Annotated in this window: 107 protein-coding genes (2 of these 107 running past the window's edge); 55 read left to right on the top strand and 52 right to left on the bottom strand. The window is 70.7% G+C overall.

The features are described from left to right. The 3 genes in view from allB to FS532_RS06765 are tightly spaced (at most 35 nt apart) and all read right to left on the bottom strand, a layout consistent with a single transcriptional unit that may run on beyond the window. A protein-coding gene (gene allB / locus FS532_RS06775; RefSeq protein WP_144751751.1) for an allantoinase AllB crosses the window boundary here: on the bottom strand, nt 1-118 show its start. The gene continues 1,250 nt to the left of window position 1, outside the view; the window shows 118 of its 1,368 coding nt (coding positions 1-118); its start codon is at nt 116-118; its stop codon lies beyond the left edge, outside the window. Further along, nucleotides 115-879 (bottom strand): aspartate/glutamate racemase family protein, encoded by a 765-nt coding sequence (locus tag FS532_RS06770; protein WP_144751748.1) that lies wholly within the window; start codon nt 877-879, stop codon nt 115-117. The genes allB and FS532_RS06770 overlap by 4 nt, the downstream gene beginning before the upstream one ends. A gap of 35 nt (nt 880-914) precedes the next feature. Beyond that, nucleotides 915-2,474, bottom strand: a complete 1,560-nt coding sequence (locus FS532_RS06765; RefSeq protein ID WP_144751745.1) for an NCS1 family nucleobase:cation symporter-1 — start codon at nt 2,472-2,474, stop codon at nt 915-917. A 232-nt stretch (nt 2,475-2,706) separates the two neighbouring features. Between FS532_RS06765 and FS532_RS06760 the strand changes: the two genes are divergently transcribed. Continuing rightward, entirely contained in the window at nt 2,707-3,258 is a 552-nt protein-coding gene (locus tag FS532_RS06760; RefSeq protein ID WP_144751742.1) for a VOC family protein, read from the top strand. Nucleotides 3,259-3,274: 16 nt separating this feature from the next. Here the strand turns inward: FS532_RS06760 and FS532_RS06755 are convergent, their stop codons facing one another. The 9 genes from FS532_RS06755 to FS532_RS06715 form a co-directional block, all read right to left on the bottom strand. Next, the gene (locus tag FS532_RS06755) at nt 3,275-4,678 is read right to left on the bottom strand and encodes an LLM class flavin-dependent oxidoreductase (RefSeq protein WP_222121948.1); all 1,404 of its coding nucleotides are present in this window, start codon (nt 4,676-4,678) and stop codon (nt 3,275-3,277) included. 126 nt (nt 4,679-4,804) lie between these two features. Further along, nucleotides 4,805-5,254: a Fe-S cluster assembly sulfur transfer protein SufU gene (sufU, locus tag FS532_RS06750; protein ID WP_144751739.1), complete on the bottom strand. Its 450-nt coding sequence runs from the start codon at nt 5,252-5,254 to the stop codon at nt 4,805-4,807. Then, a complete protein-coding gene (locus FS532_RS06745; protein WP_144752620.1) occupies nt 5,251-6,552 on the bottom strand; it encodes a SufS family cysteine desulfurase in 1,302 nt (433 codons plus the stop codon). Before FS532_RS06745 ends, sufU begins: the two co-directional genes overlap by 4 nt. A 105-nt stretch (nt 6,553-6,657) precedes the next feature. Then, the gene (locus tag FS532_RS06740) at nt 6,658-6,870 is read right to left on the bottom strand and encodes an Rv0909 family putative TA system antitoxin (protein WP_144751737.1); all 213 of its coding nucleotides are present in this window, start codon (nt 6,868-6,870) and stop codon (nt 6,658-6,660) included. A 96-nt stretch (nt 6,871-6,966) separates the two neighbouring features. Continuing rightward, nucleotides 6,967-8,259, bottom strand: coding sequence for a chloride channel protein (locus tag FS532_RS06735; RefSeq protein ID WP_144751735.1), 1,293 nt, complete (start codon nt 8,257-8,259; stop codon nt 6,967-6,969). Between the two features lie 57 nt (nt 8,260-8,316). Further along, nucleotides 8,317-8,748 (bottom strand): zf-TFIIB domain-containing protein, encoded by a 432-nt coding sequence (locus FS532_RS06730; protein ID WP_144751732.1) that lies wholly within the window; start codon nt 8,746-8,748, stop codon nt 8,317-8,319. Nucleotides 8,749-8,886: 138 nt separating this feature from the next. After that, nucleotides 8,887-11,106 carry an alpha-galactosidase gene (locus FS532_RS06725; protein WP_144751729.1) on the bottom strand — a complete coding sequence of 740 codons (2,220 nt, stop codon included), beginning with the start codon at nt 11,104-11,106 and terminating at the stop codon, nt 8,887-8,889. Beyond that, nucleotides 11,106-12,089, bottom strand: a complete 984-nt coding sequence (locus tag FS532_RS06720; RefSeq protein ID WP_144751726.1) for a magnesium and cobalt transport protein CorA — start codon at nt 12,087-12,089, stop codon at nt 11,106-11,108. The genes FS532_RS06725 and FS532_RS06720 overlap by 1 nt, the downstream gene beginning before the upstream one ends. 57 nt (nt 12,090-12,146) lie before the next feature. Continuing rightward, the gene (locus FS532_RS06715; RefSeq protein WP_144751723.1) at nt 12,147-12,497 is read right to left on the bottom strand and encodes a hypothetical protein; all 351 of its coding nucleotides are present in this window, start codon (nt 12,495-12,497) and stop codon (nt 12,147-12,149) included. Nucleotides 12,498-12,665: 168 nt separating this feature from the next. On the opposite strand from FS532_RS06715, the gene FS532_RS06710 reads away from it, so the two are divergent. Continuing rightward, on the top strand, nt 12,666-13,487 hold the full coding sequence (locus FS532_RS06710) for a tryptophan-rich sensory protein (protein WP_144751720.1): 822 nt from the start codon (nt 12,666-12,668) through the stop codon (nt 13,485-13,487). Nucleotides 13,488-13,611: 124 nt separating this feature from the next. Here FS532_RS06710 and ald read toward each other — a convergent pair whose 3' ends face one another. The 4 genes from ald to FS532_RS06690 all read right to left on the bottom strand — a co-directional run bounded on the left by ald (nt 13,612) and on the right by FS532_RS06690 (nt 18,227). After that, the gene (ald, locus tag FS532_RS06705; protein WP_144751717.1) at nt 13,612-14,712 is read right to left on the bottom strand and encodes an alanine dehydrogenase; all 1,101 of its coding nucleotides are present in this window, start codon (nt 14,710-14,712) and stop codon (nt 13,612-13,614) included. A gap of 125 nt (nt 14,713-14,837) precedes the next feature. Further along, the gene (locus FS532_RS06700) at nt 14,838-16,226 is read right to left on the bottom strand and encodes an FAD-binding oxidoreductase (protein WP_144751714.1); all 1,389 of its coding nucleotides are present in this window, start codon (nt 16,224-16,226) and stop codon (nt 14,838-14,840) included. A 9-nt stretch (nt 16,227-16,235) separates the two neighbouring features. Continuing rightward, entirely contained in the window at nt 16,236-17,204 is a 969-nt protein-coding gene (locus FS532_RS06695; protein WP_144751711.1) for a helix-turn-helix transcriptional regulator, read from the bottom strand. A 60-nt stretch (nt 17,205-17,264) separates the two neighbouring features. Beyond that, nucleotides 17,265-18,227 (bottom strand): sugar-binding transcriptional regulator, encoded by a 963-nt coding sequence (locus FS532_RS06690; protein ID WP_079236723.1) that lies wholly within the window; start codon nt 18,225-18,227, stop codon nt 17,265-17,267. Nucleotides 18,228-18,421: 194 nt separating this feature from the next. Between FS532_RS06690 and FS532_RS06685 the strand changes: the two genes are divergently transcribed. After that, the gene (locus FS532_RS06685) at nt 18,422-20,164 is read left to right on the top strand and encodes a glycerol-3-phosphate dehydrogenase/oxidase (protein WP_144751706.1); all 1,743 of its coding nucleotides are present in this window, start codon (nt 18,422-18,424) and stop codon (nt 20,162-20,164) included. Nucleotides 20,165-20,251: 87 nt separating this feature from the next. Here FS532_RS06685 and FS532_RS06680 read toward each other — a convergent pair whose 3' ends face one another. Together FS532_RS06680 and ykgO are read right to left on the bottom strand one after the other, a co-directional pair. Then, a complete protein-coding gene (locus FS532_RS06680; RefSeq protein ID WP_144751703.1) occupies nt 20,252-20,908 on the bottom strand; it encodes a histidine phosphatase family protein in 657 nt (218 codons plus the stop codon). A 28-nt stretch (nt 20,909-20,936) separates the two neighbouring features. Beyond that, on the bottom strand, nt 20,937-21,059 hold the full coding sequence (ykgO, locus tag FS532_RS06675) for a type B 50S ribosomal protein L36 (protein WP_017888460.1): 123 nt from the start codon (nt 21,057-21,059) through the stop codon (nt 20,937-20,939). Nucleotides 21,060-21,117: 58 nt separating this feature from the next. Here ykgO and FS532_RS06670 point away from each other — a divergent pair, with 58 nt between their 5' ends. Beyond that, entirely contained in the window at nt 21,118-22,140 is a 1,023-nt protein-coding gene (locus FS532_RS06670) for a GTP-binding protein (RefSeq protein WP_144751700.1), read from the top strand. Between the two features lie 92 nt (nt 22,141-22,232). Here FS532_RS06670 and FS532_RS06665 read toward each other — a convergent pair whose 3' ends face one another. Next, entirely contained in the window at nt 22,233-23,762 is a 1,530-nt protein-coding gene (locus FS532_RS06665) for an MFS transporter (RefSeq protein WP_144751698.1), read from the bottom strand. 191 nt (nt 23,763-23,953) lie between these two features. Here FS532_RS06665 and FS532_RS06660 point away from each other — a divergent pair, with 191 nt between their 5' ends. Then, nucleotides 23,954-24,478: a DinB family protein gene (locus FS532_RS06660; protein WP_144751695.1), complete on the top strand. Its 525-nt coding sequence runs from the start codon at nt 23,954-23,956 to the stop codon at nt 24,476-24,478. A gap of 234 nt (nt 24,479-24,712) precedes the next feature. Here FS532_RS06660 and FS532_RS06655 read toward each other — a convergent pair whose 3' ends face one another. Then, nucleotides 24,713-25,675, bottom strand: a complete 963-nt coding sequence (locus tag FS532_RS06655) for a sugar-binding transcriptional regulator (RefSeq protein WP_144751692.1) — start codon at nt 25,673-25,675, stop codon at nt 24,713-24,715. A gap of 25 nt (nt 25,676-25,700) precedes the next feature. After that, nucleotides 25,701-26,561, bottom strand: coding sequence for a GolD/DthD family dehydrogenase (locus FS532_RS06650; protein ID WP_144751689.1), 861 nt, complete (start codon nt 26,559-26,561; stop codon nt 25,701-25,703). A 118-nt stretch (nt 26,562-26,679) separates the two neighbouring features. Here FS532_RS06650 and FS532_RS06645 point away from each other — a divergent pair, with 118 nt between their 5' ends. From FS532_RS06645 to FS532_RS06630, 4 genes are all read left to right on the top strand, one after another. Beyond that, a complete protein-coding gene (locus FS532_RS06645; protein WP_144751686.1) occupies nt 26,680-27,810 on the top strand; it encodes a zinc-binding dehydrogenase in 1,131 nt (376 codons plus the stop codon). Nucleotides 27,811-27,839: 29 nt separating this feature from the next. After that, complete coding sequence (locus tag FS532_RS06640) at nt 27,840-29,153, top strand: MFS transporter (protein ID WP_222121947.1); 1,314 nt, start codon at nt 27,840-27,842, stop codon at nt 29,151-29,153. Nucleotides 29,154-29,223: 70 nt separating this feature from the next. Continuing rightward, the gene (locus FS532_RS06635; RefSeq protein WP_144751683.1) at nt 29,224-30,966 is read left to right on the top strand and encodes a dihydroxyacetone kinase family protein; all 1,743 of its coding nucleotides are present in this window, start codon (nt 29,224-29,226) and stop codon (nt 30,964-30,966) included. Then, a complete protein-coding gene (locus FS532_RS06630; protein WP_144751680.1) occupies nt 30,963-31,445 on the top strand; it encodes a ribose-5-phosphate isomerase in 483 nt (160 codons plus the stop codon). Before FS532_RS06635 ends, FS532_RS06630 begins: the two co-directional genes overlap by 4 nt. Before the next feature lie 111 nt (nt 31,446-31,556). On the opposite strand, the gene FS532_RS06625 is transcribed toward FS532_RS06630, so the two are convergent. Next, nucleotides 31,557-33,038 (bottom strand): FGGY-family carbohydrate kinase, encoded by a 1,482-nt coding sequence (locus FS532_RS06625; protein WP_144751677.1) that lies wholly within the window; start codon nt 33,036-33,038, stop codon nt 31,557-31,559. A gap of 192 nt (nt 33,039-33,230) precedes the next feature. On the opposite strand from FS532_RS06625, the gene FS532_RS06620 reads away from it, so the two are divergent. From FS532_RS06620 to FS532_RS06610, 3 genes are read left to right on the top strand one after another with little or no spacing between them, the layout of a single operon-like run. Then, a complete protein-coding gene (locus tag FS532_RS06620; RefSeq protein WP_144751674.1) occupies nt 33,231-34,301 on the top strand; it encodes a LolA family protein in 1,071 nt (356 codons plus the stop codon). A 17-nt stretch (nt 34,302-34,318) separates the two neighbouring features. Then, nucleotides 34,319-35,284: an ABC transporter ATP-binding protein gene (locus FS532_RS06615; RefSeq protein WP_144751671.1), complete on the top strand. Its 966-nt coding sequence runs from the start codon at nt 34,319-34,321 to the stop codon at nt 35,282-35,284. Further along, the gene (locus FS532_RS06610; RefSeq protein ID WP_144751668.1) at nt 35,271-36,164 is read left to right on the top strand and encodes an ABC transporter permease; all 894 of its coding nucleotides are present in this window, start codon (nt 35,271-35,273) and stop codon (nt 36,162-36,164) included. The genes FS532_RS06615 and FS532_RS06610 overlap by 14 nt, the downstream gene beginning before the upstream one ends. Here FS532_RS06610 and FS532_RS06605 read toward each other — a convergent pair. Next, nucleotides 36,157-37,161: an NADP-dependent oxidoreductase gene (locus FS532_RS06605; RefSeq protein ID WP_144751665.1), complete on the bottom strand. Its 1,005-nt coding sequence runs from the start codon at nt 37,159-37,161 to the stop codon at nt 36,157-36,159. The genes FS532_RS06610 and FS532_RS06605 overlap by 8 nt on opposite strands. A 147-nt stretch (nt 37,162-37,308) precedes the next feature. Beyond that, nucleotides 37,309-38,223, bottom strand: a complete 915-nt coding sequence (locus FS532_RS06600; RefSeq protein WP_144751663.1) for a metallophosphoesterase — start codon at nt 38,221-38,223, stop codon at nt 37,309-37,311. A 208-nt stretch (nt 38,224-38,431) separates the two neighbouring features. Here FS532_RS06600 and FS532_RS06595 point away from each other — a divergent pair, with 208 nt between their 5' ends. Together FS532_RS06595 and FS532_RS06590 are read left to right on the top strand one after the other, a co-directional pair. Continuing rightward, a complete protein-coding gene (locus FS532_RS06595; protein WP_144751660.1) occupies nt 38,432-38,920 on the top strand; it encodes a hypothetical protein in 489 nt (162 codons plus the stop codon). A 49-nt stretch (nt 38,921-38,969) separates the two neighbouring features. Continuing rightward, the gene (locus FS532_RS06590; RefSeq protein WP_144751657.1) at nt 38,970-39,341 is read left to right on the top strand and encodes a glyoxalase superfamily protein; all 372 of its coding nucleotides are present in this window, start codon (nt 38,970-38,972) and stop codon (nt 39,339-39,341) included. 115 nt (nt 39,342-39,456) lie between these two features. Here the strand turns inward: FS532_RS06590 and FS532_RS06585 are convergent, their stop codons facing one another. Further along, entirely contained in the window at nt 39,457-39,798 is a 342-nt protein-coding gene (locus tag FS532_RS06585) for an L-rhamnose mutarotase (protein ID WP_144751655.1), read from the bottom strand. After that, nucleotides 39,795-41,150, bottom strand: a complete 1,356-nt coding sequence (locus FS532_RS06580; RefSeq protein ID WP_222121946.1) for an MFS transporter — start codon at nt 41,148-41,150, stop codon at nt 39,795-39,797. Before FS532_RS06580 ends, FS532_RS06585 begins: the two co-directional genes overlap by 4 nt. 123 nt (nt 41,151-41,273) lie before the next feature. On the opposite strand from FS532_RS06580, the gene FS532_RS06575 reads away from it, so the two are divergent. From FS532_RS06575 to FS532_RS06520, 11 genes are all read left to right on the top strand, one after another. After that, on the top strand, nt 41,274-42,284 hold the full coding sequence (locus tag FS532_RS06575) for a LacI family DNA-binding transcriptional regulator (protein ID WP_144751652.1): 1,011 nt from the start codon (nt 41,274-41,276) through the stop codon (nt 42,282-42,284). 120 nt (nt 42,285-42,404) lie between these two features. Continuing rightward, nucleotides 42,405-43,499, top strand: a complete 1,095-nt coding sequence (locus tag FS532_RS06570; protein WP_144751649.1) for a LacI family DNA-binding transcriptional regulator — start codon at nt 42,405-42,407, stop codon at nt 43,497-43,499. Between the two features lie 347 nt (nt 43,500-43,846). Next, nucleotides 43,847-45,169 carry an ABC transporter substrate-binding protein gene (locus FS532_RS06565; RefSeq protein WP_144751647.1) on the top strand — a complete coding sequence of 441 codons (1,323 nt, stop codon included), beginning with the start codon at nt 43,847-43,849 and terminating at the stop codon, nt 45,167-45,169. An 80-nt stretch (nt 45,170-45,249) separates the two neighbouring features. Beyond that, nucleotides 45,250-46,104 (top strand): carbohydrate ABC transporter permease, encoded by an 855-nt coding sequence (locus tag FS532_RS06560; RefSeq protein WP_144752612.1) that lies wholly within the window; start codon nt 45,250-45,252, stop codon nt 46,102-46,104. 29 nt (nt 46,105-46,133) lie between these two features. Next, nucleotides 46,134-46,967: a carbohydrate ABC transporter permease gene (locus tag FS532_RS06555; RefSeq protein ID WP_144752609.1), complete on the top strand. Its 834-nt coding sequence runs from the start codon at nt 46,134-46,136 to the stop codon at nt 46,965-46,967. 121 nt (nt 46,968-47,088) lie between these two features. Further along, complete coding sequence (locus FS532_RS06550; RefSeq protein ID WP_144751644.1) at nt 47,089-49,368, top strand: alpha-L-rhamnosidase; 2,280 nt, start codon at nt 47,089-47,091, stop codon at nt 49,366-49,368. Nucleotides 49,369-49,549: 181 nt separating this feature from the next. Next, nucleotides 49,550-50,719: an L-rhamnose isomerase gene (rhaI, locus tag FS532_RS06545; protein WP_144751642.1), complete on the top strand. Its 1,170-nt coding sequence runs from the start codon at nt 49,550-49,552 to the stop codon at nt 50,717-50,719. A 5-nt stretch (nt 50,720-50,724) separates the two neighbouring features. Next, nucleotides 50,725-52,809, top strand: coding sequence for a bifunctional aldolase/short-chain dehydrogenase (locus tag FS532_RS06540; RefSeq protein ID WP_144751638.1), 2,085 nt, complete (start codon nt 50,725-50,727; stop codon nt 52,807-52,809). Further along, the gene (locus FS532_RS06535; RefSeq protein ID WP_144751635.1) at nt 52,809-54,281 is read left to right on the top strand and encodes a rhamnulokinase; all 1,473 of its coding nucleotides are present in this window, start codon (nt 52,809-52,811) and stop codon (nt 54,279-54,281) included. Before FS532_RS06540 ends, FS532_RS06535 begins: the two co-directional genes overlap by 1 nt. A gap of 128 nt (nt 54,282-54,409) precedes the next feature. After that, entirely contained in the window at nt 54,410-55,603 is a 1,194-nt protein-coding gene (locus FS532_RS06525; protein WP_144752606.1) for an alpha-hydroxy acid oxidase, read from the top strand. Nucleotides 55,604-55,845: 242 nt separating this feature from the next. Continuing rightward, nucleotides 55,846-56,823: a glycoside hydrolase family 16 protein gene (locus FS532_RS06520; RefSeq protein ID WP_260852597.1), complete on the top strand. Its 978-nt coding sequence runs from the start codon at nt 55,846-55,848 to the stop codon at nt 56,821-56,823. Nucleotides 56,824-56,904: 81 nt separating this feature from the next. Here FS532_RS06520 and FS532_RS06515 read toward each other — a convergent pair whose 3' ends face one another. Together FS532_RS06515 and FS532_RS06510 are read right to left on the bottom strand one after the other, a co-directional pair. Continuing rightward, on the bottom strand, nt 56,905-57,438 hold the full coding sequence (locus FS532_RS06515; RefSeq protein WP_144751632.1) for a hypothetical protein: 534 nt from the start codon (nt 57,436-57,438) through the stop codon (nt 56,905-56,907). Between the two features lie 79 nt (nt 57,439-57,517). Further along, nucleotides 57,518-58,111, bottom strand: coding sequence for a class I SAM-dependent methyltransferase (locus FS532_RS06510; protein ID WP_144751629.1), 594 nt, complete (start codon nt 58,109-58,111; stop codon nt 57,518-57,520). Nucleotides 58,112-58,159: 48 nt separating this feature from the next. Here FS532_RS06510 and FS532_RS06505 point away from each other — a divergent pair, with 48 nt between their 5' ends. Beyond that, nucleotides 58,160-58,990 carry a siderophore-interacting protein gene (locus FS532_RS06505; protein ID WP_186321938.1) on the top strand — a complete coding sequence of 277 codons (831 nt, stop codon included), beginning with the start codon at nt 58,160-58,162 and terminating at the stop codon, nt 58,988-58,990. On the opposite strand, the gene FS532_RS06500 is transcribed toward FS532_RS06505, so the two are convergent. Further along, nucleotides 58,991-59,791 carry an NAD(P)H-dependent oxidoreductase gene (locus tag FS532_RS06500; RefSeq protein WP_144751625.1) on the bottom strand — a complete coding sequence of 267 codons (801 nt, stop codon included), beginning with the start codon at nt 59,789-59,791 and terminating at the stop codon, nt 58,991-58,993. A gap of 67 nt (nt 59,792-59,858) precedes the next feature. On the opposite strand from FS532_RS06500, the gene FS532_RS06495 reads away from it, so the two are divergent. Further along, entirely contained in the window at nt 59,859-60,170 is a 312-nt protein-coding gene (locus FS532_RS06495) for a winged helix-turn-helix transcriptional regulator (protein WP_260852596.1), read from the top strand. Here FS532_RS06495 and FS532_RS06490 read toward each other — a convergent pair. Then, on the bottom strand, nt 60,163-61,326 hold the full coding sequence (locus tag FS532_RS06490) for an ROK family protein (protein ID WP_144751618.1): 1,164 nt from the start codon (nt 61,324-61,326) through the stop codon (nt 60,163-60,165). The genes FS532_RS06495 and FS532_RS06490 overlap by 8 nt on opposite strands. Nucleotides 61,327-61,459: 133 nt before the next feature. Here FS532_RS06490 and FS532_RS06485 point away from each other — a divergent pair, with 133 nt between their 5' ends. The 6 genes from FS532_RS06485 (at nt 61,460) to FS532_RS06460 (ending at nt 68,591) form a co-directional block, all read left to right on the top strand. After that, nucleotides 61,460-62,755 (top strand): ABC transporter substrate-binding protein, encoded by a 1,296-nt coding sequence (locus tag FS532_RS06485; protein ID WP_144751615.1) that lies wholly within the window; start codon nt 61,460-61,462, stop codon nt 62,753-62,755. Between the two features lie 11 nt (nt 62,756-62,766). Beyond that, a complete protein-coding gene (locus tag FS532_RS06480) occupies nt 62,767-63,726 on the top strand; it encodes a carbohydrate ABC transporter permease (RefSeq protein WP_144751612.1) in 960 nt (319 codons plus the stop codon). Next, nucleotides 63,726-64,646: a carbohydrate ABC transporter permease gene (locus tag FS532_RS06475; protein ID WP_144751609.1), complete on the top strand. Its 921-nt coding sequence runs from the start codon at nt 63,726-63,728 to the stop codon at nt 64,644-64,646. Before FS532_RS06480 ends, FS532_RS06475 begins: the two co-directional genes overlap by 1 nt. A gap of 41 nt (nt 64,647-64,687) precedes the next feature. Continuing rightward, nucleotides 64,688-66,355, top strand: a complete 1,668-nt coding sequence (locus FS532_RS06470) for a glycoside hydrolase family 13 protein (RefSeq protein ID WP_440130704.1) — start codon at nt 64,688-64,690, stop codon at nt 66,353-66,355. Between the two features lie 83 nt (nt 66,356-66,438). Next, nucleotides 66,439-67,377: an ABC transporter ATP-binding protein gene (locus FS532_RS06465; RefSeq protein ID WP_144751604.1), complete on the top strand. Its 939-nt coding sequence runs from the start codon at nt 66,439-66,441 to the stop codon at nt 67,375-67,377. Continuing rightward, the gene (locus FS532_RS06460) at nt 67,374-68,591 is read left to right on the top strand and encodes an ABC transporter permease (protein WP_144751601.1); all 1,218 of its coding nucleotides are present in this window, start codon (nt 67,374-67,376) and stop codon (nt 68,589-68,591) included. Before FS532_RS06465 ends, FS532_RS06460 begins: the two co-directional genes overlap by 4 nt. 5 nt (nt 68,592-68,596) lie before the next feature. On the opposite strand, the gene FS532_RS06455 is transcribed toward FS532_RS06460, so the two are convergent. Together FS532_RS06455 and pnuC are read right to left on the bottom strand one after the other, a co-directional pair. Continuing rightward, complete coding sequence (locus FS532_RS06455; RefSeq protein WP_144751598.1) at nt 68,597-69,229, bottom strand: TetR family transcriptional regulator C-terminal domain-containing protein; 633 nt, start codon at nt 69,227-69,229, stop codon at nt 68,597-68,599. A 67-nt stretch (nt 69,230-69,296) separates the two neighbouring features. Next, entirely contained in the window at nt 69,297-69,962 is a 666-nt protein-coding gene (gene pnuC, locus FS532_RS06450) for a nicotinamide riboside transporter PnuC (protein WP_144751595.1), read from the bottom strand. A 347-nt stretch (nt 69,963-70,309) separates the two neighbouring features. Here pnuC and FS532_RS06445 point away from each other — a divergent pair, with 347 nt between their 5' ends. The 5 genes from FS532_RS06445 (at nt 70,310) to FS532_RS06425 (ending at nt 73,671) form a co-directional block, all read left to right on the top strand. Beyond that, nucleotides 70,310-70,864 carry an alternate-type signal peptide domain-containing protein gene (locus tag FS532_RS06445; protein WP_144751592.1) on the top strand — a complete coding sequence of 185 codons (555 nt, stop codon included), beginning with the start codon at nt 70,310-70,312 and terminating at the stop codon, nt 70,862-70,864. Between the two features lie 156 nt (nt 70,865-71,020). Continuing rightward, nucleotides 71,021-71,617 (top strand): TasA family protein, encoded by a 597-nt coding sequence (locus FS532_RS06440; RefSeq protein WP_144751589.1) that lies wholly within the window; start codon nt 71,021-71,023, stop codon nt 71,615-71,617. After that, nucleotides 71,614-72,507: a hypothetical protein gene (locus FS532_RS06435; protein ID WP_144751586.1), complete on the top strand. Its 894-nt coding sequence runs from the start codon at nt 71,614-71,616 to the stop codon at nt 72,505-72,507. Before FS532_RS06440 ends, FS532_RS06435 begins: the two co-directional genes overlap by 4 nt. Further along, nucleotides 72,504-73,142 carry a signal peptidase I gene (locus tag FS532_RS06430; RefSeq protein ID WP_260852595.1) on the top strand — a complete coding sequence of 213 codons (639 nt, stop codon included), beginning with the start codon at nt 72,504-72,506 and terminating at the stop codon, nt 73,140-73,142. The genes FS532_RS06435 and FS532_RS06430 overlap by 4 nt, the downstream gene beginning before the upstream one ends. A 1-nt stretch (nt 73,143) precedes the next feature. Continuing rightward, complete coding sequence (locus tag FS532_RS06425; protein ID WP_144751580.1) at nt 73,144-73,671, top strand: hypothetical protein; 528 nt, start codon at nt 73,144-73,146, stop codon at nt 73,669-73,671. Nucleotides 73,672-73,726: 55 nt separating this feature from the next. On the opposite strand, the gene FS532_RS06420 is transcribed toward FS532_RS06425, so the two are convergent. After that, on the bottom strand, nt 73,727-74,656 hold the full coding sequence (locus tag FS532_RS06420; protein WP_186321937.1) for an NADP-dependent oxidoreductase: 930 nt from the start codon (nt 74,654-74,656) through the stop codon (nt 73,727-73,729). Between the two features lie 91 nt (nt 74,657-74,747). On the opposite strand from FS532_RS06420, the gene FS532_RS06415 reads away from it, so the two are divergent. From FS532_RS06415 to FS532_RS06395, 5 genes are all read left to right on the top strand, one after another. Then, the gene (locus FS532_RS06415; protein ID WP_144751577.1) at nt 74,748-75,242 is read left to right on the top strand and encodes a MarR family winged helix-turn-helix transcriptional regulator; all 495 of its coding nucleotides are present in this window, start codon (nt 74,748-74,750) and stop codon (nt 75,240-75,242) included. Between the two features lie 128 nt (nt 75,243-75,370). After that, nucleotides 75,371-76,690, top strand: coding sequence for a GNAT family N-acetyltransferase (locus tag FS532_RS06410; RefSeq protein ID WP_144751574.1), 1,320 nt, complete (start codon nt 75,371-75,373; stop codon nt 76,688-76,690). Further along, nucleotides 76,690-77,016 (top strand): MazG nucleotide pyrophosphohydrolase domain-containing protein, encoded by a 327-nt coding sequence (locus tag FS532_RS06405; RefSeq protein ID WP_144751571.1) that lies wholly within the window; start codon nt 76,690-76,692, stop codon nt 77,014-77,016. The genes FS532_RS06410 and FS532_RS06405 overlap by 1 nt, the downstream gene beginning before the upstream one ends. Nucleotides 77,017-77,060: 44 nt before the next feature. Next, nucleotides 77,061-77,495 (top strand): DUF2087 domain-containing protein, encoded by a 435-nt coding sequence (locus FS532_RS06400; protein WP_144751568.1) that lies wholly within the window; start codon nt 77,061-77,063, stop codon nt 77,493-77,495. Nucleotides 77,496-77,505: 10 nt separating this feature from the next. Continuing rightward, nucleotides 77,506-78,492, top strand: coding sequence for a squalene cyclase (locus FS532_RS06395; protein ID WP_144751565.1), 987 nt, complete (start codon nt 77,506-77,508; stop codon nt 78,490-78,492). Between the two features lie 61 nt (nt 78,493-78,553). Here the strand turns inward: FS532_RS06395 and FS532_RS06390 are convergent, their stop codons facing one another. The 9 genes from FS532_RS06390 to FS532_RS06350 all read right to left on the bottom strand — a co-directional run bounded on the left by FS532_RS06390 (nt 78,554) and on the right by FS532_RS06350 (nt 90,798). Beyond that, nucleotides 78,554-79,552 (bottom strand): ABC transporter permease, encoded by a 999-nt coding sequence (locus FS532_RS06390; protein WP_079236773.1) that lies wholly within the window; start codon nt 79,550-79,552, stop codon nt 78,554-78,556. After that, nucleotides 79,549-80,487: an ABC transporter permease gene (locus FS532_RS06385; RefSeq protein WP_222121945.1), complete on the bottom strand. Its 939-nt coding sequence runs from the start codon at nt 80,485-80,487 to the stop codon at nt 79,549-79,551. Before FS532_RS06385 ends, FS532_RS06390 begins: the two co-directional genes overlap by 4 nt. Continuing rightward, complete coding sequence (locus FS532_RS06380) at nt 80,484-82,247, bottom strand: dipeptide ABC transporter ATP-binding protein (RefSeq protein WP_144751559.1); 1,764 nt, start codon at nt 82,245-82,247, stop codon at nt 80,484-80,486. The genes FS532_RS06385 and FS532_RS06380 overlap by 4 nt, the downstream gene beginning before the upstream one ends. Beyond that, entirely contained in the window at nt 82,244-83,911 is a 1,668-nt protein-coding gene (locus tag FS532_RS06375; RefSeq protein WP_186321936.1) for an ABC transporter substrate-binding protein, read from the bottom strand. Before FS532_RS06375 ends, FS532_RS06380 begins: the two co-directional genes overlap by 4 nt. A 310-nt stretch (nt 83,912-84,221) precedes the next feature. Continuing rightward, nucleotides 84,222-85,496, bottom strand: a complete 1,275-nt coding sequence (locus FS532_RS06370) for a D-arabinono-1,4-lactone oxidase (protein ID WP_144751553.1) — start codon at nt 85,494-85,496, stop codon at nt 84,222-84,224. Between the two features lie 17 nt (nt 85,497-85,513). Then, entirely contained in the window at nt 85,514-87,037 is a 1,524-nt protein-coding gene (gene araA, locus FS532_RS06365; protein WP_144751551.1) for an L-arabinose isomerase, read from the bottom strand. Then, a complete protein-coding gene (locus tag FS532_RS06360) occupies nt 87,034-87,732 on the bottom strand; it encodes an L-ribulose-5-phosphate 4-epimerase (RefSeq protein ID WP_144751548.1) in 699 nt (232 codons plus the stop codon). The genes araA and FS532_RS06360 overlap by 4 nt, the downstream gene beginning before the upstream one ends. Then, nucleotides 87,729-89,417, bottom strand: a complete 1,689-nt coding sequence (locus FS532_RS06355) for a xylulokinase (protein ID WP_144751545.1) — start codon at nt 89,415-89,417, stop codon at nt 87,729-87,731. Before FS532_RS06355 ends, FS532_RS06360 begins: the two co-directional genes overlap by 4 nt. Nucleotides 89,418-89,799: 382 nt before the next feature. After that, nucleotides 89,800-90,798: a LacI family DNA-binding transcriptional regulator gene (locus tag FS532_RS06350; protein WP_144751542.1), complete on the bottom strand. Its 999-nt coding sequence runs from the start codon at nt 90,796-90,798 to the stop codon at nt 89,800-89,802. Between the two features lie 165 nt (nt 90,799-90,963). Between FS532_RS06350 and FS532_RS06345 the strand changes: the two genes are divergently transcribed. From FS532_RS06345 to FS532_RS06330, 4 genes are read left to right on the top strand one after another with little or no spacing between them, the layout of a single operon-like run. Next, the gene (locus FS532_RS06345) at nt 90,964-92,961 is read left to right on the top strand and encodes a glycoside hydrolase family 127 protein (protein ID WP_144751540.1); all 1,998 of its coding nucleotides are present in this window, start codon (nt 90,964-90,966) and stop codon (nt 92,959-92,961) included. Nucleotides 92,962-92,965: 4 nt separating this feature from the next. Further along, entirely contained in the window at nt 92,966-94,273 is a 1,308-nt protein-coding gene (locus FS532_RS06340) for an ABC transporter substrate-binding protein (protein WP_144752594.1), read from the top strand. A 23-nt stretch (nt 94,274-94,296) separates the two neighbouring features. After that, complete coding sequence (locus FS532_RS06335) at nt 94,297-95,250, top strand: carbohydrate ABC transporter permease (protein ID WP_144751537.1); 954 nt, start codon at nt 94,297-94,299, stop codon at nt 95,248-95,250. 3 nt (nt 95,251-95,253) lie between these two features. Then, a complete protein-coding gene (locus FS532_RS06330) occupies nt 95,254-96,207 on the top strand; it encodes a carbohydrate ABC transporter permease (RefSeq protein ID WP_144751534.1) in 954 nt (317 codons plus the stop codon). Between the two features lie 141 nt (nt 96,208-96,348). Here FS532_RS06330 and FS532_RS06325 read toward each other — a convergent pair whose 3' ends face one another. Next, the gene (locus tag FS532_RS06325) at nt 96,349-97,398 is read right to left on the bottom strand and encodes a LacI family DNA-binding transcriptional regulator (RefSeq protein ID WP_144751531.1); all 1,050 of its coding nucleotides are present in this window, start codon (nt 97,396-97,398) and stop codon (nt 96,349-96,351) included. Between the two features lie 180 nt (nt 97,399-97,578). Between FS532_RS06325 and chvE the strand changes: the two genes are divergently transcribed. The 3 genes from chvE to mmsB all read left to right on the top strand — a co-directional run bounded on the left by chvE (nt 97,579) and on the right by mmsB (nt 101,531). Next, the gene (gene chvE / locus FS532_RS06320) at nt 97,579-98,706 is read left to right on the top strand and encodes a multiple monosaccharide ABC transporter substrate-binding protein (RefSeq protein ID WP_144751528.1); all 1,128 of its coding nucleotides are present in this window, start codon (nt 97,579-97,581) and stop codon (nt 98,704-98,706) included. 103 nt (nt 98,707-98,809) lie between these two features. Beyond that, nucleotides 98,810-100,363, top strand: coding sequence for a multiple monosaccharide ABC transporter ATP-binding protein (mmsA, locus tag FS532_RS06315; protein ID WP_144751525.1), 1,554 nt, complete (start codon nt 98,810-98,812; stop codon nt 100,361-100,363). Beyond that, the gene (gene mmsB / locus FS532_RS06310; protein WP_144751522.1) at nt 100,350-101,531 is read left to right on the top strand and encodes a multiple monosaccharide ABC transporter permease; all 1,182 of its coding nucleotides are present in this window, start codon (nt 100,350-100,352) and stop codon (nt 101,529-101,531) included. Before mmsA ends, mmsB begins: the two co-directional genes overlap by 14 nt. A gap of 89 nt (nt 101,532-101,620) precedes the next feature. Here mmsB and FS532_RS06305 read toward each other — a convergent pair whose 3' ends face one another. After that, nucleotides 101,621-102,958, bottom strand: a complete 1,338-nt coding sequence (locus tag FS532_RS06305) for an alpha-amylase family glycosyl hydrolase (RefSeq protein WP_260852594.1) — start codon at nt 102,956-102,958, stop codon at nt 101,621-101,623. A gap of 68 nt (nt 102,959-103,026) precedes the next feature. On the opposite strand from FS532_RS06305, the gene FS532_RS06300 reads away from it, so the two are divergent. Both FS532_RS06300 and FS532_RS06295 read left to right on the top strand, forming a co-directional pair. After that, nucleotides 103,027-103,425: a DUF3253 domain-containing protein gene (locus FS532_RS06300; protein ID WP_144751519.1), complete on the top strand. Its 399-nt coding sequence runs from the start codon at nt 103,027-103,029 to the stop codon at nt 103,423-103,425. A gap of 36 nt (nt 103,426-103,461) precedes the next feature. Further along, nucleotides 103,462-104,556 carry an SDR family oxidoreductase gene (locus tag FS532_RS06295; protein WP_144751516.1) on the top strand — a complete coding sequence of 365 codons (1,095 nt, stop codon included), beginning with the start codon at nt 103,462-103,464 and terminating at the stop codon, nt 104,554-104,556. Nucleotides 104,557-104,566: 10 nt separating this feature from the next. Here the strand turns inward: FS532_RS06295 and FS532_RS06290 are convergent, their stop codons facing one another. The 4 genes from FS532_RS06290 to FS532_RS06275 form a co-directional block, all read right to left on the bottom strand. Then, a complete protein-coding gene (locus FS532_RS06290; RefSeq protein ID WP_144751513.1) occupies nt 104,567-105,400 on the bottom strand; it encodes a carbohydrate ABC transporter permease in 834 nt (277 codons plus the stop codon). Continuing rightward, a complete protein-coding gene (locus FS532_RS06285) occupies nt 105,397-106,311 on the bottom strand; it encodes a carbohydrate ABC transporter permease (RefSeq protein WP_144751510.1) in 915 nt (304 codons plus the stop codon). Before FS532_RS06285 ends, FS532_RS06290 begins: the two co-directional genes overlap by 4 nt. Continuing rightward, nucleotides 106,308-107,612 (bottom strand): ABC transporter substrate-binding protein, encoded by a 1,305-nt coding sequence (locus tag FS532_RS06280; RefSeq protein WP_144751507.1) that lies wholly within the window; start codon nt 107,610-107,612, stop codon nt 106,308-106,310. Before FS532_RS06280 ends, FS532_RS06285 begins: the two co-directional genes overlap by 4 nt. A 96-nt stretch (nt 107,613-107,708) precedes the next feature. Beyond that, nucleotides 107,709-108,053 (bottom strand): DoxX family protein, encoded by a 345-nt coding sequence (locus tag FS532_RS06275; protein ID WP_144751505.1) that lies wholly within the window; start codon nt 108,051-108,053, stop codon nt 107,709-107,711. 90 nt (nt 108,054-108,143) lie between these two features. Here FS532_RS06275 and FS532_RS06270 point away from each other — a divergent pair, with 90 nt between their 5' ends. Then, on the top strand, nt 108,144-108,818 hold the full coding sequence (locus FS532_RS06270; protein WP_144751502.1) for a TetR/AcrR family transcriptional regulator: 675 nt from the start codon (nt 108,144-108,146) through the stop codon (nt 108,816-108,818). On the opposite strand, the gene FS532_RS06265 is transcribed toward FS532_RS06270, so the two are convergent. Continuing rightward, on the bottom strand, nt 108,806-109,879 hold the full coding sequence (locus FS532_RS06265; protein WP_260852593.1) for a spore photoproduct lyase family protein: 1,074 nt from the start codon (nt 109,877-109,879) through the stop codon (nt 108,806-108,808). The two genes, FS532_RS06270 and FS532_RS06265, sit on opposite strands and share 13 nt — an antisense overlap. 44 nt (nt 109,880-109,923) lie before the next feature. Here FS532_RS06265 and FS532_RS06260 point away from each other — a divergent pair, with 44 nt between their 5' ends. Further along, nucleotides 109,924-110,232 (top strand): biopolymer transporter Tol, encoded by a 309-nt coding sequence (locus FS532_RS06260; RefSeq protein WP_144751499.1) that lies wholly within the window; start codon nt 109,924-109,926, stop codon nt 110,230-110,232. Then, nucleotides 110,229-110,681, top strand: a complete 453-nt coding sequence (locus tag FS532_RS06255; protein WP_144751496.1) for a hypothetical protein — start codon at nt 110,229-110,231, stop codon at nt 110,679-110,681. The genes FS532_RS06260 and FS532_RS06255 overlap by 4 nt, the downstream gene beginning before the upstream one ends. A 124-nt stretch (nt 110,682-110,805) precedes the next feature. Here FS532_RS06255 and FS532_RS06250 read toward each other — a convergent pair whose 3' ends face one another. The 3 genes from FS532_RS06250 to FS532_RS06240 all read right to left on the bottom strand — a co-directional run. After that, nucleotides 110,806-112,635 carry a glycoside hydrolase family 35 protein gene (locus FS532_RS06250; protein ID WP_144751493.1) on the bottom strand — a complete coding sequence of 610 codons (1,830 nt, stop codon included), beginning with the start codon at nt 112,633-112,635 and terminating at the stop codon, nt 110,806-110,808. A 70-nt stretch (nt 112,636-112,705) separates the two neighbouring features. Beyond that, a complete protein-coding gene (locus FS532_RS06245) occupies nt 112,706-114,040 on the bottom strand; it encodes an ABC transporter substrate-binding protein (RefSeq protein WP_144751490.1) in 1,335 nt (444 codons plus the stop codon). Between the two features lie 105 nt (nt 114,041-114,145). Then, nucleotides 114,146-114,634 carry the 3' portion of a carbohydrate ABC transporter permease gene (locus FS532_RS06240; protein WP_222121944.1) on the bottom strand. The gene runs 498 nt beyond the window's last position, so 489 of the gene's 987 nt are visible here — the last part of the coding sequence; its start codon lies off the right edge, out of view; its stop codon occupies nt 114,146-114,148.

The following is a 114,634-nucleotide window of genomic DNA, read 5'->3' as shown; positions in this document are numbered from 1 at the left end:
CGAACGGGAGGACGTCCGCCACACGGCCGTCGCGGACGACGACCGCGGCGGGGCGGAAGGCGCCGTCGACCCAGGCGCGTTCCGCGCGGAGGACGAGGTCGGCCTGGAGGCCCGTCATGCGTCCGCCCCGACCGTCGCGTCCGCCGACGGGTGGCGTTCGAACCCCGCGAGCAGTCCCGACATCGGCTTGGCCGGTGGGGCGGCGTACTCGCCGTGCTTCCCGGTCGTCAGCCCGAGGCGCACGAGCGACTCGGCGAGCACGGTCGCCGCGGCCACCCCGTCGACCACGGGTGCCCCGATCGCCCGGGACACCTCGGCGCAGAAGTCCGCCATCCCGGCGCAGCCGAGCACGACCGCGTCCGCACCGCCCGCGATCACTGCCCGGCACTCCTCGATCACGAGCGCCCGGGCACCGGACGCCGGGTCGTCGAGCTCGAGGACGGGCACCTCGCACGCCCGGATCTCGGTGACGAGCGACGCGAAACCGTACCGCTCGGCGAGCTCGTGCGCCCGACCGACCGTCCGGCCGAGGGTGGTGACGACCCCGAAGCGCCGTCCGAGCAGCGCCGCCGCGTGGAAGCCCGCCTCCGCGATCCCGACGACGGGTCCGGAGGCGGCCTCCCGCGCGGCGTCGAGTCCCGGATCCCCGAAGCAGGCGACCACGTAGGCGTCCACTCCCTCCTGCTCGCCGATCACGATCTGCTCGAGGAGCCCCGGCACGGCCAGGGCTTCCTCGTAGTGACTCTCGATGGACGCCGGCCCCATGGTGGGGTTGACGGCCTCGAGGATCGTGCCGGGCCCGGCGACCGCGGCGGCGGCGGTGCCGATCGCCGCGGTCATCGAGCTCGTGGTGTTGGGGTTGACGACGCGGATGCGCATCGGGGTCCTTCCGGTGGTGCGGGTGGTGCGGTGGTTCAGGCGCGGCCGGTCGCTGCTCCGTCGTCGACCGTCGGGTCGTCGGCGGCGAGCTCCGGCATGCTCGGGCGAGCACGCTCGAGCCCCCAGAAGACCACGAGTCCGAGCGCGCAGCCGATGAACCAGCTGTAGTTCGACAGCCACGGTACGACGCCGAGGGCCGAGGGCAGGACCGCGCTGGCGACCGAGATCACCCCGGTGACCACGAGCGTCCAGATCGCATTCGGGTTGAAGCCCTTCGCGTACCAGTACCGGGCGCTCGGGTCCTTCGTGTACATGTCGTCGACGGCCACGCGCTGCTTCGCGACGATGTAGTAGCCGGCGATGAGGATGCCGAACAGCGGGCCGATCAGGGCGCCGAGCACCCCGAGCGTGTACAGGATCGCCTGGTCGTTGCCGTACCAGTTCCACGGGGTGAGGAGCACGGAACCGACCGCCGCGATCATCCCGCCGGCACGCCAGCTGATCTTCCGCGGCGCCACGTTGGAGAAGTCGAACGCGGGGCTGATGAAGTTCGCGACGATGTTGATGCCGACCGTCGCGGTGACGAACGTCAGGCCGCCGAGCAGGATCGCGAACGGGGCGCCGATCGCCTGCACGGTCTCGATCGGGTCCGTGATCAGCTTGCCGAACACCGGCACCGTGGCGCTGGCGCAGAGCACGGTCAGCACCGAGAAGAACAGGAAGTTGATCGGCAGGCCCCAGAGGTTGCCGCGCTTCACCGCACCGTAGGACTTCGCGTAGCGGGAGAAGTCGCCGAAGTTCAGCATCGGGCCGGAGAAGTAGCTCACGACCAGGGCGATCGCCGACAGCATCACCGGGATGCTCGCGCTGAAGGAGAGCGGCTCCCCCGCGGACAGCGTGAACGAGATGTTGCCGATGCCCGCCTGCCCGACCAGGTAGACGGCGAGGGCGATCATCACGACGTACACCGCGGGACCGGCCCAGTCGATGAACTTCTTGATCGCGTCCATCCCCATCCAGAACAGCGCGCCCTGCGCCACCCAGAGGATCGCGTACGAGATCCAGCCGAGCGCGGACAACCCGAGGAACGAGTGCTCGAGCAGCCCGGCCGACGCGGGGATGAACTTCAGGAAGATGATGTTGAGCGACTGCGCGGCGAGGAACGTCTGCACGCCGTACCAGGCCATCGCGATGAGGCCGCGGATGATCGCGGGGACGTTCGCCCCGAGGACGCCGAAGACCGCGCGGTTGATCACCGGGTACGGCACCCCGGTGCGCTGGGACGGCTTCGCGACGAGGTTCGCGAACACCTGCACGATGAGGATGCCGACCACCAGGGCGATGAGCACCTGCCAGCTGGCGATGCCGAGGGCGAAGAGCGACCCGGCGGTGACGTACCCGCCGACCGAGTGCACGTCGGACATCCAGAACGCGAAGATGTTGTAGCTCGTCCAGGTCTGCTTGCGCAGCGGGGCGAGGTCTTCGTTGGTGAGCGCCGGGTCGTACCCGGGCTTGACGACGCCGGCACCCGCGGGGGCTGCCGTCGTGAGGGGGGCGTGGGGCGCGGCGACCGGGGTCGCGATCTCTGTAGCCATGGCGTCCTCCGAAGGAGTGGGAAGGGCGAGCGGTGCCCGCCTCTGCCACGAAGCTACGGAGCCTCTTCGAGCCGCCCGTTTCCCCCGTGTAACGGTCGTGTGTCGCGCCACCCGTCCTGAAACGACCGTTCCAGCAGAGGGAGCGCGGTGCGGGCTGCGGCTTGCCGCACGGAAGGCGCACGCGGTGCCGAACGTCTGCCGCGGCGCGGTCGGCCGGTGGTACGAATCACCCATGACCAGGGGAATCAGGATCGACCACGTGGGCGTCACGGTGCCGGACATCGACGCAGCCACGGCGTTCTTCGTGGCGGCGTTCGACGCCGTCGTCCTGTACGACATGCGGTGCCGGACCGAGGCACCGAACAGCTCGCCCGAGGCGCACCAGTACCTCGGCATCCCACCGACGATGGCGCAAGGTGCGATGCGGATGCTCGCCCTGCCCGAGGGCCCGGGCCTCGAGCTGTTCGAGTACCTCGGACCCGACCAGCACGGTGCCGCACACCCGTCGGACCTCGGCTGGCAGCACCTGGCGATCTACGCGGACGACCTCGACGAGACGCTCGCGCGGGTCGAGGCCGCCGGGGGCACGCGCAACTCGGAGCCGCGCGACCTGCGTGGACTCGAGGCGGGCGACGGCAACCGGTTCGTCTACACCCGCACGCCGTGGGGGTCGACGCTCGAGCTCGTCAGCTACCCGTCGCCGCAGCCGTACCTGCTCGGCGCTCCCCGGGCGAAGTGGGCGCCGTGGCCGACCGCTGCCGACGCACTCCCGATGCCACTGTGACCCACGCGCGGGGTGGTCAGCCCACGGCCGAGCGCTGACCGACCCGGAACGACGCTCCCCGGTGCTCCTCCGGCAGCCGGTCGCCGCGGCCGTGCAGCTTGTGGCGGAGCGACCCCTCCGTGTAGCCCTCGGGGTAGGCGCCCCGGGCTCGGAGTTCGGGGATCACGAACTCGATGACGTCCTCCCACGTGCCCGGTGTCACCGCGTACGCCAGGTTGAACCCGTCGACGTCGGTCAGCTCCTGGATCTCCTGCAGCCGGTCTGCGATCGTCGCTCCGCCGCCGACGGCCACCGGCCCCAGGCCGCCGATCGCCGTGTGCCGAGCCAGGTCACGGATCGTCCACGAGCTGCCGTCCTCACCCGTGGCCGCAGCGATGTTCGCCGCGGCGGACTGGATCGCGTTCGACTCGACGTCACCGAGCGGCTCGTCGAGGTCCCACTGCGACAGGTCGACGCCCATCCACCCGGAGTTGAGCACCAGCGCACCGAGCTCCGACGCGTACGACAGGTAGTCCTCGTACTTCGCCTGGGCCAGCTCGTCGGTGGCGTCCGTGATCACGGTGAGCAGTGTGTAGACGCGAGCGGCGTAGCGGTCGCGACCAGCTGCCTCCAGGGCGTCCCGGACCTTCGCGACGGTCGACGCGAGCTGCTCGACGGTCGGTGCGCCCACGAAGACGGCTTCGGCGTTCTCCGCTGCGAAGCGGATGCCGCGCGGCGACGCGCCCGCCTGGTAGATGACGGGCGAACGCTGCACCGACGGCTCGGACAGGTGGATGCCCGGCACGTCGAAGTGCTCGCCGTGGTGCTCGATCGGGTGCACCTTCGCCGGGTCCGTGAAGACGCCGGACGCTCGGTCGGCGACGACCGCGTCGTCCTCCCACGAGCCCTCCCACAGCTTGTAGAGGACCTCGAGGTACTCGTCGGCAACGTCGTAGCGGTCGTCGTGCGACAGCTGGTCGGTCTGGCCCATGTTCCGCGCGGCGCTCGGCAGGTACCCGGTGACGACGTTCCAGCCGACCCGCCCCTTGGTCAGGTGGTCGAGCGTGGAGATCCGCCGGGCGAACGGGTACGGGTGCTCGTACGCCGTGCCCGCCGTGATCCCGAAGCCGAGGTGCTCGGTCACCGACGCCATCGCCGACACCAGCAGGATCGGATCGTTGACCGGCACCTGCGAGCCGGTGCGGAGGGCGGCCTCGTTCGAGTCGCCGTAGACGTCGTACGTGCCGAGGACGTCCGCGATGAAGATGCCGTCGAAGTGGCCCCGCTCGAGCAGCTTCGCGAGGTCCGTCCAGTACGACAGGTCGTTGTAGTGCCGCGACCGGTCGCGGGGGTGCCGCCACAGTCCCGAGGACTGGTGCGCCACGCAGTTCATGTCGAACGCGTTGAACCGGATCTGCCGCTTGCCGTTGCTGGAGGTCACGGGCGCGACGCTACGTGCCGGCCGTGCCCTGGTCCGCACCGTGACGAAGCGTGACGCGCGACCGACCAGCGGCCTGGAGGCGCGGTGCGGGCCCGCCCCGCGCCTCCGGGCCGCTGTCCGGTCGCGTCAGCGGGCCGCGGTCGCCTCGCGGACCGCGGCCTCGGCAGCGACCCACGCGAGCATGCCGCACTTGACGCGCATCACGAACTTCGAGACGCCGTGGAAGGCGATGAGGTCCTCGAGGACGTCCTCGTCGGGTTCGCCGGCACCGCGGGACCGCATCATCGTGCGGAACTCATCGGTGAGTGCCAGCAGCTCCGGGACCGTCCGGCCGACGGCCATGTCGGTGAGCACGGACGCCGAGGCCATCGAGATCGAGCAGCCGTCGCCCTGCCAGCCGAGCTCGGCGACGCGGTCCGTGTCGGGCTCCAGTCGGACGCGCACGGTGATCTCGTCGCCGCACGTCGGGTTGCGTTCGAAGTGCTCGGCGTCGGGGGCGTCGAGCAGACGGTCGCCGTGCCGGGCCTTCGCGTGGTCGAGGATGACCTGCTGGTAGAGGGAGTCGAGGGCGTTCACGACGCTGCTCCTTCGGCGCCGAAGTAGGCGCGGATCTCGCCGACGGCCGTCAGGAATCGATCGACGTCCTGCTCCGTCGTGTACACGTACGTGCTCGCCCGGCTGGTGGCGACGAGACCGAGTCGACGGTGCAGGGGTTGGGCGCAGTGGTGTCCGGAGCGGACCGCGATGCCCTGCGCGTCGAGGTACTGCGAGACGTCGTGCGCGTGCACCCCGTCGACGTCGAACGACACGAGGCCGGACCGGGGCACCTCGGCAGCGGGGCCGACGGTGCGGATGCCGGGGATCGCCGCGAGGCCCTCGAGCAGTCGGCGCGCCAGGTGCTCCTCGTGGGCACGGACGCGTTCCATGCCGATGGCCTGCAGGTACCGGACGGCCTCGGCGAGCGCGACGGCCTGGGACACCGGCTGGGTGCCGGCCTCGAAGCGCTCGGGTGCCGGCATGAAGTCGGTGTGTTCCATCGTCACCGTGGTGATCATCGACCCGCCCGTCCGGAACGGGGGCAGGGCGTCGAGGAGCTCGTGGCGGCCCCAGAGCACACCGATGCCGTTGGGACCGAGCATCTTGTGGCCGGAGAACGCGGCGAAGTCGACGCCGAGCGCCTGCACGTCGAGGGGGCGGTGCGGGGCGGACTGGCAGGCGTCGAGGACGACGAGCGCACCGTGCGCGTGGGCCGCAGCGACCACGGCGGACACCGGGGCGATCATGCCGGTGACGTTCGACACGTGCGCGAACGCGACGACCTTCGTGCGGTCCGAGACCAGGGCGACGGCGGACTCGGCGGTCCAGGTGCCGTCGTCGGCGACCGGCACCCACCGGAGCGTCGCACCGGTCAGCGCCGCGAGCTCCTGCCACGGGACGAGGTTGGCGTGGTGCTCGGCCTCGGTCACGAGGACCTCGTCGCCCGGGCCGATGCGGAAGCGCTCGGCGTCCGCTCCCCCGCGGCCGCGGCTGGCGTTGGCGATGCCGTAGGCGACGAGGTTGAGGGCGTCCGTGGCGTTGCTCGTCCACACGACCTCGTTCGGGGACGCCGCTCCGATGAACCCGGCGACCGTGGCACGGGCGTCCTCGTACGCGTCGGTGCTCAGTGCGGCGAGGGTGTGGGCGCCGCGGTGGACGGCGGCGTTGTCCTGCTCGAGGAACCGGCGTTCGGCGTCGAGGACCTGGCGGGGTCGCTCAGCCGTGGCCCCGGAGTCGAGGTACGCGAGGGGGAATCCGTTCACCTGCTGCTGCAGGATCGGGAAGTCCCGCTTGATCGCCTCGACCTCGGACTCGGTGAGCGGTTGGTTCGGCGCCACGACTGTCACCTCCCCATGGTGGTCCTTCCGCGCGCCGACGTCCAATCGATATGTGCATATCTGATGGGCGCTCGCCGATCGGTCCGGGGTCCTGCTGTCGTGCGACTACTCGTTGCCGACCTGCTTGTCGGCAGCGTCGCGCGCACCCTCGATCTTGTCGTCGAACTTGCCGCCCGTCGCCTTCTTCACCGCGTCGGCGACGCCGTCGAGCACCTTGTCGCTGATGCCCTCGGCCTTCTCGCTCTTCAGGGCGTCCTGGACCTTGCCGTCCTTCAGGAAGTCCTGGGCCTTCTTCGTGATGTCGTCGAACCCCGCCATCGGGTGCTCCTCGCCTCGGTGCGGAGCCCTACGCCCCGTCCTGCCGCCGATGCTAGGCCTGGTGTCCGGGATACGCGCGAGATCGTGACGAACTGTTCAGACCATCTGCGCGCTGCGCCGACGGGCGAGCACGTAGCCGACCGCGACCGAACCGGAGACGGCGAGCAACGACGGGATGAGGATGTCGGTCCCCTGCTGCGTGAACTCGACGACGAGCACGAGCGCGGTGAAGGGTGCCCGCATCGTCGTCGCGAGGAACGCCGCTGCCCCGATGAACGCGAACGCCGTGAGGCTCGGGCCGTCGGTCGGCCAGAGCAGGAGCCAGAGCCCACCGAGGCCGCCACCGACGGCCGACCCGATGGCGATGGACGGGGTGAGCGTGCCGCCGACGGCTCCGGCGCCGATGGTGGCGGAGGTCGTGATCGTCCGGATGACGCCCAGCACGAGCAGGAACACGATCGGCGACAGGCCCGCGACCGAACCGGCATCGAGGGAGGAGTTCATGGCGACGAGCCCGAGCGCCCGGCCGTTGCCGAGGATCTCCGGGAAGGGCACCGCGATGAGCCCCACCATCGCGAAGACGACCGGCAGCACGACGAGCAGGTGCCACCCCTTCGGTGCGAGCCCCTGCAGCCGGTTCGTGAGCTTCACGAAGCCGACCCCGGCGAAGCCGAGCACGGGGCCGACGATCACGGCCCAGACGAGCAGGGACGGCGAGAGGTGCATCGCGGGCACGTGGTACAGGACCTCGTCCGGGATGACGAGGCGCGCGACGAACGCCGCGACCGCACTCGTGGCGAACGCCGGCAGCGCGGTGGCGAAGGTCAGCTCGCCGAGCAGGACCTCGACCGCGAAGAGTGCTCCGCCGAGGGGGACGTCGTACACGGCGGCGAGACCGGCGGCCGCGCCGCAGGCCACGAGGATCTTCGTCTCGCGCCCGGTCAGCCCGGCCCGGGCGGTGACGAGCTGGGCCAGCCAGGCACCGATCTCACGCGGGGCGACCTCCTTGCCGATGGAGGCGCCGAGGCCCACGGCGAGGATCTGCACGCCCGCGTTGGCGACCGTGGCCAGGGACGGCATCCGCTTGCCGCCGACGGCAGCGGGCACCGAGACGATCGGGCGACCCCAGCGTCGGAGGGCCCACCAGGCGAACCCGGTCAGGACACCGGCGGCGACGAGCGCGAGGAACCGGTTCAGTGCCGAGGGGGCGTCGGCTGCCTCGAGGTGGCCGCCGAACGGGTACCCGAACGCGACGAACTGGATGAGCTGCAGGGCGAGCCAGACCGAGACGCCGGCGATGCCGCCCGCGACCCCGACGAGGCCGGTGACCACGGCGAGCTTGAGGGCCCAGACAGGGGTCGTGCGTGTCGCGTGTCCGGTGTGCGGCATATCGGGAAGCCTACTGGCTCACCCCACCGGCACCGGACACGCGAGGACGCCGGACGATCAGTCGAAGAGCTCGCTCAACCAGTTGCCGCGACGCTTCTTGCCGTACCCGTACTGCTGCTGCCCGTACCCGGGCTGGCCGTACTGCTGCCCGTACCCGGACTGCCCGTACCCGCGGCGACCCTTGTCCCACGACCCCGGCGAACCGGGCGACCCCGGCGACGCGTACCCGTTGCGGGGCACGGCCATCCCGGGCGCGTACGAGGGCTGCGGGTACGGCCCGCCGGACTGCGGGTACGCGGGGTTCGGCACGGCCTGCTGCGCCTGCGGGGCCGGCGGCGGCGTCTGCGTGGGCGTACCCGAGCCGCGCTCGATGATCTTGTCGAGCTCACCGCGGTCGAGCCACACGCCCCGGCACTCGGGGCAGTAGTCGATCTCGATGCCGGACCGCTCCGACATCACGAGGGTGGCCTGGTCGTTGGGGCACTGCATGGGGAGGTCCTTCCGAGCGGAGGCGCCGGTCGAGGCGCTTCCTGTGATCCTGGCCAGGTTGCATGGGGCGACCATGCGAAGGACCTGGACGGACCCGGTGAGCCGACCCGCGCCTCCAGGCCGGGTGCCCCGCTGCGGTCAGACGGCCGTCAGTCGGAACGGCACCACGCAGTCCGCCGGGACGAGGGGCGGCTGCAGGCCGACGCGCTCCAGCGCGCTCCCCCGGAACACCCGCTCACCGGCCCACCACGCGGGTGCCGAGATCCCGCGGCCGTTCCCGACGACGACCGGGTCGACGCGGTAGACCGTGTCGGGGTCCAGGTCGCGGAAGGTGATGCGTCCGGTGCCCGACACCTCGGACCGACCGACGCTGGCGAAGAAGAACAGTGCCTCCCGCCTGTCCGGCGCGACGGTGCCGTACACGAGGCGGGTGTCGTCCACCTCGTCGACCCGGACCAGGTCCCCGCCGTGCAGCAGCCCGCGCCACTCCTGGTACAACGCGATCCACTCGGCGAGCGCTGATTCCTCGGCCGGGGTCGCCTGCGCGAGGTCCCACTCGATGCCGAAGTGCCCGACGATCGCGGTCCCCGCGCGGAAGGCGAGGTCGTGCACCCGTCCGGTCGTGTGGTTCCGCCCGCTGGCCACGTGCGACCCGAGCAGTTCCGGCGGCAGGAGCTGTTGCGTCCACCGGTGCATCTGCTGCCGTTCGAGCGGGTCGATGTCGTCCGACACCCACACCCGGTCGGTGTGCTCGAGGACGCCGAGGTCGACCCGGGCACCACCCGACGAGCACGACTCGATCTCGAGCGTCGGGAAGCGCTCCTTGAGCGTGGTCATCAGCCGGTAGGCGGCGAGGGTCTGCTCGTGCACGGCCGCGGAGCCGCCCGGGTGACCGGCCTCGACGAGGTCGCGGTTGTGGTCCCACTTCACGTACTCGATGCCGTACTCGCCGATGATCGCCGTCATCCGTTCCAGCAGGTACGCGAAGGCCTCCGGGATCGCCAGGTTCAGCACCTGCTGGTGGCGCGACCGGATCGGCAGGCGACCGTCGGCCTGCAGGATCCACTCCGGGTGGGCGCGGGCGAGGTCGCTGTCCTCGTTGACCATCTCGGGCTCGAACCACAGGCCGAACTCCATGCCGAGGGCCCGGACACGGTCGACGATGGGACCGAGACCGTCAGGCCAGACGTCCTCGTCGACGTACCAGTCGCCGAGACCCGCGTGGTCGTTCCGGCGGTGTCGGAACCAGCCGTCGTCGAGGACCCAGCGCTCGACCCCGAGACGTGCCGCGCGTTCGGCGAGGTCGGTCAGGCGGGCGAGGTCGTGGTCGAAGTAGACGGCCTCCCAGACGTTGAGGGTCGTCGGGCGCGGGGTCGTCGGGTGGCTCGGGCGGCTCCGGAGCCACCGGTGGAACCGGCGCGCCTGGTCGTCGAGGCCGTCCCCGTACGCCGCGTACAGCCAGGGGCCCTCGTACGTCTGCCCGGTGTCGAGCCGGACCTCGCCGGGCAGCAGCAGTTCGCCGCCGCCGACGACCTGCCGACCGGTCGCCAGACGTTCGGCGAGGTGCCGGTGGTTGCCGCTCCACGCCGTGTGCACGCCCCACACCTCGCCGCGGGCGAAGCCGAACCCGGGCGTCCCGACACTGAGGACCGTCGCGGCGTCGGCACCCGTGCGGCCCTTCCGCCCCTCGCGCTCGTGGGTGCCGACGACGAGTTCGCGGCGCTGCGGGGTGCGTTCCTTGCCCCAGCGGCCGGCGAAGTCCAGGACCTCGCGGGCGTGGGACGGGATCGGGAGCGCCAGGGTGAGGTCGTCGACGGTGTACGTGCCCGCGGCGGTGTTCGTGACGGCGGCACGGGTGCGGAGGAGTCCGGAGGGCAGCATCTCGACGGTCAGGCGGAGCGCGAGGCCGGCGGTGCGGTCGACGGCGTGGGCGGTCACCGAGCCCGGGCCGCGGCCCTGGCCCTGGCCCTGGCCCTGGCCTTGGCTTTGGCTTTGGTTTTGGCTTTGGCCCGTCTCGGTGCCGGTGCCGGGTTCGGTGTCGACGTCGAGGTGCTCCACCGTGAACGCCGGCGACCAGTCCCGGCCGTCCCGGTGCCCGGACAGCCCCGGGCGGCCCGTCCACCCGCGGTGCGGCTCGGGCAGGATCGCCAGGCGCACCGGCACGTCGGCCTCGTTCGGGGCGACCGGCGCGACGTCCGCGTCGGCCAGGGCAGCGAGCTCGGTGCCGTCGAGCAGGCCGAGGGCGGCACCCCAGTGCACCACCGCCGGCAGGGCGTGGTCCCGGCAGTCGAGGACGAGGGAGACGCCTCCGGCGGTCAGGTGGACGACGTCGTTCGTGGGCACCGCCCCAGTCTCCATCAGAACCAGCGTTTGACCTTGAACACCACCCAGAGGACCGCCGCGAACAGCACCATCGCCACGATCGCCAGCGGGTACCCCCACGGCCACTGCAGCTCGGGCATGTGTGTGAAGTTCATGCCGTAGATCGCCGCGACGAGCGTCGGTGCGAACAGGATCGCCGCCCACCCGGAGATCTTCTTCGTGTCGTCGTTCTGCTTCTGCGCCGCGAGGGTCGAGTCGACCGTCAGGGCGTTCTGCAGCAGCTGACGGAAGGTGTCGAGGCGCTCGACGGTGCGGATGGCGTGGTCGAGGACGTCACGGAAGCGGCGCTGCATCTCCACCGGCAGGTGGTACTTCTCGGCACCGCGGTGCAGGTTCTCGATCATGTACACGAGCGGCCGGGCGGCACGCTGGAAATCGACGACCTCGCCGAACAGCTCGTAGATGCGTCGGGAGACCCCGGCCTCGCCCGCGAAGAGCTGGTCCTCGATCTGGTTGATGTCCTCCTCCAGCCCGTCGATCACCGGCACGTAGCCGTCGACGATCGAGTCCATCAGCGCCCAGAGCTGCGCCTGCGGTCCCACCGTCACGAGGCCCGGCTTGCCGCTCATCCGCTGCAGGGCACGCGGGACGTTCTGCTTGCCGCGCGGGTCCGCCTGCACGACCGCGAGGAAGAACTCCTCGCCGACGAAGGCGTGCACCTCGCCGAACTCGACCTCTTCCGCCTGGTCGTTGTAGAGCGCCGGCTTGAGGACGACGAACAGGGTCTTGCCGTAGCGCTCGAGCTTCGGGCGCTGGTGGCCCTCGGCGGAGTCCTCCACCGCCAGCTCGTGCAGGCCGAGGGCGACCGCGACGTCGCCGAGCTCCTGCGCGTCGGGCTGGTGCAGCACGATGCACGCGCTGGCGCCCTGGTCCTCGAGCATCCGGAAGGTGTCGTCGAGCGAGGGACTCGGGATCGGGGCGATCCGGTCGACGTAGACGGTGTTCAGCTCGACGGTCACGTGCCCACCGTACGCACCCGCGAGCCCGCAGCGCCCCACGGCACTCCACGGCGCGCTTCAGCGCACGGATCGGTACCGCGTCCTGCCCTCCGGCGCGAAGACGACCGTGCCGTCGCCAGCGACGAAGAGGGCGAAGTACCCGTCCGTGATCCGCTCGGCGGCGCGCTCGACGTCGACCTCGACCCAACCCGACCGCTCGAACGACCACAGCGTCGTGTCGGCCGCGGCGCCGCGCACCGCCGCCGCCGGGTCCACGGAGACGTCCTCGACGGCTTCCGGACGCCACCACCCAGACCGGGCGAGCTGGCGCTCCACCTTGTCGTGACGGCCGCGCTCCAGGAGCGTCCGGACGCGGTCGGCCTGCGACGGTGCGGTGATGGCGACGACGGCCTCGACTGCCTGTTCCATGCCGACGTGCCTACCCCACGCGCCTGAGCGGCGGACGTCCGGTGCGGGGCGGGGGTGCACCGCGCCTCCCGTCCAGCCCGTCCCCCGTCTGCTGGACGTGCGCTGCGCGCCGTGGCCGGTCACGCGCCTACGGTGCAGGTCATCAGCATGCTGACGAAAGGGGCTGACATGAAGAGGATCTGGAAGCGGATCGCGGTCGCGGTGAGTGCGGTCGTCGCGGTGGTCGGCGCGTTCGTCGGCTCCGGGGCAGCCGGCGGGACGCCGATCCAGGACGCGGCGGGCGGCGCGCTGTCGGCGTCCTCCACGGCCATCGCGCCGGACGGACCGGCGTTCTCGATCTGGAGCGTCATCTACGTCGGGTTGCTGGCGTACGCGATCCGGCAGTGCTTCCGCACGGCGGACGACGACCGGCACGCGCGGCTCACCCTGCCCGTCGTGCTGTCGCTCCTGCTCAACGCGGCGTGGATCCTGTCCGTGCAGTTCGGGTTCCTGTGGCTGAGCGAACCGATCATCGTGGCTCTGCTCGCGGTGCTGGTGTGGACGTTCGTGCTGCTGCGGCGCTCCCGACCGTCGGGCGTCGTCGAGGCGATCGTCACCGACGGCACGTTCGGGCTGTACCTCGGGTGGGTGTGCGTCGCAACGGCGGCGAACACGGCCGCGGTGCTGACGGCTGCGGGCTTCCGGGGCTTCGGGCTGGGCCAGGACGTCTGGGGTGTCGTCGTGGCGCTCGTCGCCGGGCTCGTCGGGGTCCTGCTCGCGGTGTGGGGCCGGGGGCGCCTGGCGCCGGCGGCGTCGCTCGCGTGGGGGCTGGCGTGGGTCGCGGTCGCGCGGCTCGACGGACCGCTCGTGTCGACGCCGACCGCCGTCGCCGCGGTGGTGGCCGCGGCTGCGGCGGTCGTCGTGACGCTCGTGGTGCGGGCCCGGGCCGGGTGGCGCGGCGCGCCTGCCGCGGTGGCCGGAGGCGCGAAAGCGACACACTTCGCGCACTGACGGCGGTCCGCTCCGCCGAAGCGACAGATTCCCGCCGAACATCGGCGGGAATCTGTCGCTTTCGCGGAAGCCGCCCGAGCCCGCCGTCCACCGGGCGGCGCGGCCGCCCCCCCCCGCCGCGCGCTCAGCGCGCGGCGGGCACGAGGCCGTGCGCGGCCGCTACGGCCTCGTTGACGACCTGCCCCGCGTGCACGTTCACCCCGAGGGCGAGCGCCGGGTCCGCCGCGGTCGCCGCCTCCCACCCCTGGTTCGCGATCGCCACGGCGTACGGCAGCGTCGCGTTCGTCAGCGAGATCGTGCTGGTGCGGGGCACGGCACCGGGCATGTTCGCCACGCAGTAGTACACCGAGTCGTGCACGGCGAACGTCGGGTCGTCGTGGGTCGTCGGGTGCGAGCCCTCGAAGCAGCCGCCCTGGTCGATCGCGATGTCGACGAGCACCGAGCCGGGCTGCATGTCCGCGACCATGGCGTCGGTCACGAGCTTCGGCGCCGAGGCCCCGGGGATCAGCACCGACCCGATCACGAGGTCAGCGTCCCGCAGCGACTCGGCGATCGCGTGCGACGAGGACCGCAGCGTCGTGACCCGACCGTCGAACCGGGCGTCGAGCGCGCGCAGCCGGGGCAGGCTGATGTCGAACACGGTGACGTCCGCGCCCATCCCGAGCGCCATGGTCGTAGCGTGCTCGCCCGCGACGCCGCCGCCGATCACGACGACGCGGCCCTTCGGCGTGCCGGGGACCCCGCCGAGCAGCAGCCCGCGGCCGCCCTTCGTGCGCATGAGGTGGTTCGCGCCGACCTGTGCGGACAGCCGTCCGGCGATCTCGGACATCGGCGAGAGCAGCGGCAGCGAACGGTCCGGCAGCTGCACGGTCTCGTACGCGATCGCGGTGGCGCCGGAGTCGACGAGGGCGTCGGTGAGCGGCCGGTCGGCGGCGAGGTGCAGGTACGTGAACAGGACCTGCCCGGGGCGGATCGAGGCGTACTCCGACGCGACCGGCTCCTTCACCTTGAGGATCATCTCGGCGCGTGACCAGACGTCGGCCGCGGTCGGGACCACGGTCGCGCCGGCGGCGGCGTACTCGGCGTCGGGGAACGAGGAGCCGTCGCCCGCCCCCGCCTGCACCAGTACCTGGTGGCCGTGCAGCGTCAGCTCGGCGACGCCGGCCGGGGTGGCGGCGACGCGGAACTCGTTGTTCTTGATCTCGGTGGGGACGCCGATGAGCATTGCGGACTCCTTCGTGGGCGGTGCTGCTGTCCCCACCATTGAGCCCCGGATTCGTTACAGCAGCATTACGCCCGAACGATCTGTCGCAGAAGGATCGATCGGTGCGACGAGATTCGGTGGAGCGCTCAGAACACCTTGCCCGGGTTGAGGATCCCCGCGGGGTCGAACACGGTCCGGATGCCCCGCTGCAACTCGAGCACGTCGTCGCCGAGTTCGTCGCCGATCCACCGCCGCTTGAGCACCCCCAACCCGTGCTCTCCGGTCAGCGTCCCGCCGAGTTCGATCGCCGCACGGAACATCGCGTCGGCCGCCTGCCACACGTGCGGTGGCACGTCGTCACCGTCGAACACGAAGTTCGGGTGCAGGTTGCCGTCCCCCGCGTGCGCCACCGTCGGGATCGCGATGCCGTACCGGGTGCCGATCTCCGCGATCCGCGCGAACATCTCGGCGAGCCGACTGCGCGGCACGGCGACGTCCTCGATGAGCACGCGACCACGGGCCTCCATCGCCGGGTGGAACGAGCGACGGATCGTCAGCAGGCGGTCGCGTTCCGCCGCCGACCCGGCCAGGTGGACGGTCCCGCCCTCGGTCTGGAGGCGCGGCACGGCTCCCAGCGCCGCCTCCGTCGCGCCCGGGCCGTCCCACTCGACGAGGAGGAACACCCCGTCCGCCGAGGTACTCCCCGTCGTCTGGGTCATCACCTCCGGCCCGAGGTAGGCCGCAATCCCCTCGAGCGCCGCCCGGTCGAGCAGTTCGACGGTCGACGGACGGGCAGCATCGGTGACGACGAGCGCCGCAGCCCACGCCGCGCGCTCGACGTCCGGGAAGACGGCGGCCAGCGTCGCGGGCTCGCCCTCCGGGATCGGCACGAGTCGTACGGTCGCGCCGACGATCACGCCGAGCGTGCCCTCCGACCCGACGAGCAGCGCCGTGAGGTCGAGGCCGGTGACACCCTTCACGGTCCGGTGCCCCGTCGACACGAGCCGACCATCGGCCAGGACGACGTCGAGCCCCAGCACCGCTTCGCGGGTCACGCCGTACTTCACGCAGCGCAGGCCTCCGGCGTTCGTGGCGATGTTGCCGCCGACGCTCGAGATCGCCGCACTCGCCGGATCGGGCGCGAAGCGCAGGCCGAACTCGGCGACCGCGGCGTTCAGATCGCCGTTCAGCACGCCGGGTTCGACGATCGCGTACTCGTCCTGCGTCGACACCCCGAGGATGCGGTCCATGCGCGCCACGCTCAGGACGACGCTGCCCTCGGTTCCGTTCGCACCGCCCGCGAGCCCGGTACCGGCGCCGCGCGGGACGACCGGCACGCCGAGCGCGGAACACGTCCGGAGGGTCGCCTGCACGTGCTCGACCGTCCGGGCCTCGACCACGGCGACGGGCCCACCGGGCGCGATCCAGCCGGACTTGTCCGTCCGAGCGGCATCGAGCACATCCGGCTCGGTCCGGACGACGGCGCCGTCCGGGTCGACGAGCGCGGAACGGAGGGCGGTGACGACGGTGTCCATCCCGCCACGCTACCGAGCGCGGAGGGACTCGCTCGGCAGTTCCCCGAAGCGGGAGCGGTACGTCGCCGAGAACCGGCCGAGGTGCCCGAAGCCCCACGCACGGGCGACGTCCGCCACCGACGTGTCGTCGCGGTCGCCCCGGACGAGGTCGGCTCGAGCGCCGTCGAGCCGTACGCCACGGAGCAGGTCACCCGGGGTCTGGTCGAGGTGCCGACGGAGGGACTGCTGCAGCCCGCGCGGACTGAGCCCGGCCGCCGCCGCGATCTCCGGCGTGCCGATCGGTTCACGTGCGTGCTCGTGAACGTACTCGAGCGCCCGCCGGAGCCGCTGGTGCTCGGGTCCGCTGCCGGTCACCGTCGACCGCCACCGGCTGCGCTGCGGGAACGCCGCGATCGCCGCGGTCGCGAACGCCTCGGCGATGTCCCGCTGCACCGTCGCGGTCAGCTCGTGGTCGACGTCGAGCCAGGTGGCCGAGTGCGCGCGGACGACCGACTGCCACGCACGCATGCCCTCGGTCGACGGGCGGCGCAGGGGCTCGAAGGCGAAGTCGTCCTCGCCCACGACGGACCGGAGGAACCCGGCGTCGAGGTGCACGAGGTTGAGCGCGATGTCGCGGTGGTGGAGCTCGTAGGTGTCGTCGAACGGCAGGACCACGGGCACGCCGGGCTCGAGATCGTGCGATTCGCCGCCGTACGTGATCGTGCTCGATCCGCTGCGCATCCAGGCGACGAGGAACTGGTCGTCGACCCGGCTGTCACTCCGGAGGTCGACCATGAACCGGGACGACCGCAGCGACATCCGGTCGTCGCCGACCCCCGCGAAGTCCCAGTGGCACTGCTTGCGGGTCCGCCGGACGGAGGGGGCCCGGAAGTCGTAGTCGCCGCCGAAGAACGCCAGCGCCTGGTCGATGTCGGTGCCCACGAGCCGCCGGTAGTACCGGGTGTCGCCGGGACGGCGCGGATCGATCGTGGCAACCATGCTCCAGAACGTACTGCGCACCACCGACAAAGTAGTTCGGAAGGTGACGCAGAGCGCCGCTCAGGGCTGCAGGATCGCCTGCCCGACGCTCTCGTCCAGGATGAGGTCGGTGATGAGCCCGGCGGCGAGCGCACCCTTCAGCGACGCCGCCTTCGACCGCCCGGCGACGACGCAGACCCGACGAGGCGCGCGCTTGATCGTGTCGAGGTCCGGCGCCCCCGCGCGGGCGTTCACGCCGATGTCCTTCCACGAACCGTCGGCCCGGTAGAACACGGTCGAGACGTCCCCGACCACCTGGGCCTTCGTGAGCTCGTCACGGTCGGACGGGTCGAGGTAGCCGCCGGAGTACACGTGCGAGGGCACCGGGGCCTGGGGCGCACCGACACCGAACACGACGAGGTCCATGCGCTCGTGCAGGTCGAGCACGCGGCGGATCGAGCGTTCCCGGAACAGGGCCTCCTTCGTCGCGGGGTCGTCGAAGAACGCCGGGACGGGGAACTGCTGCACGAACGCGCCGTAGGCCTCGCCGAACCTGCGGAGGATCTCGGACGCGTAGACGATGCCGGTGGTGCGGGTGTTCGCGGCGCCGTTGATCTGCACGACCGTCGAGCCGTGGGTCGTCTTCGGCACCAGGTAGCGGCTGACGGCGCTCACGGTCGAACCCCACGAGATGCCGATGACCATGTTCGACTCGACGTACTGCGTGAGGATCCGGGCGGCGGACAGGGCGACCCGCTCGAGCCGGTCGACGTCGCTCGTGTGGTCCGGCACCGGCACCACGTGCGCGTGCACCCCGAAGCGCGACCGGATGCTGCGGCTCAGCGCGGCGGCCTGGTCGAGGGGCGAACGGATCTGGATGTCGACGAGCCCGGTGTCCCGGGCGTACTTCAACAGGCGCGACACCGACGACCGCGACGTCGCGAGCTCGTCGGCGATGGCGTCCATCGTCAGGTCCTGCAGGTAGTAGAGGTGCGCGGCGCGCAGCGCCTGCTGCGTCCGCATGGGCTGAGCCGCATCGCTCATCGTGCTCCGATCGGTAGAACGCAACCATGCACGGACGTGCACGGCCTCTGCAACCCCTGTCGCGCCTCCAGGCCGCTGTCGGGGCCGTGTCCACAGGTGTGCTGCACGTTCGTGCACGCAAGTTGCCCGACCTCTCACCAGAGGCGCACGATCGGTGTCGAACCCCACGGAACCGACCAAGGAAGCGACGCAGCATGTCGAAGAAGACGCAGCCCCGGAACACGGTGAACGCGCTCACGGAGCGCCCGAACGCACAGGTCCTCGTCGTCGGTGGCGGCATCAACGGCATCGCCACCTTCCGCGACCTCGCCCTGCAGGGGGTCGACGTCGCCCTCGTCGAACGGAGCGACTACGCCTCCGGCGCCTCCGCCGCGTCGAGCCACATGATCCACGGCGGCATCCGCTACCTCGAGAACGGCGAGTTCCGCCTGGTGCGCGAGAGCGTGCAGGAGCGCAACGGGCTCATCCGCATCGCCCCGCACTACGTCAAGCCGCTGCAGACGACGATGCCGATCTTCTCGACCTTCTCGGGCATCATGAACGCCCCGCTGCGCATGCTGACGCACAAGCAGCGCTCCACGAAGGAGCGTGGCGCGATGCTCATCAAGATCGGCATGACGATCTACGACTCCTTCTCGCGCGACGGCGGCTCCGTCCCGAAGCACGTCTTCCGCACGAAGAAGGCCGCGCTCGAGGACATGCCGGCCCTCAACAAGGACCTGAAGTACACGGGCACCTACTACGACGCGTCCGTGCACGAGCCGGAGCGTCTCGCGCTCGACGTGCTCAAGGACGGCCTCGCCGCGGGCAAGGGCACCGGCTCCGCCGCGACAGCCCGTGCGACCAACTACGTCGAGGCCGCTGGCACCCGCGACGGCGGCGTGCTGCTCCGCGACCGCGAGACCGGCAACGAGTTCGTGTTCACGGCCGACGTCGTCATCAACGCCTCCGGCCCCTGGACCGACCTGACGAACGGCGCGTTCGGCGGCGAGACGAAGTTCATGGGCGGCACGAAGGGCTCCCACATCGTCGTGCAGAACGACGAGCTGCTCGAGGCGACGAAGGGCCGCGAGCTCTTCTTCGAGAACGACGACGGCCGCATCGTGCTCATCTACCCGCTCAAGGGCCGGGTGCTCATCGGCACGACCGACATCGACGCCGACCCGTCGAAGCCGGTCACCACGACCGACGAGGAGATCGACTACTTCTTCGGGCTCGTGAAGCACGTGTTCCCGCAGATCGACGTCACCCGCGACCACATCGTCTACAGCTACTCCGGCATCCGCCCGCTCCCCCGCCACGAGGACACCGCCCCCGGCTTCGTGTCGCGTGACTACCGGATCGTGGACACCCAGATCGCCGGGCTGCCGGGGTCGACCGTGCTGTCGCTCGTCGGCGGCAAGTGGACGACCTTCCGCGCCCTCGCCGCGCACCTGTCGACCGAGGCCACCACGAAGCTCGGCGTCACCCGATCGGTCGACACGACGGGCATGCCGATCGGTGGCGGCAAGGAATTCCCCACCACGGACGCCCAGCGTGCCCTGTGGATCAAGTCGCACCGCGACGGGCTCGAGGCATCGGTCGTCGAGGGACTCCTCGAGCGCTACGGCACCCGTGCCGCCGAGGTCGTGGACGTCCTGGTCGACGGCCCCGTCGAGCCGCTCGAGTCCGACCCCGCGCTGACCCGCGCCGAGGTCGCGTACTTCGCCGAGCACGAGCAGGCCGTGCACCTGGTCGACGTGGTGCTCCGCCGCACGAACCTCGCGTTCGTCGGTGGCGTCACGATCGACCTGCTCGACGAGCTGGCCGACGTGCTCGCCGGTTCGCTCGGCTGGACGCCCGAGGAGCGTGCGGACGAGGTCCAGCAGACGCTCGACGTCCTGCGCGAGGCGCACCGGGTGATCGTGCCGCTGACGTCCGCCTCGCAGCTCGCGTAACGCTCGTCCCTTCGGACTGGAGGCGCGGTGCCAGCTGGCACCGCGCCTCCAGTCCGTCTGTCCGCGCGTGCGGTGGCGAGCCGCAGCTCAGAACCGCTCGCCGGTCGGGTCCTGCGCGGTCCGGTCGATGAGCTGCTCGCCGCCGACCGGCTCACCCTCCCAGTCGACCAGGCGCCAGCCGTCGTCGAACGACCCCTCGAGCTCGACGATCCCGGTGTTCTCCAGGTGCCGCTGCGTCCCGAAGTGGTCCGGTGTGTTGTCCGCCGCCGCACTCGCCCAGGTGCGGATCGCGGCGCCGTGGCTGAACGCGGCCGCGACGTCCACCCCGGTCTCCAGGATCTGCCGGACGGCGTCGTCGTAGCGGGCGAAGAACTCCTCGCCGCTCTCGGCACCGGGCATCCGCGTGCTGCGGTCCCCCGCCGACCACCCGTGCACCGTCGAGATGTACATCTGCACGGACACCTTGTCGCGCTTGCCCTGGGTGTCGCCGGCCTCGATCTCGCGGAGACCCGGCAGCACGACCGGCTCGAGGCCGAGCGACGCGGCGAGGGGTGCCGCGGTGATCTGCGTCCGGACCATCGTCGAGACGAACAGGCGCTCGATGCCCCGGTCGGCGAGGGCCGCCGGGAGTGCGTCCGCCTGCTGCTGCCCGAGTTCGGTCAGTCCCGGTCCGGGGACCTCGGCGTCGAGGACGCCGTTCACGTTCGCGGGAGTCTGGCCGTGGCGGATGAGCAGCAGTCGCATGCAACCACCCTACGGACCACCGGTGACGTCACCCCTGGCGGGTGTTCCAGCGCGGGTTCTTCTTGTTGATGACGTACACGCGGCCACGCCGGCGGACCACCTGCGAGCCGGGGATCTTCTTGAGTGCCTTGAGCGAGTTGCGGACCTTCACGGAGCCTCCTTCGACGGCGTTCCCTAGTTGAGAACGATGATCATGTACATTAGCCGACATGCGTCCCGCCGCCATCACCCTCGTCTCCGCCCTGCACGACGTCGACGCCGACCGGGTCGCCGCCCGGATCTCCGTCGGTCACCGGATGCACGCGAGTGGGAGCGCGTTCGCCACGGCCCGCGCGATCGCCGAGCGGGCCGACCAGCTCGACCGCGTCTGCGGGCCCGACGCCGACCACGGCCTGGTCGTCACCCTGCCGCCCGGGGCCGACTCCCGCGCGGTCGGGATGATGCTCGCGAACGCCGCGCGGTCCGAGACCGGGGACGACCGGATCCTGCGGCACGTCGTGAGCGTGCTGCGCGCCAACGACGTCGCACGGCTGCTGTGGTCCGAGGTCGACGACGCGTTCGTCGCGGCCGACCGGGTCGCTTCGCTCGTCGAGTACGCCACCGTCATCGTCCTCGACCGCGTGACCTCTGTCCCCGTCGATCGCCGTCGGGCCCTCCTCGCACTGCTGCACCGCCTCGCGCCGCAGGCCGTGGTCGTCGCGGTGTCCTCGATCCGGAGCGCCGCTGACCTGCCGGCGTCCAACGGCGGGGCGGCGAGGGTCCTCGCGGCCGGCGCCGGGTGGATGCGGGCGCTGTCCGGCTCCGCGGGGCGGGACCCCCGGGACGGCCTGGTCGCCCTGCGCTACCGGGAGCCGCTGCCGTTCCACCCCGGACGGCTCGCCACGGTGATCGAGCACGACCTCGCCGCCGGGGCCAACGGGCGCGTGCTGCGGTCGAAGGGGTTCTTCCGGCTGGCCTCACGACCGGACCACGTCGGAGCATGGTCGAGCCTCGGTGCGATGCTGGCGCTGGACCCCACCGCGAACCCGTCGTGGGACGAGGACGCACCGATCGGTCAGGCGCTGTGGTTCGTCGGCGAGGAGCTCGACGTGCGCTCGATCGAACGGGCGCTCGACGGGGCGTTGCTCACGGCGCCGGAGCTGCTCGCGGGGCCGGAGCTCTGGCGGTCGTGGGCGGACCCGTTCCCGGTGTGGCCGGCGCTCGACCCGTCGGGCGAGCACCGGCACGAGTAGGCGGGCGGGCGGGGCCGGCGGCCGGCGGACTCGGAACGACGAGTCCGACGTCGTACGACATCGGACTCGTCGTTCCGAGTCCGCAGCCACCCTCAGCGCGCCGCCAATTCCTCGTCACGCGCAGCCTCACGCGCGCGGCGCGCAGCGTCCTCGGCAGCGAACGGCAGGTCCCCGAGGTCCAGGTTCGGGTTCGTGTCCTGCGTCAGCACGAGCTCGCGGGCCTCGTCCTCGGTCTCGACCGCCGGCATCGAACCGGGCAGCGGGCGACGCGAGGACTCCTTCATGCAGAACACCCCGACGGCCCCGACGACGCTCATCGCCATCAGGAAGTACGCTGGCGCGAGCTCGTCACCCGTCGCCGTGAGCAGGGCCTGCACGATGAGCGGGGTCGTCCCACCGAACACGGCGATGGCGATGTTGTACGCGAAGCCCATGCCCCCGTACCGCGTCGAGGTGGGGAACAGCGCCGGCAGGGACGCCGCCTGGTTCGACACCCACAGCGCCGTCATGAGCGCGAGGAGCCCGAGCCCGGCGAGCGTCGACCACTGCGCACCGTGGCCGATGAGCAGGAACGCGGGGACGACCAGCACGACCGTGGTGGCCGCACCGATCCACATCACGACCCGGCGGCCGAGCTTGTCGGACAGCTTGCCGGTCAGGGGCAGCATGACCGCGAGCAGCACGAGCACCGGGATCGTCAGCAGGGTGCCGTCGAGCGCGGAGTAGCCGAGCGAGTCGGTGAGGTACGTCGGCATGTACGACGTCAGCGCGTACCCGACGGTGTTCGAGGCGGCGACGAGCATCACGGCGATGACGATCGGGCGCCAGTGGTCGCGGACCATGACGAACAGGTTCGCGGGCCGCTCTCCTTCGAAGGACGCCCGGTTCGACGAAGCCGCCTCCTGCGCTGCCTGCGTGGCCTGGAACACCGGGGACTCCTCGATGCGCAGGCGGAAGTAGATCGCCACGACGCCGATCACACCGGCGGCCAGGAACGGGAAGCGCCAGCCGTACGCGGTCATCGCCTCGTCGCCGAGGGTGAGCTGCAGCACCGAGACGACGGTCGCACCGAGTGCGAAACCCAGGTAGCTGCCGAAGTCGAGGATGCTCGCGAAGAACCCGCGGCGGCGATCAGGGGCGTACTCGGTCACGAACGTGGTCGCCCCGGCGTACTCACCACCGGTCGAGAATCCCTGCGCGAGCTTCAGCACGACGAGGACGATCGGTGCGAACACCCCGATCGTGGCGTACGCGGGCAGCGCGCCGATGAGGAACGTCGACGCCGCCATCATGATCAGCGTCGTCGCGAGGACCTTCTGCCGGCCGATGCGGTCGCCGAGGCGTCCGAACACGATGCCGCCGAGCGGACGCGCGATGTACGTCGCCGCGAAGACACCGAGGCTGAACAGGATCTGGACGGAGGGTTCGGCCGTGGGGAGGAAGACCTTCCCCATCGTGACGGCCAGGTAGCCGTACACGCCGACGTCGTACCACTCCATGGTGTTGCCGACGACCATGCCGCTGACGGCTCGGCGCATCATGCTCTTGTCGACCACGGTGACGTCGCTCACGCGGAGGCGCCGCTCGGGCCGCGTCGGGGTATGGCTGGGATCGGAGCCCATGCATTTCTCCTCGAGGGGATCGGCGGGCCGACGGGTACCGGCCCGGGAACAGCGGACGACGTTACCGAGCGACCGAAATGTCATTGGCCGGTGATTCACAGGAACCGGCGTGTCACCCGAACGAGGGACACCGGCCTTCCGCACGGTGACGGCGATCGCGGCGGTCCGTAACGACGTCATAACATCGCGTCATGGCGATCGAACCCGAGACGAAGAACTGGACGTGGGTCATCGAGTCCGCGTGCCCCGAGTGCGGCTACGACGGCAGCACCGTGACGATCCGCGACGTCCCGGGGATCATCGACGCGAACACGTCCGCGTGGCCCGCTGAGCTCGCCCGCGACGGGGTCCGCGACCGCCCCGACGACCAGACCTGGTCACCGCTCGAGTACGGCGCGCACGTCCGGGACGTCCACCGGAAGATGGCGGAGCGGCTGGCACTCATGCTCGCCGAGGACGCCCCTGCCTTCCCGAACTGGGACCAGGACGCCACCGCTGTGCAGGACGACTACGCCGCGCAGGACCCCGCCGTCGTCGCTCGCGAGCTCGGCGAGGCCGCGCACCGTGCGGCCCGCGCGTTCGACGAGGTCCGGGACGACCAGCTCGCCCGGACGGGCCTCCGCTCCGACGGCAGTGCGTTCACGGTCGCGACGCTCGCCACCTACTACGCGCACGACCCGGTGCACCACCTGTGGGACGTGCGGCGCACGCGGTAGACGCACCCACCTGACGGCCTGGAGGCGCGTGGCGGCCCCGCCCCGCGCCTCCCGTCTGCCCGTGGCCGGCCGATCCGCGCGTGGTGAGCCGATCCGCGCGGAGCAAGCGGAATCGCACATGGGAGGCAGGAAGAAACGGCCCCCTACGCGCGAATCTGCTTCCTACCGCGCGCGCCATGGGAAACAGCGCGCACCTATCGCGCGTGATGGGAAAGGACGCGCACCGGCGAGCGCTCAGGCGAGAGCGTCGAGCAGGGCGCGCGCCGTCGCCGCGTCCGTCACCAGCTCGTTGACCAGTCCCCCGCGGACCGCACCGACGATGCTCGCGACCTTCGCGGCCCCGACCGCGACGCCGACGGCGTGCGGGACGGAGGACAGGACCTCGCGGGAGGTCCGCACCATCCGGTCGCTGCCCGGGAACTCGATCGCCGAGCCGTCGGCGGCGTAGAAGTTGAGGCACACGTCGCCGGCCGCCTGGTCGAAGACGGCGTCCTCGACGGGGACTCCGCGGGCGAGGGCGTCGCGAGTCGGGGTCGGCGCGCCGATGCCGAGGATCGCGCCCTTCGCCCGACCCCAGAGACCGATCACGTGCTGGAACGCCGGGTCCTCGTCGAGCGAGGAGCGCATCGCGGGCGACGGCAGCGCCTGCGCGAAGAGGAACGCCGGGATCGCACCCGAGTGCTCGGCGGCGGTGCGGGTGATCTCGTTCGTCTGGAACCAGGGCATCGGGTCCGCCTGCCCGCCCACGGTCGGGACGAGCTGCACGCCGGCCAGCGGGGGCATGCCCGCGTGTGCGACGTCGTACACCGTGCGACCGGAGGACATCAGCACCGCATCACCCGGGACGAGCGACATCCCCTCGACGGCGGCGGCGAGCGGCGCGGCGAGGTCGGCCCCGAGCGTGGCGGTGTGCGTCACGGCGGCGAGGTGCACGGCCCGGAGCCCGAGCACGACCTGCAGTCGCTCGGCGAGCGCGACGGTCTCGTCCTGGAACGGGTCGACGACCTCGATGCGGACGAGTCCGGCCCGGCGCGCCTCGGCCACGAGTCGCGACACGGTCGGGCGCGATACCCCGAGGCGCGAGGCGATCTCGACCTGGGTGGCGTCCTCGAGGTAGTACATCCGCGCGGCCTGGTAGACCGTGTCGAGCGGGAAGCGGGTCCGGGCACCCTCGGCGGCAGGGATCTCGGCGGACATGGGGCGATCGTAGTCCCGGCGCACCTCAGCGGATCGTGAACCCGCCGTCCACGCGGAGGTCGGCGCCGTTCACCATCGCGCTCGACTCGCCGGCGAGGAAGAGCACCGCGGCGGCGATCTCCCCGGGGGTGGCGAAGCGTCCGGTGGGGATCTCGTCCTGGTGCCGGATGCCGTTCTCGTTCGCCCACGCCGCCCGGCCGAGGTCGGTCAGGACGACGGTCGGCGACACGGTGTTCACGGTGACGCCGCGGCCACCCCACTCGAGTGCGAGCACGCGGGTGAGCCCGATCACGCCGGCCTTCGACGCGCAGTACGCCGCGTGGCCGTCGATGCCGACGTGGGCAGCCTGCGAGGCGATGTTCACGATGCGTCCGTACCCGGCGGCGAGCATGTGCCGGCCGGCGGCCTGCGCGACCCGGTAGGTGCCGGTCAGGTTGACGTCGATGGTCTTCGCCCAGGTCGCGGCGTCGAGGTCCTCGGCCGGGGCGAGCGCTGCGATGCCGGCGCAGTTCACGAGCACGTCGATACCCCCGAAGTGCTCGGAGACCGCGGCGATCGTGCGGGCGACCGAGGCCTCGTCGGTGACGTCGCACCCGAAGCCGGCGTGGACCCCGGAGTCGGAGTCGGCAGCGGCGACGGCCCCGGCGTCGGGCGCGGGCAGATCCGCCGCCGCAGCGGCAGCTCCGTCGGCCCGGACGTCGACGATCGCGACCCGCGCGCCACGTGCGGCGAGCGCCCGGGCGATGGCGTTCCCGATGCCCGAGGCACCGCCGGTGACGATCGCGGTGCGACCGGTGAAGTCGTTCGTCAGGTCCACGCTGCCCGGGCCCGGGCGGAGGGCCGCGGCGAAGTCGGTGGGGGTGCTGGTGGCGGTGCTGGTGGTCATGTGCGCTCCGTTGCGTTCAGTCTGAGGTTCGTCCAGACCGTAGCAGAAATTGTGTTCTGGACAAACGTTCCGGAGGGTGTACAGTCATCGCCGAAGCCACCCAACGGAGGAACAGCTCATGTCGACGACGACCGAGAACGCGGCCACCACTGCCGCCGCCACCATCCCCACGACGATGCGCGCCGTCGTCGTCCACGGCCCGGGCGACTACCGCCTCGAGACCCGCCCCGTGCCGACGCCCGGCCCCGGCGAGCTCCTGCTCCGCACCGACGCCGTCGGCATCTGCGCGAGCGACCTGAAGTGCTACCACGGCGCCGCGAAGTTCTGGGGCGACGAGAACCGCCCCGCCTGGGCCGAGAAGGACCGCATCCCCGGGCACGAGTTCGTCGGCACGATCGTCGCCGGTGACGACGCCGCCCTCGCCAAGCGCAAGGTGTCCGTCGGCGACCGCATCGCGTGCGAGCAGATCGTGCCGTGCTGGGAGTGCCGCTACTGCCTCGAGGGCGCGTACTGGATGTGCAACGTCCACGACATGTTCGGCTTCAAGGGCTACGACGGCGCCATGGCCGAGTACGTCCTCGTGCCCGCCAAGGCCCTGACGCACCCGGTGTCGAGCGCGCTGCCCGGCCAGGTCGCCGCCTTCGCCGAACCGCTCTCGTGCGCCTTCCACGCCGTCGAGCGCGGCGATATCAAGTTCGGCGACACCGTCGTCATCGCCGGTGCCGGCCCGATCGGCCTCTCCGCCATCGCGGGCGCCCGCCAGAAGAACCCGCTCCGCATCATCGCGCTCGACGTCGTCGAGGCGAAGCTCGAGCTGGCCCGCAAGGTCGGCGCGGACATCACGATCAACATCGCCGAGGACGACGCCGTCGCCCGCGTGAAGGAACTCACCGACGGCTACGGCGCCGACGTCTACATCGAGGCGACCGGCCACCCGTCCGCGGTCCCCCAGGGCCTCAACCTGCTGCGCAAGCTCGGCACCTTCGTCGAGTACTCCGTGTTCAAGGACAACGTCTCCGTCGACTGGTCGATCATCTCCGACGACAAGGAACTCGACATCCGCGGCGCCCACCTCGGCCCGCACACCTGGCCGGCCGCGATCAAGCTGCTCGAGACCGAGACCCTGCCGATGTCCGAGATCTGCACGCACCAGTTCCCGCTGGAGCGCTTCCAGGAGGCCCTCGACCTGGTCGGCGACTCCGCCGGCGCCAGCGTCAAGGTGTCGATCATCCCGTCCCTGCAGGCCTGAGCCGAAGCCCACCACAGGAGTCAGCAAGCATGTCAACGACGACACAGCGCGCCACCGGTGCGCCGACGACGCCCCGCACCGAGGGCCGCCTCGACAAGATGGGCATCCCCCGCCCGCTCGCCCTCGGCTTCCTCGCCGTGCTGGTCTTCATGACCGGTAACGGCGTCGAGTCGAACTTCATCACGCCGCACATGGTCGCGGTCCTCGGCAGCCCCGAGGCCACGGTCGCGACGATCGTCACGTTCTACAGCCTCGCCGCCCTCATCGGCAGCTACGTGTCCGGCGCCCTGTCCGACCTGGTCGGTCCGCGCCGGGTGATGATCCTCGGCTTCGCGGTCTGGGTCGTCTTCGAGGTCCTGTTCCTGCTCGCGCTGAACATCGGCAGTGTCCCGTTCGCCGCCGTGGCCTACGCGATCCGTGGCTTCGGCTACCCGCTGTTCGCCTTCGCGTTCCTCGTCTGGGTGAACATCACCACGCCGGTGGAGCGGAACGGTTCGGCCGTCGGTTGGTTCTACGTCGCCTTCACGGGTGGCCTGCCGACCCTCGGTTCCCTGTTCGCGATCGGCGCCATCCCGGTGTTCGGCGGCGGCACGGGCGGTGAGACCGGCGCGATGGTCGCCTCGATCGGCCTGGTCGTCATCGGGTTCCTCATCCTGCTGTTCGGCGTCCGCCTGCCGAACGGGTTCTCCCGCATCGCCCCCGAGGGCGAGAGCGCCTGGCGCGTGCTGACGAGCGGCATCCGGCTCACGGCGACGCGACCGAAGATCCTGATGGGCTTCCTCGTCCGCCTGATCAACACGGCGCCCGAGTTCGGCATGTTCGTCGTCCTGCCCGCCGTCATCGCGAACGAGCGCGGCTGGGGACAGAGCCGCTGGCTGCTCATGACCGTGTGCGTCTACGCGACGAACATCCTCGTGAACGCCCTGTTCGGCTGGGTCGGCGACAAGATCGGTTGGCAGCGCACCGTCAAGTGGTTCGGCATCGTGGGCTCCGCGACCGGCCTCGTCGCCTGGTGGTACGTCCCGCAGCTCGTCCCCGCCGGGTCCGACTGGGGCTACGTGCTCTCGGTCATCGCCGGCTGCGTGTTCGGCTGCCTGCTCGCCGGGTTCGTCCCGATGGGCGCGATCATGCCGGCGCTCGCCCCGGAGCACAAGGGCGCCGCGATGGCGATGTACACGACGGCTGCGGGTGGCGCGGCGTTCCTCGGCACCGGTGTGGTGGCCGCGGTGCTCGCCCTCGGCGGTGGCGGCCAGGCCGTGACCTGGACGTTCGTCGGCCTGTACGCCTGCGCGTTCGTGATGATCCACTTCCTCAAGGTGCCCCAGGGCCGGAGCGCACACTGAGTTCCGGGCGACGGCGGCCGTCCCGCCGTCGCCCGGTGCACCACCCCCACACGACCGAAGGACACGCACCATGACCACGATCCACGACGACCCCGACGAGTTCGCCGAGGACCAGCTCGCCGGCTGGCTCGCCCTCTACGCCGACCGTGTGCGGGGCGTGCACGGCGGCGTCGTCTCCCTGCCGACCGAGGGCGCCGAGCCGCAGGTCGCCGTCGTCGTCGGCGGCGGCTCCGGCCACTACCCCGCGTTCTGCGGCGTGGTCGGTCCGGGCTTCGCCACCGGCGCCGTCGTCGGCAACATCTTCACCTCGCCGTCCACCGCGCAGGTCTACTCGGTCGCCAAGGCCGCCGACCAGGGCAAGGGCGTCGTGCTCTCGTTCGGCAACTACGCCGGCGACACGATGAACTTCGGGCTCGCGGCCGAGCGGCTGAACGCCGAGGGCATCCACACCCGCATCGTGGTCGTCACGGACGACATCGCCAGCGCCGACGAGGAGTCGAAGCGCCGCGGCATCGCGGGCGACTTCTCGGTCTTCAAGGCCATGGGTGCCGCGGCGGCAGCGGGGGCGGACCTGGACGAGGTCGAACGGATCGGCAACGCGTCCAACACGGCGACCCGCACGATCGGCGTCGCGTTCTCGGGCTGCACCATGCCCGGCGCGACCGAACCGCTCTTCACGGTTCCGGACGGCCACCTCGGCCTCGGCCTCGGCATCCACGGCGAGCCCGGCATCCAGGACGTCCCCCTGCTGCCCGCGACCGAGCTCGCGAGCCTGCTCGTCGAACGGCTGCTCGCGGACCGTCCGGCGAACGCCGGCACCCGGGTCGCCCCGATCCTCAACGGCCTCGGCGACACCAAGTACGAGGAGCTCTTCCTGCTCTGGGGCCGCGTGCTCCCGCTCCTGCGGGACGCCGGCATCGAGGTCGTCGAGCCCGAGGTCGGCGAACTCGTCACGAGCCTCGACATGGGAGGCTGCTCGCTCACCCTGCAGTGGCTCGACGACGAACTCGAGACGCTCTGGAGGGCCGACGCGTACACACCCGCCTACCGCAAGGTCGCGGCGCCGGTCGCTGCGCTCGTGCCGGCCGACGCAGTGGACGCTGCCGAGGACGAGGCGACGGTCGTGCCGGACGCGAGTGGTGCCTCCAGGCAGACCGCGCAGACGGCGCGCGCCGCGATCGAGGCGATCGACGCGCTCCTGCGAGAGCACGAGGAGGAGCTCGGCCGCATCGACGCGGTCGCCGGTGACGGCGACCACGGACGCGGCATGGTCAAGGGGATCGGTGCGGCCCGCAAGGCGGTCGACAGGGTCGGCCAGGAGGCAGGGGTCGCCTTCGTCCTCGGACGCGCCGGTGATGCGTGGGCCGAGTTCGCGGGCGGCACCTCCGGGGTCCTGTGGGGTGCGGCACTCGAAGCCTTCGGTCGGTCGCTGCGCGACGACCGCTCCGCGTACGAGGCGACCGACGTCGTCGACGCGGCACAGGCGTTCGCCGACTCGATCGTGCACCTCGGCGGGGCGTCCCGCGGGGACAAGACCCTGCTCGACGCGCTGCTGCCGTTCGTCGACGAGCTGCGGGGCGGCGTCGACGCTGGCAGCTCCCTCACCGAGGCATGGCAGGCTGCCGCCGAGGTCGCCGTCGCGGAAGCCGCGGCGACCGCAGACCTGAAGCCGAAGGTCGGGCGTGCCCGGCCGCTGGCGGAGAAGAGCCTGGGGACACCCGACGCGGGTGCCACCTCGATGGGGATGATCCTCACGCGGGTCGGCGAGGTCCTCGCCACCCGTGCAGCAGACAAGGAAGGGACACACGCATGACGTACCGTCTCGTGGTCGGCTCGGACGATGCCGGGTTCGACTACAAGGAGATCATCAAGGCCGACCTCGAGGCTGATCCGCGGGTCGCGTCCGTGGTCGACGTCGGGGTGGACGCTGACGGGCACACCGCGTACCCGCACGTCGCCGTCGACGCAGCACGGCTCGTCGCGAACGGCGAGGCGGACCGGGCGATCCTGATCTGCGGCACCGGCCTCGGCGTCGCGATCAGCGCGAACAAGGTGCCGGGCATCCGTGCCGTCACCGCGCACGACTCGTTCTCGGTCGAGCGCTCGATCCTGTCGAACGACGCCCAGGTCCTCTGCATGGGTCAGCGCGTCATCGGCGTCGAGGTCGCCCGACGCATGGCGAAGGAGTGGTTGGGCTACGAGTTCGACCGGTCGAGCGCGAGCGCGTCGAAGGTCGCCGCGATCTGCGAGTACGACGGGTCGGCCCCAGCGGGCGTCGACGCGACCGCGTAGCTGCCCGGTACTTGCGCGGTAGCGGTCTGCAAAACACCGGTGTTCACGCGCTGAACCCACGCATGTGTGTGTTTCGCCGACGAGCACCGGTGTTTTGTGTCCCCACCCGCCTCAGCCGCGCGCGGCCAGGCGGTGCACGACCGCCTTCGTCGCGTCGTACAGCTCGCGGTAGTCGCGGTACCCCGGTTCGTACGCGGCCGTCTTCTCCGGGTCCGGTTCGATGCGGGCCGCCGGCGGGTTCCAGGCGGCGAGGTCGACGCCGTCGCCGGGCTCCGCGACGAGCTGCGCCGCCAGGAACGCCGAGCCGTAGCACGCCCCGATCGTCACGCTCGGCACCGTCTGCGGCAACCCGGTGACGTCCGACACGATCGTCGGCCACAGCCGCCCGAGCAGTCCCCCGCCGGCGCCGACGAGTTCCCGGACCTCGACCCCGGCCTCCCGCAGCACCTCGATGTTGTGCCGCACCGCGTACGCCGTGGCCTCGAGCGTCGCCCGGTACAGGTCCCCTCGCGTGTGCCGGACGGTGAGCCCCGCGATCACCCCGCGGGCGTCCGGATCGGCGATGGGCGTCCGCTCGCCCGCGAAGTACGGCAGCATGAGCAGCCCGTTCGCGCCGATGCCGGAGCAACGGGCCTCCTCGAGCATCGTCGACCACTCGCCGTCCACGAGCCGCCGGAGCCAGTCCGTGATCGCACCGGAGGTCGCCATCCCGCCGGACACGCTCGGCTGCCCAGGGTGTGTCCCGACCGTGGTCCACATCCCGGGGACAGGGATCGGCTGCGCCGTCGGCGCGATCATGAACATCGTGGTGCCGTACTGCAGGAACATCCGGCCCGGCACGGACTCGCCGACGCTCACGCCCTCGGCCCAGGCGTCGATGGTCCCGGCCGTCACGGGGATGCCGACCGGGAGGCCCGTGGCCGCGGCCGCCGCGCCCGTCACGATGCCGGCCCGGTCACCTGACCAGAGGAGTCTCGGCATCTCGAGCCCCGGCGCGAGTCGCTCGCACCACTCCGGGATCCAGGCGTTCTCGTGCACGTCGTAGAGGGGCGTCGTCTGGCTCGCCGAGTGGTGGTCGAGGACGTACTCCCCCGTCAGCCGCTCCACGACGCGCGACGACGGCATCGTGAACCGCGCGGCCCGCGACCACACCTCGGGCTCGTGCCGGGCGACCCAGGCGAGCTTCACCCCGGCCGCCTGCGTGCTGAGCGCCGAACCACAACGCTCGCGGATCGCAGCCTCGCCGCCGAGCTCCGCGGTGACGTCCTCGAGCATGTCCGCCGTCCGGGTGTCGACGCCGTACAGGATCGCCGGCCGCAGGGGCTGCCCGGTGTCGTCGGTGAGGAGCACGCACGGGCCGATGCCGCTCACGCCGACCGCGGCGACGTCGACGTCCGGCACGCGCTCGAGCAACGCACGCGTGAGTGTCGTGAACTCGTCCCACCAGACGTCGGCATCCATCTCGACGAGGCCCTGCTCCGGGCGGTCGACGTCGTGCTTCCGGCTGACCTCGGCGATGACGGTGCCGTCGAACCGGGCGAGCAGCGCCTTCGTGCTCGACGTCCCGATGTCCAGACCGAGCACCGCCCGCATGCCGTCTCCCTCGTCGCCATCGACCGTCCTCGGTCGTGCCACGAGTCTACGAACGATCGACGCCCGTCATCCTCGCGGTGGACGACGGCGCGCGCCTCGGGAGCGATGGTTGGAGTACGGCGACGCCCAGGCTCCTGTCGGGGGCCGGACGTACCGTACTCCCGACTCCGATGCTCCACCGAGGGGAAACCGATGAAGAAGTCAGCCTGGCTGCCCGCCGTCATCGCGCCGGTCGTCGTCGCCGGTGCCGTCGCGGCTCCGATGATCGCGAACGCCGCCAGTGACCCGATCGCCGGCTCGAGCCCGACCGCGGCCGCCGTGATCGCGAGCATCGCGGAGTCCTCCGACGCGCAGTACTCCGGCAAGCTCGTGCAGACGAGCGACCTCGGTCTGCCCGAGCTCCCGACGGGTTCCGGTGGTTCCTCACTCGAGGGGAACGCGTCCGACGCCCTGGGCCTGCTGACCTCGTCGCACACCGCCCGGGTGTACGTGGACGGCGCCGACAAGCAGCGCGTCCAGCTGACGCAGCAGCTCGCCGAGCAGGACCTCGTCCGCAACGGCTCCGACGTCTGGACCTGGGACTCGAAGGAGCGCACGGCGACGCACGTGGTCCTGCCGAAGGACGCCACGACGCCGAAGAGCGGCACCGCGACGCCGTCCGACATCGCGAAGCAGGCGATCGACGCGATCACGCCGAGCACCAAGGTGTCGAAGCCGAAGGACGTCCGGGTCGCCGGGCACGACGCCTGGCAGATCACGCTGACGCCGAAGTCCCCCGGCACGCTGGTGGGCTCCGTGCGACTCGCGGTCGACCAGCAGACCGGACTCCCGCTGCGCGCCACGATCGAGGCGAAGGGCCAGTCAGACCCGGCCGTCCAGGTCGGCTTCACGAGCCTGCAGTACGGCGCGCCGGCCGCACGGCTGTTCGACTTCACCCCGCCGTCGAACGCCGAGGTCGAGACGGAGGACCTCTCGGACGCGCCCGCACACGAGAAGGGCGACGCCCAGCACCGGAACGCGCCGGCCGGCGACGAGCCGACGTTCACCGGGAAGGGCTGGAGCACGATCGCCGAGCTGCCGAAGGGCACGGTCGACCAGTCCACGCTCGGCGACGACGCGAGCGGGCTGCTCGACCAGCTGACGAAGTCGGTCGACGGCGGCCGCGCGGTCCAGACCTCGCTCGTGTCCGTCTACCTGACCGACGACGGACGGGTCCTCGCGGGAGCCGTGCCGGTGTCCGCCCTGGTCGCCGCCGCGAAGTGAGCACGACGGAACCACCGGTGGTGGACCCGGCCGTCCCGGCGGCCGCAGCGGACCTCGCGATCCGCACCACGGGCCTCCAGAAGGTCTTCCGCAAGCAGCGCGCGGTGGACGGCATCGACCTCGCCGTCCCCCGTGGTGCCGTCTTCGGCTTCCTCGGGCCGAACGGCTCCGGCAAGACCACCACGATCCGAATGCTCCTCGGGCTGTCGAGCGCGACGGGCGGCACGATCGAGGTGCTCGGCGAGCCGATGCCGAAGGCGTTGCACGACGTGCTGCCCCGGGTCGGTGCGCTCGTCGAGGGTCCGGCGTTCTACCCGTACCTGTCCGGCCGGGCGAACCTGCTCCGGTTCGACGCCGCCGATCCGACGTCGGATCCGCGCAGCCGGAAGGCCCGGGTGGCGAACGCGCTCGACCGGGTCGGGCTGGGCCATGCCGCAGACAAGAAGGCGCACGCGTACTCGCTCGGCATGAAGCAGCGGCTCGGGTTGGCGAACGCCCTGCTCTCGCCGCGCGACCTCCTCGTGCTCGACGAACCGACGAACGGCCTCGACCCGCAGGGCACGCGCGAGGTCCGGAACCTGATCCGTTCGCTGGCGGACGACGGCACGACGGTGTTCGTGTCGAGCCACCTCCTGGCCGAGATCGAGCAGGTGTGCACGCACGCCGGGGTCATGCGGACGGGCAAGCTCGTCGCGCAGGGCACCCTCGAGGACCTCCGCTCCGCCGGGGCACGCACGGTGACGGTCCGCACACCGGACCTCGGCCACGCCGGTTCCGTGCTCACCCGGCTCGGGCTGACCCCGCGGCACGACGGCGGCGCAGACGTGCTCGTCGCCGACCTGCCGCACGAGGTCCTGCCGGAGACGATCACCGCCGAACTGGTCCGCGCCGACGTGCGGGTCCGCGGCCTGACGGTCGGCGGCGGGACCCTCGAGGACCTGTTCGTCGCACTCACCGGAGAGGGCTTCGATGTCGCAGCCTGAGCCCGCCACCGCACCGCAGCCGGGCGCCGCGCCGACGCACGACGTCCGCGAGTTCGCCCGCCGCCGCCCACGCCCGTTCGCCCTGCTCGGCTCCGAACTCGCGCTGGTGTTCCGGCGCCGACGGACCTGGGCGATGCTCGGAGCGCTCGCGCTGGTACCGATCCTCATCGCCGTCGCGGTCCGGCTGACCACCGGCGACGACAGCGGCGGTCCGGCATTCCTCGGCGACATCACCAACAACGGCCTGTTCGTGTCGTTCACCGCGTTGACGGTGTCGATCCCGCTCTTCCTGCCGCTCACGGTCGGGGTCGTGGCGGGTGACACGGTCGCGGGCGAGGCGAGTCACGGCACGATCCGCTACCTGCTCGTCGCGCCGACCGGCCGGGTGCGGTTCATCCTCGTGAAGTACGCGGGTGCGGTGGCGTTCTGCCTCGCGGCGACGCTCCTCATCGTGCTCGTGGGCGCAGCGATCGGTGCGCTGCTCTTCCCGATCGGACCGGTCACGCTGTTGTCCGGCACGCAGGTCGACGGCTGGTCGTACGCCGGTCGGGCGCTGCTCCTCGCGCTCTACGTCACCCTGTCGATGCTCGGACTGTCGGCCATCGGACTGTTCGCGTCCACGCTGACGAGCGTGCCGGTCGGGGCGATGGCCGCGACGGTGGTGCTCGCGGGGGCGTCGCAGGTCCTCGACCAGTTGCCGCAGCTGGACTGGCTGCACCCGTTCCTGTTCTCGCACCAGTGGCTCGGGTTCGGGGACCTGTTGCGCGACCCGATCGCGTTCGACTCGTTCGGGTCGAACGCCGTGCTGCAGCTCGGCTACGTCGTGGTGTTCGGCGCCCTGGCCTACAGCCGGTTCGCCAGCAAGGACATCCTCAGCTGACGGGGTCCCGCAGGTCCCGGGACTTCTCGGACTTGTACCAGTGCAGCCGTGCGCCGGTCTCGACCGGTTGCATCCCGACGACGACCTTGCCGCGGGAGTGCATCTCGGCGAGGTCCTCGTACGCGTCGACGATGTACTCGAACGGGTAGTACCCCGAGATGATGAACTGCACCTTGTGCCGCTGCACGAGGTCCCCGAGCGTGGTGAGCATCTCCGCTGCCTCGGTGTCGTCGCCGGGTGCCCGCAGGAACCGGATCTCCAGGTCACGGCGGTCCTCGCTCGACACGAAGCGCTTCGGGTCGACGCCGAGCCGTGACGCCAGGTCGACGTTCTCACCGTGCTCCCGGTTGTCGATGAACGCCGTGATGGGTCGGTCCTCGGCGATGTCGCGGATACGCTGTTCCTCGCCCTCGCCGTAGGCCACCGGCCGGACCCCGATCTGCCGCAGGGCGTCGTGGTTGCGCGGACTGCCGAGGCCGATCACGGTCGCCCCGGCATCGCGCGCGAGCTGGCACTCGATGTGTCCGACGCCGCCGGCAGCGGCACTGATCACGACGGTGTCGTCCGGGCCGAGCTTGAGGGACCGGACGATCGACAGCGCGGTGCACCCCGCCAGGTACAGGCTGCCGGCGACCTCGAACGTCATCGTCGAGGGCTTCTTCACGACCGCACCCCGCGGCACCGCCACCCAGGTCGCGTGCGATCCGCCGTGCGGCGCGTGGCCCATGACCTCGTCGCCGACGTGGAGGTCGCGGACGTTCGACCCGCGAGACCGCACGACACCGGCGAAGTCGACGCCCTGGTGTGCGGGGAACTCGAGGTCGACGAAGTCGCGGAGCTGCCCCTCGCGGAGGAACCGTTCGATGTGGTTCAGCCCGGCGACGGATACCTCGACCACGACCTCGTCGGGGCCGGGATCCGGCCGCTCCTGGGGGACGAGTTCGACGACGTCGAACCCGCCGTACCGGTCGTACTGCACTGCACTGCCGATCCGCATGGGGTGCTCCTTCGCTGGAGGTGTGGCACCGGCCTACTCGGAGTTCCCGGATGCAACCCGTGCGTGCGGGGTACCAGCGTGCGCAGCAGGCGGACTGGAGGCACGGTGCGGGCCCGCTCCGTGCCTCCCGTCCGCTGGTGGGTGCGTCTACTGCCCGGAGGACGCCTCGATGATGCGCTCCACGGTCTCCGCGTCGAACGCGAACGCGAGCGGATCGGCGTCCGGACGCGGCACGCGGACCGGCGTCGACAAGACCGACCCGTCCTCGGCGACGTCGACGACGAGGGCTCCGGCGTCGACGTACGCGGCTTCCTCGTCGTAGGGACCGGTGACGTCCGTGTCGTTCGCGACGCCGGGCGCGACGAGGACCGGGACGCCCGCGAGCGAACCGGCGAAGTGGTGGTGGTAGTGGCCGGCGAGGACGACCCGGACGTCCGAACCGCGGATCACGTCGGCCAGGGCCCCCGGGTTCCGCAGCTGCAGTGCCGCGTGCAGTGCCGTCGGTCCGGGCAGCGGCGGGTGGTGCAGGACGACGACGGTGCCGTGCGGAGCGTGCTCGCCGTCCAGCGCTGCTCGGAGTCGCTCGAGCGAGGCCTCGCTGATCTCCCCGTACCCGGCACTCGGGACGCTCGTGTCGACCGTCACGATGCGGCGCCCGGCGACGAGGGACTGCCCCCAGACCGGCACCGTCGGCGGGTGGTACTCCATGGTGTGCATGAGCGGACGACCGCCCTCGCCGAGGACGTGCCCGTTCGTGAGGACCTGCCGGAAGCCCTCGCGCAGGTCGTGGTTCCCGGGCACGGCCACGAGCGCCGCACCGTGTCGTTCGGCCCAGCCGCCGACACGCTCGACCAGTGCGGCGTAGGACTCCGGGCTGCCGTCCTCGGAGACGTCGCCGGACACCACGACGAGGCCGACCCCGGGGACGCCGTCGATGCGGTCGAGCACACTCTCGAGCGCTGCTGTGGTGTCGACGGATCCCTGGTGCAGGGCGCCGTCGCCCGTCAGGTGGGTGTCGGACAGGTGGAGGATGCGGAGGGTCCCGGCGGCTGGCTGCTGCATGCGGCCCACGCTACCGAGCGTCCCTTGCGGCCCCCGATGGCTTCGGCCTGCGTCCGGTGAGCAGAAATGGTCGAGTCCGTTCGCGGGACTCGACGATTCCTGCTCACCCAATGCGCCGGGGGCGTGCGCGACAACCGGGGGTTTTCCCCACCACCGAGCGGGTGCGTGCTGGATTCTGCCGCTGGCACATCGCCGGGACGATGGAAGCATGCACACGAACCGCTCCGAACGATCCGCACTCACCTCCGCCGCCGCCGTCCTCGGGATGGGGCTCATCGTCGCCACCCTCGCCGGGTGCAGCGTCGTCGAGCCGTACATGCCCGAACAACAGAAGCACTTCGACTCCTACGGCGACGCCCCCTCGAAGGCGAACTCGAAGGACGTCGCGTGGTTCATGCCGTCGTGGGTCCCCGAGGACGCGAAGGACATCGACGTCCGGCTCGACACGAGCGACCCCGGGTACGTCATCGCCTTCACCTCGGAGGACGGCGTCGACACCGCAGCGTGCACGGCGGTGGACGGGACGAAGGGCGGGCCCGCGATGACCGCCGGGTTCATGCCCGACGAACTCCCGGCGACCGGGCTCCTCACCTGTGGCGACGGTCGGATCACCGCCGAGGTCGACGGGCGCTGGTACGGCTGGACCCCGAAGGAGCAGGTCACGTCCGACGGGAACGACACGCTCCGCAGCTCCTGAGCGCGATCGGAACGCGGACGCGAGCTCGCGCACGGCGGATGATGGCGGCATGCCCGATGCCGTCGTGATCCCGATCCTCCGGACGTTCCCGGGTCCGGAAGCGCTCCGCTTCTACGTCGACTTCCTCGGGTTCCGCGTCGACTGGGAGCACACCTTCGAACCCGGACTGCCGATCTACCGGCAGGTGTCGCGCGCCGGAGCCGTCCTGCACCTCAGCGAGCACCACGGGGACGCCACGCCGGGGTCCGCCGTCCGGATCGAGGTCGACGACCTGATCGCCCTGCAGCGCGAGCTCGAGGTGAGCCCGGTGTACCCGCTCCGGATCGGGATCGACCACCAGCCGTGGGGCGACGACCTGGACGTCCCCGACCCGTTCGGCAACCGACTCGTCTTCCACGCCCCCGGCGCCGTCGTTCAGTGAGCAGAAATGGTCGAGTCCGTTCGCGGGACTCGACCATTTCTGCTCACTCGATGCACGCGCAGCGCGGGCAGCACGCGAAGCGCGGCAGCGCGGCAGCGCGTACACCCGCAGCGCGTCAGTCGGCGGCGGCCGCCAGCTGGTCCTCGAGGTTGAACACCTCGGGCAGCACCCGCGCGGTCTGGTCGGCCCGCCCGGTCGCACCGTCGAACAGGTCCTGCATGTGCGACTCCCACGCCGAGGCGACCTCCGAGGCGGCGAGCGACGCATCGGCATCGGCCACCGAGTCGGTCTCGTAGTAGCCGATCAGCAGGCCGTCGTCGTCGAGGAAGAGCGAGTAGTTCCGCCGCCCCGCCGCCGCGATCGCCCGGAGCATCGCCGGCCAGACCGCCGCGTGCCGCTCGCGGTAGGCGTCCAGGTGTGCGCCCTGCACCTGCAGCCGGAAGCAGACGCGCGTCACCGGTCGGCCTCGGCGCGGCGACGCTGCTCAGCATCGCGGACGGCACGCTCGTCAGCGGTGCGCACGGTGCCGGTGACGCTGGTCACGGTGCCGTACCGCTCGGCCTCGATCGCCTCGAGCGTCTTGCCCTGCGTCCGCGGAGCCCAGATCGTGCCGACGAGGAACGACAGTGCGAGCAGGCCGAGGATGAGCCCGCCGAGAGCACGGAGTCCGATGTCGGACAGGAGCAGCGGGAACCAGATGCTCAGCAGGCCGACCATGACCCGAGCGGCGAGGAACAGCACACCCTGGGCGCTGGCGCGGTAGCGGGTGGCGAAGAGCTCCGAGGTCCAGAGGCCGTAGAACGCCTGCGCACCGATGCCCGAGGACACACCCCACGCGATCGCGAAGAACAGCAGGGTGCCGAGGTTCGCCGGTGCGTAGATCAGGACGGCCCACGAGACGATGGCGAGCACGGCGCCGATCGCGAACAACAGCCGGCGGCTCACCCGGTCGCCGTAGCGCATGAACCCGAAGTAGGTCGCGGCGACGGTGCAGCCCCACACCAGGATCTGCAGGCCGTACTGCTCGGTGACACTGGTGACCCCGGTGGCCGAGTAGACGCGTGGCTGGAAGATGCCGGCCTGTCCCGCGACGGTGTTCCAGAGCGCGTAGACGCCGAACAGGAACAGCATCGCGGTGAGGTTCTTGCGGCGGCTGAACAGCTGCGTGAAGCCGTGGAAGAAGTTGGCGTTGCCGGTGGCGGCGCGCTCGTCCTTCCAGATCGTCGACTCGGGCAGGCCGCGCCGGAGCCACCACACGATCGCGGCGACGACGAACAGGTGCGCGAAGATCAGCCGGCTGCCGAGCAGTCCGAGGGGTGCGGCGGCGATGGCCAGGGCGAACCCGACCATCGGGCCGATCGACCACGCGAGCTGCGCGGTGCCGACGTGGGCGGCGCGCTTGTCGGCGGGCGCCTGCTCGGCGATGTACGTCCAGCTCGCCGGGACGCCGGCGCCGACCGCGATGCCGGTGAGGATGAAGCCGACGAGCAGCATCCCGTAGCTGCCGGCGAAGACCGCGAGCAGGATGCCGAGCATGTACAGCAACAGGTCGTAGGTGTAGATGAACTTCCGGCCGTACCGGTCGCAGAGCGGTCCGCCGATGATGGCGCCGGCGGCAGCCCCGAACGCGTTCGCGGACAGGCTCGCGAGGAGTCCGACCTGCAGGTCCCCGACGTGGAACTGGGCCTGCCAGAGACTGAGGCTGGTGGCGATCGCGATGATCGACCCGGACTCGATGTAGTTCGACATGGCGACCGAGATCGTCGCCTTCCAGCCCGTGGTGTTGCGGGCTCCGATACGGACCGCCATTGGTCCTCCGTTCGCGTGTTCGCCTGTGAATCGTTTCAACGGTGCTGCGAGGACGTTACCCGTGGATCGACACGAGGGCAAGTCGCTCCCCCGAAACGTCGGGCCCGATGTCAGGATGACCCCATGGCAGTGAGCGTTCGTGACGTCGCAGCGCTCGCCGGCGTGTCACTCGGCACGGTCTCGAACGTGCTGAACCGCCCCGACAAGGTCGCCCCCGGCACCGTCGAACGGGTGCAGTCCGCGATCGCCGAACTCGGCTTCGTCCGCAACGACTCGGCACGCCAGCTCCGCGCCGGCCGCAGCTCCACCGTCGGGCTCATCGTGCTCGACGGCGGCAACCCGTTCTTCACCGACGTCGCCCGCGGCGCCGAGGACGCCGCCATGCGGAAGGGCCTCGCCGTCCTCGTCGGCAACTCCGACGAGTCCGTCGACCGCGAGCACACCTACGTCGACCTCTTCGAGGAGCGTCGCGTCGCCGGACTCCTCATCTCCCCGGCCGGCGACGACCTGACCCGGCTCGAGCGACTCCGCGACCAGGGCACCGCCGTGGTGCTCGTCGACCGACGAGCCGACGACGAGCACTTCGCCTCGGTGTCGGTGGACGACGTCGCGGGCGGACACATCGCGGTGTCGCACCTCGCGGCGATCGGGCGGAAGCGCATCGCGTTCGTCGGCGGCCCGTTCGGCATCCGGCAGGTCGCCGACCGGCATGCCGGAGCCGTCGCCGCCGCGGCCGCCGCCGGGGTCTCGCTCGAGGTGCTCACCACCTCGTCACTGTCGGTCCTCGAGGGCCGTCGCATCGGCGAGGAGATCCAGGCACGCCCGACTGCCGAGCGCCCCGATGCGGTGTTCGCGGCGAACGACCTGCTCGCCGTCGGACTCGAGCAGGCCTTCATCATGCGGGGGTCGGTCCGCGTGCCGGACGAGATCGCCATCGTCGGGTACGACGACATCGCGTTCGCCGAGGCCGCCGTCGTCCCGCTCACCTCGGTCCGGCAGCCGGCGCAGGACCTCGGGCGGCGGGCGATCGAGCTGCTGCTGGCCCAGGTCGAGGAAGGCCAGGAGGTCGAGACCCTCCACGTGGAGTTCACCCCCGAGCTCGTCGTGCGGCAGTCCACGGTCGCCGAGCGCTGACGCGCGCGCCGCGCCCCAGCGGCTCCGCCGTGTCGGACCGGAGGCGCGTGGCGGCGCCGCACCGTGCCTCCAGTCCGGTGGTGGGCCGGGACGGCCCCCCGCTCCGCCTACGATCGGAGCATGGTGCATGTCCCACGGCGCGACGGACCGCCGAGCGTGCACCACGTCGCGGCTCGGGCGGGCGTCTCGCTCGCGACGGTCTCGAACGTCCTGAACCACCCCGAGCGCGTCGCCGACGCCACCGCGGCCCGCGTCCGAGCGGCGATCGCGGAGCTCGGGTACACGCCGAACCGCAACGCGCGCGCCCTGGTGTCGGGCAGCACGCGGGCGATCGGCCTCGTCGTCATGTCCTTGCGCAACTCGCTCTTCAGCGACATGGTGAACGGGGCACAGCTGGCCGCGCGCGAACGTGGCCTGACACTGCTCATCACGAGCAGTGAGGACGACCTGCAGGCGCAGGGCGACCACCTGGCCTTCCTCGAGAGTGCACGGGTCTCGGGGATCCTCCTGGCCCCGATGACGCAATCACGTGAGCAGGTCGAGACGACGCGTCGGCACGGTCGCCCGGTGGTGTACGTGAACTTCGAACCGACCGAGGTCGATGCGTGTTCGGTCGTCGTGGACAACGAGCAGGCAGCGTTCCTCGCGACCGAACACCTCATCGACCTCGGCTGCCGACGCATCGGCTTCGTCAGTGCGCGGGCGGAACTGCAGCCCGTCGAACGCCGACGCGCCGGAGTGCTGCGCGCCGTCGCCGCACACCCGGGTGTCACCCTCGTGGACATCGACGCGGGCGACATCGATCCCCCCGGTGGGACGGACGCGGGCGCGCGCATCGCCGCGATGCCCGCCGATGCGCGGCCGGACGGAGTGCTCGGGGTGACGGACCTCCTCGCGATGGCGGTCGTGTCCGAACTGCGCGCGGCAGGTATCCGCGTGCCCGAGGACATCCCGGTGTCCGGCTGCGACCACAACTCCGTGGCGTGGGGCGGGGCGGTGCCGCTGACCTCGGTGACGATGCACGGCTCCGAGATGGGCGCGGCGGCGGTGTCGCTCCTGCTCGACGAGCTGACGGACGACCCCGCGGAGCACGTGCACCGGACGGTGGTGCTCGGCAGCGAGCTCGTGCCGAGGGAGAGCACGCTCGGACGGGCGCGCGCCGCCGAGGTGGCCGCAGCGGGGACGCCGAGCGACCCGAGGCGTACCGAGGCCTGAGCGCGGGCGCGCGGGGCGGCGGCTCGCGGCGCGCGGCGCTCGGCGGCGGATTTCGTGCTGAGCGACAGTTCTCGCGTCTCGGACCCCGAGAACTGTCGCTCGGCCCGCCCGAACCGCCCGAACCGCCCGAACCGCACGGCCGCCCGCACCGCGCCTCCGGCCCGCGCACCGTGCGGGAGCACGCACTTCCGTAACGAATCCGAATCGGTGATTGACACGCTTCAATCCGCATGGTTCCATTCCGATTGAAACGTTCTAAACAGCATCACCGGAACCCGCATCGGCGCGGGCTCCGGGTCCGTTTCACCCGGGGTCACCCCGTCCCGGGCCTTACGAGGAGGTAAGGAATGTCAGTTCGTTCCCTGACCACCCGGCTGCTCGCCATCGGCGGCGCCACGGTCCTCATCGGCGGTCTCGCCGCCTGTTCGTCGGGCGGCTCCGCCGACACCGGCAGCGGCGGCGGCAAGGTCACGATCACGTACCTCGCCGACAACGCCGAGGCCACCGCCGCCACCGCGAAGCCGCTCATCGCGGCCTTCGAGAAGGCGAACCCCGACATCACCGTCAAGTTCGACACGAAGCCGCAGGGCACCGACGGCGACAACCTGGTGAAGACCCGGCTGTCGACCGGCGAGATGGCCGACGTCTTCAACTACAACTCCGGCTCGCTCATGCAGGCCCTCAACCCGGACAACACGCTCGTCGACCTCTCGAAGGAGAGCTGGGCGAAGGACGTCGACCCGCAGTTCACGAAGGTCGTCAGCACCGACAACGGCATGTACGGCGCACCGTTCGGCACCAGCTTCGGCGGCGCGGTCCTCTACAACAAGAAGGTCTACGCGGACCTCGGCCTGAGCGTCCCGACGACGTGGGCGGACTTCATCAGCAACAGCGAGAAGATCAAGGACGCCGGCATCGCGCCGATCATCCAGACCTACGGCGACACCTGGACCAGCCAGCTGTTCGTCCTCGGCGACTTCGCGAACATCACCGCGCAGCAGAAGAACTGGGCGACGCAGTACACGAAGCACAAGGAGTCCTACGCGGACCAGCCGGCACTCGCCGGGTTCCAGCACCTCCAGGAGGGCAAGGACAAGGACCTCTACAACGAGGACTACGCGTCGGCCACCCAGGCGAACGGCCTGAAGATGCTCGCCGACGGCAGGGGCGCCCAGTACCCGATGCTGACGAACGCGATCTCGGCGATCCAGCAGGACTCGCCCGACGCGGTGAACGACATCGGTGCCTTCGCCCTGCCGGCGGAGAACGCGGACGACACGAACCTCACCATCTGGGAGCCGAACGGCCTCTACATCCCGAAGACGACCACGGGTGACAAGCTCGCGGCCGCGAAGAAGTTCATCGCCTTCGCGAACTCGTCCGACGGCTGCAAGGTGCAGAACGACACCGGCACCCCCGGAGGCCCGTACGTCATCTCGACCTGCACCCTGCCCGACTCGGTGCCCCCGATGATCGGCGACCTGCAGAAGTACCTCGACGACGGCAAGGCGAGCCCGGCGCTCGAGTTCCTCTCCCCGATCAAGGGCCCGAACCTCGAGAAGATCTGCGTGCAGGTCGGCTCGGGCATCACGAACGCAGCCAAGGGCGCTGACCAGTACGACGACGACGTCGTCCAGCAGGCCCAGCAGCTCGGCATCAAGGGCTGGTGACCGGCGTGACCGCGACGCTCACGACGGCGGTGGCCCCGCCGCAGACAACGAAGGCGGGCCCCGGCCCGGCCCGGAAGCGGATGCGCTCGTTCTACCCGGCGTGGTTCTTCATCCCGGCGATCGCGCTGTACGTCGTGTTCTTCGCGGTCCCGACCTTCGCGGGGTTCTACTTCTCGCTCACCCGCTGGACGCTGTTCGACCAGACCTTCATCGGCTTCGACAACTTCGTCCGGTTCTTCCAGGACCCGCAGCTCGTCTCCGGGTTCGTGCACACGTTCGAGTACGGGTTCGTGACGAGCGCGGCGAAGGTGGTCCTCGGACTCGCCCTCGCCCTGCTCCTCACGAGCCCCGTGCTCGGGCGCGGGTACCTCCGAGCGGTGGTGTTCTTCCCCGTGCTGGTGTCGACCATCGGCATCGGCATCACGTTCAAGGCGCTGATGGACCCCTTCCACGGGATCATCAACGGCGTCCTCGGTTCGGTCGGCCTCCCCACACCGGGGTGGCTGACCGACCCGGCCCTCGCCCTCTGGAGCGTCGCCGCGGTGGACGTCTGGAAGGGCGTCGGCATCGCGACGCTCATCTTCATCGCCGGCATCGTGGCGATCCCCCAGGAGTACTTCGAGGCCGCCAGGGTCGACGGAGCGAGCGCCTGGACGATCTTCAAGAACATCACGCTGCCGCTCTCCCGACCCGCGATGGGGACGGTCATCATCCTGTCGCTCATCGGCGGTCTGCGGTCGTTCGACCTCATCTGGGCGATGACCGGCGGCGGACCAGGGTTCACCAGTGACGTCATCGCGAGTGTGATCTACAAGCAGTACCAGGCCGGGTTCTACGGGCTGTCGACCGCGGGCAACGTCGTGTTGTTCATCGTGGTGACGGCGATCATGGTCCCGATCTCCTGGCTGCTCAACCGCAAGGAGGCGGACCTGTGACCGCGACCGCCGCGCCCGCGCGCCGCCCCGTGAAGCGCCAGACCGTCCAGCGGTGGACCGTCGGCTCGATCGCCATCGTCGTCAGCTTCGTGGTCTTCCTCGTGCCGTTCGTCTTCGTCCTGCTGCAGGCCGCGAAGAGCCCGGCCGAGGCGAACCAGCTCGGCTTCAGCCTGCCGACCCAGTGGCAGCTGTGGCAGAACCTCGTGGCGGTCATGCAGACCGGTGACGGCGGGATCCTGCGCTCGTTCATGAACAGCGCCGTCCTGACCGTGGGGAGCGTCATCATCATGGTGGTGTTCTCCGCGATGGTCGGCTACGTCCTGCAACGGCGGCCGAGCAAGTGGAACGGCCTGATCAACTTCTTCGTCCTGGCCGGCCTCATCGTCCCGCCCGCGATCGTCCCGACGATCTGGGTGCTGCAGGGGCTCAACCTGTTCAAGACCATGGGCGGGATGATCCTCATCGAGGCCACCTTCGGCCTGTCGTTCTGCATCCTGCTGTTCCGGGCGTTCGTCGCGACGATCCCCAAGGAACTCGACGAGGCAGCCGTGCTCGACGGCGCCGGACCGATCCGCCTGTTCTTCGGGGTCGTCCTGCCGCTGCTCAAGCCGGTGATCATCACGGTCGTGCTCGTGCAGTCGGTGACCGTGTTCAACGACTTCACGAACCCGCTGTACTTCCTGCCCGGGTCCGAGAACGCGACGGTGCAGCAGACGCTCTACACGTTCCAGAGCCAGTCGGTCAGCCAGCTGAACCTGCTCTTCACCGACGTGCTGCTCATCACGATCCCGCCGCTGATCCTCTACATCTTCTTCAACCGTCAGATCGTCGCCGGCATGACCAGCGGCGCCGTCAAGGGCTGACGCCCGACCCGGCCTGGAGGCGCGACCCGCCTCCGCCGCACCGCCCACCCCGGGCGGGCGGCCGGGCCCCAGACCCCCGCACCGGTCGACGACGACCGGTCGCGTGAAAGGACCACACCACATGACCACCTGGACCGCACCGTTCATCGCGAGCGACGCCGACCTCGGCAGCGCACCGATCCTGCGCCGGGAGTTCACCCTCGACCACGGCCACGGCGCCGTCACGAGCGCGACCCTCGACGTCAGCGCCCTCGGCGTCGTCGAGGCCTGGCTCGGCGGGACCCGCGTCTCCGACCACCTGCTCGAGCCGGGCTGGACGAGCTACGAGTGGCGCCTCCGCGTCGTGACGCACGACGTCACCGAGCACCTGACCGGCTCCGGGTCGGGCGAGGCAGCCGTCCTCGCACTCGTCCTCGGCAAGGGTTGGGCCGCCGGGCGTCTCGCGTGGGGCGGAGGCGGCGGCTGGTACGCCGACGAGGTCGCCGGGTTCGCCGAGCTCCGGATCGTGTTCGCGGACGGCCACGAGCAGCGGGTCGCGACGGACACCGACTGGCAGGCGCTGTCGAGTGCGATCACCGCCGACCAGCTCTACGACGGCGAGGACATCGACGCCCGGATCGACGACACCACGTGGAAGCACCCGGGCCGGATCGACACCGCAGCAGCCGTGCACACGGTCGACCTCGGCGAGCGCGAACTCGTCGCGGACACCGTGCCGCCCGTCCGCCCCCTCGCCGAGATCGCCCCGGTCGAGGTCTGGACGAGCCCGTCCGGCGCGACCCTGATCGACTTCGGCGTGAACCTGGTCGGCTGGATCCGGGTGACCGCCTCCGGTGCCTCGGGGACCGTCCTGACCCTCACGCACGCCGAGGTCCTTGAGCACGACGAGCTCGGCACCCGCCCCCTGCGGACCGCGAAGGCCACGGACCACTTCACCCTGAGCGGCGGCGACGACGTCTTCGAGCCGCGCTTCACCTTCCACGGCTTCCGGTACGCCCAGGTCGACGGGTGGACCGGCACAGTCGACGAACTCCGCGCGGCGGTCACCGCGGTGCAGGTCGGGTCGGACCTCGCCCGCACGGGCACGTTCGAGTCGAGCCACGAGCTGCTCAACACCTTCCACGACAACGTCGTCCGGGGCATGCAGGGCAACTTCCTCAGCGTGCCGACGGACTGCCCGCAGCGCGACGAGCGCCTCGGCTGGACGGGCGACATCGCTGCGTTCGCCCCGACGGCGTCGTACCTGTTCGACACCAGGGCGTTCCTCGGCGACTGGCTGCGCGACGTGTGGCTCGAGCAGCAGCACGCCGACGGCATCATCCCGTTCGTGGTGCCGGACGTGCTGAAGTACTCCCCCGCCGAGGACTTCGGCAAGCCCGACGCGACCGCGATCTGGTCGGACGCCGGCGTGTGGGTGCCCTGGACGCTGTACCAGGCGTACGGCGACACCGCGGTGCTCGAGGAGCAGCTCGACTCGATGACGGCGCACCTCCGCCGGATCAAGGGACACCTCTCCCCGCAGGGCCTCTGGGACACCGTCTTCCAGTTCGGCGACTGGCTCGACCCGGACGCCCCGCCGGAGGACGCCGCCAAGGCGAAGGCCGACCCGGGCGTCGTCGCGACGGCGTGCGCCTACCGCAGCGCCACCCTGGTGGCGCAGGCGGCGCGGTTGACGGGCCACGAGGCGGAGGCGACCGAAGCCGAGGAACTCGCCACGGGCCTCCAGGCCGCCTTCCAGGAGCACTACGTGACCGACGGTCGGATCCGCTCCGACTGCACCACCGTCTACGCGCTCGCGATCGTCTTCGGGATCTTGTCGCCCGAGGACGAGGCGGCGGCGGGCGACCGCCTCGCGGAGCTGGCCGAGCAGTCCGGGTACCGGATCTCGACCGGGTTCGCCGGCACGCCGTTCATCACCGACGCGCTGACGCAGACCGGCCACCTCGACGACGCGTACCGGCTGCTGCTGCAGACGGAGTGCCCCTCGTGGCTGTACCCGGTGACGATGGGCGCGACCACGGTGTGGGAGCGCTGGGACTCGATGCTTCCGGACGGCACCATCAACCCGGGCGAGATGACCTCGTTCAACCACTACGCCCTCGGTGCCGTGGCGGACTGGATGCACCGGGTGGTCGGCGGCTTGTCGGCGCTCGAACCGGGGTACGCCTCCGTGCTCATCGCGCCGCAGCCGGGCGGCGGTCTGACGTGGGCGTCGACGTCGCTCGACACGGTGCACGGGCACGTCGCGGTGCGGTGGGAGCTCGTCGACGGGGAGTTGCTCGTGCGCGCGACGGTCCCCGAGGGGGTCTCCGCCGTGGTGCGCCTGCCGGGTGCCGCGGAGCAGCGCGTCGGCGGCGGAACGCACGAGCTGCGCGCGCCGGCCGCCGTGCCCGCCGCGTAGCCCGTCTCCGCGTGATCCGTCTCCGCAAAGCACCGGTGTTCGTCAGTCGAACCGCGGTTTGCACGTGTTCAACGCACGAACACCGGTGTTTTGCGGGAACCCCACCGCCAGCGGGGTTGCGGCATGCAGCCGCGAGCCGTACTGTATGAAACGATTCAATCGACCACGAGGAAGTGACACGATGACATCAGCGAGCTTCAGCTCCGTCGCCGACCAGCTGGCCCGGCAGGCGATCGAGCTGCCCAGTTGGGCGTTCGGCAACTCCGGCACCCGCTTCAAGGTGTTCGGGACGCCCGGCACCCCCCGCGACCCCTACGAGAAGATCGCCGACGCCGCCCAGGTGCACGAGTACACCGGCCTGGCTCCGACCGTCGCGCTGCACATCCCGTGGGACCTCGTCGACGACTTCGCCGACCTGAAGCGCCACGCGGAGGAGCACGGCGTCTCCCTCGGTACCGTCAACTCGAACACGTTCCAGGACGACGACTACAAGTTCGGCGCCCTGACCCACGTCGACGAGACGATCCGGCAGAAGGCGATCGACCACCACCTGCGCTGCATCGACGTCATGGACGCCACGGGCTCGCGCGACCTGAAGATCTGGCTCGCCGAGGGCTCGAACTACCCCGGACAGGAGGACATGCGCTCCCGCCAGGACCGCCTGCACGAGTCGCTCAGCACGATCTACGACGGCCTCGGAGCCGACCAGCGTCTGGTGCTCGAGTACAAGTTCTTCGAGCCGTCGTTCTACCACACGGACGTCCCGGACTGGGGCACGAGCTACGTGCAGACGGCAGCACTCGGCGACAAGGCGATGGTCTGCCTCGACACCGGCCACCACGCTCCCGGCACGAACATCGAGTTCATCGTGATGCAGCTCCTGCGCCTGGGGAAGCTCGGCTCCTTCGACTTCAACTCGCGCTTCTACGCCGACGACGACCTCATCGTGGGCGCGGCGGACCCGTTCCAGCTGTTCCGCATCCTGGTCGAGGTCATCCGCGGCGGCGGCTACGACAACCCCGACGTCGCGTTCATGCTCGACCAGTGCCACAACATCGAGGACAAGATCCCCGGGCAGATCCGCTCCGTGCTCAACGTCCAGGAGATGACGGCCCGTGCCCTGCTGCTCGACCGCGTCGCCCTGACCGCGGCACAGGAGGCGCACGACGTCCTCGGCGCGAACGAGATCTTCATGGACGCGTACCAGACCGACGTCCGTGCCGACCTCGCTGCGTGGCGGGAGTCCCGCGGGCTCCCGGCGAACCCGATGCGCGCGTACCTCGAGTCCGGCTACCAGCAGTCGATCGCCGAGGACCGCGTCGGCGGCGTCCAGGCCGGATGGGGCGCGTAGACATCATGACAACAGGACTGGAGGCACGGGTGGACCCCGCAACGCAGCGCACGGATGCAGACGAGACGATCAGTGCGCTCATCGCACGATCGAACGCGCTCGGCTCGGATCCGCGGATCACGAACTACGCGGGCGGCAACACCTCCGCCAAGGGCACCGACACCGACCCCGTCACGGGCGAACCGGTCGAGCTGCTCTGGGTGAAGGGCTCCGGGGGCGACCTCGGCACCCTCACCCCGGCGGGCCTCGCGGTCCTGCGCGTCGACCGGGTCCGGGCACTCCAGGACGTCTACCCCGGCGTCGAGCGCGAGGACGAGATGGTCGCCGCGTTCGATTACACGCTGCACGGCAAGGGCGGTGCGGCGCCGTCGATCGACACGGCGATGCACGCCCTCGTCGACGCCGCGCACGTGGACCACCTACACCCGGACGCCGGCATCGCCATCGCGACGGCTGCGGACGGACCCGCGCTCACGGAGCGCATCTTCGGCGACCAGGTCGTGTGGGTCCCCTGGCGCCGCCCGGGGTTCCAGCTCGGCCTCGACATCGCAGCGATCAAGCGGGACAACCCGCAGGCGATCGGCACGATCCTCGGCGGTCACGGCATCACGGCGTGGGGCGCCACGAGCGACGAGGCCGAGGCGAACTCGCGCTGGATCATCGACACGGCGGAGCAGTACATCGCGGAACACGGAGCGGACCAGCCGTTCGGCGCCGCCCGACCGGGCTTCGAGGCGCTGCCGACCGACGAACGCCACGCACGCGCCGCCGCCCTCGCGCCGACGATCCGCGGCATCGCCGGCCACGACAAGCCCGTTGTGGGGCACTTCACCGACTCCGACGTCGTGCTCGACTTCCTCGCGAGCGCTCGCGCCGAGGAACTCGCCGCCCTCGGCACGAGCTGCCCGGACCACTTCCTGCGGACCAAGGTGAAGCCGCTCATCCTCGACCTGCCCGCTTCGGCGAGCATCGACGACACCATCGAGCGGCTGCGGACGCTGCACCAGCAGTACCGCGAGGACTACCAGGCCTACTACGACCGCCACGCCGACGAGACGAGTCCGGCGATCCGCGGCGCCGACCCCCTCATCGTGCTGGTGCCCGGCGTCGGCATGTTCTCGTACGGCAAGGACGCCCAGACCGCCAGGGTCGCCGGCGAGTTCTACGTGAACGCGATCAACGTCATGCGCGGCGCCGAGTCGCTCAGCACCTACGCCCCCATCGACGAGGCCGAGAAGTTCCGCATCGAGTACTGGGCGCTGGAGGAGGCGAAGCTGCAGCGGATGCCCGCTCCGAAGAAGCTCGCCACGCGCATCGCCCTGGTGACCGGCGCCGCGAGCGGCATCGGCAAGGCCATCGCCAAGCGCTTGGCGGCCGAGGGAGCCGCCGTGGTGATCGCCGACCTCGACCTCGCGAAGGCGCAGGACGCCGCGGCCGAGATCGGGAACACGGACAAGGCCATCGGCGTCGCGGCGAACGTGACGGACGCCGGCGCGATCGACCAGGCGATCCAGCAGACGCTGCTGCACTTCGGCGGCCTCGACCTCGTCGTGAACAACGCCGGCCTGAGCCTGAGCAAGAGCCTGCTCGAGACCACCGAGCAGGACTGGGACCTGCAGCACGACGTCATGGCGAAGGGCTCGTTCCTGGTGTCCAAGGCGGCGGCGAAGGTCCTCATCGAGCAGGGCCTCGGCGGCGACATCGTGTACATCTCGTCGAAGAACTCGGTGTTCGCCGGCCCGAACAACATCGCGTACTCGGCGACCAAGGCCGACCAGGCGCACCAGGTCCGCCTGCTCGCCGCGGAACTCGGCGAACACGGTGTCCGCGTGAACGGGATCAACCCCGACGGCGTCGTCCGCGGCTCGGGCATCTTCGCGTCCGGCTGGGGTGCGAACCGCGCGAAGACGTACGGCATCGAGGAGCAGGACCTCGGCAAGTTCTACGCCCAGCGCACGATCCTCAAGCGCGAGGTCGTGCCCGAGAACGTCGCCAACGCCGTCTACGCGATCTGCACCGACGACTTCTCGCACACCACCGGCCTGCACGTTCCGGTCGATGCGGGCGTCGCGGCCGCGTTCCTGCGCTGATGTCCGGCACCGTCGCCGCCGTCGACCTCGGAGCGACCAGCGGCCGGGTGATCCTCGGGCACGTCGACTCCGACGACATCCGGATGGAGCACGTCGCCCGGTTCCCGAACGGTCCGGTCACGCTCCACGAAGGCGACCGAGAGGCCCTGCACTGGGACGTCGTCGAGCTGTACCGGCAGGTCACGGCGGGCCTCCGCGACGCCTTCGGCCGACACCCCGAGATCGCGAGCATCGGCATCGACTCGTGGGCGGTCGACTACGGCCTGCTCCGCGACGGGCGCCTGCTCGGCCTGCCCTACCACTACCGCGACGAGCGGCACGAGCACGGCGTCGCCACGGTGCACGAGCGGGTGTCGACAGCCGAGCTGTACGCCCGGAACGGCCTGCAGCACCTGCCCTTCAACACGGTGTTCCAGTTCGCCGCCGACCCGTCCGTGCAGCTCGCCCAGCGGGCGCTGCTCGTCCCCGACCTGCTCGGGTACTGGCTCACCGGGGTCGAGGCCGCCGAGCGCACCAACGCGTCCACCACCGGGCTGTTGCACGCGACCACCCGCGGGTGGGACCCGACGTTGCGGGCTGCTGCGCGCCTCCCGTCCGGACTCCTGCCCACGCTGCGTGACCCGGGCGACCGTCTCGGTCCCCTGCTGCCGTCCGTGGCCGACGCCGTGGGCGGCCGTGCGCCGGTCACGCTCGTCGGGTCGCACGACACGGCGTCCGCGGTTGTCGCGGTCCCCGCGACGGAACCGGACTTCGCCTACATCTCGTCCGGCACGTGGTCCCTCGTCGGCGTCGAGCTCGACGCGCCGGTCCTGTCGGACGCGGCACGCGACGCGAACTGCACGAACGAGGGCGGGGTCGACGGCCGCGTGCGCTTCCTCAAGAACGTGTCCGGACTGTGGTTGCTCTCCGAGAGCGTCCGTACCTGGGAGCGTGGCGGGGACCGCATCGACCTGGAGGCACTACTCGCCTCCGCCGCGGCCGTCACCGCCCCGGTCCCCGTCTTCGACGTCGCGGACGAGTCGTTCACGCCCCCGGGTGACATGCCGTCGCGCATCGCGGCCTGGTGCACGTCGCACGGCCTGAGCGCACCGGCTTCGCCGGCGGAGTACGTCCGGTCGATCCTCGAGTCCCTGGCCACCGCGTACGCGGAATCGCTCGCGACCATTGTCGCCGTCACGGGCCGAGACGTCCGACAGGTGCACATCGTCGGCGGCGGATCGCAGAACCGTCTGCTCTGCCAGCTCACCGCCGACCGGACCGGGCTGCCGGTCCTGGCCGGCCCGGTCGAGGCGACCGCGCTCGGCAACGTCCTCGTGCAGGTACGGGCCGCGGGGCTCGGCGGACTGGCCGGTGCATCGCTCGAAGCCCTGCGTGACCGAGTCGCCCGCACCGTCGAGCCCGTGCGGTACACCCCCGCCACCTCCCCCACCTCGACCCACCGATCCGCCCCGAGACGTAGGATGTCTGTATGACCTCGACCGACAACCAGCACCGAGTCGACCCGGCGACGGGCGCACCGGCAGCGACTCCCGGCGCTCCGTCGGCTCGGCGCACGCCGATCAAGCGTCAGCTGCCGACCGTCCGCGACCTCGCGCCACTGATGCAGTTCAAGAAGCCCGACCTCAACGCGCGGCGCCGTCGACTCGACCAGGCGCTGACGATCTGGGACCTGCGGGACATCGCCGCACGGCGCACGCCCCGCGCCGCGTTCGACTACACCGAGGGCGCTGCAGAGGCCGAGATCTCCCTCGCCCGCGCCCGTCAGGCGTTCGAGGACATCGAGTTCACGCCCGCGATCCTGCGCGACGTGTCGAAGGTCGACACCTCCCGCTCCGTGCTCGGCGCTCCCGTGGCGTACCCGTTCGGCATCGCGCCCACCGGCTTCACCCGCATGATGCAGACCGAGGGCGAGCGAGCCGGGGCCCGTGCGGCTGGACGCGCCGGCATCCCGTTCTCGCTGTCCACGATGGGCACCACCGCCATCGAGGACGTCCGCGACGCCAACCCGCACGGGCGCAACTGGTTCCAGCTCTACATGTGGAAGGACCGCGAGAAGTCGATGGCGCTCGTGTCCCGGGCCGAGAAGGCCGGGTTCGACACACTGCTCGTCACGGTGGACGTCCCGGTCGCCGGCGCGCGCCTCCGGGACAAGCGGAACGGGTTCTCGATCCCGCCGCAGCTCGGCGCCAAGACCATCCTCAACGCGATCCCGCGGCCCTGGTGGTGGTTCGACTTCCTCACCACCGAGCCGCTGGCGTTCGCGTCGCTCGACCGGTGGTCCGGCACCGTCGGGGAGCTCCTCGACCACATGTTCGACCCGACCGTCACCTACGAGGACCTCGAGTGGATCCGGTCGCAGTGGAAGGGCAAGGTCGTCGTCAAGGGCGTGCAGTCCCTGGCGGACGCCAAGCGTCTGGCCGACATGGGCGTCGACGGCATCACGCTGTCGAACCACGGCGGCCGGCAGCTCGATCGGGCTCCCGTGCCGTTCCACCTGCTGCCCTCCGTGGTCAAGGAGGTCGGCAAGGACACCGAGGTGCACCTCGACACGGGCATCATGTCCGGCGCCGACATCGTCGCGGCGGTCGCCCTCGGCGCGAAGTTCACCATGGTCGGACGGGCCTACCTGTACGGCCTGATGGCGGGAGGCGAGGCCGGCGTCGACCGGATGATCCAGATCCTGTCCGAGCAGATCGAGCGCACGATGCGCCTGCTCGGGGTGGCGTCGCTCGACGAGCTGGAGCCGGGGCACGTGACGCAGCTCCAGCGGCTCACACCGATCGCCCGGAGCTGACCCCGGACCCGAGTCTCGGGCACAGCGACAGTTCTCGCGGCCGATTGCCCGAGAAGTGTCGCTCAGGCCGAGTCTCGGTGCGGCCGGAGTGCGGCCAGAACGGGCAGAACCCCCCAAACGGGGCACAGATGATGCATGATGTTCGGGGACCCGTCACCGAAATCCTCGGATCGCGCCGTGGAGCGGGCCCCTTCCATGCCCGAGCCCCACCCGAGGAGCCCGACATCTCTGCTTCGAAGCACGTGCATGCCCGCGCGCAGCACGCATCCACGACGAACCGTCCGAACCGTCACCGCCGCAGCCGCATCGTCCTGGCGGCAGCCACCGCCAGCGCCCTGCTGATCGGCGTCCCGACCGCCGCCTCCGCCCACGGCTGGTGGGGCGGCCGCGGCCACCACGCCCCGCCGACCGCCCCGGTCTCGCCGACGCCGACCGACGAGGCGACGCCCTCCGACGACTCGACCCCCACCGACGAGCCCACCCCGACCGAGACGCCGTCCGCCGACTCCGCCCCCATCGAGGAGTCGGCACCCACCGACAACGCGACACCGGGCGACGACACCGTGCCCGCCGACGACAGCGCGCAGGCGGACCTGATCTCGCTCGCGCCCGCAACGTCGTTCGTCGAGGACTTCGACCTCTCCGCGGTGACCGGTCTCGTCAGCCGCCTCTACCCGCAGGCATGGCAGCCGTACCCGGACGGCACGTCCGGCATCTACGAGCCGAGCAAGACCGTGTCCGTCCACGACGGCGTCATGGACGTGCAGCTCGGTGGCGCCGGGACGGCCGGCACGTTCGGTTCGCGCAGCGGCGCATACGACCACGTCGGCGGATCGTTCTCCGTCCGCGCGAAGGCGACCGGTGGCGACGGCAACGGTGCGGCGTTCATGCTGTGGCCGAGCTCCGACGTCTGGTCCGACGGCGAGATCGACTTCCCCGAGGGCAACTTCGACGAGAGCCCGTCGGCGTTCCAGCACTCGATGACCCCCGGTCAGGAAGTCGCGCGCGTCCAGCTCGGCTCCGGTGTCTCGTGGCGTGACTGGCACACCTACACGATCGACTGGGACCCGGGGAAGTCCGTCACCTACAAGGTCGACGGCAAGGTCATCGGCACCGTCACCCACGACGTCCCGACGACCGAGCACCGGTTCATGTTCCAGACCGGTAACTGGGGCGAGTCCGGCAACCTGCTCATCGACTGGGTCGCCACGACCGAGTAGGGGTCGGCGACCGTTACGACGGATTGGAGGCGCGGTGCCAGCTGGCACCGCGCCTCCAGTCCGCCCTGACGCGCGATCCCGTCAGCGCCCTGCTGAGGCACGGCGCCGCACGACCAGGGTGCCGATCCCCTCGACGAGGAAGAACGCTGCGCTACCGACGAGCAGGATCGGTACGAGCAGTCCCGTCACCGCGATCCGGCCGAAGACGAGCGACACCACCGCGAAGGCGATGAAGACGCTCGCCATGACGATCAGCACGACCGGGTTCGGTGCGACGAAGTGCCGGCGCCCGCCGTTCGCCTCGGCCGCGGCCTGGTCCCGTGCTCTGGGGACCGCGTCGGGTGAACGTCCGGCATTCCGGTCGATGCGACGCTGACGGGTCCGGAGCAGCAGCCACACGGCGACACCGACGACGAGCGCGGCGGGCAGGGCGATCCACTGCACGAGGTGCACGAGACCGAACACGAACGTGGCGACGAGTCCCGCCGCGACACCGAGCGCGGCAGCCGTGGTCGTGCTGTCGGTGCGGCCACTCACATCGGTGACGTACCCGGGCCTCCGGGCGTACGGGTCGTGCTCCTGCGCGGCGGCCTCGTCCGGCTGATCATTCCTCACGCGACGAGCCTACGCAGGCTGCGCGTGTCGCGGCGCAACATGCGCTGGGGACGGAGTCTGGCGGCACTCGACGTGACGATCAGCGCGGTCGAGTCCAGGCGATCGAGTAGCGCCAGAGCGGGTGCCGTCGGTACCGGGAGCCCATGAGCACCGCCCAGGCGGTCCGTTGCACCTCGGCGTAGGAGTGCGGCGGCGGCCAGCACGTGGGGGCCGAATGCTCCCAGTAGCCGCGCCGCCACGAGTACCAGCGGTGCTGCACGACCCCGACCAGGTCGAACAGCCGATCCCAGAGCCGCGTCGACCTCGCGAGACCGACGACCACGAGCATTCCGCCAGGCGCAGTCAGGTCCGCCAGGCGCGACAGCGCGAGGGCGAGGTCCGGCAGGTGGTGCACGGTCGCGACCGAGGCGACGACGTCGAACTGCTGCCCGAGGTCGGCCGCCATCACGTCTCCGCGCACCCAGTGGATCGCTGCGTCGGCGTGCTCGGTGCGGGCGGCGTCGAGCACCGTCTCGTCGAGGTCGATCGCCGTCACCTCGAGGCCCGCGTCGGCGAGGTCCTGGGCGAGCAGGCCGTTTCCCGTCCCGACGTCGAGTGCCGTCCTCGCGCCGGGTGGGACCGCACGCAGCACCAGGTCGTGGAAGTGCGTGTTGTGGTTCCACCGATCGGCCATGGGACCACCCTGCCCCCTTGCCGACAAAGTTAGGTTAGCCTTACCTACATGGCCCGAACGAACATGCAGGCGACCCGAACGAAGCCCGAGCACGTCGAACTCCTCACCCTCCACGTGGTGCGGACCGAACGCATCTCACCGTCGTTCGTCCGCGTGGTGTTCGGCGGTGACGACCTCGCTCGGTTCCGCCACATGGGCTACGACCAGTGGTTCCGCCTGTTCCTGCCGGTGGACGGCGGGGACCTGACGAGAGCACCGCAGAAGCTCGACACGGTGAGCTACGTCAAGTTCCTGACGGCCTCGAAGTCGACCAGGCCGATCCTCCGCAGCTACACGGTGCGCGCGCTCCGGCGACTGCACGGGGGCGACGAACTCGACGTGGACTTCGTCGTGCACGGCCCCGGCGACCACCACGCGCCGACGGCACCGACCGCCGCCGGATGGGCGCTCGGAGCCGCGCCGGGCGACCTCGCAGCGATCATCGACGAGGGCATCGGGTTCGACCGGACCATCCTCGGTCGACCGATCGTCGTCGTCGCGGACGAGAGCGCCGTGCCCGCGGCAGCCGGCATCCTCGAGTCACTCCCCCGCACCGCGACGGGGACGGCGCTGCTCGAGGTGCCGACGGACGCCGACGTCCGGACGATCGACGCCCCGCACGGCATCGACGTGCACTGGATCACCCGCGAACCCGGACGCACGCCGGGAGCCACCGCGCTCGACGCGACCACGCGCCTCCCGGTCAGTGGCGAGCACGCTGCCTGGGTCGCGGGCGAGCAGTCGCTCGCCCGGGACGCACGTCGGCACTGGGTCGGGGCCGGGATCCCGAAGGCCCAGATCGCCTTCACCGGGTACTGGCGGGTCGGCCGCTCGGCCTGATCAGCGGACGTCGGTGCGGTGGATGCCGAGGTCGGTCCGCCCCGGAGCGAGATCGGCGCGGAGCGCGCGTCCGGTCCGGTACTCGCCGCTCGCGAGGGTCCGGTAGCGCACGGGTTCCTCCGACCCGAGACCGGCGATCCGCTCGGTGAGCCGAGCGACCTCGCGCGCGACACCGTCGGCGTCCAGACCGTCGGCGTCGAACACCGCGTGCGTCTCGTACGGGTCGATGCCGGAGTAGAACAGCGTGCCGTGCCGGAGCCCGAAGAGCACCGAGTCGAGGTCACCGCTCAGCCCTCGGGCGCCCATCGTGCGCTCGTCCTCGCCCACCGTGACGATGACGAGCGCGCGCTTCCCGGCGAGCAGCCCGGCGCCGTACCGGGTCGGCAACCCGGTCGACTCGTCCACGCCGTCCGTGCCGAACCCGGCGCCGAACACCCGGTCGATCCAGCCCTTCAGGACGGCCGGGACGCCGTACCACCAGAGCGGGAACTGCAGCACGATCAGGTCGGCGTCGACGAGCTTGCGCTGCTCGGCACGGACGTCGTCGGGCAGGGTCCCACCGTGCTGCGCCGCGAGCCACCGGTCGAGGAAGCTCCCGTCGGCGTTGCGTTGGGCCGGGACGTCGCCGGGACCGAGCAACGGCTCGAACCCCATCGCGTACAGGTCGCTGACCTCGACCGTGTGGGTCCGTTCGAGCTCGGCCCGGGCAGCGTCGAACAGCTGCCGGTTGAGCGAGACGGCTTCGGGGTGTGCGTAGACGTAGAGGGCCTGCGGGCGAACGGTGTCGTCGTGGATTGCCATACCTCCATCACAGCCGCCACCGCCGGATCTGGGAAGTATGCACTTTGATGTGAGGTACGAGGTCACGATGAGCGTGATCGGCGGGTGCTGGAAGCTCAGCATCATCCAGGAGCTCCTCGACCACACCCTCCGCTACAGCGAACTGCGCCGAGCGGTGGGCACCGTCACCGACCGCGTGCTCACCCGGCAGCTGCGCGAGCTCGAGGCGGACGGGCTGGTCGAACGGACGGTGTACGCCGAGGTCCCGCCGCGCGTCGAGTACTCCCTGACGGCGATGGGGTCGTCCCTGCGCCCGCTCGTGACCAGCCTCGATTCCTGGGGTCGCTCGTGGACCGCGACGCAGGTGGACGCTGACGAGCTGGAGCTCGCGCTCAGCTGACGACGCGGAGCGGGAACGACAACGGGTCGGCTCGGACCGCGTCCACGGCGTGCGCGACCGCCCCGATGACCACGACGTCCGCGCCGAGTGACGACGCCACGATCTCGGGAACGGGGTCGAAGTGCCCGTCGTCGAGCAGCGCCCGTGCGCGATCGATCACGGCGGCCGCGGGTTCGGCGATCGCACCGGCGACGACCACGCGGTCGATGTCGAGCAGGCTCGCGAGCAGCACGCACACGCGGCCGAGGCGGTCCCCGAGCCGGTCGACGATCGCGGTGGCCTGCGCATCACCGTCGCGCGCGGCGCGGAACACGGTGGCGGCGTCGATCCCCTCGGCTGCGAGCGGGCTGTCGGGCCGGACCAGGCCGGCGGCGACGGCCTCGGCCACGAGCGTCCGGGCCGTGGCGCCGATGCCGTCCGAGGACCCGACCCCCTCGACGAGTTCGAGCACCCGCATCTCACCCGCGCCACCGTGGGCCCCGCGGAGCAGCACGCCGTCGACGACGAGCCCCGCACCGAAGCGTTCACCGGACAGCAGCGCCGCGAACGAGGCCTCGCCGGAGGACGGCCGCTCGGCGAGCGCGGCGAGGTTGGCGTCGTTCTCGACGACGACCCGGCCGTGCGGGACGGTGCCCGCGAACCCGGGGTTCATCCGTTCCCAGAAGCCGCCGTCGCCAGGAGAGGCCCCGCCGGCGTCGACGGGAGCGGGGATGCCGACGACCGTCACGAGCACGTGTCCGGGGTCGACCGCGGCGTCGGCGAGCGCCTCCGCGACGGTCTCGGCGAGGACCCGCAGGCGGACCGGGACGTCGAGTCCGGACTCGCCGAGTGTCCCCGACGCACGACCGAGGACGGTCCCGCGGAGGTCCGCGACGAACGCGGTCACCCGGTGCTGTCCGGCATCGACGCCGACCACGACGCCGGCGGTGGTGTCGAGTTCGTAGCGCCGAGCGGGCCGCCCCATCCGGTACTCCCCCGCAGCCCGTGCGTCGTCGAGTTCGCGCAGCCAGCCGAGCCGGACGAGTTCCTCGCAGGTGCCGAGGATCGTGGAGCGGGTGAGTCCGGTGCTGTCGATCGCCTCGGTCGCAGTGAACGCACGGACCGCGAAGGCGTACTCGAGCAGCGTCTCGGCGCTCGTTCCACGGTGCGGCGGCATGCGGTGACCCTATCGCGGAGACACTTCCTTGCGTAATTAGATTTTCTCGCTAGATTAAGTCCTGCGGGCGGCACCGGAGCCGGTCCGCGAACCGGAACGGCAGGGACGCCGGGTCCGGACGGACGGAGACGACGTGCAGACACACGCCACCAGGAGCGCCGCCGCGGTCAGCCGCCGCGGGTTCCTGCTCGGGGCGGGCGGCATCGGAGCGGGCCTGGCACTCGCCGGGTGCGCTCCGCTCGGTTCCTCGAGCAGCCGACCCGAGACGATCACGTTCTACGTGTCCAAGCCCGAGGTCATCGGGTACTTCGACGACGTGATCGCGAAGTTCCACGCCAGCCAGTCGAAGATCCGCGTCGTCCGCGACTCGACGTCGAGCATGTCCGCGAACTTCGTGCGGAACCGACCGCCGGACCTCGGGTGCTGGAACTACAACTTCTCGGTCGCCCCGTTCGTCGAGCACGGTGCGTTGACGGACCTGTCCGACCTGCCCCAAGCGGACACGATCAACCCCGACCTGTGGCCGCTCCTCGAGCAGACCGCCGACTACCCCGGCCGCAAGAGCGCCCTGCCGTACTCGGTGACGGCGGCGTCGGTCATCTACAACAAGCAGCTCTTCGCCGAGCAGGGACTCGACGTCCCGACGACGTGGAGCGAGTTCGCAGAGGTGTGCGAGCGCCTGACGAAGGCCGGCATCGCACCGATCTACGGCACGTTCAAGGACAACTGGACGATCGCGCAGGGCATGTTCGACTACTCGATCGGCGGCATGGTCGACGTCCCGAAGACCTTCGCGGCACTCCAGCGGGAGGGCACGAAGGTCGGCAAGGACGCCTCGGTGTCGTTCGAACGCGACTTCCGGGCACCGATGGAGCGCATGGTGCAGCTCCGCCAGTGGCACCAGAAGGGCGCGGCCAGCCGCGGGTACGGCGACGGCAACCTCGCCTTCGCCCAGGGGAAGGCCGCGATGTACCTGCAGGGGCCGTGGGCACTCGGCGAGATCGCGAAGACGACCCCCGACATGGACCTCGGGACGTTCCCGCTGCCCGTCACCGACGACGCCGCCGACAACAAGGTGCGCGTGAACGTCGACCTCGCGCTCTGGATCCCGGAGGCGTCCCGCAAGCAGGAGGCCGCCCGGGAGTTCCTCACGTACCTGATGACCCCGAAGGTGAACGACAAGTACAACGCGGACAACAACGGGTTCGGCGTGCGGAAGGACGCCCCTCCCGCCTCGAACCCCGCACTCACCGGCATGCAGTCCTACTACGACGACGCCGCGTTCTACCTCGGCGCCTCGCAGCTCATCCCCGCCGAGATCCCCGTCGCGAACTACGCGCAGTCGATCGCCTTCGGCGGCGACCCGAAGCCCCAGCTCCGCACCCTCGACGCCGACTGGGCGCGCCTCGCGCTCCGCACGGCCGCGTAAGGAGACGTCGAATGGCCACCACGACCACCGAATCCGTCACGACGGCGGACCGCCGCCGACGGGGCGGAGCCGCACCGCGCCTCCAGGCCGGAACGACCGGGACGCGACGCCGCAGCCGGCGTCTCGACCCGCTCTTCCTGGCGTTCCTGCTCCCCACCCTCGTGCTGTTCACCCTCGCCATCACGCTCCCCGCGGTGATGGGCATCGTGCTGAGCTTCACCAACTCCGTCGGCTTCGGCGAGTTCCGGTTCACCGGCCTGACGAACTACATCGCGGTGTTCTCGGACCCCGCGATCCTGCAGGCGTACCTGTTCACGATCGGGTTCTCGCTCGTCACCGTGATCGTCGTCAACGCGGTCGCGTTCCTGCTCGCCATCGCCCTGACGTCGAAGATCCGCGGGAAGATCGCGCTCCGCGGCGTCTTCGTCCTGCCGATGGTGATCTCCGGGATCGTCATCGCGTACGTGTTCTCGTTCCTGTTCGCGAACAGCCTGCCGGCGCTCGCGACGTCGCTCGGGTTCGCGCCGCTGGAGCAGAGCATCCTGGCGAACCCGGACCTGGCGTGGGTGGCGATCGTGATCGTCACCGCCTGGCAGGCGATCCCGTCGACGCTGCTCATCTACATCGCGGGCGTGCTGTCGATCCCCGGCGAGGTGTACGAGGCCGCGGCACTCGACGGCGCGAGCTCGTGGCGCCAGCTGATCTCGATCACCGCACCGCTCACCGCGGGCTACATCCTCATCAACCTCGTGATCGGGTTCAAGAACTTCCTGAACTCGTACGACATCATCGTCGGCCTCACCGACGGCGGCCCGGGCACCTCGACCACCAGCGTCGCGATGAGCATCTTCAAGGGCTTCAACGGCGGCGACTACGCCTACCAGATGGCGAACGCCACGATCTTCTTCGTCATCGCGGTCGTCATCGCCGTGATCCAGCTGCGGGCGACCCGCGGGAAGGCAGCGTTCTGATGTCCCTGCAAGCACCCCTGCGACCGGGCACGACGAAGACCGGCAGCATCCGGTCGGTGGACGCGGACCGGTCCGCCGGCGGACGTGCCGCCGGCCGCCGCAGCGGGTACGCGAACTGGCCCGTCACGATCGTCCTGATCGTCTGCGCGCTGTCCGTCCTCGTCCCGCTCTACGTCACCGTGACGATGACGTTCAAGACCACGGCGCAGTCGGTCGACGGCAACGCGTTCTCGCTCCCCGCACCGTTCAGCGTCGACGGCTTCGTGCAGGCCTGGCAGCTGACGGACTTCCCGCGGGCGTTCGGCGTCTCGGTGCTGGTCGCCGCGATCACCGTCGTCGGCACGATCCTGCTCGCCTCGTTCACGGCGTACGCGATCGCCCGGAACTGGGACCGCCGGCTGTTCCGCTGGTCGTTCTTCTACCTGCTCGCCGCGATGTTCCTGCCGTTCCCGGTCCTCGCGCTCTCGCAGGTGAAGCTGACCGGCCTCGCGCACCTGGACAACCCGTTCGGCGTCGCGATCCTGCACGTCATGTTCCAGCTGTCCTTCAGCGTGCTGCTCTTCACCGCGTTCCTGCGGTCGATCCCGGCCGAACTCGAGGAGAGCGCCCGCATCGACGGCGCGAGCACCGGACAGGTGTTCTGGCGGCTGGTGTTCCCGTTGCTGGCACCGATGAGCGCGACCGTCGGCATCTTCGCGTTCCTGGCATCGTGGAACGACTTCGTGATGCCGTCGCTCATCACGTCGGACCCGGCGCTGCAGACGCTGCCAGTGCTCCAGCAGATGTTCCAGACGCAGTTCAGCAACAACTACAACGTGTCGTTCGCCTCGTACCTGATGGCGATGGCACCGGCGATCATCGTCTACCTCATCACCCAGCGATGGGTGATGGCCGGTGTGACGCAGGGCGCCATCAAGTGACGTACTCGAACCTGACGACAACGAACGACGAAAGGCCCCTCGTGACCGACACCCTGGTCCAGAACACGCCAGCCCCGACCGCGACGGACGAGACCTGGTGGCGCCAGGCGAGCGTCTACCAGATCTACCCGCGGTCCTTCGCGGACGCGAACGGCGACGGCATCGGTGACCTGCCCGGCGTGACCTCGCGCGTGCCGTACCTGGCGTCGCTCGGCATCGAGGCCGTCTGGCTCAGCCCGTTCTACCCGTCCGCCCTGGCCGACGGCGGCTACGACGTGGACGACTACCGCGATGTCGACCCACGCCTCGGCACGCTCGAGGACTTCGACGAGATGGTGTCGGCCCTGCACGGAGCCGGCATCCGGGTGATCGTCGACGTGGTGCCGAACCACACGAGCGACCGCCACGAGTGGTTCCGCGAGGCACTCGCCTCACCGAAGGGCTCCCCCGCCCGCGACCGGTACGTCTTCCGCGACGGCACCGGGCCGTCTGGCGAACAGGCCCCTGCGGACTGGGTGTCGATCTTCGGCGGCCCGGCCTGGACCGCGGTCGGCGACGGCCAGTGGTACCTGCACAACTTCGCCAAGGAGCAGCCCGACCTGAACTGGGCGAACCGCGAGGTCCGCGACGACTTCCTGCACACCCTCCGCTTCTGGTCCGACCGGGGCGTCGACGGCTTCCGCATCGACGTCGCGCACGGCCTGGCGAAGGACCTGCCCGAGGGCGAGCTGCCGACGTGGGCCGAGGTGCTCGCGTCCCCGAAGGACGGCTCGCACATCCTCTGGGACCGCGACGACGTGCACGAGATCTACGCCGAGTGGCGGAAGGTCTTCGACGAGTACACCCCGGCACGCACCGCCGTCGCCGAGGCGTGGGTCGCCGCCGACCGTCGTGCCCGCTACGCCAGCGCCGACGGGCTCGGACAGGCGTTCAACTTCGACCTGCTCGAGGCCGACTTCGACGCCGGCCAGTTCCGGACGATCATCGAGTTCAACCTGGGGCTCGCCGAACAGTCCGGCTCGTCGACCACGTGGGTGTTCTCGAACCACGACGTCGTCCGGCACGCCACCCGCTACGCCCTGCCCGCACGCAACGGCGCGGAGGAGAAGCAGGGCAGCGCCTGGCTGCTCGCCGGCGGTTCGCAGGACGAGCTCGACCGGTCGCTCGGCCTGCGTCGTGCGCAGGCGGCGACGCTCCTCGAGCTCGCTCTGCCCGGCTCCGCGTACCTCTACCAGGGCGAGGAGCTCGGCCTGCACGAGGTCGGCGACATCCCCGACGCCGACCGCCAGGACCCGGCGTTCTTCCGGAACCCGGGCGTCGACGTCGGCCGTGACGGGTGCCGCGTGCCGCTCCCGTGGACGACGTCCGGTTCGTCGTTCGGCTTCGGTTCCGGGACGGCACACCTGCCGCAGCCCTCGTGGTTCGGGGCGTCGAGCGTCGAGGCCGAGGACGCGGACCCCGACTCCACCCTGAACCTGTACCGGAAGGCCCTCGGCCTGCGCGGGCAGCTGCAGTCCGAGGAGCACCTCGAGTGGCTCGAGACCGGGCGCGACGACGTGCTCGCGTTCCGCCGCCCGAACGGCTGGACCAGCGTCACGGTGTTCGGCGACGAGCCGTACCAACTCCCCTCCGGCGAGCTGCTGCTCGCCTCCGCGCCGGTGGCAGACGGCGCACTGTCGGGTGTGGGGACCGCCTGGTTGCGTTCCTGACGGAACCAGGAGGCGGACTGGAGGCGCGGTGCGGGCAGGCACCGCGCCTCCAGTCCGTCAGGCGGTCCCGGTACAGTCGCCCCATGAGTGGGGCGAGCATCAGCGTGCAGGACTTCGTCATGCGCTTCGGGGACCGCAACGTCGTCGACGGGCTGTCGTTCGACATCGCCCCCGGCGAGACCTTCGGCCTGCTCGGCAGCAACGGCTCCGGCAAGACCACGACGATCCGCGCACTGCTCGGCATCACGACCCCGACGTCGGGCACCCTCACCATCGACGGACACCCCTACAAGCCCGCGACCGGCGGCATCGGCTACCTGCCCGAGGAACGCGGCCTGTACCGCAAGGAGTCCGTCATCGACGTGATGACCTACTTCGGGCGACTGCGCGGTCTGCGGGGCCCCGAGGCGACGGCCTGGAGCATGGACTACCTCGCCCGGGTCGGCCTGGCGGACCGTGCGAAGCTCCGCGTCGACAAGCTCTCCGGTGGCCAGCAGCAGAAGGTGCAGCTCGGGATCACGATCATGGACCGGCCGCGGCTGCTCATCCTCGACGAGCCGACGAAGGGCCTCGACCCGGTCAACCGCCGGCTGCTGCTCGACCTCGTCGACGAGCGGAAGGCGGACGGCGCCACCGTCATCCTGGTCACGCACCACATGGACGAGGTCGAACGACTCTGCGACCGCATCCTGCTCCTGAAGGACGGCGCCGCTGCGGCGTACGGCACCATCCCCGACGTGCAGGACGCGTTCGGGGGCGCGGTCGCCAGGGTCGGACTCGACGGCCCCGTGCCGCAGTCGCCGCTCTACCGGATGGCCCGGCACGAGGGTCACCGCGCGTACCTGGTCCCGACGCCCGAAGCTGCCGCCGACGGGTCGGACATCCTCGCGTCGCTCGTGTCGGCCGGCGTGCACGTCACCGCGTTCGAGATGCGCCGGATCCCGCTCGACGAGATCTTCGTCCAGGTCTACGGGCACGACGCCCTCGCGGCCGAGTCGGCAGCGCCGGGGGTCGCCGCGTGAGCCGCCTCGGGACCGTCGTACGGTTCGAGTTCGTCCGCGCGGTGAAGAAGCCCGCGTTCTGGATCGGAACGCTCGCCCTGCCGGTCATCATCGTCGTGGTGTCACTGCTCGTCGGCGTGGGCCAGGCGGCCGGTACCGATTCGGTCATGACGAGCTCCTCGGCGTCGAAGACCCCGTTCCGGTACGTCGACCACTCCGGACTCGTGTCCCAGACCGTCGCGGCGAAGTGGGGCGGGGCGCCCTCCACGGACGCTGCGGCCGACCGGGCAGCCGTCCGTGACGGCACGCTCGACGCGTTCATCGAGTTCCCGGAGTCGCCGTCGACCAAGCCCATCCGCGTGGACGCCGCCGATCGTGGGCTGTTCGGCAACGGCGGGTACTCCTCGCTCGCCGAACGCGTGCTCGAGCAGAGCGTCGCCGCGACCGTCGACGACCCCGAGAGCGTCCAGCTGCTGCGGTCGCCACCGGACACCGACGTCACGACCTACGCGGATGGCCAGATCGCCCCGGGCTGGCTGTCGATCGTGCCGCCGTTCCTCTACGTCGCCGCGTTCTTCGGGCTCGTGATCCTGCTCGCCACCCGCATGGTGACGGTCGTGGTCGAGGAGAAGGAGAACCGCATCTCCGAGATGATCCTCACCACCGTGACCGCCGGTGACCTCATCCGCGGCAAGGTCATCGCGATGCTGCTCGTCGGCTTCGTGCAGATCGGGGTGTTCCTGGTGCCCGGGCTGATCGGACTGCTGGTGGCACTCCCCCTGATCGCCTCGCGGCTCGGCGGGCTGGTCGTCGACCCCTGGCGGATGCTCGTCGGCGCGCTGCTGCTCATCGGCGGCGTCCTGCTCGCCTCGGCGCTGTTCGTCGCCGTCGGTGCCGCGGTCCCCTCGATCAAGGACGCCTCGGCGCTCCAGTCCGTCGCGATCTTCTCGCTGATCATCCCGCTCTACGCGGCGTTCTTCGTGATGACCACCCCGACGTCGCCGATCGCGTCGTTCTTCACGTACTTCCCGACCTTCACGCCGATCACCGCGATGGTGCGCAACGCGGTCGGATCGCTCACCGTCATCGAGTCCGTCGTCTGCATCGTCGAGGTGTTCGTCGTCGCCGCACTGCTGCTGTGGTTCGCGCAGTACCTGTTCCGGCACTCGGTCGCCCAGTACGGGTCGAAGGTCACACTCCGCCAGATCGCGTCGTGGCGGCGCGCACGTCCGTAGCGCCGTCAGCGGGTCAGGACGACCTCGTCGAGGTCCCACGCGGGGACCTCGCGCTCACGCCACCCCTGACGGAGCGTGCGGACGGACCGGTCGAACTCCACGAGGACGTCGATGTGCGGCCGGACGAGCATCTGGATCTGCAGCCCCTCGTACACGGCCAGCAGCTGTGTCGCGGCCTGGTACGCCGGGATCGCGAGCCGCTCGCTGCCGGCGTCGACGTCGCGCTGGAGCCCGGCGGAGAGCTGTTCGACGTACTCCTCGAAGCGCTTCCGGAACAGCTCGGCGAACCCGGTGTCGGCGGCCGCGATCGTGATCACGCCGGCGAGCACCCGCACGAGCCCCGGGTCGGCGACGTCCTCGGCGAGGGTCATCCGGACGTACTCGATCGTGCACGACGGCGGGTTCTTCCGGCGCGTCCCGCGCAGCTGCGTCCAGCGGTCGTACGTCACGAGCAGCAGGGCGTCCCAGGTCGGGAACAGCCGCTCGACGACGTCGACCTCGATCCCGGCCACCTCGGCGACGACGCTCGCGTCGACGCTGTCGAACGGGTGGAGGCGGTAGGCGCGGATGGCGCCGCGGACGATCCGCTCGGCGAGGGACTGCTCGTCCCCGAGCGAGGCGTCGTGGTCGTGTTCCATCCGACCATCCCACCTCGTCAGCGGACCGGTGTCTCGTCCCAGACCGGGGGCCGCGCACTCCGGACGGTCAGCCGACGGTGACCGGTGCCGCCGAGGGCTTCGTCCGCTGGTTCATCCAGACGAAGAACCCGGTCAGGGTGAACACCCCGTAGAACACGTACATGAGTCCGGACGCGTAGTAGCCGGCCGAGAACAGCAGCGGAACACCCACGAGGTCCACCGCGACCCAGACGAGCCAGAACTCGACCCAGCCCTTCGCCATCCCGTACGTGGCGAGCAGCGACCCGACGAAGATCCAGGCGTCGCTCCACACCGGTTCGTACGAACCGAGGGCGCGGAAGATCGGGGTCAGGACCGCGGTGCCGCCCACCATGACGAGGACCATCAGTCCACGAGCCCTCCAGGAGGCCCAGCGCGGGTCGATCACGGTCGTCGCGTCGTCGGGACGGTGCGTCCAGCGGTACCAGCCGTAGACGCTCACGATGATGAACATGACCTGTCGGCCCGCCTGGCCGAGCAGGTTGACCGGGTTCGGGGTGTCGAAGAGCGCACCCATGAAGACCGTGAAGAGCAGGGCGTTGCCGACGATGCCCACCGGCCAGGCCCACACCTTGCGCCGCATCCCACCGAGGGCACTGAGCAGGCCGAACACGTTGCCGATCACCTCGCGCCAGAGCACGGTCTGATCGCCGATGACGAGCTGCGCGTCGAACAGCCACCGCACGATGCCCATGGGCCCTCCTCGTTTCCGGACGGTGCAACGGTACGGGGGTGTCCGGCATTCCGCGTGTCCGGAGCGTCAGACCGGGGTACAAACCGTGTCGGCACTCTCGGGGACGAAAATGCCCCCTGTACTGGGTCCATTCAGACGCATGTTCCCTCTTGTCGGCACTTTGGGGGACCGGTAGCGTCGTCACCAGAGCGAGTCCAGCCCGCCCGAGACGTGTCACGTCGCGGAGCCCGGCGACCACTCTCCGGCACAGGTCGGCCGCGGCCCCGCGAACCAGGGGCCGATGACATCGTCCCATCGGCACTGCCGGTGGCCTCAGCGCGCCCGAACGCGCAGGAACGGACTCCTCCATGCACAAGATCGTGACCGGTGCCATCGCCGGCGCTGCCGGCGTCGCCCTCCTCCTCGGCGGTGCGGGTACCTTCGCCCTGTGGAACGCCAGCGCCAGCACGGCCGCGTCCTCGGTGAGCTCCGGCTCGCTGACCCTCAGCGCCAACAACGACGGCGTCTGGACGGACGTCACGAACGGCCGCTCGGCGACGATCAACCCGGCGAGCGCCCTCATGGTGCCGGGCAACACGTACCAGTTCACCCAGACGCTGACGATCGGTGCGACCGGCCAGGACCTCAAGGCCAACCTCACGTACGCCAACCAGAGCATCACCGGCGACGCCGCGCTCCTCGCCGCGACGACGAAGACCCTCGCGGTCACGTCGTCGAGCGCCTCGGTCGTGCAGTCGACGTCGAACGCGAACACCTTCGTCGTCTCGCCCTCGGCGGCGACCTCGACGGTGAAGGTCGTCTTCACCATCGCGCTCCCCTCCTCGGCGACCACCGGGCAGGGCGGGACCCTCAACGTCGGCGCCCTCGCCTTCACGCTGACCCAGACCGCGATCGGTTCCTGACCCGCGGGTGCCGACCCGGGCCTGGAAGGCCGTGGTCCCGATGGGTCCCTGATCCGCCGATCGCGACCACGTGCCTCCAGGCCGTGTCAGCACCACCTGCACCACTGCACCGCCCCACCGGCGGTGACCGCACGACCACGACGACCAGGGGACGACATGACCAGCACGCCGAGGACGACCGGGCGCCACCGCGCACCGCGTCGCCACCGGTGGATTTGGCCGACCGTCATCGCCCTGGTCGTCGCGGTCGTCACCGCGATGCTCGGCACCGGCGGCACCTACGCACTCTGGAACGGCACGGCGAGCACCTCGGCGTCGACCGTCCGGTCCGCCACCGCGACCATCACCACCGGGCCGCTCTCGGCGATGAACACTGCCGTGCTCGGGCCGGGGATCGGCGTGACCGGGACCTTCACCGTGCAGAACACGGGATCGATCCCGCTCAGCATGCGCGTCGCGACCACCTCGACCAAAGTGTCGTACGCCACGAACTCCACGACCGCCGCCGTGCTCGGCGAGCTGACCCTGCGCCTGTCCGTCGTCGGTTCGACGGCCGACTGCCGCACCGGGTTGTCCGGCGCGAGCGGCCGTCTGGCGGCCTTCGACACCGGGAGCGGGTCCTTCACACTCCCCGCCGGGGCCAGCGCCGTCGGCTGTGTCGAGATGGACCTCGACGCCGATGCGCCGCAGAGCGTGGCGGGCGCCGTGACCGACTTCTCCCTCACCGTGACCGGGACGCAGGTGAGCGCGTGAGCCGCCGCCTCCGCGCCCTGCTCGCGGTCCTGCTCACCGCGGCGTTCGTCGCCGGTGGGTCCTCGGCCGCGTGGGCACTGTGGAGCGCCACCGGGACCACCGCCTCGAGCGTGACGATCGGCAAGACCGGGGCGTCCCTGAGCGGCACCAGCGACATGACGACCACGTTCTCGTCGAGCGTGACGTCGATGACGAAGCCGATCACCCTGACGAACTCCGGCTCGCTCGCCGGCACCGCGACGACCACCGTGTCCGTCGTGTCCGGCAGCTCGACCGCCCTCGCGCAAGCGGTGAGCGTCGTCGCGTGGCCCGTCGCCTCGACGTCGGCCTGCACGGCGTCCACCTCGGTCGGCACCGGTTCCGTGTCCGGCACCTGGGCGTCGCTGCCGAGCATGACGTCGAAGCTCGCCGCCGGCGCCAGCGCCGTGTGGTGCACGCGGAGCACGCCGACCTCGTCCGCCCCGGCGTCCACCACCACGAACGTGAACGTCAACCTCACGGTCACGGCGGGCACGTGGACGTCCGGCATCGTGCAGGGCGGCTTCTACCTGAACACCTCGGCCGCCACCCCGGCGTTCACCTGCACGGACCACAGCGGTACGTACGTCGAGGTCGCCTGGCCGACCTCGAGCCGCCCGAAGGACACCTGGTACGGGGCGTTCGTCGGTCCCGACGCCTCGACCATGGTCGGCCAGAAGGAGCAGGACTACTACGGGCGCTTCACCCTGGCGCCCGACCAGATCCCGGCCAACATCGCCACAAGCGGCCCGGTGACGGTCACGGTCAAGATCCTCGACAGCGCGGGCAACCCGACGAGCACCGTCGTGGCCAGCGGCACGATCACCCTCTTCACGCAGAACAACGGGAAGGCAGTCCGATGCGGCGCATGAGCACTGCCGGTGCGTCGGTCACGGGTTCTTCGGTCGCCGGTTCTTCGGTCGCCGGCTGGAAGGCCGTGGTCCGTGCCGTCGGGCTCGGCCTGAGCACCGGGCTGCTCCTGCTCGTCGCGGGGCTGGCGGTCGTGCTGATCGTCGTGCCGAAGGCCACCGGGTCGACCCCGCTCACGGTGCTGACGCAGTCGATGGACCCGACGCTGCCCCCGGGCACCCTGCTCGTCGTCCGGCCGACCCCGGTGGACGACATCCGGATCGGCGACGTCGTGACGTACCAGATCACCTCCGGGCAGCCCGCGGTCATCAGCCACCGGGTGGTCTCCGTGGCGTCGTCGTCCGACGGGTCCCGGACCTTCAGGCTCAAGGGCGACAACAACGCGCTCGCCGACCCGGCACCGGTCACCGCCGCACAGGTCCGTGGCGTGGTCTGGTACAGCCTGCCGGACATCGGGCTGGTCAACCAGCTCGTCAACGGGTCGCGCACGTGGCTCATCCCGGCGATCGCGGGGGTGCTGCTCGCCTACGGAGCCGTGATGGTGACGATCGGGATCGTGTCCGCGGCGCGGCGCCGGCGGAGCAGCATGGCTGGTGGGCGTCGGTCATCGGGGGCGCACCGGGCTACGCTCGGGTGACGTGACGGACGGCGTGGAACGGGCGAGGGCGCAGCTCGACGACGCCGCCCGGACGCTCCGGACCGCCGCGGTCCCGGACGAGGCACTCGGCGAGTACGTCGAGCCGAAGGCCGTGCTCGGCATCCGCCGCGAGCCCACCATGCGGTCGCTCGGCCGCGTCTGGCGGGTCGGTGCACTGCTCGTGGGTTCGTCGCTCGAGACCGGCGGTCGTGTCTGGGCGACGGGCCTGATCACGCGGGTCACCGACCCCGGACGCTCACAGTTCGTCTCCGTCTCCGCCGAGGTACGACGGGCGTACCGGGCAGCGGCGCAGAAGGGGCACTTCGCGCCGGGCGACACCGTGAACCACGGGGCGACGGCGATCCCGCTCGACGAGTCGCTCGTCGGTTCGTCGGCGGTGCTCTTCGTCGACGACGGGACCCCGCTCGTGCGCTGGTCCCCGGCCGGCGGCGCTGCCGTGCCGCTCGAGGCGTACCTCGCCGACCGGGTGGGGCTGCTGGTGGATCCGCCGCGGGGTGCGACGGACTGAGCGGACCGTCCAAGGACGGTCACCCCGTCCAGACCTGATCGCGACCGACGGGCTCTCAGACGAGGACGATGACCTTGCCCGCGATCCGACCGGCAGCGCCCTCGGCGTGCACCGCCCGGAGCTCCGTCAGCGGGACCCGCCGCGTCACCTCGACCGTGAGCTCACCGGCGTCGACGAGCGACACGAGCTCGGCCAGACGCTCCCGGTTCCGCAGGACGAACACCGTCTCGGCACGGACACCCCGGGACTCGTCGCCCGGCGTCGCGATGAACGCCGTGGTGCTCACCACCGCTCCCCCGTCACGGACCGCGGCCACGAACGCCTCGAACCGCTCGGGCTCGAGTGGCGCGAGGTTGAGCAGGACGTCGACCTGCCCCTCGACCGCTTGCAGGACGTCCGTCTCGGTGTGGTCGATGACCTGGTCGGCACCCGCTGCCCGGACCGCGTCGGCGCTGCGCGGGCTGGCCGTCGCGATGACGTGCACGCCGAGGCGCTTCGCGAGCTGGATCGCGTACTTGCCGACGACACCGCCCGCACCGACGATGAGCAGTCGCTGCCCGGCTTCGAGCCGACCGGAGTCGACGAGCGCCTGCCACGCGGTCAACGCCACGGACGGCAGGGCGGCGGCGTCGGCCAGCGGGATGCTCGTCGGTGCCGGGACGAGGGCGTCTGCCGGGGCGACGACGTACTCGGCCGCTCCCCCGTCGCGCTCCATGGGCAGGAACCCGATCACGGCATCGCCCACCGCGAGGTCGGTGACGCCGTCGCCGACGGTGTCGACCACGCCGGAGACGTCGTAGCCGGGGATGTGCGGGAGTTCGATGGGGATCGGGAGGAACCCGGCGCGCATGCCGTTGTCGGCCGCGCTGTAGGCGGACGCGGTGACCCGGACGAGCACCTCGCCGATGCCGGGCGTGGGCTGCTCGACCTCGCCGTACTGGAGGACCTCGGGTCCGCCGACCTCGTGGAACTGCACTGCCTTCATGATGATCTCCTTCGTCGTTTGCTTCGAATTCGAAGCGAATACCAGGAACGTACCACTGCTTCGAACTCGAAGCAACAGGTAGGATCGAATCATGTCCGAGACCCCGACCTCCCTGACCCCGACGCAGCTGGGCGCGTACTTCGCCTTCACCGAGGTCGGTGCGCTCCTCCGCCCCGCCGTCGAGCAGCAGCTCAAGGACGTGGGTGGGCTCAGCTACGTGCAGTTCCAGCTCCTGGCCACGCTCGGGGACGCCCCTGACGGGCACATGCGGATGACGGACCTCGCCGACGGGGTCGTGTACAGCCGCAGCGGGTTGACCTACCAGGCGCAGCTGCTCGAGCAGCGCGGACTCGTGACCAGATCGCCGTCACCGGACGACGAACGCAGCACGATGGTCTCGATCACCGATGCCGGACGGGACGTCCTCGCCGCGGTGTTCCCCGGGCACATCAGCACGGTGCACGGGCTCCTGTTCGCGTCGATCACCGACGACGACGCCGCCGACCTCGCCCGCATCCTCGGCACGATCAGCGGGCACCTGCGCGCGAACCCGCCCAGGTCAGCTGCCCGACGCCGCGCGAGGTGACGGGCCCGGCCGAGCCGACCACGGACCGAGATGCCGCGGACCGCACGACGCGACCGACGATGCGGCGCCGACCCGTGCCTCCAGGCCGGCCCTTCTCCTTCGTCACCGGCCACCGATAGTGTCGAGACGTGAGCAACGAGGCATTCGACGACCGTTACGAACTGCGCGAGTTCGCGCCCGGCGCGGGCGAGCAGGGCGCACCCGACGCCGAGACCGAGGCATGGATGCAGGCCGTCGGACTCGGGTTCCACGAGACGCACCCCGGCGACGAGCACGCCGCGCGCATGGTCGAGCACTTCGTCGAGGACGGCAACACCTGGCTCGGCGCCTACGTGCGTCGTCCGGCGAGCGGCTCCGTCGACGAGACCTGGCCCGCCGGCACGTTCGCGTGGTTCCGGAAGTCGCTCAGCTGGGGCGACGGATCGTCGATCGACACGCAGGCGATCTCCGCGGTCACGGTCCGACCGACCGAACGACGCCGCGGGATCCTCCGCAGCATGATGACGCACGCGCTCCAGCGCGGTGCCGCCGACGGCTACGCCCTCGCGTCGCTCACCGCGTCGGAGGGCACCATCTACCGCCGCTTCGGCTTCGGCAGCGCCATCCGGGAGCGCGCCGTCAGCGTCCGCCGCAACCGCGCGCTACCGTTCCTCGCGCCGACGACCGGCGTCGTCAGCGTCGTCACGCCCCAGTGGCTCGCCGGTGGTCCCGGCCGCGCGGTGTTCGACCGCTTCAACGCGCGCACCCCGGGTTCGATGGTCCGGAACGCCGGCACGTGGCCGGTCGTGTTCGGGCTCCTCGACCAGGAGGGCCAGAAGGCGAAGGACGTCCGGGCCGCCGTGCACCGTCCCGACGACTCCGACGAGGTCGACGGCTACGTCACCTGGCGCGTCAAGGAGAGCCGCGACGGCGACACCGTGCTCGAGGTCGTCGACCTGGTCTACGCGACCGACGCCGCGTACCTGTCGCTGTGGGAGTTCCTGCTCTCGATCGATCTGAACGACGTCGTCAAGTACAACCGGTCGCGGCTGGACGACCCGATCGTGGCGGCCCTCGGGGACAACCGCGCGTACGACGTCGACCACGAGGAGGACCACGTCTGGCTGCGCGTCCTCGACGTGCCGGCGGTGCTCGCCTCGCGGCCGTACGCCGTCGACGGTTCGCTGACGCTCGCCGTCACGGACACGCTCGGGTTCACCACCGGCACGTACCGACTGGACGTCCTGGAGGCACGGGGCACCGTCACGAAGACCGCCGACGTCGCCGACGTGGCCGGTTCTGACGTCCAGCTCGACGTCGCAGACCTCGGTGCGTTGCTCCTCGGCTCGGTGTCGCCGGTCACGCTGGCAGCCGCCGGCCTGCTGCGCGCAGCAGACCCGGCTGCGCCGGCGCTGCTCCGAGCGATGCTCACCCCGCCGCGGACGCCGCACGGGATCACGTACTTCTGATGGACGTGCAGGAGCTGAGCGACGAGGTCGAGGCTGTCTCCGCGTTCTACGCCGAACGACACGGCATCGACCGGACACCCGAGTGGTTCGTGCTGAAGCTCGGCGAGGAGGTCGGCGAACTCACCCAGGCCTTCCTCGCCCGGTCGGGCCAGGCGCGGCGCAAGGGACGGACCGATGCCGAGCTCGAACAGGGCTTCCGTGACGAGATCGCGGACGTCCTCGCCCAGGTGCTCCTCGTGGCCAGGCACTTCGACGTCCCCATCGACGACGCAATCCGCGAGAAGTGGTCGAAGTGGCACCCGGACCGGATGAGCGCCGGATCGTGACAGACCTGTCTCGATCGGTGGGGCGGGCGCGTCAGGCGGTCGCCGTGCTGGCCAGTCCGACGCTGCGTGCTGCCGTGGTGGGTGACGGCGAGATCGACGATCGGACCCGATCGGCGATCGCCGCGTTCGACTGGCTCGGCGCCGACGGCCCGGACACACCACTGCTCGGGAGGACGGCGCAGGACCTGCAGCGGCTGCAGGCACCGGCCGCGTTGCTGGAGTTCGACCGCATCGCACGGATGCCCGCTCCGGACGACCAACGGCACCCCCTGTCACTGCGAATCGTGGGGCTGGTGTTCGAACGGCTCGGGGCGACCCGTCCGGTCCCCGAGCCGGTGCTCAACGCGGCGATCGCGATGTTCGCAGAGGACGTCGCGATCGTACGGCGGGACGCGGTGGACCTCGGGGTGCTCGAGCGGACGGACGACGGCGCGGCCTACCGGTACGTGGGGCAGGACGGGTCGGGCAGCTCGGCGTAGTCTCCGCGCCATGAGCGACGACGACGGGGTCGACTGGCTGCTCGACTCCGACCCGGCGATCCGCTGGCAGGTGGAGCGGGACCTCCTCGGCGCGCCCGCCTCGACGTGGCAGGCCACCCGAGCACGCGTCGCCACCGAGGGACTCGGCGCGGCACTGCTCGCCCACCAGGACCCGGACGGGCAGTGGGCGGGCGGCGCGTACTTCCCCGCGGACTTCGACTTCGACGGCCCCGAGGCGAAGGAGCCCGGGCAGCCGTACACGGCGACGACCTGGTCGCTCAACGCCCTGCGCGACTGGGGCCTCGACGCCGCCGTGCTCGGGGACACCGCCGCGCGGCTCGACGCGAACAGCCGGTGGGAGTACGAGCAACTGCCGTACTGGGGCGGCGAGGTCGACTGCTGCATCAACGCCTTCACGCTCGCGAACGGCACGTGGCTCGGCGCGGACGTGGACGGCATCGCGGACTGGATGCTCGAGCACCAGCAGCCCGACGGCGGCTGGAACTGCGAGTGGGTCGAGGGCTCGACGGTGTCCTCGTTCCACTCGACCCTCAACGTGCTGGACGGGTTGCTGCAGCACGAGCAGCTCACGGGCGGCCGGCACCCACGTGCGGAGGAGCTCCGGGAGGCCCGGCACCGGGGCGCGGAGTACTTGCTGGAACGGCGGTTGCTGCACCGGAAGTCCGACGGCGAGGTCGTCGGCCCCTGGGTGCACCGCTTCGCGTACCCGTTCCGGTGGAGCTACACCGCGTTGCGGGTGACAGACCACCTGCGCGCGGCATCGTTGCACGACGGCACCCCGCCGGACCCGCGCGCTGCCGAGGCGGTCGAGGTCGTCCGCGCCGCACGGAACCCGGACGGCACGTGGACGCAGGGCGAACGGCCGGCCGGGCGGCAGTGGTTCGAGGTGGACGTCCCCGCGGGTGAACCATCGCGGTGGCTCACCCTCTCGGGCACGCGAGTCCTGCGGTGGTGGGACGACGCACGCTCCGCGTGACCCTCGCACCGAACGAACCACGACCTCGCACCGTGCGAGGGCGACGGCGACGCGCCGCGCCCTACGCCCGCCGGCGCACCCGGGGATCGACGAACGCGTAGACCACGTCGACGATCACGTTCGCCGTCACGATGAGCAGCGCCGAGAACAGCGTGAAGCCGACGACCACCTGCAGGTCGAGCGTGTGGACCGCATCGATCAGCAGCGCACCGAGGCCCTGCATCGAGAACACCTTCTCGGTGATGACCGCACCGCCGAGCAGCGACCCGAGGTCGAGCCCGAACAGCGTCACCACGGGCAGGATCGCCGTCCGGAGTCCGTGGCGCACCACGACCTGGCGTTCGCGCAGGCCCTTCGCGCGGGCCGTCCGGACGAAGTCCTGCGACATCGACTCGAGCATCTCGCCGCGGGTGAGCCGGGCGTAGATCGCCGCACTGATGAACGCGAGCACGCACCACGGCAGGATCAGGTGTGTCAACCACCCGACGGGATCGTCACCGAACGCGACGTACCCGCTGGTGGGCAGGATGCCGAGCACGAACCCGAACAGCAGGATGCCGAGCAGCCCGACGAGGTACGACGGCGCGGACACCCCGGCGACCGCGACGGTCATCACGGCACGGTCGACGAAGGTCCCCCGGCGCAGGGCCGAGAGCGCTCCGCCGGCGACCCCGGCGACGAGCCACAGCACGGCAGCGCCGACCGCGATCGAGGCGGTGACGGGCAGGCGGGACAGGATCAGGTTCGTGACGCTGTCGTGCAGCTGGAACGAGTACCCGAAGCACGGTGCGGCGCAGTGGATGACGGACGCCCCGGAGCCGAACGTCCGACCGGTGAAGATCCCGGCGAGGTACGCCCCGAACTGCGCGAGCCACGGCTTGTCGGTGCCGAGGAAGGCCTGGACCTCCCGCAGCCGGTCGGGCGTGCACGGCTTGTCGCAGATCGCCCGGGCGGGGTTCGTCGGCAGCAGCATGAAGAGCGCGTAGGTGATCGCGGCGACGACGAGCAGCACGACCGCGGCACCGAGGACGCGGATGGCGATGAAGCGGAACGTGCTCATCGTGCACCTCCACGGGGGTCGAGGGCATCGCGGAGCGCATCGCCGAGCACGTTGAAGGCCAGGGTGATCAGGAACAGGGCGAGCCCGGGGAACACGAGGTACATCGGGTCGGTCTGCACCCACCCGATCGCGTCGCCGATGCTCCGACCCCATGACGGTGTCGGCGGGGTCACGCCGACGGCGAGGAACGACAGGGCGGCCTCGGCACCGATCATCGAGGGGATCGAGATCGTCGCGTAGACGGTGATCGTCGCCGCGAGGTTCGGCAGCAGCTGGGTCCGGATGACGTGCCACCGGCCGGCGCCCATCGCGGTCGAGGCGACGACGTAGTTCCGGCTCACGAGCGACAGGGTCTGACCGCGGACGACACGGGCGACGGACGGCCAGCCGAAGAACCCGATGACGAGGACGACGAGCACGGGCTTCGGGAAGGACGTCGGCACGATCGCGGTGAGCGCGATCATGAACACGAGCGACGGGAACCCGAAGATGACGTCGACGACCCGGGAGAGCACCCGGTCGTACCAGCCGCCGAAGAAACCGGTCGTCACACCGACGAGCACGCCGATGACGATCGACAGGACGGTCGCGGCGAGGCCGATGCCGAGCGAGGTCCGCGCGCCGTACGTCACGATGGCGAACAGGTCGCGCCCGGTGAGCGGCTCGACGCCGAACCAGTGCTCGCCGCTGATCCCACCGCCGACGCCCTTCGGCGCACCGAACGAGTTCAGTGCATCGATGTTGTAGCCGTACGGGTCCTGGCCGGTGATCGCGGCGATGAGCGGCGCGGCGATCGCCACGACGACGAACACGACGATGACGACCGCGGACGCCACGGCCCAGCGGTCCTGCCGGACCCGGCGCACGACGGCACGGAACCCGGTGCTCCGGTTCGCAGCGGCCGACACCGGACGGTCGACGACGTTGGCGGTCACGAGGCCACCCCTTCCCATGCGCGCCAGGCCTCGCGGCGGGCGGCCTGTCGCACTGGATCGGCGACGGGCGCTGCGGCGAGGAGCATGCGCGTGTAGTCCTGCTGCGGGTCGTCGAGCACGGCGTCGGTGGTGCCCCGTTCGACGACGCGGCCGCGGTGCAGCACCACGACCTCGTCGGCGAGCTGCCGGACGACGGCGAGGTCGTGGCTGATCAGCAGCATCCCGAAACCGAACTCCTGCTGCAGATCGGACAGCAGATCGAGCACGGCGGCCTGCACGGTGACGTCGAGGGCCGAGGTCGGCTCGTCGGCGATCACGAGCGCGGGCCGGAGTGCGAGGGCCCGGGCGACGCCGACGCGCTGCCGCTGTCCGCCGGAGAGCTGGTGCGGGAACCGCTCGGCCCACGACGGGTCGAGCTGCACCGCGACGAGGAGCTCCCGCACCCGTTCCGCACGCTCGGCGGTGGAGGCGGTGCCGTGCACCAAGAGTGGCTCGGCGATGCTCCACCCGATGGTCTGCCGCGGGTTGAGCGAGGACGCCGGGTCCTGGAAGACGATGCCGACGCGGCTGCGGAGCTCCCGCAGCCGTCCGCCCCGGGCCGTGCGGAGGTCGCTGCCGTCCACCTCGACCGAGCCGGCCACGACCGGCACCAGGCCGGCGAGCGCCCGCCCGATGGTCGACTTGCCGGAACCGGACTCCCCCACGAGGCCGAGGGTCTCGCCGGCGCGGAGCTCGAGGTCGATCCCGGACACGACGGGATCGCCGCGGCGTGCGTACCGCACGGCGACGTCGCGCAGCTGCGCGACGAGCGGCCTGGAGGCGCGACTCCCGTCCACGACATCCGCTTGCGCTGGTCCGAGACTCGCGCTGGGCGACACCTCTCGCGCGGTTCTTGCCGAGAACTGTCGCTCAGGCCGAGACTCGGCCGCAGTGCCAGCCCCGGGGCCAGCCGCAGCAGGCGGGGCGGAGGCGGGTCGCGCCTCCAGGCTGGGGACCGCGTCGAGGAGTGCTCGGGTGTACTCGGCGGTCGGGTGCGCGAAGACCTCCGCGACCGTCCCGTGTTCGACCGGGTCGCCCCGACGCATCACGAGGAGTTCGTCGGCGACGTCCGCCACCACGCCCATGTCGTGCGTGATGAGCAGCACCGCGAGGTCACGCTCGCGCCCGAGCCTGCGGAGGAGGTCGAGGATCCCCGCCTGCACCGTGACGTCGAGCGCCGTCGTCGGCTCGTCGGCGATGAGCGCCACCGGGTCCCCCGCGAGCGCCATCGCGATCATCGCCCGCTGCAGCTGCCCGCCGGACAGTTCGTGCGGGTACGCCTTCCGGATCCGCTGCGGGTCGGTGAGCCCGGCGGCACGCAGCAGCTCGTCGATCCGCGCGGACACCCCGGCACGGTCGAGGTCCGTCGGGTGCGCCGTGATCGCCTCGGCGATCTGCGTCCCGATCGAGAGCACGGGCGTGAAGGAGTTCATCGGCTCCTGGAACACGACGCCGATGCTGGCGCCACGGACCGCGCGCAGCTGGTCGTCCGTCGCGCCGACGAGCTCGGTGCCGCGGAACCGGATGCTGCCGCTGACCCGGGCTTCCGGCGGGAGCAGACCGAGCACGCTCATCGCGCTGACGGACTTGCCCGAGCCGGACTCGCCGACCAGGGCGAGCACCCGGCCGGGCGTCAGGGTGAAGGAGACGTCACGGACAACGGGCTCCGCGTCGCCGAACGCGACGCGGAGCCCCTCGACCTCGAGCAGCGGTGCACTCACTTCGCGAGCGAGACCTTGAGGTAGTTCGGGTACGCCGGGAAGTCCGCGATCTGGAAGTTCTGCACGTTCGAGCCGGCGAGGAACGACTGCTTCGCGTAGGTCAGCGGCACGATCGGGGCGTCGCCCATGATCTTCTTGTCCGCCTCGGCCCAGAGCTTCTGCGCGTCCTTCTGGTCGACGGTCGCGCTGGCCTCCTTGATGAGGGCGTCCACCTCGGGGTTGCTGTACTTCGAGACGTTGTAGCCGCCGCCACCGATCTGCGACGAGTCGTAGAGCGGCTGGATGTTGGCGTTCGCACTCGGGAAGTCCGGCTGCCAGCTGAAGAGCGCCAGGTCGAAGTCGGTGCCGTCGGTCGTCGCGGTGTAGAACGAGTCCGAGTCGAGCGGCTTCAGCGTCACCGTGATCCCGGCGCGCTTGAGGCCGGCCTGCAGGGCCTGCGACTGGGCGAGGCTCGACGGGTCGTTCTGCGTGGCGAGGGTCAGCTTGAGGTCGGAGACACCGGCCTCCTGCAGGAGCTCCTTCGCCTTGGCGACGTCACCGGACGCACCCGGCTTGTACAGGTCGTAGTCCTGGCGACCGGCGATGCCCGGCGTGATGAGGGTCGTGGCGTACGAGCCGGCGAGCGCACCACCGGCGGCGATCCGGTACGACTTCTTGTCGACGGCGTACTGCAGCGCCTGGCGGACCTTGAGCTCCTTGAGCGAGCCCTTCTGCGTGTTGATCGCCATGTAGGTGATCGGGCCGGCCTTCGACGTGGCGAGGCGGTCCTGCGCGGACGGGTTCGAGCGGACCTGGTTCAGCTCGGCCGCACCGAGGTACGTGGCGCCGAAGGAGTCCTTCGCGTCGCCGTTGTCGGCGATGAGCGTCTGGGTGACCGTCGACGGGTCCTGGCTCTCCTTGAACACGACCTTCGACGGACCGGCGGTGCGGACGTCGTCGGTCGACGCGCTCCACTCCTTGTTCCGGACGAGCGTGATCTGCGAGCCCTGCGTGTTCGACTGCACCTGGTACGGGCCGGACGCGACGGGCTTGGCGTCGTAGGCACCGGTGTCGGTGCCGTCGCCCTCGGGGACCGGGGCGAACGCGGGCATCGACACGAGCCACGGCCAGTCGCCGTAGGCCGCGTTGAGCTTGAAGACGATGGTGGAGTCGTCCGGCGTCTCGATGCTGTCGAGCGTCTTGCCGTCGAACGGGCCCTTGTACGTGTCACCGCCGACGAGGAGCGACTTGTGGTAGCTCAGGCCACCGGTGAGGGTCGGCGCGAACGAGCGCTCGATGCCCCACTTGATGTCCTTCGTGGTGATCGCCGTGCCGTCCTGGAACTTCAGCCCCTTCTTGAGGTGGTAGGTCCAGGTCTTGCCGCCGTCGCTCGAGTCGCCGGTGTTCGTCGCGAGGTCCGGGACGACCTTGGCCGTCTTGCCGGGCTCGACGTCCCACGCGGTCAGGCGACGCAGCACGAGGCCGAGCGTGGTGATGTTGAGGTTCTGGCTGGTGGCCGGGTCGAGGTGCACCGAGGTCGCCGTCGTCAGGATGTTGAGCGTGCCGCCCTTGGCCGTGCCGCTCGATGCGTCGTCGGAGGCCCCTCCGCCCGAGCAGCCGGTCAGGACCAGGGCTGCTGCTGCGGCGACCGCCGCGGTGATGGTCAGGCGCTTGGGGCGTCTCATGACGATGCTGCTCCTCGTGGGAAGTGGTGGGGGTGGCGACCGTGGGGTGGTCGCTGCTGCGGCTCGGGTCGGGTCACCGGGCGCCGTCCATCCTGACACCCGGGCGTGCGACCGTCCGAATCTCGTGCGTGCGGGACGACGCACGACGTAACGGTCCAAGTCCTGCGCGACGTCCCGCTATTCCCGATGCGTTCGCACAGAGTTCATCGCTGCCGCCCCCGCCGCGTTCATCGAGTGAGCACGAATCGTCGAGTGCCCGGACGAGACCCGACGATTTCTGCTCCCTCGACGCGACGACGGGCCGCAAGCATCAGGACAGGACGCGCGCCAGGAACTCGTTGCGGAACTTCCCCGTCGGGTCGAGGTCTCGCGCCACCGCGGCGAACGCGTCCAGCCGCGGGTACACCTCGTGGAGGCGCTCGGCACTCGCGGCCGAGACCTTGCCCCAGTGCGGCCGGGCGTCGAAGGGGGCGAGTGCCTCCTCGATGCGCAGGACCGCGGCGGCCACGGCGTCCGCGTCCCGCCGGAAGGTGAAGTGGATCCCCACCGACTGTCGCCCGGACGACGGCGCGAGCCAGGCGGTGTCGGGTGCGACCGTGCGGACCTCGGCGGCGATGAGCAGCGGCGCGAAGAGGGACTGCAACGGACGCAGGGCCTGCAGCGCGTCGACGGCGGACGACGCGGGCAGCAGGTACTCCGCCTGGATCTCGGCCCCGGTCGACGGCGTGAACGAGGACCGGAAGTGCGGGAGCCGCTCGGACCACGGTCCGGGGACGCCGCCCTGCTCGGTGACCCCGGCGGGGTCGTTCTCGCCCGGGTGGACGGGGCCGGTCGCGGGCCGGGCCCCGAGCGCGACCAGGTCGACGGCCGGAGCGGGTTCGTCGACGCGGTGCTTCACCCAGACCTGGCGTGCGCCGCGGTCGTCGAACGACGTGAACATCGACACCGAGTAGGCGTCCGCCATGACCTCGTCGAAGTGCTCGACGACCGCGTCCCAGGGCAGGTCGAGGTGCACGGTCGTGGCGACCTGGAACGAGGGCTCGATGGCGAGCTCCACCGCGGTGACGACGCCGAGCGCGCCGAGTGCCACCCGGTGCGCGTCGAGGGCGCCGTCGGGCGTGGACGCATCGACGTGCTCGAGTGAACCGTCAGCGCGGACGACCTCGAGGCCGATCACCGCCTGCGCGAGCGACGGGTTGCGGATGCCGGAGCCGTGCGTGCCGGTGGCGACGGCGCCGGCCGTGGAGATGTGCGGCAGGGACGCGAGGTTCGCGAGGGCCCAGCCACGTGCCTCCAGGCCGGCCGCGACCTGACTGTGGATCATGCCGGCGGCGACGCGCACGATGCGACGGTCGGTGTCGATGTCGAGCACCGGCGGCAGGTCCGCCAGCGAGACCTGCAGGGCATCCGTGTCGGCGATCGCGTTGAACGAGTGCCGCGAGCCGAGCGCCGTCAGGCGCGCGGTCGACCCGACGAGTTCCTGCACCGCGGCCACCGAGGTCGGACGCGCCAACCCGGAGGCCCGGTAGGTGACGTTGCCCGCCCAGTTCGTCCGCGTGCGCTGCTCTGCGATCACGTCGCTCATCGTACGGTCCGTGTCCCTCAGAAGCCGCGGTCGAGACGGTGCCACGTCTGCTGGAGACGCAGCTCGTCGCGGAAGCCGCGCGCGGTGGTGTGCTCGTCGATGACCAGGAACTCGGTGCCGACCATGGTCGCGAGGTCCTCGACCACCTGCAGTCCGACGGCCGTCGCCATCACGGTGTGGTGGGCGGCACCGGCGGTGAGCCAGGCCTCGGCGGCGACGGGGAACGACGGACGCGGCTCCCAGACGGCACGGCCGACGGGAAGCTTCGGCAGGGCCTCGGTCGGCGGCACAATGTCGACGACGTTCGCGGTGAGCCGGAAGCCGTCGCGGGTGTCGGACAGCGCGACGACCACGGCCTCGCCGGCGTCGGCGGTGAAGACCAGGCGCACCGGGTCGTCCTTGCCGCCGATGCCGAGCGGGTGGATCTCGAGCGTGGGCGTCGTCGTCGTGAGGGTCGGCGACACCTCGAGCATGTGCGCCCCGAGGATCTTCTCGGCACCCGGGGTGAGGTCGTAGGTGTAGTCCTCCATCAGGCTCGCGCCACCGGGCAGTCCGGCGCCGGCGACGTTCATCGCCCGGACCAGGACGGCCGTCTTCCAGTCACCCTCGGCGCCGAAGCCGTAGCCGTCGGCCATCAGGCGCTGCACGGCGAGACCGGGGAGCTGCTTGAGGGTGCCGAGGTCCTCGAAGTTGGTGGTGAAGGCGGCAGACCCGTTCTGCGCGAGCAGGGTGCGGAGGCCGATCTCGATCGCGGCACCGTCGCGGAGCGCGGCACGGCGTGGTCCGCCGTCACGCAGGTCGTCGACGACGTCGTACTGCGCGTCGTACTCGGCCACGAGCGCGTCCACCGCGGCCGTGTCCGCCGCGGCGGCGTCCACCGCCGCGGCCAGCTCGTTCACCGCCCAGGTGTTCACCTGCACGCCGAGCTCGATCTCGGCCTCGGTCTTGTCGCCCTCGGTGACGGCGACGTAGCGCATGTTGTCGCCGAAGCGGGTGAGCTTCAGCTCGCGGACGGCGGCGGCACCGGCCGCGGCACGGGTCCAGTTCGACACCCGCTGCTGCACGCGGGGGTCCGAGACGTGCCCGACCGCGGTGGCGTGCCGGACCCCGAGGCGCGCGAGGGCGTACCCGAACTCCCGGTCGCCGTGCGCGGCCTGGTTGAGGTTCATGAAGTCGAAGTCGATGTCCGCCCACGGCAGCGTGACGTTCGCCTGCGTGTGCAGGTGCAGCAGCGGCTTCGTGAGCGCCTGGAGCCCGCCGATCCACATCTTCGCGGGGCTGAAGGTGTGCATCCACGTCGTGACGCCGATGACCCTGTCGTCGGCGCTGGCCTCGATGAGGGCGCGACGGATGCCGTCGGCGTCCTTCAGGACCGGCTTCCAGACGAGCTTGACCGGCAGCGCACCGGCCAGTTCGGCGTGCACCGCCTTGCTCTGCTCCTCGACCTGGCGCAGGGTCTCCTCGCCGTACAGGCCCTGGGACCCGGTGAGGAACCAGACCTCGTAGCTGTCCAGGGTGGCCTGGGGGTTCACCTGCGTCATCGCATGGCTCCTTCGGGGTTCTGTCCGTAGACGTTCTGGTAGCGATCGAAGAGTCGATCGATGTCTTCCTGCGCGATCGGCACGGTCTCGCCGCCCTGCCGTGCGATGTGCACGGTCCGGGCGACGTCCTCGCACATCACTGCGGCCTTCACGGCGTCCTTCGCGTCCTTGCCGATCGTGAAGACGCCGTGGTTCTGCATCAGCACCGCGCGGGAGCGGTGGCCGCTGAGCGTCTCGACGATGCCGTGGCCGATCGAGTCGTCACCGATGATCGCGAACGGGCCGACCGGGATCGGGCCGCCGAACTCGTCCGCCATCGCCGTGATCACGCACGGGATCTCCTCGGCGCGGGCAGCCCACGCCGTCGCGTAGGTCGAGTGGGTGTGCACGACACCGCCGACCTCGGGCATGTTCCGGTACACGTACGCGTGGGCGGCGGTGTCGGAGGACGGACCGTGCTCGTTGCCCCAGCCCTCGGCGGGCACACCGTCGAGCGTGCAGACCACCTGGTTCTCCGGGGTCAGGTCGTCGCTCGACACCCCGGACGGCTTGATGACGAACAGGTCGGTGCCGGGAACGCGCTCGGAGACGTTGCCGCCGGTCCAGATCACGAGGCCGTAGCGCACGAGTTCACCGTGCAGGCTCGCGACGCGTTCACGGGTGGCGGCGACCGCCTGCTGGATCTCGTCGTTCATCGGGTCACTTCCTCTTCCTGGAGGCGCGGCTCGGCACCCGCCGTCGGCTCGCCGTGGTGGGTGGTGGCGCTGGGTCGGGTCGCGGCTGCCGCGACGGCCTGGACGGGGAGCGCTGCGCGGTACCGGCCGAGGTAGGTCTGGAAGCCGTCGACGTCGCCCGGCGCGGGGTCGGCCACGTGCACGGCATCGACCCCGAACACCGTGCCCGCCAGGAAGTCCGCCAGGTGCTGGTCGGTGTGCTCGAGGTAGGCGGCGAGCACGGCGATGCCCCAGGCGCCGCCCTCGCCCGCGGTCTCCTCGAGGGCGACAGGCACCCGCAGGGCCGCGGCGAGCAACTGCTGCGGCGCTCCGGGCGTGCGGAAGAGTCCGCCGTGCGCCGTCATCCGGTCGACCTGGACCTGCTCGCCGTGCAGGACCTCCATGCCGATCGCGAGGGTGGCGAACGCCCCGTGCACCTCGGAGCGCACGAGGTTGCCGAGCGTGAACCGCGCGTCGGGAGTCCGGAGCAGCAGGGGTCGGCCGTCCTCGACGTGCGTGACGGGCTCCCCCGCGAGGTAGTTGAAGGACAGCAGCCCGCCGGCGTCCGGGTCGGCGTGCTCGGCTTCGTCCAGGAGGACCCGGAACACGTCGTCCGTCGCCAACGCGCTGCCCGACGCTTCAGCGAACCGGCCGAAGACCTTCGCCCAGCTCGCGATCTCACTCGCCCCGTTGTTGCAGTGCACCATCGCGACGGCGTCACCGGAGGGGGTCGTCACGACGTCGAGTTCCTCGTGCGGGGTGCCCAGCGGGTGCTCGAGGACGACCATTGCGAAGATGCTCGTGCCGACGCTGACGTTGCCGGTGCGGGGAGCGACGGCGTTCGTCGCGACCATGCCCGTGCCGGCGTCGCCCTCCGGCGGGCAGAGCGGGACGCCGGGCTGCAGGGTGCCGGTCGGGTCGAGCCACGCGGCGCCCTCGGGGGTGAGGTCGCCGGCGTGCTCCCCGGCGACGAGCACCTCGGGCAGGAGCGTGCGGAGATCGGGGACGGCTCCGCCCAGCAGGTCCTGCGCCGTGGCGAGCTTGTCGCCGTCCCAGTCGCGGTGGCCGGGCTCGCCGGGACCGCTGTCGACCGGGCCGCTGTCGATCGGGAACATCCCGGAGGCGTCGCCGACGCCGAGGACGTCGCGGCCGGTGAGCCGGTGGTGCACGTACCCGGCGAGCGTGGTGACCCGGGCGAGCTCGGCGACGTGCGGCTCCTCGTCGAGGACCGCCTGGTACAGGTGCGCGACCGACCAGCGGAGCGGGACGTTGAAGTCGAGGGCGTCGCTGAGCCGTTCGGCGGCGGGACCGGTCGAGGTGTTGCGCCAGGTGCGGAACGGCACGAGCAACTCGCCCGCGGCGTCGAACGCCAGGTACCCGTGCATCATCGCGCTGACGCCGGCGGCGCGGAAGGTCGTCGGGGTGACGCCGTACTGCGCCTCGACGTCGGCCACGAGGGCGGCGTAGGCGGCGCGGAGTCCGGTCTCGACGGCTTCGAGGGAGTACGTCCACCGGCCGTCGACGAACTCGTTCTCCCACTCGTGGGCGCCCGCGGCGATGGGCACGAGGTCCTCGTCCACCAGGCACGCCTTGATGCGTGTGGAGCCGAGCTCGATGCCGAGTGTCGTGCGGCCGTCCACGACCTGCTGCCGGCGATCGTCGCCCATGCGTTCCTCCAGAACCTCGTCGTCCTCCGTGAGCGCTCACATCCTGGCACGTGAGCGCTCACTCACGCAACGCCGCCGCGCGTCGCCGCCCACGCCGGTCGCACCACACGCCGCCCGCGTTGTGCCGAGGTCGCACGATCTGCCGCCCACCGACGCCTCGAGCGGCACTTCGTGCGACCTCGACGACGGAGCTGCGGCGCGTCGTGCGACTTCGTCGGGCGGTGCCGAGCGCCGCCCGGGGTCGCGCAACTTGCCGCTCGCGTTGCGCCGAGGTCGCTCGATCTGTCGCCCGCCGGCGCTTCGAACAGCACTTCTTGCGACCTCGACGAAGGAGCCACGGCACTGCGTGCGACCTCGTCGGGACGCCGAGGCACCCCGCGAGCTACGCGCCGATCGTGCTCTCGCGGATGACGAGCATCGGGGTGACCGCGGAGGACGCCGCCGCCCCACCGTCGATCAGGTCGAGGAGCGCCCGCCCCGCCACACGCCCGAGCTCCTCGAGCCGCAGGTCGACCGTGGTCAGCGGCGGCCGGCTCGCGAGCGCCATCACGTCCCAGTCGTCGAACCCGGTGACCGCGACGTCGTCGGGGACGGACCGACCGACCTCCCGCAGTCGATCGCACACGCCACGGGCGATCTGGTCGCTCCCGCAGACGATCGCGTCGACGTCCACCGACCCCCGACCGAGCACGTCGACCGCCTGTCGTCCCCACCGCTCCGACCACTCGCCGTACAGCGGTTCGCCGACGAGCCGGGACCCGAGCACCGAGACGGCACCGGACACGCGGCGCTCGGCGGACCGGTGCCGTGCGGGCCCGGTGACGATCGCAACCCGCTGCCGTCCGAGTGACAGCACGTGCGATGCCACCTCGGCGCTGCCGGCGGAGTCGTCGAGGGTGATCGAGACCTCGGCGTCCGAGGTCGACGGCGTGAACGCGTACACGACCGGGATGGACACGTCGATCGGCGGCCTGGGGTCCGCGGAACGTCCGGTCACGATGATGCCGTCGACGCCACGGGCGGCGAGCGAGCGGAGGTAGTGGGCCTCTCGCACGTGGTCGTCACGGGTGTCGCACAGCAGCACGGCCATCTGCCCGGCGGACAGGGCGTCCTCGGCGCCGAGCAGCACGGGGATCGAGAACCGGCCGAACGAGTCCGTCGTGATCATGCCGACCGTGTAGGTCCGGCCGGACGACAGCGCACGAGCACGGGCGTCGCCGACGAACCCGAGCTTCTCGGCGGCGTCCTTCACCCGGGCGCGGGTGGCGTCGCGGAGTTGCCCGGTCCCGTTGAGCGCCTTCGAGGCGGTGCCGATCGACACCCCGGCGAGCGCGGCGACGTCGGTGATCCGGACGGGCTGCGAGACACGATCGACCGTCACGGCAACCACCTTTCCGAACCACGAAGTGAGATCACGATCATATGCATTCGACGCGGAAGACCCTTGCGCAACGGTCGGACGTGTCGTAGCGTCCCCGCCAGAAACCGTTTTCCGGCACCGATCGACGGGCCGGCCGACGGACCAGTCACATCGCAAGGAGGCGACATGACCACCCCACCCGCGACCGACAGCCGCGCGCGCACCGCGACCAGCAGCGCACACACCGCGACGCCGGTCCTCCCGACCGCCGACGCGCACCTCACGCTCCGGCCCCTGCCGACGGGCGACGCCCGGATCACCGGGGGCTTCTGGGCACTCCGGCAGGAGCGGAACGGCCGCGACGCGATCCGCGGCGGGTACGCCCTGCTCGAGGCCGCGGGGAACTTCCGGAACCTCCGCATCGCCGCCGGCCTCGAGGACGGCGACGCGACCGGCCCGATCTTCATGGACTCCGACGTGACGAAGTGGCTCGAGGCGGTGGCGTGGGAGTACGGCCGCGCCCCGTCCGAGGACCTGCTCGAACTGCAGCGCGAGGTCACCGCCCTGTACGCCCAGGCGCAGGCCGACGACGGCTACCTCGACTCCGTGCAGCAGATCCGCGGGAAGGGCGAGCGGTACACGGACCTCAAGTGGAGCCACGAGATGTACTGCGCCGGACACCTGTACCAGGCGGCCGTGGCGCAGCACCGTGCGACGGGCGACACCGGCCTGCTCGAGGTCGCGATCAAGAACGCCGACCACCTGGTCCGGACCTTCGGCGACGGCGACGGCAAGACGACCGACATCGACGGCCACCCCGTCGTCGAGATGGGCCTCGTCGAGCTCTACCGCGAGACCGGCAACCGCGACTACCTCGACCTCGCGCACTGGTTCGTGGACGCCCGCGGGCACGGCATCATCGAGCGGGCCGGCGGCGAACCGACGTACTTCTCCGACCGCGTGCCGAGTCGACAGGCCACGACCGTCGAGGGGCACGCCGTCCGCGCCGTGTACCTGGCGGCCGGAGCGGTCGACGTCGCGATCGAGACCGGCGACACCGAACTCCTGACGGCGAGCGAGCGGCAGTTCGCGGACATGCTCGCGACGAAGGCGTTCATCACGGGCGGCCTCGGTGCCCGCTGGGACTGGGAGGCGTTCGGCGACCCGTACGAGCTCCCGACCGACCGCGGCTACGCCGAGACCTGCGCGGCGATCGGCGGCATCCAGTGGGCCTGGCGCCTGCTGCTCGCGACCGGCAAGCCCGAGTACGCCGACGCGATCGAGCGCCTGCTGTACAACGCGTTCCTCGCCGGGGTGAGCCTGGCCGGCACGGAGTACTTCTACGTGAACCCGCTGCAGCAGCGCGACCACGCCCACCAGGACGAGAACCGCTCCCCCGCGCACGGGCGCCGCGGCTGGTTCGACTGCGCGTGCTGCCCGCCGAACATCATGCGGACGTTCGCGAGCCTCGACGGCTACCTGGCGACCGCGACCGACGGCGGTTTGCAGCTGCACCAGTACGCCACGGCGTCGCTCGGCCGGGTCGACGTCGAGACCGGCTACCCGCACGACGGCCACGTGCGCGTCACGGTCACCGAGGACGGCCCGCTCGCCCTCGGTCTGCGGATCCCCGCATGGTCGGACACCACGACGGTCACGGGTCCGGACGGCACGGACAGCCCCGCGCCGGGCACGCTGCACGTCATCGACCGCGAGTGGACCGCCGGCGACACCGTCGAGCTCGCCTTCGACACGACGCCGCACCGGTACGTGGCCGACACCCGGATCGACGCCGCCCGCGGGCAGGTCGCGATCGAGCGCGGCCCGCTCGTGTACGCGGTCGAGCAGGCCGACCAGCAGGGCTTCACGGTCGACGACCTGACGGTCGACGCGGACGCGACGATCACCGAGGACCGCCAGGACGGGTTGCTCGACGGCATCGTCACGCTGCGCGTTCCGGGTCGTGCGCCTGCCGAGCACGTGCAGGCAGCGTGGCCGTACCGACGACTGGACGGGCCGGGAGGCGCGGATCACGCTCTGGACGCCACCAGCGTCGACGACGCGGCCGGCTCTGCGGGCCCCGCCACGGGCCTCCAGGCCGTCACCGCGACCGCGGTCCCCTACTACGCCTGGGCGAACCGCGGCGCCGCGCCGATGCGCGTCTGGCTCCCACTGGCGCGGTGACGTGATGCTGCGCAGAGCGTTCCTCGCCGGCGGTCTCGCCGGCGGGGCGGCCCTCACCCTGGCGGCGTGCTCCGGCACCCTGCCGAAGGTCGACGCGAAGGCGGCGTCGTTCGGTCGCAACGCGACCGGCACCGTGCACGTCTGGTGCAGGTCGGCGACCCAGGCCGGTCTCACGGCTGCCGTCGCCGGGTTCAACAAGGCGAACCCGAAGCTGCAGGTCGAGCTCACGCCGGTGCCCGACGGGCAGTACGTGACGAAGCTCGCGACCGCGATCCGTGGCGGTGAGCCGCCGGACGTCGTGGACATCGACGACATCAACTCGCAGCTGTTCATCTTCCGCGAGGCATTCGCCGACCTCACCGATGTCGTGAAGGGCCTGGACTACTTCGACGCGATCTCTCCGGGACATCTGCGGCTGCTCGAGTACCGGGACCGGTACTACGGGCTGCCGTACCTGGCGGACAACTCGCAGCTGTTCGTCAACACGGAGCTGTTCGAGCGGGCCGGACTCGACGTCGCGGACTCGACGAAGGACCTCGACTCGCTGCTCGCCGCGGCGAAGGCGATCCGGAAGACCGGCGACGACGTCTACGGGTGGTCGATCTCCGGCAACGCCGCGGGCATCATCGGCTTCGTCACGCAGCCGCACGTCTGGGCCACCGGCGTCGACATGATGTCCGGCGAGGTCGGCTCCCAGAAGGCGAACATCACCGGCAACGAGGCCCTCGAACGCATGCTCGAGTTCTACCGGCAGCTGTGGAAGGACGGCGTGCTCTCGAAGGCGACGTACTCCGACGCGGGCACCACGTGGGGCGCCGACTTCCGCGCCGGCAAGGTCGGCATCTTCCCGACCTCGTACGGCGCCACCGTCCCGGCCGCGACGAAGGCGATGCGGGCGAAGATGCAGACGGTGCTCATCCCCTCGTGGGACGGCAAGCGGTCGTTCTTCGACGGCGGCGACAACATGTGCATCCCGAACGGGGCGGCGAACCCGTCCGGCGGCTGGGCGTTCATGCAGTACGCGAACGGGCTGCAGCAGCAGCAGGCGCTCCCCGACGGCGGGTACTTCCCGACCCGGTCGGACGCCGCGACCCCGGCGTACCGGAAGCAGTACCCGCTCGCGTTCGGCCCGCTCGACGCCATCGACAAGGGGTACGCGCCGCGGACGCTCGCGTACAACCTGCTCAACAACCAGCCGTCGTCGCCGTACTTCGGGATGTTCCGCGAGGCCGTGTTCGGCGCGGGGGCCGCCGCGGCCATGAAGACCGCGCAGTCCGAGTACCAGCGGATCCTCGACCAGGTCCAGGCCTGACCGTTGCACAGAGAGGTGCAGACATGACCACCATCTCCACCCGGCGCTCCGCCGGCCGGACCGGTGCGGGCCGACCCACCGTGGGCCGCGGCCCGGTCCGGACCCGCAACTCGCTCACGCACCCGCCGCGCACCGGCGCCGTGCTCGTCGCCCCGGCGATCCTCTTCGTCGCGGTGTTCGTCCTCGCCCCGCTCGTGTTCGCGCTGTACATCTCGTTCACGAACTGGCCCCTGATCGGCCCGTACCGGTTCATCGGCCTGCAGAACTACGCGACGCTGTTCCAGGACCCGACGTTCGTGCACGCCATCGGCTACACGCTGCTGTACACGGCGATCGTCACGCTGCCGATCCTGGCGCTCGGGTACTTCCTGGCTGTCCTGGTCCGTGCGCGGCGACGCGGGAGCACCCTGCTCCGGACGGTGTTCTTCCTGCCGTACGTCGTCGGGCTCACCACGCTGTCGTTCATGCTCGTGCTCGAGGCCCAGCCGAACTCCGGCGCCGTCAACATGGTGCTCCGCTGGCTCGGCATCACCGACGGCAGCACCGCCTGGCTCGTGAACGGGCCGCTCGCCACCCTGCTCATCTGCGTGCTCGTCGTCTGGGCCGTGTCCGGGCTGACGATGGTGCTGCTCATGTCCGCGATGCAGGGCGTCCCGGACGAGGTGTACGAGTCCGCGCAGCTCGAGGGTGCGTCGTGGTGGCAGACCGAACGGCTCATCACCTTCCCGATGATCCGGTCGACGGTCGCGCTCAGCGTGATCATCTCGGTGATCGGGTCGCTGCTGGCGTTCAACCAGTTCTACATCCTGACCCAGGGCGGGCCGGGGACCGAGACCACCACCATCGTCAACGCCATCTACAACCGCGGGTTCGTGAACCTGCAGCTCGGAGCAGCGACCGCCCAGTCGATCGCCCTCGTCATCGTCATCGCCGCCGTCACGGTGTTCCAGTTCTGGGCACTCCGAGAGAAGGACTGAGCCATGAGCACCACGACACCGCGGGCCTCGCTCGCCGCCCCGGACCTGTCCACGCGGACCCTCACGACCGGCGGCGACGGGCGCAGGCGGCGCCACCACCAGGGCAGCGTGCAGCACCCGCGCGACACCGCCGTCAAGCGCACGCTCTACGCGATCGCCGGCATCGGATCGGCGCTCGTGTTCGGCGTCCCGCTCGTCTGGTCGATCCTGCGGGCGTTCCAACCCGAGGCCGTGATCACGCAGGCACCGGACCCGGCGACCTTCTTCCAGCTCGGCTGGCAGAACTTCAGCGCCGTGTTCAGCTCGTCGTCGCACCTGCTGACGGGAGTGTTCAACTCGGTGATCGTCTCGGTGTCGACGGCCGTCCTGACCGCGGTCATCGCGACGATGGCCGGGTACGGGTTCGCCCGCTTCCGGTTCGGCGGGTCGGGGCTCGTGTTCGGACTCGTGCTGCTGACGATGATGGTGCCGTTCCAGGCCATCCTGACGCCGCTGTACCTCGAGCTGAACGCGATGAAGCTCACGAACTCGCTGCTCGGGCTCGTGCTGTTCTACACGACGGTGAACCTGCCGTTCGGGGTCTTCGTGATGCGGAACGCGTTCGAGTCGATCCCGACCGAGCTCGAGGACTCGGCGTTCGTCGACGGGGCGTCCCGCTTCCGGGTCGTCGTGTCCGTTCTCCGTCCGCTGCTCCTGCCCGGGGCCGCCACCGCCGCACTGTACGCGTTCCTGGCGTCGTGGACGGAGTTCCTCGGAGCGCTGACCTTCCTGACGAAGGACTCGCTCTACACGCTGCCCGTCGCGCTGCTGAACCTGCAGACCGGCGCGTACGGGCAGGTGTCGTACGGGAACCTCGTCGCCGGGTCGGTGGTGGCGATGATCCCGTGCATCGCGCTCTACGTCGGGCTGCAGCGGTTCTACGTCGCGGGCCTGTCGTCGGGTGCGTTGAAGGGCTGACGGTCGGGTCGGCTCGGAGCGGCGCCCCCCTCGCACCGTGCGAGGGGGGCGCCGCCAGTGTGCGAGGTTCCGAGCACGGTGGGACGGCGAAAGCCCCGCACCGAGCGCGGAACCTCGCACACTGCGTGTGCCTCGCCGCCCCTACGCGCTCCGGCGCACCACGAGCTCGGGCAGGAGCAGGGTCTCGTCGCGGGGTTCGCCCTCGACGAGCGCCCGCACGGTGTCGAGCACGCGTTCGCCCATCGCCCGGAAGTCCTGGCGCACGGTGGTGAGCGGCGGGGTGAAGTGCGCGGCCTCGGGGACGTCGTCGAACCCGACGACCGCGATGTCGTCCGGTACCCGGAGCCCCTCGTCGGCGAAGGCGTGCAGCACCCCGAGCGCCATCTGGTCGTTCCCGGCGAACACCGCGTCGACGGTGTGGACGTCGATGGTCCGGGCGGCCGCGAAACCACTGGCCGGGGTCCAGTCACCGTCGAGCACCACGGGTTCGAGCCCGGCATCGCGCATGATCCGCTCGTAGGTCACCCGGCGCACCTCGGACTCCTGCGAGACCGCAGGCCCGGCGATGTGCACGATCCGCCGGTGCCCGTGGTCGAACAGGTGCCGCATGACGAGTTCCGCGCCGGCGGACTGGTCGATCGCGACCGCGGCGACGCTGGGTGCCACCGGAGCTCGGGCGGCGTCGCGCTGGACCGCGTTCGCCACGACGACGGGCACCGTGACCGGGACGGTCAGCGAGGCGAGGGCGTCCAGCACCCGGTTGTCGGCGGCGACGAGCACGATCGCGGCGACGTCCTGGGCGAGCAGCGTCACGAGGGCGTTCGACAGGTCGACGGGACGGGGGTCGTCGGGCAACGTCGAGAGCAGCACGTGGTACCCGGCCGACCGGGCTGCCCGTTCGAAGCCGATGGCGGTGCTCGACGGTCCGTACAGGGCGTCGCCCGCGGTGATGATGCCGAGCGCGCGACTGCGTCCCCCGGCGAGCGCCCGGGCCGCGGCACGGGGGCGGTACCCCAGTGCGGCGACGGCGTCGGACACCTGGGCGCGGAACTGCTCACGGACCGTCGGGTCGCCGTTGATCACCCGGGAGACGGTCTGGTGGGAGACGCCCGCGCGCTCGGCGACGTCGAAGATCGTGGGGGCCTTGCGACGTTTGCCGCCGGCGTCCCCGAGCGCGGTCGTGGTCGTCACGAGGCCAACCGTACCGCGCAGTCCGGCCGACGCGACAAGATCGCGAAACGGTCACGATGAGTTGACACCCCGTCACGGAACCCACAGTATGTGAGCGCTCACACGAGCAAATCCCGCGGGGCACAGCAGCCCCGGCACCCGAGTGCGTCGACGTCGACGCGCAGGAACTGAGGTACTTCGATGATGAAGCGCAAGATCGTCGCGGGCGTCGCCGCCCTCGGCATCGCCATCGCCCTGGCCGGTTGCTCGGCCGGCGGCCGTGCGTCCACCGACGGCGGCGGCAGCACCGACAACAAGGGCGCCCTCGTCGGCGTCGCGATGCCGACCAAGGTCTCGGAACGCTGGATCAAGGACGGCAACGCGGTCAAGAGCGACCTCGAGAAGGCCGGCTATAAGGTCGACCTCGAGTACGGCGACAACAAGGTCCAGCAGCAGGCGCAGCAGGTCAGCAACATGATCACGAAGGGCGCGAAGGTCCTCATCATCGCGTCGATCGACGGCGGGGCGCTCTCCGACCAGCTCGACGCCGCCGCGAAGGCCGGCATCAAGGTGATCTCGTACGACCGTCTGCTCACGGGCAACAAGAACGTCGACTACTACGTCTCGTTCGACAACGAGAAGGTCGGCGTCGACCAGGCGAACAGCCTGCTCACCGGCCTCGGCGTCCTCGACGCGGACGGCAAGAAGACCGGCGAGAAGGGTCCGTTCAACATCGAGGTCTTCGCCGGGTCGCTCGACGACAACAACGCGGGCTTCTTCTTCAACGGTGCGATGAAGACCCTGAAGCCGTACCTCGAGGACGGCACGCTGAAGATCCAGTCCGGCCAGGACCAGCTCTCCCAGGCCGCGACGCAGCAGTGGGACCCGGCGACCGCCAAGGCCCGCATGCAGAACCTGATCGCGAAGTCCTACTCGGGCGGCACGACGCTCAACGGCGTGCTCTCGCCGTACGACGGCATGTCGATCGGCATCATCTCGGCGCTCCAGGGTGCCGGGTACGGATCGAGTGACCGCCCGCTCCCGACCATCACGGGGCAGGACGCCGAGCAGGCCAGCGTGAAGTCGATCATCGCCGGCCAGCAGTACTCGACCATCTACAAGGACACCCGCAAGCTCGCGAAGCAGTCCGTGACGATGGCGGAGGACCTGCTCACGGGCAAGAAGCCCGAGGTCAACGACACGAAGAGCTACGACAACAAGGTCAAGGTCGTCCCGACCTACCTCTTCCAGCCGACGGTCGTCACGAAGGACAACTACAAGGAAGTCCTCGTCGACTCGGGCTACTACACCGAAGCCGACCTGAAGTAGTCGCAACCCATCCGTCGGACTGGAGGCGCGGGTCGACCCCGCCCCGTGCCTCCAGTCCGTCTCCTCAGCGCGCGCACGCGCGCACGACGGAAAGGCGGTCCGCATGGCGGACACCATCCTCGAGATGCGGGACATCACCAAGACGTTCCCCGGCGTGAAGGCACTCCAAGGGGTCTCGATCGAGGTCGAGCGCGGGCAGGTCCACGCGATCTGCGGCGAGAACGGCGCCGGCAAGTCCACCCTGATGAAGGTGCTGTCCGGGGTCTACCCGCACGGGTCCTTCGACGGGGAGATCCTCATCGACGGCTCCCCCGTGGAGTTCGGCGACATCAACGGCTCGGAGGCCGCGGGTGTCGTCATCATCCACCAGGAACTCGCGCTCAGCCCGTTCCTGTCGATCGCCGAGAACATCTTCCTCGGCAACGAGCAGTCGCGGGCCGGCTTCATCGACTGGAACAAGACGAACCTGGCGGCCGCCGAGCTCCTGCAGCGCGTCGGCCTCAAGGACAACCCGGTCACCAAGATCGTGGACATCGGCGTCGGCAAGCAGCAGCTCGTCGAGATCGCGAAGGCGCTGTCGAAGCGGGTGAAGCTCCTCATCCTCGACGAGCCCACCGCGGCGCTGAACGACGACGACTCCGCGCACCTGCTCGACCTCATCCGGTCGCTGCAGGCCGAGGGCATGACGGCGATCATCATCAGCCACAAGCTCAACGAGATCAAGGCGATCGCCGACAAGGTCACGATCATCCGCGACGGCAAGACGATCGAGACGCTCGACATGCGCGCCGACGACGTCTCCGAGGACCGGATCATCCGCGGCATGGTCGGTCGTGACCTGTCGAACCGGTACCCCTCGCGCGATGACCCGCAGATCGGCGAGGAGCTCCTGCGCATCGAGGACTGGACCGTCCACCACCCGCTCGACTCCTCACGCGAGATCATCCACCAAGCGAACCTCTCCGTCCGCGCGGGCGAGGTCGTCGGCATCGCCGGGCTCATGGGCGCCGGACGGACCGAACTCGCGATGAGCGTGTTCGGGCAGTCCTACGGCGCCGGCATCAGCGGCACCGTGTACAAGCGCGGCGAGCCGATCAAGACCCACACGGTCACGCAGGCGATCGACCACGGGATCGCCTACGTCACCGAGGACCGGAAGCGCTACGGCCTCAACCTCATCGACGACATCAAGCGGAACATCTCCGGGTCGGCGCTCGGGAAGCTCGCCAACTGGGGCTTCGTCAACGCGTCCCAGGAGACGACGGTCGCCGGGCAGTACCTCCGGAGCCTCAACATCAAGGCGCCGAACGTCGACGTCGTCACCGGGAAGCTCTCCGGCGGGAACCAGCAGAAGGTCGTCCTGTCGAAGTGGATGTACGCCGACCCCGACGTGCTCATCCTCGACGAACCCACGCGCGGCATCGACGTCGGTGCCAAGTACGAGATCTACACGATCATCAACCAGCTCGCGGACCAGGGGAAGGGGATCATCGTGATCTCCTCCGAGCTCCCCGAGCTGCTCGGCATCTGCGACCGCATCTACACGCTCTCCGAGGGCACGATCACCGCCGACGTGCCCCGCTCCGAGGCCACACCAGAGGTCCTCATGCAGTACATGACCCAGGAACGGGAGACCCCTGTCAATGAACGCGCTTAAGTCCGCCGCCGGCTACCTCACCGGGCAGCTCCGACAGATCGGCCTGTTCATCGCGCTGATCGTCATCGTCATCTTCTTCCAGGTGACGACGAACGGCATCACCCTCGCCCCGATCAACGTCTCGAACCTGATCGTCCAGAACAGCTACATCCTCATCCTTGCCATCGGCATGGTGATGGTGATCATCGCCGGCCACATCGACCTGTCGGTCGGGTCCGTCGTCGCCTTCACGGGCGCGATGGCCGGCGTCATGATCACGCAGTGGGGCCTGCCCTGGCCGGTCGCGGTCGTGCTCTGCCTGGTCGTCGGTGCTCTCGTCGGTGCCTGGCAGGGGTTCTGGATCGCCTACTTCGGCATCCCGGCGTTCATCGTGACGCTCGCGGGCATGCTCGCCTTCCGCGGTGCCGCCCAGATCGTCCTGCACAATCAGCAGATCTCGCCCTTCCCGGAGGGCTTCCGCTCGCTCGGCTCCGGCTTCCTGCCGTCGTTCGGCACCACCGGCTACGAGCCGCTCACGATGATCCTCGGCTTCGCGGCTGCGATCGTCCTCGTGATCACGTCGTTCCGTGGTCGGGCGACCCGCCGGAAGTACCAGCTCGAGAGCGAGCCGTTCGCCTGGTTCATCGTGAAGCTCGCGTTCACCGTCGCCCTCGTCGTCTACGTGGCGCTCCTGCTCGCCAGCTACAACGGCACCCCGATCGTGCTCGTCGTGCTCGGCGCCCTCGTGGTGATCTACTCGGTCGTCATGCGGAGCGCGGTGTTCGGCCGCCACATCTACGCGATCGGTGGCAACGCCCTCGCCGCGCAGCTCTCGGGCGTGAAGACGAAGCGGGTCACGTTCCTGCTCTTCGTCAACATGGGCGTCATCTCGGCGCTGGCCGGCGTGGTGTTCACGGGGCAGCTGAACCTGGCGGCCCCGGGAGCGGGCAACGGGTTCGAGCTCGACGCCATCGCGGCCGTGTTCATCGGTGGCGCGGCCGTCACCGGCGGCATCGGGACCGTCCCCGGCGCGATCGTCGGTGGTCTCATCATCGGCATCCTGAACAACGGCATGTCGATCCTCGGCATCGGCACGGAGTACCAGTCCCTCATCAAGGGCCTCGTGCTGCTCGCCGCGGTCGCGTTCGACGTGTTCAACAAGCGCCGGGCGGCGTCCGCGCGCAAGTAGGCGCGGACGTCCTCCGGCCGTCGTCCTCCGGTCGGCGAGGGAGCAGAAATCGTCGGGTCGCCTTCCGCGACTCGACGATTCCTGCTCCCTCAGTCCGCGAGAACTGCCCAACCGCCGGCCTGGAGGCGCAGGGTCCCGTTCTGCACGTCGGCACCGCCCGCCTCCACGTGCGTCGCACCCGCCGTGGGCAGGTCGACGGGATCGTCCGCCAGGTTCAGGGCGGTCACCACCGCGTGCTCCGCGGTCGCGGTCCGCAGCACGATCGCGGTGTTCGTGAGGTGCACGACGTCGGTGTGGGCGCGGTGCAGCCAGGGGTTCCGCCGACGGAGCGCGACGAGCGCCTCGTACGCGTGCGTGAGTTCCACGGGCTCCGGCGGCACGGCGGGGAACTCCGGGCGGACGGCGTCGTCACCACCGAGGCGCTCCTCCTTCACCCCGGTCCAGCCGTACTCGTCGCCGGCCCACACACTCGGGGTGCCGGCGACGGTGAACAGGACCGCGGCGGCGTGGGCGGCGAACCGCTCCCCCACCGCACTCGCGATGCGGGTGACGTCGTGGTTGCCGACGAACGTGCTCGGTGCCTGCGCGACCAGCAGCGCGTCGTGCCGTTCGACGGCGTGCGCGAGCTCGAAGCAGTTCCCGTCGGCGATGCCGTGCCAGATGCCCTGCCAGAGCTCGTACTGCGTGGTCGAGTCGATCGTCGAGTCGCGGACGAACGCAGCCGTGTCCCCGTGGATGACCTCGCCCGTGAACCACGCGTCCGGGAAGCGCTCCCGGACCCGCGGGAGCACCCGTGCCCAGAACGTCGCCGGCACCGCGTAGGCCGCGTCCAGTCGCCACCCGTCGACCCCGCGTGCGAGCCAGTGCGTCATGACCTCGACGACCAAGTCCTCCGTCGCGCGGCGCTCGTGGTCGAGCGCGACGAGGATGTCGTGCCCCTCGAACAGTCCCACCGGCACGTCGTCCCCGGGCGACCAGCCTGACCAGTCGATCGCGAACAGCTCGGCCGTCGGCGCGTCCGGACCCTGCTCCTCGACGGCGCGGAACGCCGGGTGCTCCCGACCGACGTGGTTGAAGACGCCGTCGAGCAGGACCCGGACGCCGCGTTCGTGTGCGGCGGCGACCAGGTGGTCGAAGTCCGCGTCGTCACCGAGGCGCGGGTCGATCCGGAAGTGGTCCACCGTGTCGTACCCGTGCGTCGAACTCGCGAAGACCGGCCCGAGCAGCAGCCCGTTCAGGCCGAGGTCCACGACGTGGTCGAGCCAGGGCTCGATGCCGCCGAGCCGGTGGTCGACGGGGCGGCCGTCCACAGGGGTGTCCGGCCGGACGTCGGCACCGACGAACCCGAGCGGGTAGACGTGCCACCACATGACGTGCTCGACCCAGGCGGGCTCGCGCGGGCGGTCGGGTGCAGTGTCGGTGCTCACCGCCACGATCGTGCCAGCCGGACCTGTGCTGTGCGCGCAACCGGACAGCGCAGACGATGATGGGCCGCATGGGACGAGCGATCAGGACCGCAGCGGACGCCGATGCGTCGGACTCGGCGCACGCGGAACGCACCTGCGCCTCGTGCGGACGCCGGATGCCCTCGTCCGCCGCCCCGGAGGCGAAGTGGTGTTCAGGGGCCTGCCGGAAGCACGGCGTCGACGCGACCGACCACGCACTCGAACGACGCATCGACGAACTCCTCGCCGCACGGGCGCGCACGTCGAGTATCTGCCCGTCCGAGGTCGCCCGCTCGATCGACCCCGACGACTGGCGCCCGCTCATGGAGCCCGCTCGCCGGGCAGCCCGCCGGATGGTCGCCCGGGGCGAGGTCGAGATCACGCAGCACGGCAGCGTCGTCGACCCGTCGACCGCCAAGGGCCCGATCCGTATCCGCCGACCGCGCTGAGGGAACACCTGTCGCCCAGCGACGTTGGACCCGGTGATGACCACAGCGATCGAACCGTCCACCGACCGTCCCCGAGCCCTCGTGGTGGGTGCCAGCGGCATCACCGGCTCGGCCATCGTCGAGCACCTGCTCGACCTCGGGTGGGAGGTGACGGCCCTTTCCCGACGTCCCCTCGCCCGGGACGCAGTCCGGACCGTCGCCGCGGACCTCCGCGACCCTGACTCGCTCCGCGCCGCCCTCGCCGACGAGCGCCCCACGCACGTGTTCTTCACCGCGTGGCAGCGGCAGGAGACCGAGGCAGAGAACATCCGTGTGAACGGCGGCATGGTCCGGGACCTCCTGTCCGCGCTCGCCCACGCACCGCTCGAGCACGTCGCGCTCGTCACCGGACTCAAGCACTACCTCGGCCCGTTCGAGGCCTACGCCGCGGGCGAGATGCCGGACACGCCCTTCCACGAGGAGGAACCGCGGCTCGACACCCCGAACTTCTACTACGCGCAGGAGGACGAGCTCTTCGCCGCCGCCGAGCGCCAGGGCTTCACGTGGTCGGTGCACCGCTCGCACACGGTGATCGGTCATGCGGTCGGCAACGCGATGAACATGGGCCTGACGATCGCAGTCCAGGCGACGCTGGCGAAGGAACTCGGCCTGGACTTCGTGTTCCCGGGCAGCGCGGCACAGTGGAACGGCCTGACCGACATGACCGACGCGGGCATCCTGGCCGAGCACATGGTCTGGGCATCGACCTCGCCGGCGGGTGCCGACGAGGCGTTCAACATCGTGAACGGGGACGTCTTCCGGTGGCGGTGGATGTGGCCGCGGCTGGCCGAGCACCTCGGTGTCGACCCGGCCCGTGTCGTCGGGTACGAGGGCACCGTCCGTCCGCTCGAGGAGCAGATGGCGCCGTACGAGTCCGAGTGGGCGGGCATCGCCGACCGCCACGGGCTCGCCGAGCGGGACATCGCCCGGCTCGCCTCGTGGTGGCACACGGACGCCGACCTCGGTCGCGCGATGGAGGTCGTCACGGACATGGGGAAGAGCCGCGACGCCGGGTTCACCGCCTTCCGACGGACCGAGCGTGCCTTCGCGGAACTGTTCGACCGCTACCGCGCTGATGCCCTTATCCCGTGATCACCGCCGCTCACCGCAACCCGCTCCGTGCGAACCCCTGCACGAACCACCGCTGGAACACCAGGAACACGACGACGATCGGCACGACGTCGAGCAGCGCGAAGGCCATGGTCGCTCCGTAGTCGGAGTTGAACTGTCCCTGCAGGTACAGCAACCCGATCGGGAGCGTGAAGAGACGGTTCTCGCGCAGGGCGATGAGCGGCCACGCGAAGTCGTTCCACGCCTGCAACAGGCTCATGAAGAACAGCACCGCGATGAGCGGGCGGGACATCGGCAGCACGATGCGGAAGAACACGCCGACGTGGCCGGCACCGTCGATGCGCGCCGCCTCCACCAGCTCCCTCGGGATCCCGAGCAGGAACTGCCGGGCGAGGAACACCCCGAACGCGGATGCTGCACTCGGCAGGATCACCGCCCAGTAGGTCCCGTACAGGTGCAACCCGGTGACGATCCGGAACAGCGAGACCATGATCACCTGGACCGGGACCGCGAGGGTGGCCAATGCGACGAAGAACAGGACGGTCGAGCCCCGGAACCGCAACTGTGCGAAGGCGTACCCGGCGAGCAGGCTGACGGCAGTGGTGAGGACCGCGACCGAGACGGCGATGGCGGTCGAGTTGCCGAGCCACTCCACGACCGGGAACGACGAGAACACGCGGTCGAGGTTCGCGAGAGTCCAGGTCCGTGGGAAGAACCGGACCGTGCCACCGAGCAGTTCGGACCGGGGCGAGAAGGCCACCACGACCATCCAGTAGAGCGGCGCGATGATCACCGCCGCGACGATCACGGCGCCGACGGTGCGCACGACGAGGCCGGTGCGCGCACGGCGGGTGCGGGCGCTCATCCTGCGAGGTCCCGGTTGCGGCTGCCGCGCCACTGCGCGATCGCGAAGACGACCGCCATGAGGAGCAGGACCATGCCGATGGCCGCCGCGTAGCCCTGGTCCCGCGTCACAAAACCCGTGTCGTAGGCGTACGTGACGAGCACGGACGTGGCGTTCCGCGGTCCACCACCCGTCAGGACGAAGACGATGTCGAACACCTGGAACGAGTAGATGACGTTGAGCACCGTGAGGAAGAACGTCGACGACCCGAGCAGGGGAACGGTGACCGACCGCAGTCGTCTGGACCACCCGGCACCGTCCAGCATCGCCGCCTCGGGCAACTCCGGTCCGATGCCCTGGAGCCCGGCCAGGTAGATCAGCATGTTGAACCCGACCCGCCACCAGATCGTCACGAGCACCACCGACGCGAAAGCGGCTGCCGGATCGGACTGCCACTGCACCGGTGTGATCCCCACGAGGCCCAGCAGGGCGTCGAGGACGCCGGAGTTCTGGTCGAACACGAGGACACCGATGAGCGCGGTGGCGACGCCCGAGACCGCCATCGGGGTGATCAGCACCGATCGGAACACCCCGCGCGCGGGCAGCACCGAGTCGAGGAGCAGCGCGGCGAGCAGCCCGAGACCCATCGAGATCGGCGTGACCAGGACGGTGAAGAGGACGGTGTTCAGCAGCGCGCGCCAGAACAGCGCGTCGCCGAGCAACCGTCGGTAGTTGTCGAGCCCGATCCACTCCGCGGCACCGAAGCCGTTCGTGCGTTGGAAGCTGACGACGAAGGCACCGACGAGCGGCACGAGCACGAAGACCGTGAGCAGCACCATGTTCGGCGCGATGAACCCGTACGCAGCGCGCTCCTCGTGCCGGGCCGATCGGCTGCGCCGCGGAGGGCGGATCCGTTGGGTCTGCGCGGTCATGCTCGTCCTCCCGTCGCGGCGGCGATGCCGTCCTGCAGACGCCGCACCGTCTCCGCCGCTCCCGCGCCCCCGACGAAGGCGTCCTCGAGTTCGTTCTGCAGCACAGTGATGATCGCGGCCATGTCGGGGGACGCCACCTGGGCGACGTCCTGCGGCTGGATCACCGACGCCTGGTCCACGAAGACGGACGTGAGTTCGGGGCGGGTCCGGAACCGCAGGCCGCCGTCGACCAGGTCCTTGCGGGTGGGGAGCAGGGAGGCCCGCTCACAGAAGTCCTGCATCTGCTCTCGGCGCGTGATGAAGTCGAGGAAGGACGCGGCCAGATCGGGCTTCGTGGTCTGGGCCGTCGCGACCAGTGCGTTGCCGCCGAAGTCGCTCCCGCCGCGATCCCGTCGCGGTGCGAACGTCGCGGTCCACGGGAAGTCGAGCGTGGAGGCCGCGTCCGGGATCTGGAACGCCCCCGACCACACCATCGCCACACGCTGGCGGTACCAGGTGTCGCTCGCGTACGTCGCCGACTTGATCGAGTCGTTGGCGGGGACCCAGCGCTCGGCGAAGAACCGCTTCGCGAAGGAGACGGCCTCGCGACCGGCCGCGCTGTCGATCGCGGGCGTCCGCTGGTCCTTCCCGAGGAAGGCACCGTCAGCCTGGAACAGGAGACTCAGCCACCGCGTGACTCCGTTCCCCTGCCAGTTGTAGGCGAAGGGGTAGGTGTCGTCGGGCAGCGCCCGGCGGAGGGTGTCCGCCACACTGGCGAGCTCGTCCCAGGTCCAGGCCTCGTCGACGCTGCGCGGGAGGTCGGTCACACCGGCACGACGCATCAGGTCGGTGTTGACGAGGATGGCCGAGGTGTCGGTGTGGTGCGGGACGCCGAAGGGACGACCGTCCGCCTGCACCGCCGCCCACGCGGTGTCGGTGAAGCGGTCGCCGACACCGGCGTTGAGCGAGCGGGACAGGTCGAGCAGCTGCCCGCGGCCGGCGTAGGCGCCGAACGAGTAGTAGGGCACCCGGAAGACGTCCGGCGGGTTGCCCGCCTGGAGCTGCGCGTCGATGTTCGTGAACATCTGCTCGTACGGGACCGCGTTCAGCGAGACCTTCCGGCCGGGGAAGGTCCGCTGGAACGCCCGGATCGCCGACCGGAAGCCGGCGAGCTCGGCATCGGTCCCCCAGGTGGTGAACGTCAGGGTGTCGGGGTCGTCCCGACCGCCCGTGTCCTGCGGGACGAACCCGCAGCCGGCGAGCGCCGCGGGCACGGCGGCGGCACCGAGCCCCACGAGGAGCGTTCGGCGTGAGATGTGCACTTGTGACTCCGATGGTCGGTCCGGGGCTGGGACGACATCCGTGGTGCAAGGATGCTCCTCCCCGTGCCCGACGTCCGGCGTCCGGCGCTTCCCGGCTCACGCGAGCAGGAGCACCACCAGGGTCGCGACCGAGAGCGCCAGGAGCACGACGGCTCCCTGCAGGTCGCGGTCGTGCGCGCGGAGGTGGGCGACGACGGCTCCTGCGAAGTAGACCACCGAGCCGATGGCTGCGGCGATCGCGAGCGGGGTCCACCACAGCCCGACGACGAGCCCGACGGTTGCGGCGACCTCGAGCAGGCCGAGAACGATCATCTGCGGCGGGGTGACGTGCACCTTCTCCATCGAGGCGACGATGCGCGGGTTCCGGATGAGCTTCATCACCCCGGACCCGAGCATGGCGAGGGCGAGGACGAGTGAGAGGACGACTGCTGCGATGTGCACGGTGACTCCAAGTGCGAAACGGACGGTTGTCCCCGTTTCAATACGGGGAGCACTCCCCGTATTCCCGGTTCGCAGATCTAGGCTCGGATCGTGACCGATGACCCGCGCCCACCACGTCGCGACGTCGCGCGCAACCGTCAGGCGCTCGTCGACGCGGCCCGTACTGCGTTCGGCGAGCACGGCCTCCAGGCTGCACTCGAACCGATCGCGGTCGCGGCCGGACTCGGCAACGCGACCCTGTACCGCCACTTCCCCACGCGCGCAGCGCTGTGGGAGGCAGTCCTCACGGAGCCGATGCAGGAAGTGCTCGACCTCGTCGACCGATGCCGGACGATGTCCGCCGACGACCCGTGGTCCGGGTTCGCGACCTTCGTCCGCGAGACGGCCGAGATCGAGGCCCGGAACACCGGCTTCAGCGACCTGATGACGACCGACTACCGAGATGCTCCGACGTTGCTCGACCTCCGGGTCCGCGTGCAGGACGGCATCGATGCGCTGTTCCGCGCCGCGCAGCACGCCGGCGCCGTTCGAACGGACGCCGTGCTCGCCGACGTCGCGATGGTGCAGCTGTCGATCGCCACCACGATCGGCACCTTCGGCCGGGTGGCCCCGGACGCGTTCCGCCGGTGGGTCGACCTCGCGCTCGATGCCCTCCGCGCTCCGGAAGTGACCCGCGAGCCACTGCGCGCCCGGCCCCTCCGCGGCGACCAGGTGCGGCGAGCCCTGGCCGAACGGCATCAGCCGACGACGCGTCAGAAGGCGTAGCGGATGCGGCAGCTCGGCAGGTGCTCCGCGACGAGCTCGCGGAACCGCTCGACCAGCTGCCCCTTCATCCCGGAGCGGTAGCGCACGTTCACGGCACCGTTCTGCGACACCTTCTGTTCCTGCAGGTCCGGCCGCCACAGCAGGTCCTCGGCCTTCGGGTGCCAGCCGAGGTTCACCTCGTGCAGGGGTTGGTTGTGGGTGAGGAAGATCACCTCGGCCGCGAGCTGCGCCTTCGCCGCGGGCGACAGGACGTCGTCGACCTGCCGGAGCAGCTCGGCCCAGTCGGACTCCCACGTGGGCGTCAGGATGATGGGCGAGAAGTTGAGGTGGACCTCGAACCCGGCCTCGACGAAGTCGTTCACCGCGGCGATCCGCTCGGCGATCGGGCTCGTGCGGATGTCGGTGACCTTCGCGGTCTCGTGCGGCATCAGCGAGAAGCGGATGCGTGTCCGTCCCAGGGGGTCCCAGTCGAGCAGGTCCCGGTTCACGTACTTCGTCGCGAAGGACGCCTTCGCAGTCGGGGTCATCCGGAACAGGTCGCACAGGTCCCGCACGTTGTCGCTGATCATCGCGTCGACGGAGCAGTCGCTGTTCTCGCCGATGTCGTAGACCCACGCGTCGGGGTCGCACTGGTTCGGCTCGACCTTCGGCCCCTGCTTCGCGATGTTCCGGGCCACGTGCTTGGTGATCTGGTCGATGTTGGCGAACACCGTCACCGGGTTGCTGTACCCCTTGCGCCGCGGCACGTAGCAGTACGCGCACGCCATGGCGCAGCCGTTCGCGGTCGACGGCGCGATGAAGTCGGCGGAGCGCCCGTTCGGCCGGGTGACGAGCGACTTCTTCACCCCGAGCACCAGCGCCTCGGTCTTGATCCGGACCCACCGCTGGACGTTCCGCTCGTCGCCATGTACCTCGGGGATGTTCCAGTGTGAGTCGACGGGGACGATCTCGGCATCGGGCCAGCGCCCCACGACCTCTTGCCCGCGCGGGAGCTCGAGCGCGGCCGGCTCGGCGTAGATGCGGCGGACGTCGAGCATCGGTCGGGTGCGCGCTTCGGTCATCGGCTCCTGTCTACCCGGCACCACCGACGGTGCAGGCTGGGGGCATGAGCGAACCGGACGAGCACTTCTTCGTCGTCGACGGTCGGCGATGGCGTCGGACCGACCCGGCGCTCCCCGAGGACGTCGCCGCCGCGCTCCGGTCGCACCTCGGTCGTGGGCGGAACGCCGTCAAGCAGGCGAAGCGGGCGGGCGACGACGCAGCACTCGCCGACGCGCGCCGTCGCAACGGAGTGGCGAAGCACGGACTGGGCGAGCGCGGCCCCGAGTGGTGGGAGCGCCCCGAGGCCGACCGGATCGCCGATGCGCGCGCTGCTCTCGCCGAGCTCGACGCAGACGACGGCGACGCCCGGTGACCACGCTGCGACCGCCCCGGCTCGACCGCGTGCTCGCGTTCATCGTGTTCGGGCTGGTCTGGATCGGCACCGGCATCTCGCTTGCCACCGTCGCGTTCGTCCCGGGAGCCTCGGCGAGGGTGTTCGTCCTCGTCGTCGGTACTGCGTTCGTGGCCGGCGGGCTCTGGACGACGATCCGCCTGGGCCGTGTCGCCGTGCACCTGTCGCACGACGCGCTCCGCTACGACGGGTTCCTCGTGTCGTGGACCGCACCACGAGCTGGGATCTCCGCTGTGCTGGACGATGCATTGGTGGAGTGGCACGACGCATCCGGAGCCGAGCACCGGCGGCAGATCTGGATGCTGACCAGTGCGTGGCGGGACGACGGGACGATATTCGCTCCGCTGTGGCGCTGGCGACGGGAAGCGCTGCTCGAAGTACGCCGGTGGGCGGGCGCACCAGCGGTCTGATCCGTCCCATCACGCTCGACGTACAAAGCGGAATCGCGCGTAGGGGGCAGGAACGTCCGGCCTCCTACGCGCGATTCGGTGCCCTGTGCGCGAAACGACCTCCTCCGCGCGGAACAGCCCGGGGCTACGCCTCCGTGTGACCGAGGTCCGGCTCCGCCAGCATCTGCACGGTGCGGGCGGCCGAGGCGTGCAGCTCGAGCACGACGACGTCGTTCCGCCCGGCACGGAGCACCGGCCCGGGCACGGCCAGGGTGCGCTGCGGCCCCCGTGACCAGTACCGGCCGAGGCAGAACCCGTTCACCCAGGCGACGCCCTTCCGGAACCCGTCGAGGCGCAGGTACCGGTCGTCGGCGGAGTCGAGGTCGAACGACCCCGTGGCGAACACCGGTCCGGCGAGGGCGTTGCCGTCGGTGGGCAGGGCGTCGGCGAGGATCGTCAGCGCGGCCTCGGGCATCGGGTCGAGGGCCAGGGGCGACGCACTCCACCGGGCGAGCGGGACCCCGTCGACGGCGATCCCGCCGATCAGGCCCTTCGGCTCGCCGATGCGTGGGCCGTAGTCGACGCGGCCCTGGTCCTCGACGAGGAGCTCGAGCGTGCCCGTCACCGCCGGGAGCGCGATCGCGCGGTCGTGGTGTTCGCGTTCGAGGACCCCGACGACGGTGCCGTCGACCGAGACGATTGCGCGGTCGCGTACCTCGTCCCCGACGGTGAGCACGCCGCCGGACGGCAGGTCGACCTCGGTCCGGTACAGCACGAAGCCGGAGGCGGCGCCGAGCGCGTCGAACGTCGGCGGGGTGTCGTGCGTCGACCAGTCGGTGAGCGCGGGCAGCAGGGACCGGAGCGACGCGACGCGGTCGAGGCGGACGGCGAGGTCCGTGGCGGGGGCGACCCGTGCCTCCAGGCTGTCGCTTGAATAGGCATACGATTCTAGGCGACCGGATCCACCGGGCTCCATCGATGCCGGCAGCACCGGGACGGGCGCGTAGCGCTCGATCACCGAACGGAAGGCATGGAACTTCGCGGTGGGCCGACCGGCCTCGTCGAGCGGTGCGTCGTAGTCGTACGACGTCGCGATCGGCCGGTACACGCCCTTGTCGTTCGCGCCGTTCGTGAAGCCGAAGTTCGTGCCGCCGTGGAACATGTAGATGTTCACCGACCCCCCGGCGGCGAGCAGGTCGTCCAGGTCCGACGCCGAGGCAGCGGCGGGCGTGGTGTGGTGGTGCTCACCCCAGCTGTCGAACCAGCCGTCCCAGAACTCCGAGCACATCAGCGGTCCGGTCGGCTGGGCCTGTCGGAGTCGTTCCAGGCGTGAGGTCGAGCGGGACCCGAAGGACCCGGTCTTGTGCAACGACGGCAGCGAACCGTCCTCGAGCATCGTGCCCATCGGCTGGTCGACGCTCGTGAAGGGGACGGTGAGCCCGATCGCGCGGTGCATCGCCTCGAGCTTCTGCAGGTACACGGGGTCGGAGCCGTACGCGCCGTACTCGTTCTCGACCTGCACGAGGACGATCGGACCGCCGTGGTCGATCTGCCTCGGGACCAGCACCGGTGCCAACGCCTGCAGGTACGAGGAGACTGCCCCCAGGAACCCCGGCTCGTCACGCCGGACCCCGACCGTACCGTCGGTGAAGAGCCAGTACGGCAGCCCGCCGTTCGTCCACTCGGCGCAGATGTAGGGGCCGGGCCGGACGATGGCGTGCATGCCCTCCTCGGCGACGAGGTCGAGGAAGCGCCCCAGGTCGAGCCCATCGGTCAGGTCGAAGACGTCGGGCGACGGCGCGTGTGCGTTCCAGGCGACGTACGTCTCGATGGTGTTGAGCCCCATCAGCTTCGCCTTGCGGATCCGGTCGGCCCACAGGTCGGGGTGCACGCGGAAGTAGTGGATCGCGCCGGACAGGATCCGGTGCGGCTCGCCGTCGAGCAGGAAGTCGGTGTCGCCGATGGCGAAGCGCATGAGAAGACTCTTTCAGACAGCGGGGTCGTGCGGACGGTGTCCGCACGACCCCGGGGTGGTGGTGCCGGTACTACTTGGTCGAGACCGTGAAGCCCTGGTCCTTGCCGTACTTCGCGAGGGCCTTCTGCCAGGCGGCGAGACCGCTCTCGAGCGAGGTGCCGTTCTCGTACGACTGACCGACGGTGTCCGCGTAGACGCTGTTCGCGTACACCTGGTAGGGCAGGTATGTGAAGTCGTTGTCGGACGACTTCGACGCGTCGACGAGCACCTTGTTGATCTGCTGGCCGCCGAAGTACTCCGGCTTCTCGTCGAGGAACGCGGACGAGTCGAGGTCAGCCGTGGTCGACGGGAACCCACCGGACTCCATGAACACCTTCGTCGACTCCTTCGACGAGTTCAGCCACTTCAGGAAGCCCGCCGCGAGGGCCGGGTCCTTCGACTGCTTCATGACGACCTCGGCGCTGCCGCCGTTGTTCGCGGTCTGGGCGGTGGTGCCGTCGTAGGTCGGCATCGGGGCGACGCGCCAGTCACCGCTGGCGTCGGCGACGCTCGCCTCGAGGTTGCCGGGCATCCAGGCGCCGGTGATGAGCGTGGCGATCTGGCCGTTGCCGAGCTGCTTGTACCAGTCGTCGGTCCAGCCGACCGTCTTCGAGAGCAGGCCCTGCTCGACGAGCTCGTTCCAGGTGCTCGTCCACTTCTTCGTGCCGGCGTCCTCGAGGTTGATCGTGACCTTGTCACCCTTGGTGGTGAACGGGGTGCCACCGGCCTGGGCGATCATGCTCGTGGTGAACCCGGCGTCGCCGGAGTCCGCGGTGATGTACGCGTCCGGGTCGGCGGCGTGCAGCTTCTTGGCGGCGGCGACGTACTCGTCCCAGGTCTTCGGGATGGCGATGCCGTACTTGTCGAACACCGTCTTGTTGTAGAACAGCGCCATGGGGCCGGAGTCCTGCGGGAGGCCGTAGATCTTCCCGTCCATGTCCACCGAGCTCCACGTGCTCGAAGCGAACTTGTCCTTCAGATCTCCGAACCCGTACGAGGACAGGTCGAGCAGCGAGTCGGACAGGGCGAACTGCGGGAGCGCGTAGTACTCGACCTGGGCGACGTCGGGGGCACCCGAGCCGGCCTTCACGGTGTTCTGCAGCTTCGTGTACTGGTCGGCGCCGGTGCCGGCGTTGACGAGCTTGACCTTCACCTTGGGGTAGGCCTTCTCGAACGCGGCGACCTGGGCCTTCGCGGACGGTGTCCACGACCAGTACGTGAGCGTGCCGCCCTTCTCGAGGGCCTTGTCGATGTCGTCGGACGATCCGCCGGACGACGAACCGCCGGAGGCGCAGGCCGCCAGGGCGATGGCGGCGGTGACGCCGATGGCGAGGGCGCTGAGCCCGCGCCGGATGCGCTTGTGCATTCGGGTGCCTTTCACTTCTTCGTGTTGGGAGGTGGTGCAGTGGTGCTGCTGTGTGCCGGACCGGAGGCGCGTGGCGGGGTCGCCCCGCGCCTCCAGGCCGATGGGTCAGGCCTTGACGGACCCGGCCGCGAGGCCGGACTGCCAGAAGCGCTGGAGGAAGAGGAACGCGACCACGATCGGGATGATCGTGAGGAGCGATCCCGTGACGACGAGGTTGTAGATCGGCTGCGCACCGGAGCCGGTGGCCTGGGCGTTCCACTGGTTCAGGCCGACCGTCAGCGGGTACCACTTCGGGTCGCTCAGCATGATGAGCGGCAGGAAGTAGTTGTTCCAGGTGGCGACGACCGCGAACAGCAGGACCGTCACGACACCGGGCGCGAGCAGGCGCAGCGCGATCGTGAAGAAGATCCGGAACTCGCCGGCGCCGTCCATGCGGGCGGCCTCGAGGAGTTCAGCGGGGATCGCGTCGACCGCGTAGGTCCAGATCAGGTACATGCCGAACGGGCTGATGAGCGACGGCAGGATGATCGCCCACGGGGTGTTCGTCAGGCCGAACTGCGAGAACAGCAGGAACGTCGGGACGGCGAGGGCGGT

Origin of the sequence: Curtobacterium pusillum, assembly GCF_007673235.1 — a bacterium.
GTDB lineage: Bacteria > Actinomycetota > Actinomycetes > Actinomycetales > Microbacteriaceae > Curtobacterium > Curtobacterium pusillum_C.
This window is presented reverse-complemented; position numbering and strand designations above follow the sequence as displayed.

Coding starts and splice junctions, on each gene's coding strand:
- FS532_RS06770 (WP_144751748.1), bottom strand. CDS start 879: ATGCGCATCCGCGTCGTCAACCCCAACACCACGAGCTCGATGACCGCG.
- FS532_RS06765 (WP_144751745.1), bottom strand. CDS start 2,474: ATGGCTACAGAGATCGCGACCCCGGTCGCCGCGCCCCACGCCCCCCTC.
- FS532_RS06760 (WP_144751742.1), top strand. CDS start 2,707: ATGACCAGGGGAATCAGGATCGACCACGTGGGCGTCACGGTGCCGGAC.
- FS532_RS06740 (WP_144751737.1), bottom strand. CDS start 6,870: ATGGCGGGGTTCGACGACATCACGAAGAAGGCCCAGGACTTCCTGAAG.
- FS532_RS06735 (WP_144751735.1), bottom strand. CDS start 8,259: ATGCCGCACACCGGACACGCGACACGCACGACCCCTGTCTGGGCCCTC.
- FS532_RS06730 (WP_144751732.1), bottom strand. CDS start 8,748: ATGCAGTGCCCCAACGACCAGGCCACCCTCGTGATGTCGGAGCGGTCC.
- FS532_RS06725 (WP_144751729.1), bottom strand. CDS start 11,106: ATGGAGACTGGGGCGGTGCCCACGAACGACGTCGTCCACCTGACCGCC.
- FS532_RS06715 (WP_144751723.1), bottom strand. CDS start 12,497: ATGGAACAGGCAGTCGAGGCCGTCGTCGCCATCACCGCACCGTCGCAG.
- FS532_RS06710 (WP_144751720.1), top strand. CDS start 12,666: ATGAAGAGGATCTGGAAGCGGATCGCGGTCGCGGTGAGTGCGGTCGTC.
- ald (WP_144751717.1), bottom strand. CDS start 14,712: ATGCTCATCGGCGTCCCCACCGAGATCAAGAACAACGAGTTCCGCGTC.
- FS532_RS06700 (WP_144751714.1), bottom strand. CDS start 16,226: ATGGACACCGTCGTCACCGCCCTCCGTTCCGCGCTCGTCGACCCGGAC.
- FS532_RS06695 (WP_144751711.1), bottom strand. CDS start 17,204: ATGGTTGCCACGATCGATCCGCGCCGTCCCGGCGACACCCGGTACTAC.
- FS532_RS06690 (WP_079236723.1), bottom strand. CDS start 18,227: ATGAGCGATGCGGCTCAGCCCATGCGGACGCAGCAGGCGCTGCGCGCC.
- FS532_RS06685 (WP_144751706.1), top strand. CDS start 18,422: ATGTCGAAGAAGACGCAGCCCCGGAACACGGTGAACGCGCTCACGGAG.
- FS532_RS06680 (WP_144751703.1), bottom strand. CDS start 20,908: ATGCGACTGCTGCTCATCCGCCACGGCCAGACTCCCGCGAACGTGAAC.
- FS532_RS06670 (WP_144751700.1), top strand. CDS start 21,118: ATGCGTCCCGCCGCCATCACCCTCGTCTCCGCCCTGCACGACGTCGAC.
- FS532_RS06665 (WP_144751698.1), bottom strand. CDS start 23,762: ATGGGCTCCGATCCCAGCCATACCCCGACGCGGCCCGAGCGGCGCCTC.
- FS532_RS06660 (WP_144751695.1), top strand. CDS start 23,954: ATGGCGATCGAACCCGAGACGAAGAACTGGACGTGGGTCATCGAGTCC.
- FS532_RS06655 (WP_144751692.1), bottom strand. CDS start 25,675: ATGTCCGCCGAGATCCCTGCCGCCGAGGGTGCCCGGACCCGCTTCCCG.
- FS532_RS06650 (WP_144751689.1), bottom strand. CDS start 26,561: ATGACCACCAGCACCGCCACCAGCACCCCCACCGACTTCGCCGCGGCC.
- FS532_RS06645 (WP_144751686.1), top strand. CDS start 26,680: ATGTCGACGACGACCGAGAACGCGGCCACCACTGCCGCCGCCACCATC.
- FS532_RS06640 (WP_222121947.1), top strand. CDS start 27,840: ATGTCAACGACGACACAGCGCGCCACCGGTGCGCCGACGACGCCCCGC.
- FS532_RS06635 (WP_144751683.1), top strand. CDS start 29,224: ATGACCACGATCCACGACGACCCCGACGAGTTCGCCGAGGACCAGCTC.
- FS532_RS06630 (WP_144751680.1), top strand. CDS start 30,963: ATGACGTACCGTCTCGTGGTCGGCTCGGACGATGCCGGGTTCGACTAC.
- FS532_RS06625 (WP_144751677.1), bottom strand. CDS start 33,038: ATGCGGGCGGTGCTCGGTCTGGACATCGGGACGTCGAGCACGAAGGCG.
- FS532_RS06620 (WP_144751674.1), top strand. CDS start 33,231: ATGAAGAAGTCAGCCTGGCTGCCCGCCGTCATCGCGCCGGTCGTCGTC.
- FS532_RS06610 (WP_144751668.1), top strand. CDS start 35,271: ATGTCGCAGCCTGAGCCCGCCACCGCACCGCAGCCGGGCGCCGCGCCG.
- FS532_RS06605 (WP_144751665.1), bottom strand. CDS start 37,161: ATGCGGATCGGCAGTGCAGTGCAGTACGACCGGTACGGCGGGTTCGAC.
- FS532_RS06600 (WP_144751663.1), bottom strand. CDS start 38,223: ATGCAGCAGCCAGCCGCCGGGACCCTCCGCATCCTCCACCTGTCCGAC.
- FS532_RS06595 (WP_144751660.1), top strand. CDS start 38,432: ATGCACACGAACCGCTCCGAACGATCCGCACTCACCTCCGCCGCCGCC.
- FS532_RS06590 (WP_144751657.1), top strand. CDS start 38,970: ATGCCCGATGCCGTCGTGATCCCGATCCTCCGGACGTTCCCGGGTCCG.
- FS532_RS06580 (WP_222121946.1), bottom strand. CDS start 41,150: ATGGCGGTCCGTATCGGAGCCCGCAACACCACGGGCTGGAAGGCGACG.
- FS532_RS06575 (WP_144751652.1), top strand. CDS start 41,274: ATGGCAGTGAGCGTTCGTGACGTCGCAGCGCTCGCCGGCGTGTCACTC.
- FS532_RS06570 (WP_144751649.1), top strand. CDS start 42,405: ATGGTGCATGTCCCACGGCGCGACGGACCGCCGAGCGTGCACCACGTC.
- FS532_RS06565 (WP_144751647.1), top strand. CDS start 43,847: ATGTCAGTTCGTTCCCTGACCACCCGGCTGCTCGCCATCGGCGGCGCC.
- FS532_RS06560 (WP_144752612.1), top strand. CDS start 45,250: ATGCGCTCGTTCTACCCGGCGTGGTTCTTCATCCCGGCGATCGCGCTG.
- FS532_RS06550 (WP_144751644.1), top strand. CDS start 47,089: ATGACCACCTGGACCGCACCGTTCATCGCGAGCGACGCCGACCTCGGC.
- rhaI (WP_144751642.1), top strand. CDS start 49,550: ATGACATCAGCGAGCTTCAGCTCCGTCGCCGACCAGCTGGCCCGGCAG.
- FS532_RS06540 (WP_144751638.1), top strand. CDS start 50,725: ATGACAACAGGACTGGAGGCACGGGTGGACCCCGCAACGCAGCGCACG.
- FS532_RS06535 (WP_144751635.1), top strand. CDS start 52,809: ATGTCCGGCACCGTCGCCGCCGTCGACCTCGGAGCGACCAGCGGCCGG.
- FS532_RS06525 (WP_144752606.1), top strand. CDS start 54,410: ATGCAGTTCAAGAAGCCCGACCTCAACGCGCGGCGCCGTCGACTCGAC.
- FS532_RS06510 (WP_144751629.1), bottom strand. CDS start 58,111: ATGGCCGATCGGTGGAACCACAACACGCACTTCCACGACCTGGTGCTG.
- FS532_RS06505 (WP_186321938.1), top strand. CDS start 58,160: ATGGCCCGAACGAACATGCAGGCGACCCGAACGAAGCCCGAGCACGTC.
- FS532_RS06500 (WP_144751625.1), bottom strand. CDS start 59,791: ATGGCAATCCACGACGACACCGTTCGCCCGCAGGCCCTCTACGTCTAC.
- FS532_RS06495 (WP_260852596.1), top strand. CDS start 59,859: ATGAGCGTGATCGGCGGGTGCTGGAAGCTCAGCATCATCCAGGAGCTC.
- FS532_RS06490 (WP_144751618.1), bottom strand. CDS start 61,326: ATGCCGCCGCACCGTGGAACGAGCGCCGAGACGCTGCTCGAGTACGCC.
- FS532_RS06480 (WP_144751612.1), top strand. CDS start 62,767: ATGGCCACCACGACCACCGAATCCGTCACGACGGCGGACCGCCGCCGA.
- FS532_RS06475 (WP_144751609.1), top strand. CDS start 63,726: ATGTCCCTGCAAGCACCCCTGCGACCGGGCACGACGAAGACCGGCAGC.
- FS532_RS06465 (WP_144751604.1), top strand. CDS start 66,439: ATGAGTGGGGCGAGCATCAGCGTGCAGGACTTCGTCATGCGCTTCGGG.
- FS532_RS06455 (WP_144751598.1), bottom strand. CDS start 69,229: ATGGAACACGACCACGACGCCTCGCTCGGGGACGAGCAGTCCCTCGCC.
- pnuC (WP_144751595.1), bottom strand. CDS start 69,962: ATGGGCATCGTGCGGTGGCTGTTCGACGCGCAGCTCGTCATCGGCGAT.
- FS532_RS06445 (WP_144751592.1), top strand. CDS start 70,310: ATGCACAAGATCGTGACCGGTGCCATCGCCGGCGCTGCCGGCGTCGCC.
- FS532_RS06440 (WP_144751589.1), top strand. CDS start 71,021: ATGACCAGCACGCCGAGGACGACCGGGCGCCACCGCGCACCGCGTCGC.
- FS532_RS06430 (WP_260852595.1), top strand. CDS start 72,504: ATGAGCACTGCCGGTGCGTCGGTCACGGGTTCTTCGGTCGCCGGTTCT.
- FS532_RS06420 (WP_186321937.1), bottom strand. CDS start 74,656: ATGAAGGCAGTGCAGTTCCACGAGGTCGGCGGACCCGAGGTCCTCCAG.
- FS532_RS06415 (WP_144751577.1), top strand. CDS start 74,748: ATGTCCGAGACCCCGACCTCCCTGACCCCGACGCAGCTGGGCGCGTAC.
- FS532_RS06405 (WP_144751571.1), top strand. CDS start 76,690: ATGGACGTGCAGGAGCTGAGCGACGAGGTCGAGGCTGTCTCCGCGTTC.
- FS532_RS06395 (WP_144751565.1), top strand. CDS start 77,506: ATGAGCGACGACGACGGGGTCGACTGGCTGCTCGACTCCGACCCGGCG.
- FS532_RS06390 (WP_079236773.1), bottom strand. CDS start 79,552: ATGAGCACGTTCCGCTTCATCGCCATCCGCGTCCTCGGTGCCGCGGTC.
- FS532_RS06375 (WP_186321936.1), bottom strand. CDS start 83,911: ATGAGACGCCCCAAGCGCCTGACCATCACCGCGGCGGTCGCCGCAGCA.
- FS532_RS06370 (WP_144751553.1), bottom strand. CDS start 85,496: ATGAGCGACGTGATCGCAGAGCAGCGCACGCGGACGAACTGGGCGGGC.
- araA (WP_144751551.1), bottom strand. CDS start 87,037: ATGACGCAGGTGAACCCCCAGGCCACCCTGGACAGCTACGAGGTCTGG.
- FS532_RS06360 (WP_144751548.1), bottom strand. CDS start 87,732: ATGAACGACGAGATCCAGCAGGCGGTCGCCGCCACCCGTGAACGCGTC.
- FS532_RS06355 (WP_144751545.1), bottom strand. CDS start 89,417: ATGGGCGACGATCGCCGGCAGCAGGTCGTGGACGGCCGCACGACACTC.
- FS532_RS06345 (WP_144751540.1), top strand. CDS start 90,964: ATGACCACCCCACCCGCGACCGACAGCCGCGCGCGCACCGCGACCAGC.
- FS532_RS06340 (WP_144752594.1), top strand. CDS start 92,966: ATGCTGCGCAGAGCGTTCCTCGCCGGCGGTCTCGCCGGCGGGGCGGCC.
- FS532_RS06335 (WP_144751537.1), top strand. CDS start 94,297: ATGACCACCATCTCCACCCGGCGCTCCGCCGGCCGGACCGGTGCGGGC.
- FS532_RS06330 (WP_144751534.1), top strand. CDS start 95,254: ATGAGCACCACGACACCGCGGGCCTCGCTCGCCGCCCCGGACCTGTCC.
- chvE (WP_144751528.1), top strand. CDS start 97,579: ATGATGAAGCGCAAGATCGTCGCGGGCGTCGCCGCCCTCGGCATCGCC.
- mmsA (WP_144751525.1), top strand. CDS start 98,810: ATGGCGGACACCATCCTCGAGATGCGGGACATCACCAAGACGTTCCCC.
- mmsB (WP_144751522.1), top strand. CDS start 100,350: ATGAACGCGCTTAAGTCCGCCGCCGGCTACCTCACCGGGCAGCTCCGA.
- FS532_RS06300 (WP_144751519.1), top strand. CDS start 103,027: ATGGGACGAGCGATCAGGACCGCAGCGGACGCCGATGCGTCGGACTCG.
- FS532_RS06295 (WP_144751516.1), top strand. CDS start 103,462: ATGACCACAGCGATCGAACCGTCCACCGACCGTCCCCGAGCCCTCGTG.
- FS532_RS06290 (WP_144751513.1), bottom strand. CDS start 105,400: ATGAGCGCCCGCACCCGCCGTGCGCGCACCGGCCTCGTCGTGCGCACC.
- FS532_RS06285 (WP_144751510.1), bottom strand. CDS start 106,311: ATGACCGCGCAGACCCAACGGATCCGCCCTCCGCGGCGCAGCCGATCG.
- FS532_RS06265 (WP_260852593.1), bottom strand. CDS start 109,879: ATGACCGAAGCGCGCACCCGACCGATGCTCGACGTCCGCCGCATCTAC.
- FS532_RS06260 (WP_144751499.1), top strand. CDS start 109,924: ATGAGCGAACCGGACGAGCACTTCTTCGTCGTCGACGGTCGGCGATGG.
- FS532_RS06250 (WP_144751493.1), bottom strand. CDS start 112,635: ATGCGCTTCGCCATCGGCGACACCGACTTCCTGCTCGACGGCGAGCCG.
- FS532_RS06245 (WP_144751490.1), bottom strand. CDS start 114,040: ATGCACAAGCGCATCCGGCGCGGGCTCAGCGCCCTCGCCATCGGCGTC.